The sequence below is a fragment of the Streptomyces sp. NPDC015346 genome (genome assembly GCF_043078785.1).
Taxonomy (GTDB): Bacteria; Actinomycetota; Actinomycetes; order Streptomycetales; family Streptomycetaceae; genus Streptomyces.
In genome coordinates this window covers 747,122-839,203 of the sequence record NZ_JBIBTW010000004.1, presented here as the reverse complement: position 1 = coordinate 839,203, position 92,082 = coordinate 747,122, and the positions used below count along the sequence as shown (strand labels likewise).

The 92,082-nt window shown below is 71.3% G+C and carries 92 protein-coding genes and 3 pseudogenes (1 of these 95 running past the window's edge); 46 read left to right on the top strand and 49 right to left on the bottom strand.

Going from position 1 to position 92,082, the window contains the following annotated elements; genetic code table 11:
* Nucleotides 1–251: 251 nt before the first annotated feature.
* Both ACF06X_RS19065 and ACF06X_RS19060 read right to left on the bottom strand, forming a co-directional pair.
* A pseudogene (locus tag ACF06X_RS19065) lies at nt 252–1,139 on the bottom strand (histidine kinase); the annotation flags it as partial.
* A pseudogene (locus ACF06X_RS19060) lies at nt 1,115–1,535 on the bottom strand (ABC transporter permease); the annotation flags it as partial. The pseudogenes ACF06X_RS19060 and ACF06X_RS19065, both read right to left, overlap by 25 nt.
* 132 nt (nt 1,536–1,667) lie before the next feature.
* Between ACF06X_RS19060 and ACF06X_RS19055 the strand changes: the two are divergent.
* Nucleotides 1,668–2,252: a GNAT family N-acetyltransferase gene (locus tag ACF06X_RS19055; RefSeq protein WP_392288407.1), complete on the top strand. Its 585-nt coding sequence runs from the start codon at nt 1,668–1,670 to the stop codon at nt 2,250–2,252.
* Nucleotides 2,253–2,417: 165 nt separating this feature from the next.
* Here the strand turns inward: ACF06X_RS19055 and ACF06X_RS19050 are convergent, their stop codons facing one another.
* The 7 genes from ACF06X_RS19050 to ACF06X_RS19020 all read right to left on the bottom strand — a co-directional run bounded on the left by ACF06X_RS19050 (nt 2,418) and on the right by ACF06X_RS19020 (nt 10,216).
* A complete protein-coding gene (locus tag ACF06X_RS19050) occupies nt 2,418–3,881 on the bottom strand; it encodes a type IV secretory system conjugative DNA transfer family protein (RefSeq protein WP_392288406.1) in 1,464 nt (487 codons plus the stop codon).
* Nucleotide 3,882: 1 nt separating this feature from the next.
* Nucleotides 3,883–5,274, bottom strand: a complete 1,392-nt coding sequence (locus ACF06X_RS19045) for an ATP-binding protein (protein WP_392288405.1) — start codon at nt 5,272–5,274, stop codon at nt 3,883–3,885.
* Nucleotides 5,275–5,294: 20 nt separating this feature from the next.
* The gene (locus ACF06X_RS19040; RefSeq protein ID WP_392288404.1) at nt 5,295–6,848 is read right to left on the bottom strand and encodes an SCO6880 family protein; all 1,554 of its coding nucleotides are present in this window, start codon (nt 6,846–6,848) and stop codon (nt 5,295–5,297) included.
* A complete protein-coding gene (locus ACF06X_RS19035) occupies nt 6,845–8,188 on the bottom strand; it encodes a hypothetical protein (protein WP_392288403.1) in 1,344 nt (447 codons plus the stop codon). The genes ACF06X_RS19040 and ACF06X_RS19035 overlap by 4 nt, the downstream gene beginning before the upstream one ends.
* Nucleotides 8,178–8,999 (bottom strand): hypothetical protein, encoded by an 822-nt coding sequence (locus ACF06X_RS19030; RefSeq protein ID WP_392288402.1) that lies wholly within the window; start codon nt 8,997–8,999, stop codon nt 8,178–8,180. The genes ACF06X_RS19035 and ACF06X_RS19030 overlap by 11 nt, the downstream gene beginning before the upstream one ends.
* A 77-nt stretch (nt 9,000–9,076) precedes the next feature.
* Complete coding sequence (locus ACF06X_RS19025; protein ID WP_392288447.1) at nt 9,077–9,385, bottom strand: hypothetical protein; 309 nt, start codon at nt 9,383–9,385, stop codon at nt 9,077–9,079.
* Nucleotides 9,386–9,643: 258 nt separating this feature from the next.
* A complete protein-coding gene (locus ACF06X_RS19020) occupies nt 9,644–10,216 on the bottom strand; it encodes a TetR/AcrR family transcriptional regulator (RefSeq protein WP_392288401.1) in 573 nt (190 codons plus the stop codon).
* A gap of 104 nt (nt 10,217–10,320) precedes the next feature.
* Between ACF06X_RS19020 and ACF06X_RS19015 the strand changes: the two genes are divergently transcribed.
* From ACF06X_RS19015 to ACF06X_RS18995, 5 genes are all read left to right on the top strand, one after another.
* On the top strand, nt 10,321–11,190 hold the full coding sequence (locus ACF06X_RS19015; protein ID WP_392288400.1) for an NAD(P)-dependent oxidoreductase: 870 nt from the start codon (nt 10,321–10,323) through the stop codon (nt 11,188–11,190).
* 168 nt (nt 11,191–11,358) lie between these two features.
* Complete coding sequence (locus ACF06X_RS19010; protein ID WP_392288399.1) at nt 11,359–12,360, top strand: NlpC/P60 family protein; 1,002 nt, start codon at nt 11,359–11,361, stop codon at nt 12,358–12,360.
* Nucleotides 12,361–12,531: 171 nt separating this feature from the next.
* Nucleotides 12,532–13,254 carry a phosphatase PAP2 family protein gene (locus ACF06X_RS19005; protein WP_392288398.1) on the top strand — a complete coding sequence of 241 codons (723 nt, stop codon included), beginning with the start codon at nt 12,532–12,534 and terminating at the stop codon, nt 13,252–13,254.
* A 391-nt stretch (nt 13,255–13,645) separates the two neighbouring features.
* Nucleotides 13,646–14,461 (top strand): hypothetical protein, encoded by an 816-nt coding sequence (locus ACF06X_RS19000; protein WP_392288397.1) that lies wholly within the window; start codon nt 13,646–13,648, stop codon nt 14,459–14,461.
* Nucleotides 14,462–14,562: 101 nt separating this feature from the next.
* Complete coding sequence (locus tag ACF06X_RS18995; protein WP_392288396.1) at nt 14,563–14,766, top strand: hypothetical protein; 204 nt, start codon at nt 14,563–14,565, stop codon at nt 14,764–14,766.
* A gap of 76 nt (nt 14,767–14,842) precedes the next feature.
* Here ACF06X_RS18995 and ACF06X_RS18990 read toward each other — a convergent pair whose 3' ends face one another.
* Entirely contained in the window at nt 14,843–15,190 is a 348-nt protein-coding gene (locus ACF06X_RS18990) for a metal-sensitive transcriptional regulator (protein ID WP_392288395.1), read from the bottom strand.
* A gap of 194 nt (nt 15,191–15,384) precedes the next feature.
* Between ACF06X_RS18990 and ACF06X_RS18985 the strand changes: the two genes are divergently transcribed.
* Both ACF06X_RS18985 and ACF06X_RS18980 read left to right on the top strand, forming a co-directional pair.
* Nucleotides 15,385–16,005, top strand: a complete 621-nt coding sequence (locus ACF06X_RS18985) for a DUF47 domain-containing protein (protein WP_392288394.1) — start codon at nt 15,385–15,387, stop codon at nt 16,003–16,005.
* 5 nt (nt 16,006–16,010) lie between these two features.
* The gene (locus ACF06X_RS18980) at nt 16,011–17,009 is read left to right on the top strand and encodes an anion permease (protein ID WP_392288393.1); all 999 of its coding nucleotides are present in this window, start codon (nt 16,011–16,013) and stop codon (nt 17,007–17,009) included.
* Nucleotides 17,010–17,113: 104 nt separating this feature from the next.
* On the opposite strand, the gene pstB is transcribed toward ACF06X_RS18980, so the two are convergent.
* The 16 genes from pstB to mshD all read right to left on the bottom strand — a co-directional run bounded on the left by pstB (nt 17,114) and on the right by mshD (nt 35,644).
* The gene (gene pstB / locus ACF06X_RS18975; protein WP_355104277.1) at nt 17,114–17,890 is read right to left on the bottom strand and encodes a phosphate ABC transporter ATP-binding protein PstB; all 777 of its coding nucleotides are present in this window, start codon (nt 17,888–17,890) and stop codon (nt 17,114–17,116) included.
* Nucleotides 17,891–17,916: 26 nt separating this feature from the next.
* Complete coding sequence (gene pstA / locus ACF06X_RS18970; RefSeq protein WP_392288392.1) at nt 17,917–18,999, bottom strand: phosphate ABC transporter permease PstA; 1,083 nt, start codon at nt 18,997–18,999, stop codon at nt 17,917–17,919.
* Nucleotides 18,996–19,970: a phosphate ABC transporter permease subunit PstC gene (pstC, locus tag ACF06X_RS18965; protein WP_392288391.1), complete on the bottom strand. Its 975-nt coding sequence runs from the start codon at nt 19,968–19,970 to the stop codon at nt 18,996–18,998. Before pstC ends, pstA begins: the two co-directional genes overlap by 4 nt.
* 116 nt (nt 19,971–20,086) lie before the next feature.
* Nucleotides 20,087–21,220, bottom strand: a complete 1,134-nt coding sequence (gene pstS / locus ACF06X_RS18960) for a phosphate ABC transporter substrate-binding protein PstS (RefSeq protein ID WP_392288390.1) — start codon at nt 21,218–21,220, stop codon at nt 20,087–20,089.
* A gap of 212 nt (nt 21,221–21,432) precedes the next feature.
* Nucleotides 21,433–21,852, bottom strand: coding sequence for an NUDIX hydrolase (locus ACF06X_RS18955; protein WP_392288389.1), 420 nt, complete (start codon nt 21,850–21,852; stop codon nt 21,433–21,435).
* A complete protein-coding gene (locus ACF06X_RS18950; protein WP_392288388.1) occupies nt 21,849–22,919 on the bottom strand; it encodes a CHAD domain-containing protein in 1,071 nt (356 codons plus the stop codon). Before ACF06X_RS18950 ends, ACF06X_RS18955 begins: the two co-directional genes overlap by 4 nt.
* Nucleotides 22,906–25,176, bottom strand: a complete 2,271-nt coding sequence (locus tag ACF06X_RS18945; RefSeq protein ID WP_392288387.1) for an RNA degradosome polyphosphate kinase — start codon at nt 25,174–25,176, stop codon at nt 22,906–22,908. Before ACF06X_RS18945 ends, ACF06X_RS18950 begins: the two co-directional genes overlap by 14 nt.
* Before the next feature lie 270 nt (nt 25,177–25,446).
* Complete coding sequence (locus ACF06X_RS18940; RefSeq protein WP_392288386.1) at nt 25,447–26,778, bottom strand: APC family permease; 1,332 nt, start codon at nt 26,776–26,778, stop codon at nt 25,447–25,449.
* On the bottom strand, nt 26,778–27,881 hold the full coding sequence (locus ACF06X_RS18935) for a 50S ribosomal protein L11 methyltransferase (protein ID WP_392288385.1): 1,104 nt from the start codon (nt 27,879–27,881) through the stop codon (nt 26,778–26,780). Before ACF06X_RS18935 ends, ACF06X_RS18940 begins: the two co-directional genes overlap by 1 nt.
* Nucleotides 27,878–28,240: a Rieske (2Fe-2S) protein gene (locus ACF06X_RS18930; RefSeq protein WP_392288384.1), complete on the bottom strand. Its 363-nt coding sequence runs from the start codon at nt 28,238–28,240 to the stop codon at nt 27,878–27,880. The genes ACF06X_RS18935 and ACF06X_RS18930 overlap by 4 nt, the downstream gene beginning before the upstream one ends.
* Nucleotides 28,237–29,589: an iron-containing redox enzyme family protein gene (locus tag ACF06X_RS18925; RefSeq protein WP_392288383.1), complete on the bottom strand. Its 1,353-nt coding sequence runs from the start codon at nt 29,587–29,589 to the stop codon at nt 28,237–28,239. Before ACF06X_RS18925 ends, ACF06X_RS18930 begins: the two co-directional genes overlap by 4 nt.
* 202 nt (nt 29,590–29,791) lie before the next feature.
* Nucleotides 29,792–31,855 (bottom strand): BTAD domain-containing putative transcriptional regulator, encoded by a 2,064-nt coding sequence (locus ACF06X_RS18920; protein WP_392288382.1) that lies wholly within the window; start codon nt 31,853–31,855, stop codon nt 29,792–29,794.
* Between the two features lie 532 nt (nt 31,856–32,387).
* Nucleotides 32,388–33,302, bottom strand: coding sequence for an ABC transporter permease (locus ACF06X_RS18915; RefSeq protein ID WP_392288381.1), 915 nt, complete (start codon nt 33,300–33,302; stop codon nt 32,388–32,390).
* Nucleotides 33,299–34,189, bottom strand: a complete 891-nt coding sequence (locus tag ACF06X_RS18910) for an ABC transporter ATP-binding protein (protein WP_392288380.1) — start codon at nt 34,187–34,189, stop codon at nt 33,299–33,301. The genes ACF06X_RS18915 and ACF06X_RS18910 overlap by 4 nt, the downstream gene beginning before the upstream one ends.
* Nucleotides 34,186–34,572, bottom strand: coding sequence for a GntR family transcriptional regulator (locus ACF06X_RS18905; RefSeq protein WP_392288379.1), 387 nt, complete (start codon nt 34,570–34,572; stop codon nt 34,186–34,188). The genes ACF06X_RS18910 and ACF06X_RS18905 overlap by 4 nt, the downstream gene beginning before the upstream one ends.
* 145 nt (nt 34,573–34,717) lie before the next feature.
* The gene (gene mshD / locus ACF06X_RS18900; protein WP_392288378.1) at nt 34,718–35,644 is read right to left on the bottom strand and encodes a mycothiol synthase; all 927 of its coding nucleotides are present in this window, start codon (nt 35,642–35,644) and stop codon (nt 34,718–34,720) included.
* Nucleotides 35,645–35,796: 152 nt separating this feature from the next.
* Between mshD and ACF06X_RS18895 the strand changes: the two genes are divergently transcribed.
* Together ACF06X_RS18895 and ACF06X_RS18890 are read left to right on the top strand one after the other, a co-directional pair.
* Nucleotides 35,797–37,623 carry a bifunctional metallophosphatase/5'-nucleotidase gene (locus ACF06X_RS18895; RefSeq protein WP_392288377.1) on the top strand — a complete coding sequence of 609 codons (1,827 nt, stop codon included), beginning with the start codon at nt 35,797–35,799 and terminating at the stop codon, nt 37,621–37,623.
* Nucleotides 37,624–37,728: 105 nt separating this feature from the next.
* A complete protein-coding gene (locus ACF06X_RS18890; protein WP_392288376.1) occupies nt 37,729–38,595 on the top strand; it encodes a phosphatidylinositol-specific phospholipase C in 867 nt (288 codons plus the stop codon).
* Here ACF06X_RS18890 and ACF06X_RS18885 read toward each other — a convergent pair.
* The 5 genes from ACF06X_RS18885 to ACF06X_RS18865 form a co-directional block, all read right to left on the bottom strand.
* Nucleotides 38,560–40,029, bottom strand: a complete 1,470-nt coding sequence (locus ACF06X_RS18885; protein WP_392288375.1) for a sensor histidine kinase — start codon at nt 40,027–40,029, stop codon at nt 38,560–38,562. The genes ACF06X_RS18890 and ACF06X_RS18885 overlap by 36 nt on opposite strands.
* 16 nt (nt 40,030–40,045) lie before the next feature.
* Nucleotides 40,046–40,780, bottom strand: coding sequence for a response regulator transcription factor (locus tag ACF06X_RS18880; protein WP_392288374.1), 735 nt, complete (start codon nt 40,778–40,780; stop codon nt 40,046–40,048).
* A 20-nt stretch (nt 40,781–40,800) separates the two neighbouring features.
* Nucleotides 40,801–41,790, bottom strand: a complete 990-nt coding sequence (locus ACF06X_RS18875; RefSeq protein ID WP_392288373.1) for a S1C family serine protease — start codon at nt 41,788–41,790, stop codon at nt 40,801–40,803.
* Between the two features lie 94 nt (nt 41,791–41,884).
* Nucleotides 41,885–42,907: a LacI family DNA-binding transcriptional regulator gene (locus ACF06X_RS18870; protein ID WP_392288372.1), complete on the bottom strand. Its 1,023-nt coding sequence runs from the start codon at nt 42,905–42,907 to the stop codon at nt 41,885–41,887.
* A gap of 24 nt (nt 42,908–42,931) precedes the next feature.
* The gene (locus ACF06X_RS18865; protein WP_392288371.1) at nt 42,932–43,750 is read right to left on the bottom strand and encodes a winged-helix domain-containing protein; all 819 of its coding nucleotides are present in this window, start codon (nt 43,748–43,750) and stop codon (nt 42,932–42,934) included.
* 236 nt (nt 43,751–43,986) lie between these two features.
* Here ACF06X_RS18865 and ACF06X_RS18860 point away from each other — a divergent pair, with 236 nt between their 5' ends.
* The 9 genes from ACF06X_RS18860 to ACF06X_RS18820 all read left to right on the top strand — a co-directional run bounded on the left by ACF06X_RS18860 (nt 43,987) and on the right by ACF06X_RS18820 (nt 50,832).
* Nucleotides 43,987–44,811, top strand: a complete 825-nt coding sequence (locus tag ACF06X_RS18860; RefSeq protein WP_392288370.1) for an alpha/beta hydrolase — start codon at nt 43,987–43,989, stop codon at nt 44,809–44,811.
* Nucleotides 44,812–44,856: 45 nt separating this feature from the next.
* Nucleotides 44,857–45,111, top strand: a complete 255-nt coding sequence (locus tag ACF06X_RS18855) for a MoaD/ThiS family protein (protein WP_392288369.1) — start codon at nt 44,857–44,859, stop codon at nt 45,109–45,111.
* Between the two features lie 10 nt (nt 45,112–45,121).
* Nucleotides 45,122–46,222 (top strand): hypothetical protein, encoded by a 1,101-nt coding sequence (locus tag ACF06X_RS18850; RefSeq protein WP_392288368.1) that lies wholly within the window; start codon nt 45,122–45,124, stop codon nt 46,220–46,222.
* A gap of 92 nt (nt 46,223–46,314) precedes the next feature.
* Nucleotides 46,315–47,004 (top strand): DUF2993 domain-containing protein, encoded by a 690-nt coding sequence (locus ACF06X_RS18845; protein WP_392288367.1) that lies wholly within the window; start codon nt 46,315–46,317, stop codon nt 47,002–47,004.
* 186 nt (nt 47,005–47,190) lie between these two features.
* Nucleotides 47,191–47,271 (top strand): putative leader peptide, encoded by an 81-nt coding sequence (locus tag ACF06X_RS18840; protein ID WP_350497993.1) that lies wholly within the window; start codon nt 47,191–47,193, stop codon nt 47,269–47,271.
* A gap of 148 nt (nt 47,272–47,419) precedes the next feature.
* A complete protein-coding gene (locus ACF06X_RS18835; RefSeq protein WP_392288366.1) occupies nt 47,420–48,265 on the top strand; it encodes a sulfurtransferase in 846 nt (281 codons plus the stop codon).
* Between the two features lie 55 nt (nt 48,266–48,320).
* Nucleotides 48,321–48,608 carry a DUF1416 domain-containing protein gene (locus tag ACF06X_RS18830; protein ID WP_030220952.1) on the top strand — a complete coding sequence of 96 codons (288 nt, stop codon included), beginning with the start codon at nt 48,321–48,323 and terminating at the stop codon, nt 48,606–48,608.
* 132 nt (nt 48,609–48,740) lie between these two features.
* Complete coding sequence (locus ACF06X_RS18825) at nt 48,741–50,516, top strand: IS200/IS605 family accessory protein TnpB-related protein (RefSeq protein ID WP_392288365.1); 1,776 nt, start codon at nt 48,741–48,743, stop codon at nt 50,514–50,516.
* A 52-nt stretch (nt 50,517–50,568) separates the two neighbouring features.
* Nucleotides 50,569–50,832: a DUF3099 domain-containing protein gene (locus ACF06X_RS18820; RefSeq protein WP_162467833.1), complete on the top strand. Its 264-nt coding sequence runs from the start codon at nt 50,569–50,571 to the stop codon at nt 50,830–50,832.
* Nucleotides 50,833–50,865: 33 nt separating this feature from the next.
* Here the strand turns inward: ACF06X_RS18820 and ACF06X_RS18815 are convergent, their stop codons facing one another.
* Nucleotides 50,866–51,228 carry a DsrE family protein gene (locus ACF06X_RS18815; RefSeq protein ID WP_392288364.1) on the bottom strand — a complete coding sequence of 121 codons (363 nt, stop codon included), beginning with the start codon at nt 51,226–51,228 and terminating at the stop codon, nt 50,866–50,868.
* A 104-nt stretch (nt 51,229–51,332) separates the two neighbouring features.
* Between ACF06X_RS18815 and ACF06X_RS18810 the strand changes: the two genes are divergently transcribed.
* The 6 genes from ACF06X_RS18810 to ACF06X_RS18785 all read left to right on the top strand — a co-directional run bounded on the left by ACF06X_RS18810 (nt 51,333) and on the right by ACF06X_RS18785 (nt 56,106).
* Nucleotides 51,333–52,106, top strand: a complete 774-nt coding sequence (locus ACF06X_RS18810) for a hypothetical protein (RefSeq protein ID WP_392288363.1) — start codon at nt 51,333–51,335, stop codon at nt 52,104–52,106.
* A 17-nt stretch (nt 52,107–52,123) separates the two neighbouring features.
* Nucleotides 52,124–52,957, top strand: coding sequence for a hypothetical protein (locus ACF06X_RS18805; protein ID WP_392288362.1), 834 nt, complete (start codon nt 52,124–52,126; stop codon nt 52,955–52,957).
* Nucleotides 52,954–53,790, top strand: a complete 837-nt coding sequence (locus ACF06X_RS18800) for a hypothetical protein (RefSeq protein ID WP_392288361.1) — start codon at nt 52,954–52,956, stop codon at nt 53,788–53,790. Before ACF06X_RS18805 ends, ACF06X_RS18800 begins: the two co-directional genes overlap by 4 nt.
* A gap of 226 nt (nt 53,791–54,016) precedes the next feature.
* The gene (locus ACF06X_RS18795; RefSeq protein WP_392288360.1) at nt 54,017–54,589 is read left to right on the top strand and encodes an FABP family protein; all 573 of its coding nucleotides are present in this window, start codon (nt 54,017–54,019) and stop codon (nt 54,587–54,589) included.
* 92 nt (nt 54,590–54,681) lie between these two features.
* Nucleotides 54,682–55,119 carry a Fur family transcriptional regulator gene (locus tag ACF06X_RS18790; RefSeq protein ID WP_392288359.1) on the top strand — a complete coding sequence of 146 codons (438 nt, stop codon included), beginning with the start codon at nt 54,682–54,684 and terminating at the stop codon, nt 55,117–55,119.
* A gap of 9 nt (nt 55,120–55,128) precedes the next feature.
* Nucleotides 55,129–56,106, top strand: a complete 978-nt coding sequence (locus ACF06X_RS18785) for a YgfZ/GcvT domain-containing protein (RefSeq protein WP_392288358.1) — start codon at nt 55,129–55,131, stop codon at nt 56,104–56,106.
* A 38-nt stretch (nt 56,107–56,144) separates the two neighbouring features.
* Here the strand turns inward: ACF06X_RS18785 and dtd are convergent, their stop codons facing one another.
* Nucleotides 56,145–56,570 carry a D-aminoacyl-tRNA deacylase gene (dtd, locus tag ACF06X_RS18780; RefSeq protein WP_392288357.1) on the bottom strand — a complete coding sequence of 142 codons (426 nt, stop codon included), beginning with the start codon at nt 56,568–56,570 and terminating at the stop codon, nt 56,145–56,147.
* A gap of 126 nt (nt 56,571–56,696) precedes the next feature.
* Here dtd and ACF06X_RS18775 point away from each other — a divergent pair, with 126 nt between their 5' ends.
* Together ACF06X_RS18775 and ACF06X_RS18770 are read left to right on the top strand one after the other, a co-directional pair.
* On the top strand, nt 56,697–57,290 hold the full coding sequence (locus ACF06X_RS18775; RefSeq protein WP_392288356.1) for an ABC transporter substrate-binding protein: 594 nt from the start codon (nt 56,697–56,699) through the stop codon (nt 57,288–57,290).
* A 118-nt stretch (nt 57,291–57,408) separates the two neighbouring features.
* Complete coding sequence (locus ACF06X_RS18770; protein ID WP_392288355.1) at nt 57,409–58,653, top strand: GNAT family N-acetyltransferase; 1,245 nt, start codon at nt 57,409–57,411, stop codon at nt 58,651–58,653.
* 21 nt (nt 58,654–58,674) lie between these two features.
* On the opposite strand, the gene ACF06X_RS18765 is transcribed toward ACF06X_RS18770, so the two are convergent.
* Together ACF06X_RS18765 and ACF06X_RS18760 are read right to left on the bottom strand one after the other, a co-directional pair.
* Nucleotides 58,675–59,448, bottom strand: a complete 774-nt coding sequence (locus ACF06X_RS18765; protein WP_392288354.1) for an ABC transporter permease — start codon at nt 59,446–59,448, stop codon at nt 58,675–58,677.
* The gene (locus tag ACF06X_RS18760) at nt 59,441–60,379 is read right to left on the bottom strand and encodes an ATP-binding cassette domain-containing protein (RefSeq protein ID WP_392288353.1); all 939 of its coding nucleotides are present in this window, start codon (nt 60,377–60,379) and stop codon (nt 59,441–59,443) included. Before ACF06X_RS18760 ends, ACF06X_RS18765 begins: the two co-directional genes overlap by 8 nt.
* A gap of 132 nt (nt 60,380–60,511) precedes the next feature.
* Here ACF06X_RS18760 and ACF06X_RS18755 point away from each other — a divergent pair, with 132 nt between their 5' ends.
* Both ACF06X_RS18755 and ACF06X_RS18750 read left to right on the top strand, forming a co-directional pair.
* On the top strand, nt 60,512–61,294 hold the full coding sequence (locus ACF06X_RS18755; RefSeq protein WP_392288352.1) for a TetR/AcrR family transcriptional regulator: 783 nt from the start codon (nt 60,512–60,514) through the stop codon (nt 61,292–61,294).
* Entirely contained in the window at nt 61,291–62,001 is a 711-nt protein-coding gene (locus ACF06X_RS18750; protein WP_392288351.1) for a TetR family transcriptional regulator, read from the top strand. The genes ACF06X_RS18755 and ACF06X_RS18750 overlap by 4 nt, the downstream gene beginning before the upstream one ends.
* Here the strand turns inward: ACF06X_RS18750 and ACF06X_RS18745 are convergent.
* Nucleotides 61,989–62,858 (bottom strand): LysR family transcriptional regulator, encoded by an 870-nt coding sequence (locus ACF06X_RS18745; protein WP_392288350.1) that lies wholly within the window; start codon nt 62,856–62,858, stop codon nt 61,989–61,991. The two genes, ACF06X_RS18750 and ACF06X_RS18745, sit on opposite strands and share 13 nt — an antisense overlap.
* 71 nt (nt 62,859–62,929) lie before the next feature.
* Between ACF06X_RS18745 and ACF06X_RS18740 the strand changes: the two are divergent.
* Nucleotides 62,930–63,778 (top strand): annotated as a pseudogene (locus ACF06X_RS18740) (DMT family transporter); the annotation flags it as partial.
* Here the strand turns inward: ACF06X_RS18740 and ACF06X_RS18735 are convergent.
* Both ACF06X_RS18735 and ACF06X_RS18730 read right to left on the bottom strand, forming a co-directional pair.
* Entirely contained in the window at nt 63,727–65,349 is a 1,623-nt protein-coding gene (locus ACF06X_RS18735; protein ID WP_392288349.1) for an MFS transporter, read from the bottom strand. The pseudogene ACF06X_RS18740 and the gene ACF06X_RS18735 sit on opposite strands and share 52 nt — an antisense overlap.
* A 104-nt stretch (nt 65,350–65,453) precedes the next feature.
* A complete protein-coding gene (locus ACF06X_RS18730) occupies nt 65,454–65,939 on the bottom strand; it encodes a MarR family winged helix-turn-helix transcriptional regulator (RefSeq protein WP_392288348.1) in 486 nt (161 codons plus the stop codon).
* Between the two features lie 130 nt (nt 65,940–66,069).
* Here ACF06X_RS18730 and ACF06X_RS18725 point away from each other — a divergent pair, with 130 nt between their 5' ends.
* From ACF06X_RS18725 to ACF06X_RS18715, 3 genes are all read left to right on the top strand, one after another.
* Entirely contained in the window at nt 66,070–66,567 is a 498-nt protein-coding gene (locus ACF06X_RS18725; protein WP_392288347.1) for a helix-turn-helix domain-containing protein, read from the top strand.
* A gap of 28 nt (nt 66,568–66,595) precedes the next feature.
* Nucleotides 66,596–67,156: a hypothetical protein gene (locus ACF06X_RS18720; RefSeq protein WP_392288346.1), complete on the top strand. Its 561-nt coding sequence runs from the start codon at nt 66,596–66,598 to the stop codon at nt 67,154–67,156.
* Between the two features lie 86 nt (nt 67,157–67,242).
* The gene (locus tag ACF06X_RS18715; RefSeq protein WP_392288345.1) at nt 67,243–67,587 is read left to right on the top strand and encodes a DUF2516 family protein; all 345 of its coding nucleotides are present in this window, start codon (nt 67,243–67,245) and stop codon (nt 67,585–67,587) included.
* An 88-nt stretch (nt 67,588–67,675) separates the two neighbouring features.
* On the opposite strand, the gene ACF06X_RS18710 is transcribed toward ACF06X_RS18715, so the two are convergent.
* From ACF06X_RS18710 to ACF06X_RS18700, 3 genes are all read right to left on the bottom strand, one after another.
* A complete protein-coding gene (locus tag ACF06X_RS18710) occupies nt 67,676–68,962 on the bottom strand; it encodes a PP2C family protein-serine/threonine phosphatase (protein WP_392288344.1) in 1,287 nt (428 codons plus the stop codon).
* Nucleotides 68,963–69,240: 278 nt separating this feature from the next.
* The gene (locus ACF06X_RS18705; RefSeq protein WP_392288343.1) at nt 69,241–70,299 is read right to left on the bottom strand and encodes an NlpC/P60 family protein; all 1,059 of its coding nucleotides are present in this window, start codon (nt 70,297–70,299) and stop codon (nt 69,241–69,243) included.
* A 243-nt stretch (nt 70,300–70,542) separates the two neighbouring features.
* Entirely contained in the window at nt 70,543–71,346 is an 804-nt protein-coding gene (locus tag ACF06X_RS18700; protein ID WP_392288342.1) for a class I SAM-dependent methyltransferase, read from the bottom strand.
* Nucleotides 71,347–71,566: 220 nt separating this feature from the next.
* On the opposite strand from ACF06X_RS18700, the gene mshA reads away from it, so the two are divergent.
* The 3 genes from mshA (at nt 71,567) to ACF06X_RS18685 (ending at nt 75,145) form a co-directional block, all read left to right on the top strand.
* Nucleotides 71,567–72,910, top strand: a complete 1,344-nt coding sequence (mshA, locus tag ACF06X_RS18695) for a D-inositol-3-phosphate glycosyltransferase (RefSeq protein ID WP_392288341.1) — start codon at nt 71,567–71,569, stop codon at nt 72,908–72,910.
* The gene (locus ACF06X_RS18690) at nt 72,903–73,400 is read left to right on the top strand and encodes a YbjN domain-containing protein (RefSeq protein ID WP_392288340.1); all 498 of its coding nucleotides are present in this window, start codon (nt 72,903–72,905) and stop codon (nt 73,398–73,400) included. Before mshA ends, ACF06X_RS18690 begins: the two co-directional genes overlap by 8 nt.
* 98 nt (nt 73,401–73,498) lie before the next feature.
* Complete coding sequence (locus ACF06X_RS18685) at nt 73,499–75,145, top strand: glycosyl hydrolase family 28-related protein (RefSeq protein WP_392288339.1); 1,647 nt, start codon at nt 73,499–73,501, stop codon at nt 75,143–75,145.
* On the opposite strand, the gene ACF06X_RS18680 is transcribed toward ACF06X_RS18685, so the two are convergent.
* On the bottom strand, nt 75,135–76,556 hold the full coding sequence (locus ACF06X_RS18680; RefSeq protein WP_392288338.1) for an MDR family MFS transporter: 1,422 nt from the start codon (nt 76,554–76,556) through the stop codon (nt 75,135–75,137). The two genes, ACF06X_RS18685 and ACF06X_RS18680, sit on opposite strands and share 11 nt — an antisense overlap.
* A 126-nt stretch (nt 76,557–76,682) precedes the next feature.
* On the opposite strand from ACF06X_RS18680, the gene ACF06X_RS18675 reads away from it, so the two are divergent.
* Entirely contained in the window at nt 76,683–77,441 is a 759-nt protein-coding gene (locus tag ACF06X_RS18675; protein WP_392288337.1) for a phosphoglyceromutase, read from the top strand.
* Between the two features lie 87 nt (nt 77,442–77,528).
* Here the strand turns inward: ACF06X_RS18675 and ACF06X_RS18670 are convergent, their stop codons facing one another.
* Entirely contained in the window at nt 77,529–78,035 is a 507-nt protein-coding gene (locus ACF06X_RS18670; protein WP_392288336.1) for a hypothetical protein, read from the bottom strand.
* Between the two features lie 91 nt (nt 78,036–78,126).
* Here ACF06X_RS18670 and ACF06X_RS18665 point away from each other — a divergent pair, with 91 nt between their 5' ends.
* Nucleotides 78,127–78,594: a GNAT family N-acetyltransferase gene (locus ACF06X_RS18665; RefSeq protein WP_392288335.1), complete on the top strand. Its 468-nt coding sequence runs from the start codon at nt 78,127–78,129 to the stop codon at nt 78,592–78,594.
* A 103-nt stretch (nt 78,595–78,697) separates the two neighbouring features.
* Here ACF06X_RS18665 and ACF06X_RS18660 read toward each other — a convergent pair whose 3' ends face one another.
* Together ACF06X_RS18660 and phoU are read right to left on the bottom strand one after the other, a co-directional pair.
* A complete protein-coding gene (locus ACF06X_RS18660; protein ID WP_392288334.1) occupies nt 78,698–78,847 on the bottom strand; it encodes a hypothetical protein in 150 nt (49 codons plus the stop codon).
* Between the two features lie 103 nt (nt 78,848–78,950).
* Nucleotides 78,951–79,631 carry a phosphate signaling complex protein PhoU gene (gene phoU, locus ACF06X_RS18655; protein ID WP_392288333.1) on the bottom strand — a complete coding sequence of 227 codons (681 nt, stop codon included), beginning with the start codon at nt 79,629–79,631 and terminating at the stop codon, nt 78,951–78,953.
* 263 nt (nt 79,632–79,894) lie between these two features.
* Between phoU and ACF06X_RS18650 the strand changes: the two genes are divergently transcribed.
* Entirely contained in the window at nt 79,895–81,124 is a 1,230-nt protein-coding gene (locus ACF06X_RS18650; RefSeq protein WP_392288332.1) for a sensor histidine kinase, read from the top strand.
* A complete protein-coding gene (locus tag ACF06X_RS18645; protein WP_017242433.1) occupies nt 81,121–81,801 on the top strand; it encodes a response regulator transcription factor in 681 nt (226 codons plus the stop codon). Before ACF06X_RS18650 ends, ACF06X_RS18645 begins: the two co-directional genes overlap by 4 nt.
* Before the next feature lie 115 nt (nt 81,802–81,916).
* Here the strand turns inward: ACF06X_RS18645 and ACF06X_RS18640 are convergent, their stop codons facing one another.
* The gene (locus tag ACF06X_RS18640; RefSeq protein ID WP_392288331.1) at nt 81,917–82,543 is read right to left on the bottom strand and encodes a DUF461 domain-containing protein; all 627 of its coding nucleotides are present in this window, start codon (nt 82,541–82,543) and stop codon (nt 81,917–81,919) included.
* 601 nt (nt 82,544–83,144) lie between these two features.
* On the opposite strand from ACF06X_RS18640, the gene ACF06X_RS18635 reads away from it, so the two are divergent.
* From ACF06X_RS18635 to ACF06X_RS18610, 6 genes are all read left to right on the top strand, one after another.
* On the top strand, nt 83,145–83,627 hold the full coding sequence (locus ACF06X_RS18635) for a CarD family transcriptional regulator (protein WP_003953493.1): 483 nt from the start codon (nt 83,145–83,147) through the stop codon (nt 83,625–83,627).
* A 398-nt stretch (nt 83,628–84,025) separates the two neighbouring features.
* The gene (ispD, locus tag ACF06X_RS18630) at nt 84,026–84,775 is read left to right on the top strand and encodes a 2-C-methyl-D-erythritol 4-phosphate cytidylyltransferase (RefSeq protein ID WP_392288330.1); all 750 of its coding nucleotides are present in this window, start codon (nt 84,026–84,028) and stop codon (nt 84,773–84,775) included.
* Between the two features lie 52 nt (nt 84,776–84,827).
* Nucleotides 84,828–85,319, top strand: coding sequence for a 2-C-methyl-D-erythritol 2,4-cyclodiphosphate synthase (ispF, locus tag ACF06X_RS18625; protein WP_392288446.1), 492 nt, complete (start codon nt 84,828–84,830; stop codon nt 85,317–85,319).
* 63 nt (nt 85,320–85,382) lie between these two features.
* A complete protein-coding gene (cysS, locus tag ACF06X_RS18620; protein ID WP_392288329.1) occupies nt 85,383–86,783 on the top strand; it encodes a cysteine--tRNA ligase in 1,401 nt (466 codons plus the stop codon).
* A 121-nt stretch (nt 86,784–86,904) separates the two neighbouring features.
* Complete coding sequence (gene rlmB / locus ACF06X_RS18615; RefSeq protein ID WP_158988871.1) at nt 86,905–87,867, top strand: 23S rRNA (guanosine(2251)-2'-O)-methyltransferase RlmB; 963 nt, start codon at nt 86,905–86,907, stop codon at nt 87,865–87,867.
* Between the two features lie 153 nt (nt 87,868–88,020).
* Entirely contained in the window at nt 88,021–89,616 is a 1,596-nt protein-coding gene (locus tag ACF06X_RS18610; RefSeq protein ID WP_392288328.1) for a DoxX family membrane protein, read from the top strand.
* A 96-nt stretch (nt 89,617–89,712) separates the two neighbouring features.
* On the opposite strand, the gene ACF06X_RS18605 is transcribed toward ACF06X_RS18610, so the two are convergent.
* The 3 genes from ACF06X_RS18605 to ACF06X_RS18595 all read right to left on the bottom strand — a co-directional run.
* Complete coding sequence (locus tag ACF06X_RS18605; RefSeq protein WP_392288327.1) at nt 89,713–90,429, bottom strand: NDP-sugar synthase; 717 nt, start codon at nt 90,427–90,429, stop codon at nt 89,713–89,715.
* 86 nt (nt 90,430–90,515) lie between these two features.
* A complete protein-coding gene (locus ACF06X_RS18600; protein WP_392288326.1) occupies nt 90,516–90,929 on the bottom strand; it encodes a hypothetical protein in 414 nt (137 codons plus the stop codon).
* 225 nt (nt 90,930–91,154) lie between these two features.
* On the bottom strand, nt 91,155–92,082 hold the 3' portion of the coding sequence (locus ACF06X_RS18595) for an ABC transporter ATP-binding protein (protein ID WP_392288325.1). It continues 170 nt past the right edge of the window; 928 of the gene's 1,098 nt are visible here — the last part of the coding sequence; the start codon falls outside the window, past its right edge; it ends in the stop codon at nt 91,155–91,157.

Below are 92,082 nucleotides of genomic sequence, written 5' to 3'. Positions count from 1 at the left end.
CTGCAGGGGGGACCCTGTGGGAGAGTAGGACGCCGCCGAACAATCATTGTGGGAAAGCCCCGCACCTTATGGTGCGGGGCTTTTCTGCGTTCAGGACCTATTTCCTCGTCAGCCGTTCTGGGACGGCGAGACGAGGCCCGTGTCGTAGGCCAGGATGACCGCCTGGACGCGGTCGCCGGCGCCCGGATGCCCCCGAGGAGCTCCTCGGGCTGGGCGTCCTTGACCAGGAAGCCGCTGGAACCGGCGCGCAGGCCGTCGTAGGCGTACTCGTCGAGGTCGAAGGTGGTGACGATCAGGACGCGCGTGCGGGCGCCCGTGGCGATGATGCCGCGGGTGGCCTCGATGCCGTCGAGGCCGGGCATCCGGATGTCCATTAGGACCACGTCCGGGCGGGCTGCTTCTTGCACGACCCGGTAGAGCGTGAGTTGGGCGCCCGCTGGAAGAGGCGGCGGCCCGTACTCGGGGTCGTCGGGGATCTCCATCCGTATCGGCAGGCCCGCCGACCGTACGCCTTCGATCAGCGACTCCATGTCGACCAGGGACGGCTGCGGGTCGCGCACCGCCTCGGTGGAGTCGTCGCGCAGGATCCCGAGGAGGCGGCGGAGTTCGGCGAGGGCCTGGCGGCTCGTCGTACCGATGGCGTCGAGGGCCTGAGCGGCACGTTCGGGGCTCTTGGCCGCCGCGTACCTGCCGCCGTCCGCGAGACCGGTGATGACGGAGAGGTTGTGACCGATGATGTCGTGCATCTCCCGGGCGATCCGGGTCCGTTCGGCCGCCGCCGCCAGCTGGGCCTGCTGGTCGCGCTCGACTTCGAGGCGGCGGGCACGGTCGACGAGTGCGGCGGTGTAGTCCTTGCGGGAGCGGACCGCGATGCCGAGCAGGGCGACCATCGCGTACGCCCACAGGGTGGGGACGACCTGCTGGTCCCAACTCCCCTGGGGGTGGCGGACCGCGCCCACCACCAGCGGTGGGGCGAGTAGTGCGAGCGTCCACAGGAGGGTGCGCGGGCGTAACCGCAGGGCGATGCCGAAGACGGTGATGGACTGGAGGAAGCCGGCCTGGAGGAAGGCCCCGGTCCAGTTGTTGACGAGTGAGGCGCAGGCCATCACGGCGAGGACGGCGACGGGGTGGCGGCGGCGCCGGGCATCGGGTCGGCGGAGCCGAGGGCGCCGGCGGCCTGGGTGGGGAAGTACCGGACGGCAGTCTCCATGGCTTCGTACGGCAGCATTCCGAGGATCTCGGGCAGCACATCACACCGCCGATGAAGGCGCCGATACCGCCGGGGACGGATCGCAGCGCGGCGCCGAGGCCGAGGGCGATGACGCCGAGGAGGGTGACACCGGCGGCGTTGCCCCGATGGCGGTCAGGACGCCGTCGTCCGTGAGGGAAGCGGCCTGGTCGGTGCCGGAGAAGAAGAGCTGGGCGGTGAGGAAGGTGATCAGGGCAGTCGCGAAGGAGACGGTGAAGACGACCGCGGTGAAGACCGCGCCCTTGGCGCCCAGGACGGGCAGACGGCGCGGGACGGCGGTCATCGAGGGGGAGTGAGGGCGGGGGGGGCGTAGTACCGGGGTACGACTGTGGGTGCCCTCTCCCTCCCTCTCGGCCTCCCCTCCCCTCCCGCGTGAAAATGCCTTGTCGGTGGGGTGGGCGGTGGGGAGTATCGGCGCATGGACTACCTGATACGAACCGTTCGCGCCGACGAGTGGGAGAAGACCCGCGAGATCCGGCTGGCCGCGCTGCGCGATCCGGTGGCGCACATCGCCTTCCTGGACACGTACGAGGCCGCCGTCGAGCGTCCTGACTCGTTCTGGCGGGAGCGGGCGGAGGGCGCGAGCGAGAGCGGCGACGGGGGTGTCCGTCAGTTCGTGGCGGAGGCGCCGGACGGGAGTTGGGCGGGCACGATTTCGGTGCTGGTGGAGCGGCCCGCGGCGGAGGTGCGCTTCGGGGAGGTGGCGACGGTCGACCAGACGCACCTCGTGGGCGTGTACGTACGGCCGGAGGCGCGCGGGAGCGGGCTGGCGGAGGAGCTGTTCCGGGCGGGCGTGGAGTGGTCCTGGTCGCTGCCGGAGCCGGCGATCCAGCGGGTGCGGCTGTATGTGCACGAGGAGAACGAGCGGGCGGCGGCGTTCTACCGGCGGTTCGGGTTCGTGGCGACGGGGGAGCGGGTGGCGTTGCCGGGGGACACGGGGGGCGCGGGGGGCGCGGGGGCGTGGGAGGTGGAGTACGAGATCCGGAGGCCGGGGGGCCTCTAGCTTGGGTTCAGCGCGGACTGGCTTGGTGCACAGGGGCTTGAAGCCGTCGAACGTCCTGGTCACGGCGGACGGTCCCCGACCAGACCGGGCGGCAGCGGATCCTGCGCCTGCACCGGGCGCTCCAGGAGTGCGCAGGGAACGCCTACACGCCGGACCGGGAGGTCCTCAAGAGATGAGGCTCTCCTCCGGCCAGCGGGCGCGGGCCTGTTCCGGGGAGCGGAGGAGGGCCAGGGTCGGGAGGCCCTGGTCCTGGCCGGTTGTCAGGAGGTCCGGGAGCCGGGGGAGGGGGGCCACGGCGGCGATGTCGTCGAGGACGAGCGTCATTGGTGGGTCGAGCCGACCGTCGGATGACCGTGCGGCCATGCGGCGGCCGTGCTCGACCACGCTTGCGGTGAGAGCGGTGAGCAGAGGCATCGCGCCGGGTCGGGTGCGGGGGTCCTCGATCGGTTCACCCACCACATAGAGCGTGCCCCCTTCGGCGACGAAAGATTCCAGCGTGAGCGAATCCGTTCGATTCGGGGTGCACGCCTCCCTGATGTGGATCGAGGAGAGCGCGGACAGTGCCCGGGCGGTCAACTCCTGTGCGATCTCCCGCCGTTCCGGGTAGCCGGTCAGCGCGGACTCCAGGAGCCCGGCGTGGCCCGCGGCGGCCTTGGGGTGGGTGCGGAGGATTCGTACGGGCTCGTGGGCGCCCGTGCCCTGGGCCCAGCGGTGGACCTGCTTGAAGGGCCGGTCGTCGAGGGCGGCGGCGTGCAGCCAGCAGCGCAGGAGCGTTTCCGCGGTGTCGGCGACGGCGGCGTCCAGGCGGGACGGCGGGCGTACGGGGGCGAGGAGCGCGGCCGCGCGTTCCTGGGCCGTGGCCGGGTCCTCACAGCGGTCGGAAGGGGACCAGTGGAGGCGGGCGGGGGTGTCGCAGAGGTGCCCTGGGTCGTAGACGAGGACGGGGCCGAGCTTGCCGCGGGCGTCCTTGGTGTCCGCCCAGACGGTGGGGTCGGAGGTGACGACGAGGACCGGGCCCTCGGCGTCCCGGACGGCCTGGAGGGCGGCGGGGCGGCGGGTGGTGGGGGTGCCGTAGAGGACGCGGGGTGTACGGGGGGAGGGGAGGACCGGGTCCGGGGCGAGGCTGGGGGCGGGGGCGAGGCTGGGGGCCTTCGGCGGCTCGACAGGTGCGGGGACCTGTTCCACGGGGGTCGGGGCCGGAGGCTGCTTCAGAGGTACCGAGGCCGTGGCCGTGGCTGTGACCGTGGCCGGGGTCTCGGCGGCGAGCGGTCGTCGGGCCCGTACCGCTCTCCATCGAGCCAGCGTCCCCACCACGAACACCGCGAGGACCACCAGCACCATCAGCTCGCCGATGAGCAGACCCCAGAACAGCCCGTACCCCGACAGTTCGCCCGCCGGGGTGTCCGGCCACGCGCCCGCCAGATCCTGGGGCCGGCCGATCAGGGCGCGGACGGCCATCGGGGTCCTGGTGAAGGTGACCCCGTCCGGCCAGGCGCCCTTCGCGAAGAGCGCGGCCAGGCCGGTCGCCGTCCACACCAGCACGGTCAGGCCGAGGACGAAGCCGACGAGCGCCACCACCAGGCCGTCGGGGATGCCCCCTTGCTGCCGGCCCCGCGAGTCGTGCGACATCTCACGCCACCGTCGACTGGGTGGGGTCGTTCAGGTGCTGCTCGATGAGGGCGGCGCGCTGTTCCGTCTCCCACTCCAGCTCCGGGTCGACGGACGACTCCGTCATGGCGCGGTCGGTGTAGACGAGCGGCCGTTCCTTCTCGGTGATGAGGTGCTTGACCACCTGGACATTGCCGTTGACGTCCCAGACGGCGATACCGGGGGTGAGGGTCGGGATGATCTCGACCGCCCACCGGGGCAGGCCGAGGACCCGTCCCGTGGCCCGGGCCTCGTCGGCTTTCTGGGCATAAATGGTCCTGGTCGAGGCCATTTTGAGGATCGCCGCTGCCTCTCGGGCCGCCGCGCCGTCGACGACGTCGGAGAGGTGGTGCACGACCGCGACGAACGACAGGCCGAGCCGGCGGCCGAACTTCAGCAGCCGCTGGAACAGCTGGGCGACGAAGGGACTGTTGATGATGTGCCAGGCTTCCTCGACGAGGAAGATGCGCTTCTTCCGGTCGGGGCGGATCCAGGTGTGTTCCAGCCACACGCCGACGATCGCCATCAGGATGGGCATGGCGATCGAGTTCCGGTCGATGTGGGACAGGTCGAAGACGATGAGCGGCGCGTCGAGGTCGATGCCGACGGTCGTCGGGCCGTCGAACATGCCGCGCAGGTCGCCGTCGACCAGCCGGTCCAGGACCAGCGCGACGTCCAGGCCCCAGGCCCGTACATCGTCTATGTCGACGTTCATCGCCTCCGCGGACTCCGGTTTGGGGTGGCGGAGCTGTTCCACGATGTCGGTGAGGATCGGCTGGCGGTCGGTGACGTGTTCGTTGACGTAGGCGTGGGCGACCTTGAGCGCGAAGCCGGCGCGCTCGTCGAGGCTGTGCCCCATCGCGACCTCGATGATCGTGCGGAGCAGCGCCAGCTGCCCCGTCGTGGTGATCGAGGGGTCGAGCGGGTTGAGCCGGATGCCGGCGTCGACGGCGACCATCGGGTCGAGGCGGATGGGGGTTATTCCCAGCTCCTGGGCGATGAGGTTCCATTCGCCGACGCCGTCCTCGCCCTGGGCGTCGAGGACGACGACCTGCCGGTCGCGGAAGCGCAACTGCCTCAGGACGTACGTCTTCTCCAGCGCGGACTTGCCGTTGCCGGACTCGCCGAGGACGAGCCAGTGGGGGGCCGGGAGCTGCTGTCCGTACAGCTGGAAGGGGTCGTAGATGTAGCCCTTGCCGCTGTAGACCTCGCGGCCGATGATGACGCCGGAGTCGCCGAGACCGGGGGCGGCGGTCGGGAGGTAGACGGCCTGGGCCTGTCCGGTCGAGGTGCGTACGGGCAGCCGCGTGGTCTCCACCTTCCCGAAGAGGAAGGAGGTGAAGGCTTCGGTGAGGGCGGAGAGTGGATCTCGCATGTGCACGGGCCCCTTAGCGGCTAGCGGCGGATGCCGGTCGCGAACGGCAACGTGTTCACAAAGGCCCGGTGGTGCTCGCGGTCGCACCACTCCAGCTTCAGATACGACTTGCCGGCGGAGGCCCTGATCGTGCGCTTGTCCCTGGCCAGGGCCTCGGGCGAGCGCGACGACACAGTGATGTACCCGACGAGGTTGACCCCCGCCGCGCCACTGGCGAGATCTTCACCCCGCTGGTCGAGCCGGCCGTGGGCGGCGATGTCGCGCGGGTCGACGGTGCGGTTCATCTTGGCCTGGCGGGACGCCTCGGCCTCGTCGTTGGTCTTCTCGGTGAGCATGCGCTCGATGGCGACCTCGGTGGGTTCGAGGTCCATGGTCACGGCGACGGTGCGGATGACGTCCGGGGTGTGGACGAGGAGCGGGGCGAGGAAGTTGACGCCGACGGGGGTCATCGGCCACTCCTTCACCCAGGCGGTGGCGTGGCACCAGGGGGCGCGGGTGGAGGACTCGCGGGTCTTGGCCTGGAGGTAGGTGGGCTCCATGGCGTCGAGTTCGGCGGGCCAGGCGTTCCGCTTCGTCATGGCCTGGATGTGGTCGATCGGGTGGTCCGGGTCGTACATGGAGTGCACGAGGGAGGCGAGCCGGGACTGTCCGAGCGGCTGGCGGACCCTGATGTCGGCCTCGGCGAGGCGGGCGCAGATGTCGGTGAGTTCGCGGGCCATGACGACGGCGAGTCCGGCGTCGCGGTCGAGCTTGCGGGCGCCGGAGGTGTGGCGGGCGGCGCGCGCCATCGCGTTGGCCTCGGCGGCCAGTTCGCGGGTGTAGTGCATGCAGGCCACGAGGTAGGCGCGGTGCTGCTCGCTGGAGGTGGAGACCATCGACTGGAGCTGTTCGTACGACTCCTGGAGCCAGAGCGGGGCGTGCGGGTCGCCGCGCTGGCCGACGTCCTTGGCGTGCGCGTCGGGGTCCGCGGGGAGGGTACGGGCGAGCATCTGGAGGCGAGTGACGAAGCCGTCCCCGTTGGCGACGTGCTTGAGCAGCGTGCCGAAACGGTCCACCAGCGCTTCCTGGTCCTCGCTGTCGCGCAGTCCGACGCCGGGGCCCTCGATCTCGATGGCGGCGGTGACGGTGCGGCGGTCGGCGTGGAGGAGGACGGCGATCTCGTCGGGCCCGAAGGGGGCGGACATCCAGTTGATCCGGCCGATGCCGGGGGGCGGGCCGACCTCGACCTCACGTCCGTCGAGCCGGGTGCCGGCCTCGATGGCGGCGGAGCGGTAGGCGGTGCCCCGCTTCAGGCTCCGCTTGTAGCTGCGGTTGATCTCGAACCATTTGTAGAACGTGCGGTGCTTGTACGGGACGTAGACGGCGGCGAGCGCGAGCAGCGGGAAGCCCATCAGCAGGACGATCCGCAGGGACAGGACGGGGACGATCAGTCCGCTCATCATGCCCAGGAACGCTCCGGCGATGATCAGCGCGATCTCGCCGGTCTCGCGGTTCTTGCCGACGATCGCGTTCGGCCGGGCGCGGCCGATCAGATACGTACGGCGGGGCGTGACCGGCTGGGACTGGGTCGTCAACGCCCTCCACCTCCAGAGTTCTTTCGGTTGCTGTGCGGGGTGCCTGATGTGGGGCTGCCGCTACGCGGCGGGGGTGCGGCGGAGGGGACAGTTCCGCCGCCTCCCGCACCCGCGCCCGAGCCGACGCCCGAGCCGCCGCGGCTGCTGTGGGCGGCGACGCCGCCGGCGAGGGGGTTCGCGGACCGGGCGGGTGCGTTGCCGCCTCCGCCTCCTTGGCCTTGGCCGCCGTCGCCGCGGGTGCTGTGGGTCTTGATGCCCTGGGAGACGAGGGAGGCGGGGGAGGAGATGACGGCGGCGGCGGCGTTCTCACCGGCGCGGTGGAGCCGGTTGTTGCGGGAGGCGACGATCTCGTCGCCGAAGCCGGGTACGAAGCGGTAGATCATCGCGGAGGCGAAGATGGCCAGCAGGATGATCGCGAGGCCGGAGACGACGGCGGAGAACGAGTCGGGCCCGGTACCGGAGGAGAGCGCGCCGGCGAGTCCGAGGACGATGACGATGACCGGCTTGACGAGGATGACCGCGATCATGATGCCGGCCCAGCGGCGGACGTGGCCCCACATGTTCTTGTCGACGAGCCCGGAGTAGACGACGACACCGAGCAGGGCGCCGACGTAGAGCAGGACGGCGCGGAGGAACAGCTCGAGGTAGAGCACACCGGCGGCGAGGACGGTCACCAGCGACACGATGATCAGCATGATCGGCCCGCCGCCGATGTCGTCGCCCTTCTGCAGGGCTTCCTTGAAGCTGCCGAAGAAGACGTCGGTCTGCTGGCCGGTACCGGAGGCGATGACTTCGGTGACGGCGTCGGTGGCGTTCACGACGGTGTAGAGGATGAGGGGCGTGAACGCGGAGGCGAGGACGGTGAGCCAGAGGAAGCCGATGGCCTCGGAGATGGCGGTGGTGAGGGGGACGCCGCGGATGGCGCGCTTGGCGACGGCGAGCAGCCAGAGGAGGAGGGTGAGGACGGTGGCGGCGGCGAAGACGATGGCGTAGCGGCTGAGGAACTCGAGGTTGGTGAAGTCGACGTCGGCGGTGTCTTTCACGGCCTTGGAGAGCGCGTCGACGATGGAGATGGCGGCGTCGGCGCAGCCGCGGGCGAGGGAGGAGAGGGGGTCGAGGGCGGTGGTGGGGTCGGTGACGTTGGGGCGGGAGCTGCCGGGTTCGCCGTTCTCGCAGTACTGGCGTGCGGGGCCGCGAATGAGGTCACACGGGTTGTTGCTCGGGCTGGGTGTGGGCGTCGGCGCCGCGGCGGCACGGCCGGCCAGCAGCACGACCGACGTTTGAACGGCTGTGGCGGCAACCGCGATCGCGAGGGCCCGAGGAGGGCGCTTACCGGGCATACGTGAACCCCCCGAACTGGTGCACAGCGTCGGCCATCTCTTCCGCGCTTGAGGCAGCCTGATCGCGACCGACTGGCACCGGACCTTCCTTCTGGTCGAAGTCGGTCACTTTCCAGTCGCCGCTGACCCAATCCAGCTGGTAGGTGGTGGTGTACCAGCTCTCGGACACAGGGTTTTGAGAACCCTCGCCCGCAAGGCCGAAAAGGGACGAATACCAGACGGCGACGGTGGCTCGGTCGCCGCTGTAGCTCTCGATCTTCGATCCCACGGGGATGACCCGTGAGATGAACGTCAGCCCGCTGGGGGCCGTGCCGTCCTCCTTCAGGCCAATGCGTGCGAGGAAGCCCTTGTCCGAGTAGACCCTGTCGAGGTCGTCCCGGCGCGCGGCGGCAACTGCGGGGGCATAGACCGAGTCAACGATCTCGTGACGGCGGGAGGCCGTGAACATTTCGGCGGAACCGAGAGGTACCGCGTAGTTGACCGCCGCGCTCTGGGCGCCTTGGGCGTCTTGGGGGAAGCCGGAGGGGATCGTGCCTGTTTTGCCTGTCACCGGGGGGACGCCCGTGGCCGCCGTGGGGGCGCCGGAGGTGGTGCCGCGGGGTTTGGACTGGTCCGTGGACGGGGTGTCGCCGTCGCCTCTGTTGGCGAAGGCGATCGCGGCCAGCAGGAGGACCACGACGCCGACCACCGTGATGAGCGAGCGCGAGCTGCGCGCGGGGGTGCGGCGGGGGGCGTCGCCCTCGGGGAGGCGGGTGCGGGTCTGGCCGGAGCCGCCGAAGCCGTCGTCGTCGTGGTCGTCGCCGAGGCTCATGACGGGTACGCCCCCTCAACTGGTTGCCGCGCTGGCACGGTGTGGTGACTGGACATCAGGGAACGTGACCTCGGTGGTTAGACGGCCATCCCGTACACGATCGTGAACAGCGTCCCCAGTGATCCGATGATGAAGACCCCGGTCAGACCGGCGACGATCAGGCCCTTGCCCTGCTCGGCGCTGAACGTGTCCCGGAGGGCGGTCGCGCCGATGCGCTGCTTGGCCGCTCCCCAGATGGCGATGCCGAGGCAGAGCAGGATGGCCACGGCCATCACGACCTCGATCATCACCTTGGCCTCATTGCCCAGGCTCCCGAAAGGACCCCAGTTCGGGGCGATTCCACCGATGATGGTGGTGATGTCGCCCTTCTCGTCCGCCAGGTACATGTAACTCACCGCCCCTGTTGGGTAGTTCGTCGCCCTTGCCTCATGGCATGGGTCATCGCCCTATCTTCGCTGATGAAACCGCTCGCGTGTGACGGCTTGACGGCTCTCTTTACCCGATTCCCGCACACGTGGCCGATCCGACCGTCTTGACCTGCGGCGGTGTGGCTGGTCTCCATGCGAAGAAGCGTATGGTCACTCTGTGTATCACGGAGGGTGACTCCGGGCAATGACTGTCGTTGTTGCACTCTTGGGGGGGCGTCAGGCGTAGGAGGCGACCAGGCGGGAGAGGTGGCGGCCGGCCAGGAGGAGCGGGGTCTCCGAGCGGGTGACCTGGGCGGTGACTTCGGCGCCTTCCAGGGTGTTGATGACCGTCGCCGCGAGGTCGCGTGCCTCGGGGTCCGGGAAGCCGCAGCCGAGGAGCTTGTCGGCGACCAGCTTCTGCCAGGCCAGCAAGGCTTCGGCGCAGGCGCGTTGGATGGGGTTGTCCGTGCCGAGCGTCTCCAGGGCGGCGGCGGTGACCGGGCAGCCGTCGGTCCAGCCGGAGGCGCGGAGCTCCCTCGCCAGGAGCCGGGCGCAGGCGTCCACGGCCTCCGCGGGGTCGTCCTCGCCGTCCAGGGCGGTGCGCAGGACCTCGGCGAACTCCTCGCGGCCGTACTCCATCGCCGCGACCGCCACGGCCTCCTTCCCGCCGGGGAAGAAGTGGTAGACGGAGCCGAGGGTGGCCTCCGCCTCGGTGGCGATCTGCTTGATGCCCGTGCCGACATAGCCCTGGCGCTGGATGAGGCGGGAGGCGGCGACGACGATCCGGTCCCGAGTGGAGCCTGTCTGCATGGGATGAGTGTAGCGAGGCATTGAGTAGAGCGTTCGCTTTAGAGCTGTGCTACGTTCTTGGCCTGGCACTAAATAGAGCGTTCGTTTTAGGAGAGGACACCGCTGTGAGCAACTCCAACTCCGTCACCGTCATCGGGCTCGGCCCCATGGGCCACGCCATGGCCGGCGCCTATCTCGACCAGGGCTACCGCGTCACCCTGTGGAACCGCACCGCCTCCCGCGCCGACGACCTCGTGCGGCGCGGCGCGGTCCTCGCCCCCACACCGGCCGAGGCGGTCGCCGCCAACGAGGTCGTGGTGGTCAGCCTCACCGACTACGCGGCCCTGTACGCCGTACTGGACGGGGTCGACCCCGCCGTCCTCGCGGGCAGGGTCCTCGTCAACCTCAGCTCCGACACCCCGCACCGGGCGCGGGAAGCGGCCGACTGGGCGCGGGAGCGTGGAGCGGTCCAGCTCACCGGTGGGGTGCTCGTGCCGCCCTCCGGCATCGGCGCCGCCGGCTCCTCGGCGTTCTACAGCGGCCCGCGCGAGGTCTTCGAGGCCCACCGGCCCACCCTCGAAGTCCTCACCGGCACCGACTACCGCGGCGAGGACCCCGGCCTCGCCGCGCTCTTCTACCAGCTCAACATGGTCATGTTCTGGACGGCCCTGAGCGGCCACTGGCAAGCGCTCGCCCTCGCCGACGCGTACGGGATCAAGGCGGCCGACCTCCTGCCGTACGCCGTCAACGCCCTGGACATGAAGCAGTTCCTGGAGTTCTACGCGCCCCGCGTCGACGCCGGCGACCACTCCGGCGACGTCGACCGTCTCGCGATGGGCCTGGCCAGCGCCGAACACGTCCTGCACACCGTCACGGACGCGGGCGTCGACGGAGCCCTGCCCGCCGCCGTCGTCGAACTCTTCCGCCGTGGGGTCGAGGCCGGGCACGGGCAGGACAGCTCCTCGAGCCTGGTGGAGGTGCTCAAGCGGAGGTGAGGAGGGGGCGGCGAGGCCACCGGGCGGCGAGGGCGGGACACCTCCGATGCGCCCCCTTCGTCCACCCCCGCGATCCCGGGTCCGCCGCTTAGACTGGCCGCTGGACTGCCAAGAGCCGAGGGGTGGTTGACGGTGCGTAAGGCGGGCGCTGGGGGCAAGGCGTGGCTGATGGCCGGTGGGGTCTTCGGCGTGTGCCTGAGCTTCGTCGCGCTGCTCGTCGTCGGGACGTACTCCGCCGCCGCCGGGCTCTTCGGCGGCGCGGGCGACGCCAAGAACGGCACCGTGGGCCTTGCCAAGGGGGCCGTGCCGGCCGCGTACCAGGGGCTGGTGCAGCGGTGGGGGAACCTCTGCCCCGCCATCAACCCCGCCCTGCTCGCCGCGCAGCTCTACCAGGAGAGCGGCTGGAACCCGAGGGTCGTCTCGCCCGCCAACGCCATGGGCATCGCCCAGTTCATCCCCGGCACATGGGCCGGGCACGGCATCGACGGCGACAAGGACGGGGACCGGGACGTCTGGGACCCGGCGGACGCGATCCCGTCGGCGGCGTCGTACGACTGCGAACTCGCCGGCTATGTGAAGGACGTGCCCGGCGATCCGACGAACAACATGCTCGCCGCGTACAACGCCGGGGCGTACCGCGTCATCAAGTCCGGCGGGGTGCCGCGGATCAGCGAGACGCAGAACTACGTGCGGATCATCCGCTCCCTGGAGAAGAGCTTCGCCCGCCCCCTCGGCCGGGTCGAGCCCTCGAAGCAGGCCGCGGGGGCGATCTACTTCGCCCAGCAGAAGCTCGGTACGCCGTACCTCTGGGGCGGCACGGGAACAGCCGCGCAGAATGGCCGATTCGATTGCTCCGGGCTGACCCAGGCCGCGTACCGGACCGTCGGGATCGAGCTGCCGCGCGTGGCCAACGACCAGTACAACGCGGGGCCGCATCCCTCCCGCGGCGAACTGCTCCCCGGCGACCTGGTGTTCTTCTCCGACGATCTGACCAATTCCCGTGCCATCAGGCATGTCGGCATCTACGTCGGCGGCGGATACATGATCGACGCCCCGCGCACCGGGGCCGTGATCCGCTTCACCAAGATCGACACACCGGACTACTTCGGGGCGACGCGGGTCACCCAGGAGGGCGCGGCGGCGCTGCCGACCCACCCGGCACAAGCCTGACCATTGGCCGGAACTCTCCGTAAACCGTAGGCCCTGAGCTGCGACGACGTGTCACTCTTCGGTAACGTCAGGGTGATCTTCAGGGAAGAGCGGAACGCACGCCTCAGGCGGTTCGTTCCCTGAACCGACCGCCCAGGTCGACACACGCGACAAGGCAAGGGGCCGCAGCAGATGTCTGGACTCGCATCGGACGGTTCGAACCCCGATGTCAGCCTGCTCTACGACATCAACGGGCTGGCGAAGGACGCCCCGCCGTGGTTCGACCGCGTCATGGGGTTCGTCGGCGAGTACGGGGTCATGCTCGGGCTCGTGCTCGTCGCGCTCTGGTGCTGGTGGAGCGTCCGCCGCCGCGGCACCCTCGGTGACTCCGTCTCCGCGCTCGCGGGTCTCGTCTGGGCGCCGCTCGCCGCCGGTGTGGCGCTGCTGGTCAACATCCCCATCCGCGGATTCGTCGAGCGGCCGCGGCCGTTCAAGGATCATCGGGGGCTCGAGGTCCTCGTCGACGGCAAGACCGACTTCTCCTTCGTCAGCGACCACGCCACCATGGCGATGGCCATCGCCGTCGGAGTCTTCGTCGCCCACCGCAAGTTCGGCCTCGCCGCCATCGGGCTCGCCTTCACCGAGGCCTTCTGCCGGGTCTACATGGGCGTGCACTACCCGACCGACGTCATCGGCGGTCTGGCTCTCGGTACGGCGGTGGCGCTGCTGCTCGCCCCGCTCGCCCACGCCCTGCTGACCCCGCTGGTCTCCGCGATCGCCCGCTCGAAGCATGGCGCCCGGCTCGTCCGTTCCCGGCGCGTCGCCGAGCGCTGCCCGCTGCCCGAGACGCTCGACATCCCCGAGCCCCGGCTCGGCTCCGGCAACGGCGAGAACGAGAACGGCCTCGCGGCCTAGTCGCCATCGGCCAGGCCCGGATCGGCCAGCCCCGGCCCCGGCCGCGCTGTCCGGCCGCCGCCTGGGGCGCTGCGTGCGCCGCGTGCGCCCCGTGCGTCTAGTGCGTCGGTGCCCGCTGGGCGGTGGCCTCGTGCGCCGCCGCGTCCGTACGGGCCCGCTCGCGCGATCTTCGCGCCGGGCCCGACCAACCACAGCTGCACCGGGCGATCGCGAACGAACCGCGTTCCATGGTCGTCGTGTGATGGGGGGACTGCTCGTGCACGGAACCACGGTACTGCGCGTGACGGGCCGCCGACGCCGTCGTTATCCGTAGGGGTCTCCCCAGGACCTCCGGACCGGGGGAAGGGCGGGCCCCGGCAAGCGGTGGTACGGCGTTGGGGGTTGGCAGGCGATGGTGGTGCGGAGCGGACGCACGGGCGGGGCGTGGGCCGCCGCCGCGGCTCTGATGGTCGGCGCGTGCGCGGCCCCCGAGGCCGCCGAGCCGGGCGGTGATCCGGGCGGCGACCCGGCGACGAGCGTGCGGCAGGCGGCCGAGGTGCTGAGCCGGGCGGGGACCTCCAAGGCGAGCACGAGCATGGAGATGGCGGCCGGCGGGACCCGGGTGACCATCCGCGGCGAGGGGGGTTACGACTTCCGCCGGCGCACCGGGCACCTGGAGGTGGTCCTGCCCAAGGACGCCGCCGGGGCCGACGAGCACCGGCCCATCACCGAACTCCTCACCCCGGGCGCGCTGTACATGAAGAACCGCGGCGGCGGAGTCCCCGCCGACAAGTGGGTCCGGGTGGACACCGCCGCCCTCGACGACGGCAATCTCGTCACCAACGGGGCCACCGACCCCGCCGTCGCGGCCGAACTGCTGCGGGGCGCTCAGAAGGTCGCCTACGTCGGCGAGGTCGACCTCGCCGGGGTGCGGGTCCGCCACTACCGCGGCGTCGCGGACCTCGCGGTGGCCGCCCGGGTCGCGTCCCCGCAGGTGCGCGGGGCGCTGGCCGCCGCGGCGAAAGGGTTCGCCAAGGACGCCGTCCCGTTCGACGCGTATCTCGACGCCGAGGGCCGGCTGCGCAAGGTGCGGCACCAGTTCAGCTTCGCCAACCAGGGCCGTACGGTCGCGGTCGCGTCGACGACGCTGCTCTACGGATTCGGCACCCCCGTCGACGTACGCCTGCCGAGCCGGAAGGACCTCTACGCCGGGAAGATCAAGGCGTAGGAGGAGCCTTCCGCGACCAGACCCAAATGGTCCGGACGTGTCATGCGCGGTGTGTGGGCCGCTCCCTACGCTGGGAGACCGACGTCGGCAGGAAGAGGTGAATGCGCGTGGCTCCGCCCAGTACCGCGACAGTGCCCACCGAACAGGACCGCGTCGCTCTCGCCGAGATCGAGCTGTGCGGTGAGCTGATCATCGCGGCGTCGGCGGCCGACGAGGAGCGCCTCAGCGCGGACCGGATCGACGAGGTCCTGAGGGTGGCCGCCGAGCGCGAGACCCCCGGCGCCGGCCCCGGCCGCGGTCGCTGACCGGACGGCCGGGACGGGGCGCTCGTAAGGCGAAAGACGAACGGAAGGCGAGAGGCGAGAGGCGCACGCGTCACGCTCAGGTGCGCATCATCCGCGCGATGGCCTTCGTGGCCTCCTCGACCTTCGCGTCGATCTCGTCGCCGCCCTTCGTCGCCGCGTCGGCGACGCAGTGCCGCAGGTGCTCCTCCAGGAGCTGGAGCGCGAACGACTGCAGGGCCTTCGTGGACGCGGAGACCTGAGTGAGTATGTCGATGCAGTACGTGTCCTCGTCGACCATCCGCTGCAGGCCGCGGATCTGGCCCTCGATGCGCCGGAGCCGCTTGAGGTGCTCGTCCTTCTGCTTGTGGTAGCCGTGCACGCCGTGGTCGTGGTCGGCCGGCTCGACGGTGTCGGGGGTGACCTCGGCCGCCTCGGTGGTCGTCATCGCGTCCTCCCGCTGTCCAGAAAGGGGTTGTATACCCCTCGTGGGTATATGGTACCGATCCCCGCCGATCCCGGCCGGGGGCCCGTGCATGCCACTGTGCCTGATGGGCGACACTGAGGGGACGCCGGTTAGCCGTGGCCGGATGATGCGCCTAGCATCAGCCTGACCGAAACCCAGCACCCCGAGGACCCCACGTGCGATTTCGTCTGACCCCCAGGGAGACGAGCTTCTACGACATGTTCGCCGCGTCCGCGGACAACATCGTCACGGGCTCGAAGCTCCTCATGGAACTGCTCGGAGCGGACATGTCCGCCCGGGCCGAGATCGCGGAGCGGATGCGGGCAGCGGAACACGCCGGTGACGACGCGACCCACGCGATCTTCCACCAGCTGAACTCCTCTTTCATCACGCCCTTCGACCGCGAGGACATCTACAAGCTCGCGTCCTCCCTCGACGACATCATGGACTTCATGGAGGAGGCCGTCGACCTGGTCGTCCTCTACAACGTCGAAGAGCTCCCCAAGGGTGTCGAGCAGCAGATCGAGGTGCTGGCCCGCGCCGCCGAGCTGACCGCCGAGGCGATGCCGCACCTGCGGACGATGGACAACCTCACCGAGTACTGGATCGAGGTCAACCGGCTCGAGAACCAGGCCGACCAGATCCACCGCAAGCTGCTCGCCCACCTCTTCAACGGCAAGTACGACGCCATCGAGGTGCTCAAGCTCAAGCAGATCGTCGATGTGCTGGAAGAGGCGGCCGACGCCTTCGAGCACGTGGCGAACACGGTGGAGACCATCGCGGTCAAGGAGTCCTGAGCTTCGTGGACACCTTCGCCCTGATCGTGACCATCGGTGTCGCGCTCGGCTTCACGTATACGAACGGCTTCCACGACTCGGCCAACGCCATCGCCACCTCCGTGTCGACCCGGGCGCTGACGCCGCGGGCGGCGCTGGCGATGGCGGCCGTGATGAACCTCGCCGGAGCGTTCCTCGGCAGCGGGGTCGCCAAGACGGTCAGCAAGGGCCTGATCGAGACGCCGTCGGGCAGCAAGGGAATGGGCATTCTCTTCGCCGCGCTGGTCGGCGCGATCGTGTGGAACCTGGTCACCTGGTACTTCGGTCTGCCCTCGTCCTCCTCGCACGCTCTGTTCGGCGGCATGGTGGGCGCGGCGCTGGCCGGCGGGATCGACGTCATCTGGTCCGGGGTCGTCGAGAAGATCGTCATCCCGATGTTCATCTCGCCGGTCGTCGGTCTGCTCCTCGGCTATCTGGTCATGTGCGTGATCCTGTGGATCTTCCGCAGGTCCAACCCGCACAAGGCCAAGCGCGGCTTCCGCATCGCCCAGACGGTGTCGGCGGCGGGTATGGCCCTCGGTCACGGTCTCCAGGACGCCCAGAAGACGATGGGCATCGTGGTGATGGCCCTGGTCATCGCCGACGTCGAGCAGGCCGGTGACACGATCCCGGTCTGGGTCAAGATCGCCTGTGCGGTGATGCTGTCGCTCGGTACGTACGCCGGTGGCTGGCGCATCATGCGAACCCTGGGCCGTCGGATCATCGAGCTGGACCCGCCGCAGGGGTTCGCGGCGGAGACGACGGCGGCGTCCGTGATGTACACGGCCTCGTTCATGTTCCACGCGCCGATCTCGACGACGCACGTGATCACCTCGGCGATCATGGGTGTCGGCGCGACGAAGCGGGTGAACGCGGTGCGGTGGGGCGTCGCGAAGAACATCATTCTGGGGTGGTTCATCACGATGCCGGCCGCCGCGCTGGTGGCGGCGGTGAGCTACTACGTGGTGAAGCTCTTCTTCGGCTAGCCGCGGGCACCCGGAACGCATACGGGCCCGGCTCCCCTGTAGGGGGGCCGGGCCCTTCGTCATGCGGTGGCACCGCCATGCAGCACCGCACAACGGTCTCGGGGTTATCCGAAGCGGCCGGAGATGTAGTCCTCGGTCGCCTGGACGCTCGGGTTGGAGAAGATGCGCTCGGTGTCGTCCAGTTCGATCAGCTTGCCCGGCTGGCCCACGGCCGCCAGGTTGAAGAAGGCCGTACGGTCCGAGACGCGGGCCGCCTGCTGCATGTTGTGCGTCACGATGACGATCGTGAAGCGCTCCTTCAGCTCGCCGATCAGGTCCTCGATCGCCAGCGTCGAGATCGGGTCGAGGGCCGAGCAGGGCTCGTCCATGAGCAGGACGTCCGGCTCGACCGCGATCGCGCGGGCGATGCACAGGCGCTGCTGCTGACCACCGGAGAGGCCGGAGCCCGGCTTGTTCAGGCGGTCCTTGACCTCGTTCCAGAGGTTCGCTCCCTTGAGGGAGCGCTCGACGATGTCGTTGAGCTCGGACTTCTTGTAGCGGCCGTTCAGCCGGAGGCCCGCCGCGACGTTGTCGAAGATCGACATGGTCGGGAAGGGGTTCGGGCGCTGGAAGACCATGCCGACCGTACGGCGCACGGCGACCGGGTCGACGTGGGAGCCGTACAGGTTCTCGTCGTCCAGCATCACCTTGCCCTCGACGCGGCCACCGGGGGTGACCTCGTGCATCCGGTTCAGGGTGCGCAGGAAGGTGGACTTGCCGCAGCCGGAGGGGCCGATGAAGGCCGTCACCGAGCGGGGCTCGACCGTCATGGAGATGTCGTCGATCGCCTTGTGGGCGCCGTAGTACGCGGAGAGGCCGCTGACGTCGATTCGCTTGGCCATATCAATTCACTTCCAGAGGTGACCGCTCAGCGGCCGGTCTTGGGGGCCTTCCAGCGGGCGATGCCGCGGGCCACCAGGTTGAGGATCATGACGAAGGCGATCAGGACGAGCGCGGCGGCCCAGGCGCGGGCCACGGCGGCGTCGGTGCCGACCGCGTACTGCTCGTACACGTACAGCGGCAGCGAGGACTGGGCGCCTTCGAAGGGGTTCGGGTTGATGAGCTTCGTACCGAACACGAGGAGCAGCACGGGGGCCGTCTCACCGGTGATGCGGGCGACCGCGAGCATGACGCCCGTGGTGATGCCGCCGATCGCGGTGGGCAGGACCACCTTCAGGATCGTGCGCCACTTCGGGATGCCGAGGGCCAGGGAGGCCTCGCGCAGCTCGTTGGGGACGAGCTTGAGCATCTCCTCGGTGGAGCGGACCACGACCGGCATCATCAGGATGGCGAGGGCCATCGCGCCGGCGAATCCGGAGGGCCCGAAGCCCAGCATCAGATTCCAGGTGGCGAGGATGAACAGGCCCGCGACGATCGAGGGGATGCCCGTCATGACGTCGACGAAGAAGGTGACGGCCTGGGAGAGCTTCCCGCCGCCGTACTCGACCAGGTAGACCGCGGTCAGCAGGCCGATCGGCGCGGCGATCAGGGTGGCGATGCCGACCTGCTCGATGGTGCCGAGCAGCGCGTGGTAGACGCCGCCGCCGGCCTCGGCGTCGAGGACGCCGTTCATCGAGTGGGTGAGGAAGTACGGGTCGAGGACCTCGAGGCCCTTGCTGATCGTGACCCAGGCGAGGGAGAGCAGCGGGACGACGGCCAGGATGAAGCAGACCCAGACGAGGCTGGTCGCGACCCGGTCCTTGGCCTGCCGGGAGCCCTCCACCTTGGTGGTGATCGCGTAGGTGGCGAGGACGAAGAACAGGGCGGCGATCATGCCCCACTGGACGCGGCTGTGCCAGCCGGCGGCGAGTCCGAGGCCGACGGCAGCGGCGATCGAGCCGGCGGCGCTGGCGAACGGCGTCCAGCGGGGGAGCCGGGCGTGCCGCAGCGGGTCGTGCTTCACGGCGGTGGTCGTCACCGGCGGACGGTCCTGGATGGTGTTCTGGCTCATGCCGCGGCCCCCGAGTACTCCTTGCGGCGGGCGATGATCCAGCGGGCCGCGCCGTTGACCAGCAGGGTGATGGCGAAGAGGACGAGGCCGGAGGCGATCAGCGCGTCACGGCCGAACTCGTTGGCCTCGTTGAACTTCGCCGCGATGTTCTGGGCGAAGGTGCCGCCGCCCGGGTCGAGGAGGCGGCCCGAGATGACGAAGCTGGGGGAGAGGACGACGGCGACGGCCATGGTCTCGCCGAGCGCTCGGCCGAGGCCCAGCATCGAGGCGGAGATGATGCCCGAGCGGCCGAAGGGGAGGACCGACATCCGGATGACCTCCCAGCGCGTGGCGCCGAGGGCGAGCGCGGCCTCTTCGTGCATCTTCGGGACCTGGAGGAAGACCTCGCGGGTCACGTTGGTGATGATCGGCAGGATCATGATCGCCAGCAGGATGCCCACGGTGAACAAGGACCGGGCGACGCCGTCGCTGGACTTGTCGAAGATGTACGTCCAGCCCATGTAGTCGTCGAGCCACTGGTTCAGGCCGGCCAGGTACGGGACCAGGAAGATCGCGCCCCACAGGCCGTAGATGATGCTGGGGACGGCGGCGAGCAGGTCGACGACGTACGCGAGCGGCTTGGCCAGCTTGCGCGGGGCGTAGTGCGAGATGAACAGCGCGATGCCGATCGCGACCGGCACGGCGATGACCATGGCGATGATCGACGAGACGACCGTGCCGAAGGCGAGGACCGCGATGCCGAAGACCGGGGGCTGGCCGGCCGGGTTCCACTCGGAGGTGGTGAGGAAGTTCGTGGAGTCCTGGGAGATCGCGAGGACGGCGCGGTAGGTGAGGAAGACCGCGATGGCGGCCATGATCACCAGCAGGGTGATGCCGGAGCCGCGGGACAGGCCGACGAAGACCTTGTCGCCGGGGCGGGACGCGCCGTTGGCGCGCCGGCTGTTGCGTATGGGTGGTGTCGTTGTCACCATCGGTCTCTCCGGTCTGCGGGGCGGGTACGGAGGTACGGGCCCCTGGCGGCGGTGCACCGGATGCCGGTGCCGGTCCGTCGGGTTCGGGTGAGTGACGGACCGGCTCCGGCCGGGGGTCAGGACAGGGTGGGGACGATCTCGCGGACCTTGGTCGCGATCTCGGCCGGGAGCGGGGCGTAGCCGGCGTCGGCGAGGACCTTCTGGCCCTCCTCGCTGACGGTGTAGTTCAGGAACGCCTTCAGGGTCGGCAGGGTCTCCGCCTTGTTGCCCTTGTCGCAGGCGATCTCGTACGTCACGAGGATGAGCGGGTAGGCGCCCTCGGCCTTGGTGGCGTAGTCGAGGGAGAGGGCCAGGTCGCTGCCGGTGCCCTTGACCTTGGCGGCGGCGATGGCCTTGGAGGCGTTCTCCGTGGTGGCGTCGACCGGGGCGGCGGCACCGGTGTTGACCTTGACCGTGGAGATCTTGTTGGCGGTCGCGTAGGAGAGCTCGAAGTAGCCGATGGAGCCCTCGGCGTCCTTCACCGCGGTGGCGACACCGGAGGAGCCGTTGGCGGCCTGGCCGCCGGGGGCGGGCCACGACTTCGCCTTCGGGTCGTGCTTCCAGTCGGCCGGGGCGGCGGTGGAGAGGTACTTGCCCAGGTTCTGGGTGGTGCCCGACTCGTCGGAGCGGTGGAAGGCCTGGATCGTGGAGTCCGGCAGCTTGGCGCCCGGGTTGAGCTTGGCGATCGCCGGGTCGTTCCACTTGGTGATCTTCGTGTCGAAGATCTTGGCGATGGTGGAGGCGTCCAGGACCAGGTTGTCCACGCCGTCCAGCTTGTAGCCGATGGCGATGGGGCCGCCGACCATCGGCAGGTTGATGCCCTTGCCGCCCTTGCAGATCTTCTGCGACTCGGCGACCTCTTCCTCCTTCAGGGCGGAGTCGGAGCCGGCGAAGGCGACCTGGCCCTGGTTGAACTTGGTGATGCCGCCGCCGGAGCCGATGGCCTGGTAGTTGACCTCGACACCCTCACAGGCGGCCTGGAAGTTCTTGACCCACAGGTCCATGGCGTTCTTCTGCGCGCTGGAGCCGGCGGCGAGCAGCTGGCCCTTGGCACCGTCGCACTTGATGTTCGACGCGGCGGCGGAGGTCTTGTCGCCGTTCGGGGCAGCGGTGTTGTCGTCCGAACCACACGCCGTGAGGACCAGGGCGCCGGAGACGGCGAGGGCGCCGAGCGCGGTGGCGCGAAGCCCGTTCTTGCGCGAAAGCTTCACTTTCGGGTGTTCCTTCCAGAAGCCGCCTGCCGCGGACCTTGGTGTCCTGAACGTTCTACGGCGGCGCGTGTCGGGGTTATGCGTGCGTCGCTGTGCTTGTGCACCTTGTACGGCCGAAATTAGGCAGATCAGGTGAAGCGGTCTGCCGGGGAGAGTGAACGGCAGGTGAACCGTGCCGGAAGGCCGGGTGCGGGGTCCGCGGGCGGTCGCCGTCAGTGGCGGGTCGTCGACAGCAGGGCGTCGAGGAGGTCACGGTCCCTGGGCTGGGTCAGGCGGGTACGGGCCGCCGCCGGCGGGAGCCAGAGGAGGCGGTCGACCTCGCCGGTGGGGGTGAACGTGCCGCCCAGGGCCTCGGCCGCCCAGTACGTGACCTCCTTCGGGCGGCCGTTCGCCACGTAGCGGACCGTCGGCAGACGGGGCCCGAGGAGGCAGTTCTGGCCGGTTTCCTCCCTGACCTCGCGCACGGCGCACGCCCGCGGCGTCTCGTCCCGTTTCAGCTTGCCCTTGGGCAGGGACCAGTCGTCGTACTTCGGCCGGTGTACGAGGGCGATCTCGATGCCCTCGCCGCCGCCGCCGGGCGCCCGGCGCCACAGGACGCAGCCGGCCGCCCGTACCGGCTCCTGCGGTGTCATGGGACGGCCGCCGTCGCTCTGCGCCAGGCGTGCTGGAAGGCGAAGCGGGCCGCCTCGACCTCATGGCGCTGGTCCGCGTGGAGGACGCCGAGGGCGTAGGCGGTGGCCGGGGCGATCCGCGGGGTGCGGGCCGCCGTGGCCGCGGCGGTGGCCGCCTCCGCGGCGTCGCGGTGGCGGTCCAGGGCGCGCCCCGCCTCGTAGAGGACGGGGTCGGGGGTGGTACGGGTGTGCAGGACCTCGGAGGCGTAACGGTGCAGGCGCAGCAGGAGCCGGGTCTGGTGCCAGGGCGCGTCCTGGGCCTCGCCGGCGGCGAGGCCGAGGGCCTCGGCGTTGTACGGGTGGGCCGCGCGGGCCAGGGGCAGGCCGGCCACCGCGTCCAGGAGCCGGCGCTCGACGGCCTCGGCGGGCGCGTCGAGGACCTCGACGGCCGGGGCCGCCCCGGCCGGGCCGAGCGGGACCTCGGAGGCGAGGAGGGCGACGGCGTCGGCGACCGCGTGGAAGCGGGAGGAGCCGAGGGCCTGGAGCGCCGCCGAGTGGGCTCGGGTACGGGCCAGGGTGAGCTGGCGTTCGAGGAGGGCGCCGGCCCGGGCGGCGCCGACGGTGAGGCCGGCGCCGCCCGCGCCCCGGGGGGCCGGCACCGGGCCGCTGCCGCTCGACAGGCGGGACAGCGCGTCCACCAGGCGGACGAGCCGCGAGGTGCAGGCGTGCTCCAGGGCCAGGGTCCCGGACAGCCAGGCCAGCTCCGTGCGCAGCTGGTCGGCCCAGGCGGCGTCCAGGAGGGGCCGGAAGGTGTGCAGGGTCCCGCCGATGCGGCGGGCGGCCGCGCGCAGGGAGCGGGCCGCCTCCTCCGCGCCGGCGGTGTCCGCGCCGCTCTCGGCGTGCAGGCGCAGGCCGCGCAGGAAGTCGCCGGCCCGGGCCTGCAGGTAGGGGGTGAGGACCTCGCCCGCGGTGACCCCTCTCCCGGATTCCCCGGTGAATGATCTGGGGGATCCGGGGGATCCGGCCGGGACTCTCGCCGTGAGGTCCGCGGAGGCTTCCGTGGGGAGGTCGTGGTCAGGGTTGTGCACGCCGGCGCCTCCGCGCGTCGATGAGCATCTCCTGGACGTGCCGCAGCGGCTGGCCTTCGGGATCGGTCGCGTGGCGCGTCCAGTTCCCGTCCGGGCCAAGGTGCCAGGAGGAGGTGGTGTCGGACATTCCGGTCTCCAGGAGCCGGGTCAGGGCCGCCCGGTGGGCCGGGTCGGAGACCCGCACCAGCGCCTCTATGCGCCGGTCCAGGTTCCGGTGCATCATGTCGGCGCTGCCCAGCCAGACCTCCGGCTCGCCGCCGTTGCCGAAGGCGAAGACCCGGGAGTGCTCCAGGAAGCGGCCGAGGATCGAGCGGACCCGGATGTTCTCGGACAGGCCGGTGACGCCGGGGCGCACGGCGCAGATGCCGCGGACCCAGATGTCCACCGGGACGCCCGCCTGCGCGGCCCGGTAGCAGGCGTCGATGACGGCCTCGTCGACCAGCGAGTTGACCTTGATCCGGACGTAGGCGGGCCGGCCGGCCCGGTGGTGGGCGATCTCCTTGTGGATCCGGGAGACCAAACCGTCCCGCAGGGACTTCGGGGCGGTGAGCAGCCGCCGGTAGGTCTCGCGGCGGGAGTAGCCGGAGAGCCGGTTGAACAGGTCGGAGAGGTCGGCGCCGACCTGCGGGTCGGCGGTGAGCAGGCCGAGGTCCTCGTAGAGCCGGGCGGTCTTGGGGTGGTAGTTGCCGGTGCCGACGTGCGAGTAACGGCGCAGCACGTCGCCCTCCTGCCGGACCACGAGCGACAGCTTGCAGTGCGTCTTGAGGCCGACGAGGCCGTAGACGACGTGGCAGCCGGCCTCCTCCAGCTTGCGGGCCCACTTGATGTTGGCCTGCTCGTCGAAGCGGGCCTTGATCTCGACGAGGACGAGGACCTGCTTGCCGCTCTCGGCGGCGTCGATGAGCGCGTCGACTATGGGGGACTTGCCGGAGGTCCGGTACAGCGTCTGCTTGATGGCGAGGACGTCCGGGTCGGCCGCCGCCTGCTCCAGGAAGGCCTGGACGGAGGTGGAGAAGGAGTCGTACGGGTGGTGCAGCAGCACGTCCCGCTCGCGCAGCGCCATGAAGATGTCGGGCGCGGAGGCCGACTCGACCTCGGCCAGGTCGCGGTGGGTGCCGGCGACGAACTTGGGGTACTTCAGCTCTGGCCGGTCCAGGGACGCGATGCCGAAGAGTCCGGTCAGGTCGAGCGGGCCGGGCAGCGGGTAGACCTCGGCGTCGGAGACCTTCAGCTCGCGGACGAGCAGATCGAGGACGTACGGGTCGATGGACTCCTCGACCTCCAGGCGGACCGGCGGTCCGAAGCGGCGCCGGAGCAGCTCCTTCTCCAGCGCCTGGAGCAGGTTCTCCGTGTCGTCCTCCTCGACCTCCAGGTCCTCGTTCCGGGTCACCCGGAACATGTGGTGGGCCAGCACCTCCATGCCGGGGAAGAGCTCCTCCAGGTGCGCCGCGATGACGTCCTCCAGGGGGACGTAACGCTGCGGGGAAGCCTCCAGGAAGCGGGTGAGGAGCGGCGGCACCTTGACGCGGGCGAAGTGCCGGTGGCCGCTGACCGGGTTGCGTACGACCACGGCGAGGTTCAGCGAGAGTCCCGAGATGTACGGGAAGGGGTGCGCGGGGTCGACGGCGAGCGGGGTGAGGACCGGGAAGATCTGCTGCCGGAACAGGGTGAAGAGCCGCGCCTGCTCCTTCTCCGTGAGCTCGGGCCAGCGGATGAGGTGGACGCCCTCGTCCGCGAGGGCCGGGGCCACGTCCTGCTGGAAGCAGGCGGCGTGCCGGGCCATGAGCTCGCGCGAGCGGGTCCAGATCAGGTCGAGCACCTCGCGCGGCTGGAGACCGGAGGCGGAGCGGGTGGCGACACCCGTGGCGATGCGGCGCTTGAGGCCGGCGACGCGGACCATGAAGAACTCGTCGAGGTTCGACGCGAAGATGGCGAGGAAGTTCGCTCGCTCCAGCAGGGGAGTGGCGGGGTCCTCGGCCAGTTCGAGCACGCGCTCGTTGAACGCGAGCCAGCTGCGCTCCCGGTCGAGGAAGCGGCCTTGGGGAAGCTCGCCGGCGGTGCCGTCGTCCTCGTACGCGTCCAGATCGGCGTCGAGGTCGGGCTCCAGGTCCGAGACCGGGCCGGAGGAGACCGTGTGGGGGCGGTGTGCGGCTATGGAACCGACGGTGGGCTGGCCGTTCGAGCCGTTCTGCGCGGACTCGGGGGCGGACGGCGTGGCGGAGGACTGGACCGGGACCTCGGCGGGCTGCTGGCTCATGGCCCCATTCTTCCGCGCGAAGGGGTGGTCGGGCGCGTCGGAGCGGGCCGTGGTGGAGGGAAGTCTCCCTTTGGGGAGCGCCTTGTGGGGCGCGTGCACGGCGGGCTTCATTGCGTGAGCGTCGCAAGCGCGTCTGAATGGCCGGTAACGGTGACGTGTCGTACGGGCGACCGTGGGCGATGGTGTGCGGTGGAACCGGGGCGAGCGGCGCGGGACGGGAACGGGGAAGGGCCGGGCGACCGCCCGGCCCTTCCCCGTTCCCGTGGTCCGTCAGACGGCCGACTCCCGCGCCGCCGGCGACCGTCGCTTCGTCCGGTGCACGACGAACGCGAAGGCGAGCAGGCCGGCCGGGTAGAGCAGGACCCAGCCGAAGCCGACGAGCATGGCGAGGACGGGAAGACCGGCCACCAGCGCGAGCAGCCGCTGCCCGGGGCGGGTGTAGAGCTTGGCGTAGCTGAGCACCGAGATCGCGTACCCCAGCACGAAGTTCACCGTCGACAGCTCGACCACCCGCGTCAGGCTGATCAGGCCCAGCGCGTGGACGAGGACGACGCCGCCGAACATGAGCACCGAGAGCAGCACGGCCGGCCGGGGCGCGCCCGAGCGGGCGTCGACCTTGGCCAGGGTCGCCGGCAGCAGGCCGTCCCGGGCGGTCGCGAAGACGATCCGGGAGGTCGCCCAGGTGCCGCCCATGAGCGTCGCGAAGATGATCGCGGCGCCGAGGGCCGCCGCGACCCGGCCGCTGGCGTCGCCGAGGACCTGCTGGAGGACGGCGACCACCGGCGCCTCGGAGAGCAGCGGGTCGTCCGGGGCGACGACGAGCTGCACGGCCAGGGATATGCCGAGGTAGAGCGCGACGACGATGACGAACGTGATGCCGATGACGAGCGGGAAGTCGCGCCGCGGGTTGCGGTACTCCTCGGCGGTGGAGGAGACCAGCTCCCAGCCGGTGTACGCGAAGAACACCAGGCCCACGGCCGGCAGCGAGGCGAGCCACTGCGTCGGCGGCGCCAGCTCCCCGTGCAGGGAGCCGGAGTCGACCATCGCCGGGGCGAAGGCGACGAGCGCGAGGAGCAGCAGCAGGCCGATGGTGACCGCCGACTGGATGCCGCCGGCCAGCCGGGAGCCGGCGGCCTGGAGCAGGCCGATGACGACGAGGTAGCCGAGGGCCACCCAGCCACCCGCACCGCTGTTGCCGAGGAGCGCGGCGACGTAGTTGCCGCCGCTGATCGCCATGACCGCCCCGCCGAACGCGCAGGCACCGATGAGGATCACCGCCGCGGCGGTGGAGCCCGGCGCTCCGAACGCCGCCTGGGCGAAACCCTGGACGCCGCCGGCGGTCGGGTAGCGGGCGCCGAGCCGGGCGAAGACGATCAGGAGCGGGAGGACCACGACGGCGGCCGCCAGCCAGGCGTAGACGGCGCTGGAGCCGACCTGGGCGTAGGCGAGACCGGGCAGCACGAGCAGACCGCTGCCGATGATCATCCCGGTCGCGACGCCGACGCCCCTGGGGACGGTCAGTGTCTTGTGGAGCTCCGAACCCTCCTGGCGCGAACTCTCCTTCCGACCCTCGGACTTCTGTCCCTCATTCGTGACTGTCATTACCTCACCCGGGTGTGTGGGGCCGCGTGTGCGGGACCGACCAGAACGCGCTGCCCATCATGAGCGGCCCGGAAGCCGAGGGGTGAGTCCTTCTCCAGCCTCCAGGGCTCGGGAAGGGTCTGAATGGCTTGTTTCCAGTGGGAGCCGGTGTCCGAAGGGCTGTTGGAGAGGGTCACGCCCTCGGCGAGGTCGAGCTCGAACCACATCACCACCGCGTGGGCGCGGCCGCTCTCCCGGGGGGTGATCTCCACGTGGTGCGCGGCCGGTTCGATGTCCTCGGCGAAGTCGAAGCGGAAGATCTCCACCGGTTCGGTGAGCGGGCGGTGCCGGTAGTTGCCGAGGGTGGTGGAGAAGTACTCCAGCGAGGTCAGCGAGGAGAACGGGCTGAAGTCGAAGCCGTCGACCTCGCCGACGTGGTTGAGCGAGTGGAGTTCGGGGCTCTCCACGAACTGGGCGAACAGGCGCCCCGAGCGGGGCAGGATGACGGCGTCGGGGGTGAGCAGTTCCCGGCGGGCGTGCGCGAGGGCGGGGACGACGAACTCGCCGAGGAGCGCGCAGTCGAAGATCTCGGTGACCAGGACGTCCGCCCGGCGGGGCAGGTCGACCCCGACGCGGAGGTCGGTGGAGAGGCTGGAGACGACGGTGACGACGTCGGCGTACCCGTTCTGCTTGACGATCTCGCGGGCGGTGGCGGCGACGACGTCGACCGCTTCGCAGGTGACGACCCGGCTCGCGCCCGAGCGGGCGGCGAGCAGCGCGAGGAGACCGGCGCCGGTGCCGATGTCGAGCACCAACCGGTCCTCGCCGACGACCTGCGCGATCGCCTTGGCATAGGCCTGGTTGCGTTCGGTGTCGTTCATCATGCCGAAGTGCCAGCGCGGTACGAGGGCGCGTACGGCGCGGTTGATCTCGCGGCGGAAGCGGTGGGAGCCGGCGTCGAACCGGGCCGCGGAGCTGAACAGGTCGTAGGCGCGTTCGTACTGGCGCTGGGCCATCGCCTCCTCACCGAGCGCCAGGAGGGTCTGGCAGGGGTCGGACGAGTCCGCCGGGCCCCGGGGGGTGAGGAGGTCCAGGTGGGTGCTTTCCGTGGCGGTCAGGTTCATGCCGCGTGGACTCCTGCTCGGACCATGGTGTGGACGGGGATGGGGTCGTGCTCTCCGGCGGGCAGGTACACGGTGACGGTGTCCCCGACCCGTACGGAGGGGTGCGAGCGGTCGCAGAGGCGGCCGACCGGGAACATGCCGCCGTGCCAGGGGCAGCGCAGCCTGTCCCCCTCGACGTCCCCGAGGTGGAGCGGGCCGCCCCGGTGGGGGCAGCTGCTGCTGATGACGTGGACGGCCTTGTCACGTTCCATGACGAAGTAGAGGTCGTCGCCGGCCACGAGCGCGTTGTGCCGGGAGCGGCTGAACTCCGCGCGCACGCGCGGCTGAGCGGGAGCCTGGGCTCCCTTGCGGCCCTTCACGCGGCCGGTCCGGTCGCGAGCTGCGTGCGGCCCTCGGCCCGTACGCCGTAGAGCCGGCCGGCCGGTACGACGACGGACCTGCCGCTCGGCACGCGCAGGGGGTCGCCGGTCGCGGAGGTGTAGAGCAGCGCCTCGCCGCCCAGGACGTGGAGGCGGGTGGCGGCCGGGGCGACCTGGGTGTCGAACGCGCTGTCGGCGTCGAGCTCCACGACGGTGCCGGCCGGGCCGTCGGCGGGGGCGTCGGAGAGCGCCGGGTCCCAGGTGAGCTGGGCGAGCAGGTCGGCGCCGGCCAGCCGGTCGAGCAGCTGGATCTCCTCGACGCCCTGCAGCAGGCCCTTGACGGCGACGGGGCCGTGCTTGCGGGCGAGCGGGATGAGCAGGTCGTCGATGGCCATCCGGCCGTGGTGCTGGTCGATGTGGGCGTGCTCGTCGCAGTAGCGGGTGTCGACCGCGTCGCCGTACACGTCCCGGAAGACCTTGGTGAGGTCGCCGAACCAGGAGGCGAAGGTGGCCTCCAGGAAGGCCATGGCGCCGATGTAGCGGAAGAAGCCGGTGCGGTTGCGGGTCGCCCAGTAGAAGTAGTTGTTGATCGCGATCGAGCTGGGCAGGTAGAAGAACCAGTAGTGGTGCGAGGTCGTGGCCATGCCGACGCTGGAGCACAGCTCCATGAAGAGGGTGCTGTGCTTGGCGGGGAAGACGCCGTAGCCGAACTCGTCGACGAAGATCTTGAAGAGTTCGCTCTGCTCGGGGCCGAAGGCGCCGCCGAGGTTCTGCGACATGGCGGTGGCCTCGGTCAGACCGTCGAGCGCCATCTGGACGATCTGGGTGCCGGCCGCGGTCTTGGGCGACTTCGCGGCGCGGATGGCGTCGAAGACCGGGCGGGCGCCGGGGCTGTTGGCCTGGTCGACTGAGTGCCGCAGGTGGGCGCGGAGGGTGTCCTCGTCCCACTGGCCCGAGACGCCGACGGAGTCGTCGAGGAAACCGAAGGCGAATCGCTCCATCTGGGGGCGGATACGCTCGCCCGCCAGTCGGCTCTCGGAGTCGTAGAAGGCGTTGAAGTCGTCCTCGAAGGCGCGCAGTCCGGCGGCGGGCAGGAACAGCGCGTCGCTCTCGTACACGTTCATGAGGAGACGGTTCGCCAGCAGGCTCCGATCGGAGGCGAAGGTCTCCTCGTCGAGGGGGCGGCTCCAGTCGAGCGCGGCGATGCGGTCGGGGTTCAAGGGGCGGTGGTAGGGGTTGTCCGGGATGAACGGTTCGCTGGTCGAGCGGAACGGTGACAAGCGGCTGTACCGGACGCTCTCCTCGGTCAGGTTGCCGAGGGAGCTGTCCGGGCTGGTGCTCGTGGTCATCGTGATCGTGCCCCTCCGTTACTTCACCGGCCCGAGCGGGTGCTCGTGGGCGGCTTTTGCACAGTGACGGTCGTGTGACGCACGCGATTGTGCGCAGGGGGGTCTGAAGAAGGACTGAAGAGTGTCCGGTCCATGTTCTTCAGTGGCCGTGTGGTGGCCGTGTGGTGGCCGTGTGGTGGTCTGGAGCGGCGGTCGGCGGCGGTCAGCGGCGGGCGAGTGCCTCCGGCCGGCAGAAGCCCTGGAACCCGTCGCTCCGGATGGCGGTGAGCAGCTGCGTCGGGCGGGCACCGGCCTGGCCGGCCGCCGTCACGCGGTCGGCGGTCACGCGGTCGGCGGTCATGCGCTCCGCCGTCGCCCGCTCCGCCGCGTAGATGGCGACGAGTTCGTTGAAGCGGTACGTGTCGGATCCGCTGCGCTCCAGCAGGCCGACGTCGGCCAGGGCCTCGAGCCGGCGGCGGGCCGTCACCGCGTCGCCGCCGGTGAACGCGGCGGCGGCCGCGGGCCGGATCACCCCTGTCCCGGCCCCGGCCCCTGGGCCGGCCCCCGCCCCGCCGCTGCCCAGCGCGCGGAAGAAGCGCGCCTCCTCGTCCCCGAGGGCGAGGTAGCTCGCCGCCAGGGCGCGGCGCACGCTGGAGGCGCCGTCGTCCTCGACGCTCAGCTGGTCCAGCCGGGTGCGCGGGTCCGCGTACCGCTCGGCCAGCTCCCGCGGGGACAGGTACGGGTTGGCGGCCATGGCCCCGACGGCGATCCGGATGCCGAGCGGGAGCCGCCCGCAGTACTCGGCGATCAGCTCCACCGCGTCGCGCTGTCCGGCGCAGCGCTCGGGGCCGGCCAGGGAGACGAAGAGGTCGCCGGCGGCCCGCGGGTCCAGCGGGCGCAGCCCGATCCGCCGCGCGCCTTCGCGGGCGACGAGTCCGCGCTGGAGCCGGCGGCTGGTGACGATCACGGCCGACGGGCCGGAGGGCACGAGCGGCCGCAGCTGGCCCGCGTGGTCCGCGTCGTCGAGGAGGAGCAGCATCCGCCGTCCGCGCGTCAGGCCGCGGTAGAGGGCGATGCGTCCTTCGAGGTCGTGCGGGAGCCGGTCCGCCTCGACGCCGAGACCCTGGAGGAGCCGGCCGAGTGCGTCGCCGGGGGAGCGGGGCCCGTCGTCGTCGGTCGCGCGCAGGTCGACGTACAGCTGACCGTCGGGGAACACGTCCGCGTATTCATGCGCGAGTTCGAGGGCGAACGCGGTCTTGCCGACTCCGGCCGGTCCGTCGACGGTGAGGATCGCGGCCGTGCTGCCGCGCGGGGAATTCTCCCGGGCGAGTCCCCGCCGGGCGAGCTGGAGTTCCGATTCCCTGCCGACGAAGACGCGGGCCGTGGCCGGCAGCTGATAGAGCGGTGATTCCGACACCCGGGGAAGAGGATTCCGATTCCCCGTGAGGGGCGGTGTCGCCGGATACGTTCCCGGATATGTGCCCGGACGCGTGACGGGCGGTGGGGTGTCGATGGCGATGTCGCCCGCGAGGATCCGCTCGTGCAGATCGCGCAGTTCGGGGCCGGGGTCGATGCCCAGCTCCTCGCGCAGGTGTCTCCTGGCGTCGTCGTACGCCTGGATCGCGTGGGCCTGCCGGCCGCTGCGGGCGAGCGCCAGCATGTGCAGGTGGCGCAGCCGTTCGTGCAGCGGTTCCTGGGCGATGGCCTCGGAGCAGGCGACGACGGCGGCCTCGTGGCGGCCGGCGGCGATCAGTCCGGCGATCCATCCCTCGGTCGCGGAGACGCGCATCTCGCGCAGCCGGGTGCGCTCCAGGGCCGCGTACGGTCCCGGGATGCCGCTGAGCGCCTCGCCGCGCCACAGTCCGAGCGCCGACGCGAAGCGCTCGAAGGCGGCCGTGGCCCGGCCGGCCGACGCCAGGGCCCGCGCCTCCTCGTAGCGGCGGACGAAGGTCAGGGAGTCCACGGCCTCGGCGGGCACGCGCAGTTCGTAGCCGCCGGCGCGCGAGACGATGAAGGCGCCGGACTCCCGGCTGCCGCGCTCCGGTTCGAGGATCCGGCGCAGTCCGGCGACGTACGTGTGCACGGCGTTGGCGGCGGAGGCCGGGGCGTCGGCGCCCCAGAGCGCGTCCACGATCTGCTCGCGGCTGACGACGGTGCCCCGGTGGCCGGCGAGGAGCGCGAGGACGGCGCGCTGTTTGGGCGGGCCCACGGCGAGTTCGCGGTCGTCGTGCCAGATGCGGAGCGGTCCGAGCAGATGCAGGGCGAGGCGGTGCTGCGGGTCGGACATGGGCCATCACTCCAGGACCGGACGTCGACGAAGAGGAACGTTGACCGTGGTTCAGGAGGTGGTGCGTGCGGGACCGGACGCCCGTGGGGATGCCCAGGACGGCCGGCGACCTCGCATACGACAGAAACCGCACGACTGCGTGACGCAGCCCCTCCCCCGTGCCGCGTTCGCCGCATATGCCAGGAGGCGCATGCACCGGACGCGCCATTCAGGCTAGGCGGGCCGGGGCACCGGCCGAAAGTTCACACTCGGCCGTGGTGTTTTGCCGCCGAATATCCCGTCAAGGGGCGGCGGAATGGTGAACGCGCCACCGTGAGGGGTGGCGCGTTCTTTATGGCATCTCGCCATCAAACAAGACATTGGGGAATCGCGGCCGGGTGGCCGGACCCACGGCGTCGCTCCGGCCCCTCGCCTTCCGCACCGGGCGGGCGGGCCCCGCCGCCCCTCGGAGGGCCCGACGGGTGGCTCAATCCTGCCCCTTGGCCCGAAGAATTCGCTCTTGTGCTCGGTCCGCGCGGACCGTCCGCCGGGCTCAGGAAGGGTGGCGGCGGCTCAGCAGGCGGAAGGCGGCCAGAAGGGCGAGCGCGGCGAGGGCGAGGACGATGCCGGTCTCGATGAGCTGGGTGGGCCAGAAGACGGAGGCCGGGTGGTAGTCGATGTACTGGGCGGCGATGTCCGCGTCGGCCCGGCATATTCCGCCCTCGTCGAGCGGCTCGGGGCAGTACCAGCCGGGCAGCCGCTGCCCCGTGGTGCTGATGAGTCCGGAGTCCACGTACATGGCCGTCTCCGGTATGAGGAGGGTCGGGCCGTACGGGCCGGTGATCGTCCGTACCGGCAGGAAGTCCCAGCGGAGCACGGTGAGCACGAGCTGGACCACGCCGAGGACCACCCCGGTCGCCGCCATGGCCACCACGGTGCGCCGGACGAGCTGGCCCACGAGCGCGCCGACGGCGACGGCGAGCAGGCCGTACGCCACGAGGACGGTGCCGGTCGCCTCGTACGTACCCCGCTCGTCCCAGGTGAACTGGTAGTCGCCCGCGACGCGGGACAGTCCCAGTGCGTAGACCGCCATCAGCGCGAGCGTGGCGGCGACCGTGACCGTGCCCGCCGTCACCAGCTTCGAGGCGAGCCAGCGGCCGGGGGTGATGGACTGGGTCAGGGCCAGCTTGTACGTCCCCGATTCCAGCTCGCGGGCGACCATCGGGCCCGCGACGAACACGCCGGCGAGGAGCGGGAGGTAGATCACGCCCTGGGAGAAGAACTCCATGCCCCACCGCAGGAGCGTGTAGCCGTTGTCCTGGTTGGTGCCGGGGATGCCGGCGTCCCACAGCCCCAGGCCTCCGACACACGCCAGGCTCAGGGCGACGACCGCCCCCACCGACCACAGCGCCCGCCGGTGCTGGCGGACCGTCACCCAGTACGGGCCCTTCAACGCGAGGCCGCTCATGCCGAGGCTCCTTCGGGGGTCGTGTCCGCGGCGCTGCCCGCGGTCCTGTCCATGGTTCTGTCCGCGCTCTTCGAGGCGCGGAGGTGGGCGAGGAGGAGCTCCTCCAGGGACGGGGACGCGGTGTCCCAGGGGCCCTCGACCGGGCCACCCTCGTTCCGCACGAGCGCCGTGAGCTGGCGGCCCGTCGTACGGGATTCGACGACCGTGTGCGGGGCGAGGTCACCGACCGGGCCGGTGACCAGGGTGTGCGCGGCGAGGAGGTCGTCGATGGCGCCGTCGAGGCGGATCCGGCCGCCGTCGAGGAGGAGCAGGTGGTCGCAGGCGCCCTCCAGCTCGGTGAGGATGTGCGAGGACACGACGACCGTGGTGCCGCGCTCGGCGGCGTCGGCCATCAGAACCCCCATCAGTTCGTGCCGGGCGAGCGGGTCCAGGTCGGCCATCGGCTCGTCGAGCAGGAGCAGTTCCGGCCGCTTGCCCAGCGCGAGCGCGAGGGCGACCCGGGTGCGCTGGCCGCCGGAGAGGCTACGGACGCGGGCGCCGGGGTCCAGGGTGTCCACGATCCGGCCGGCGATCTCGCCGTCCCACCGCCCGGGGTTGAGCTCCCGGCCCATCGCGAGGGTGTCGGCGACGGTGAGCTGCGGGTGGAGCGGCTTCTCCTGGGCCACGTACGCGAGGTCGGTGCGGGCCGGGCCGCGGACCGCGCCCTCGGTGGGCCTGAGCAGCCCGGCGGCGAGGGCGAGGAGGGTGGACTTGCCGGCGCCGTTGGGGCCGACGAGCGCGCAGACGCGGCCGGCGGGGAGCGCGAAGGAGCAGTCCTTCAGCGCCCAGCCGCGGCTCCTTCCGTACCGCTTGGCGAGGCCCTGTGCCTCGATGGCCGTCTCGCTCACGTGTCGTCCCCCTTGAAGTGTTCGTCCAGTACGGAAGTGAAGAGCGCCGCCACGTCGTCCCGCGTCAGGCCGGTCTCCCGGGCCCGGCGGGCCCAGTCGGCGAGTTCGCCCCGCAGGGGCGACGCGGCCGGGGCGGCCCCGAGCGTCGCGCGGACGAAGGTGCCGAGGCCACGGCGGGCCTCGACGAGTCCTTCGCGTTCGAGCTCTCGGTAGGCCTTGAGGACCGTGTTCGGGTTGATGGCCGTGGCCTCCACGACCTCACGTGCGGTGGGCAGCCTGTCGCCGGGTTCCAGTACGCCCATGCGCAGAGCCTGTTTGGTCTGCTGGACGATCTGGAGGTAGGTGGCGACGCCGCTGCGCCGGTCGATCCGGTATTCGAGCACGTTCCTTCCACCACCCTTTCACTAATCAAGTAGTGAAAGGGTGGTGCAAGAGAGGGGGCGGTGTCAACCGCCCCCTGCTTCTCGGGGTCTTCAGGACGAGTCCGTGCGGGCCGCCGGGCTCACGACTCGGTGCGGGCCGCCGGGCTCACGACTCCGTGCGGTACATCAGGTCCACCTCGTGGGTGACGAAGCCGAGCCGCTCGTACACCGTCACCGCCGCCGTGTTGTCCGCGTCCACGTACAGCATCGCCGTCGGCAGCCCCTGCGCCGCCAGATGCCGCAGCCCGATCGCCGTGAGCGCCTTGCCCAGACCGCCGCCCTGCGCCTCCGGCAGGATGCCGACCACGTAGACCTCGCCGAGCTGCTCCTCGGCGTGCGTCTTGGTCCAGTGGTACCCGATCAGCCGCCCCTCCCGCTCCGCGAGGAAGAAGCCCTTGGGGTCGAACCAGGGCTCCTCCATGCGGTCGTCGAGATCGCGCTGGGTGAGCGAACCCTGCTCGGGGTGGTGCGCGAAGGCGGCCGCGTTGGCGGCCAGCCAGGCCGCGTCGTCCTGCCCCGGCACGAAGGTGCGGACGGTGACGCCTTCCGGCAGGACCGGCTCGGGGATGTCGAGCGGCACCAACGAACGGCGCATCTGGCGCAGTTCCCGGAAGAGCGTCAGACCGAGCACCTGGGCCAGGTGCCGCGCCGCCGACTTGCCGCCGTGCGCCCACACCCGCAGCCGCTTGCCGGAGGCCGCGAGCAGCGCGGTGCCGAGCGCCCGCCCGTGCCCGCGACCGCGGTGCGAGGGGTGGACGACCAGCTCGGCCGCCGGGGCCTCCACCGGGTCGGTGTCCTCCAGCTGGGCGTACCCGTAGAGGTGCGGGCCGACGGTGAGCAGGAAGTGCCGTACGCCCTCGCGCCTGCCGTGACGCAGATACAGCCGGCCCTGCTCGGACACGGCGTGCATGCCGTCGGCGCGGTCGGCCGCCTCCAGCAGGTCCAGGACGTCCTGGACCTGGTCGGGGGAGAGCTCGTCGAGGGTGTGGATCTGCCGGCCGGGTTCGAGGGCCGGTGCCGCGTCAGAAGTCATGTCTCCGAGCCTACGGCGGAAGAGGACCGGCAAAGGCAACCAGCTCGTAACCCGCCACCCCCTGTTGCGCTACGCGCGTTGACTCTAGGCTGCGCTGGCAGAGACCAGGAGTCGATCACCGCCACAAAAGGGGCGAGGGGACAAGGGGAGCGATGTCAGCGACACCGAAGAAGAACAGGGCGGGGCGGCGGATACTCGCCGTCGGCGCGGGACTTGCGACCGTCGGCGCACTCGTCGCGGCGCTGCCGGCCGGCGCGGCCCAGGACAAGGGCCAAGACAAGGGCCAGGGCCAGGGTTACGGCTGGGGCCGGACCGTGGACGTCCAGCTGCTCTCCTTCAACGACCTGCATGGCAACCTGGAGCCGCCGGCCGGCTCCTCCGGCCAGGTCAGCCACACGCACGAGGACGGCAGGGTCGAGAAGATCGACGCGGGCGGCGTCGAGTACCTGGCCACCCACCTGCGCCAGGCGCGCCAGGGGAACCATTACTCCGTCACGGCCGCCGCCGGCGACATGATCGGCGGCTCGCCCCTCCTCTCCGGCCTGTTCCACGACGAGCCGACCATCGACGCGCTGAACAAGCTGAAGCTCGACGTCAGCTCGGTCGGCAACCACGAGTTCGACGAGGGGGCCAAGGAGCTGGCCCGCATGCAGAACGGCGGCTGCCACCCGACCGCCGGCTGTTTCGTCGAGGGCAAGACCTTCGAGGGCGCCGACTTCCCGTACCTCGCGGCCAACGTGACGGACGAGAAGACGGGCAAGCCGATGCTCGACCCGTACTTCGTCTGGGAGAAGGACGGCGTCAGGATCGGCTTCATCGGCGTGACCCTGGAGGGCACTCCGGGCATCGTCACGGCCGAGGGCGTCAAGGGCCTGAAGTTCGGCGACGAGGTCGAGACGATCGACAAGTACACGAAGATCCTGGAGCGCAAGGGCGTCAAGTCCATCGTCGCCCTGGTCCACGAGGGCGGCGCCCCGGCCTCCTCCTCGTACAACTACGACTGCGACAGCCCCGGCCCGGGCGACGGCATCTCCGGCCCGATCACCGAGATCGCCAAGAAGGTGAACCCGCAGGTCGACGCGCTGGTCACCGGCCACACCCACCAGGCGTACGTGTGCACCGTGCCGGACCCGGCCGGCAAGCCGCGCCTGGTCACCTCGGCGTCGTCGTTCGGCAAGCTCTACACCGACACGACGCTGACATACGACCGCCGCACCAAGGACATCGTGCGCGCCTCGGTCGACTCGGCCAACCACGTCGTGACGCGTGACGTGCCCAAGGCCCAGGACATGACGGACCTGATCCGCGACTGGAACACCCTGGCCGCCCCGATCGCCAACCGCCCGCAGGGCTTCATCTCCGCCGACATCAACGGCCGCGGCTCGACGGCGTACGAGAAGCCGCTCGGCGACCTGATCGCGGACGCGCAGCTGGAGGGACTGGCCCCGGCGGACAAGGGCGGCGCGCAGCTGGCCCTGATGAACCCGGGCGGCATCCGCTCGGACCTGGTGTGGGCCGAGTCCGCGGCCAAGGAGGGCAACGGCGTGGTGACGTACGGCGAGGCGTTCACCGTCCAGCCGTTCACGAACATGATGCACGTCGTCGACCTGTCCGGCGAGAACCTGCTGGCCGCGCTGAAGCAGCAGGTCAGCGGCTCGAACGCGGCCTCGGTGAAGATCCTTCAGGTCTCGAAGGGCCTCACCTACACCCTCGACATGACGAAGACGGGTGCCGACCGGGTCGTGGACGGCACGGTCAAGCTGAACGGTGAGCCGATCGACCCGGCGAAGACCTACCGGGTCGCGATGAACGAGTTCCTCGCGGGCGGCGGCGACGGCTTCCCGGCGCTGGCCAAGGGCACGAACAAGCTGGTCGGCGCCTCGGACCTGGACCTCTTCAACGCGTACCTGGGGGCCCACTCCTCGGCCGCGTCCCCGCTGGCCCCGCCGGCGGCGGACCGGATCACGGTCGTCGGGTAGGAGTCGAGCAGGAACGGTGAAGAGGGGCGCCGGACCACGGTCCGGCGCCCCTCTTCCGTGACGCCCCCCTGGGCTTCTTGACGCGTACGCGTCATAATCCGCGCCATGGACCGACGAAGCTTTCTCGCGGGAGCCGCGGCGACCACCGCCACCGTCCTCATCGGAGCCCCGCCCGCCCGGGCACGCACCCGGGCCGCCCTCGGGCTCCAGGACTGGATGGCCGCCCACGGCGACCCCACCCCGCTCCAGAAGCTCACCATCCCCGGCACCCACGACTCCGGCGCCCGCTTCGGCGGCCTCTGGTCCGAGTGCCAGAACACCACCATCGCGCAGCAGCTCGCCTCCGGGATCCGGTTCCTCGACATACGCTGCCGGGTCACCGGCGGCTCCTTCGCCATCCACCACGGCGCCTCGTACCAGCGCATGATGTTCGGCGACGTCCTCATCGCCTGCCGCGACTTCCTGGCCGCCCACCCCTCCGAGACCGTCCTCATGCGGGTCAAGCAGGAGTACTCGTCGGACTCCGACGCGACCTTCGGCGCGATCTTCACCGACTACCTCGACAACCGCGGCTGGCGTTCCCTCTTCCGTATCGGGGACGCGCTCCCCACCCTGGGTGAGGCCCGCGGCAAGGTCGTTCTCATCGCCGACAACGGCGGACTGCCCGGCCTCAAGTGGTGGGACGGCGGGGCCATCGCGCTCCAGGACGACTGGAACGCCCTGCCCAACGCCAAGTACCCCAAGATCGAAGCCCACTTCCGCACGGCCGTCGAGCAGCCCGGCAAGCTGTACATCAACTTCGTCAGCACATCGGCCTCCCTGCCGCCGCGCTGGAACTCCGACAACCTCAACCCGCGCGTCCACGGCTTCCTGGACTCCACGGCGAGCGGCTGGAAGGGGCTCGGCATCGTCCCGATGGACTTCCCGAACACCCGCTCAGGCCTCGTCGAGTCCCTCGTCCGCCACAACTGACGTACTGGGCCCCGCCCCTGACCCCGTCCCGGGCCCCGGCCCTGACGGTGGCGGGGTCGGCGCCCCCGGCAGGCGGATCACCGCCGCCGTGCCGCCGCCCTCCGCCGCCGTCAGGGTCACCTTGCCGCCCGCCTGCTGGACCGTGCGCGCCACGATCGACAGACCGAGGCCCGAACCGGGCAGGCTGCGCGCCGACGGCGAGCGCCAGAAGCGGTCGAAGACATGGGGCAGCTCCTCCGGCGCGATGCCGGGGCCGTGGTCGCGGACCGTCAGCTCGCCCCGCATCAGGGTCACCTCGACCGTGCCCCGTGGCGGCGAGAACTTCACCGCGTTGTCCAGCACGTTCACCAGCGCGCGCTCCAGACCGGCCGGCTCCGCCCGTACGTACCAGGGAGCCAGGTCGGTACGGAAGGTCAGCTCCGGTCCGCGCAGCCGCGCCCGGTCCAGCGCCGAACGCAGGATGCCGTGCAGCGGGACCACCTCCAGCGGCCCGGGCTGCGCCGCGTCCGGCCGGGCCAGCTCCTGCAGGTCGCCGATGAGCGCGGCCAGCTCCGTCATCTGCGCCTTCACAGAGGCCAGCAGCGCCCGCCGGTCCTCGGGCGGCAACGCCCGGCCCGTCTCCTCGCTCCGTACGAGCAGCTCGACGTTGGTACGGAGGGAGGTCAGCGGCGTCCGCAGCTCGTGCCCGGCGTCCGCGATCAGCTGCGCCTGGAGATCCCGGGAGGTGGCGAGAGCCGCCGTCATCGCGTTGAAGGAGCGCGAGAGCCGGGCGACCTCGTCCTCACCCTCGACCGGGATCCGGACCGTCAGGTCCTCGGTCCGCGCCACATGCTCCACCGCCCCGGTCAGCCGGTCCACCGGCTTCAGACCCGCCCGCGCCACCCACAGACCGGCCGCCCCGGCCCCGACCACACCGATCCCGGAGACCAGCAGCAGCACCCAGCCCAGCGTGGACATCGAATTGTCGATCTCGGACAGCGGGCGGGCGACGGAGACGCCGACCACATCCTGGAAGGCGGGCTGCGGATAGGTGTAGACCCGCATCGCGCTGCCGTTCCCGGCCTTCGTCGTGTGCAGGGCGTACGGCAGCTGCCCGCGCGCCACCGCCAGATCGTCCGCCTCCACGGGGATCGGCGAGGAACCGTACGTACAGACCTTGCCGTTGCTCAGCACGATCTGCACGGTGTACGAGCCCGCCGAAGGCACCGTCGACTCGCCGCTCCGCGCGCAGGTGAGGGCCAGGTTCCCGACCGCGCCGGCGTCCAGCCTGCTGCTGCGCAGCGACGAGTCCAGCTCCGCCTCCAGTTGCGCCCGCGTCACGAACCAGCACGCCGCCGACACCGCCGCCACCGCGAGCGCCACCGCGACCGCCGTGAGCAGCGCCAGCCTGGAGCGCAGCGGACGCGAGCGGAACCACGTCACCGGACCGCTCACTCCGGGCCTCCGCCGCTCACTCCGGGCCTCCGCCGCGCAGGACGTATCCCACGCCCCGCACCGTGTGCACCAGGCGCGGCTCGCCGCCCGCCTCCGTCTTGCGCCGCAGATACATCACGTACACGTCCAGCGAGTTCGAGCTCGGCTCGAAGTCGAAGCCCCACACGGCCTTCAGGATCTGCTCGCGCGTCAGCACCTGGCGTGGGTGCGCCAGGAACATCTCCAGGAGCGTGAACTCCGTCCGGGTCAGCTCCACCGGCCGGCCGGCGCGCGTGACCTCGCGGGTCGCCAGGTCCATCCGCAGATCGGCGAAGGAGAGCACGTCCCCCTCGGCCGGCGCCTCGACCGTGGCCGCGTACGAGCTGCGGCGCAGCAGTGCCCGGATGCGGGCGAAGAGCTCGTCCAGCTCGAAGGGCTTCACCAGGTAGTCGTCGGCGCCCGCGTCGAGCCCCGTCACCCGGTCGCCGACCGTGTCCCGCGCCGTCAGCATGAGGATCGGCACGGTGGAGCCGGCCGCCCGGATGCGGCGGGCGGCCGTGAGTCCGTCCATGCGGGGCATCTGGATGTCGAGGACGACGAGGTCGGGGGCGTACGACTCCATCCGGGCGAGGGCGTCGACACCGTCGACGGCCTCCTCGGTGCCGTACCCCTCGAAGGCGAGGCTGCGCCGCAGCGCCTCCCGTACGGCGGGCTCGTCGTCGACGATGAGGATGCGGTCGCCTTCGTTCACCGGGCCGCTCGTGCCAGTCATGGGGTCAGCCTCGCACGTGCTCAGTTGCCGTCACCGGACCGGAGCTCGTCGAGGTCGGCCTTGAGGGTGTTGACCGGGATGGCGAATCCGAGGCCGACGCTGCCGGCCGCGGAACCGCTCGACGCGCTCGGCGCGTACATGGCCGAATTGATCCCGATGATCTCGCCGTTCATATTGATCAGCGCGCCGCCGGAATTCCCGGGGTTCAGCGAGGCGTCGGTCTGGATCGCCTTGTACGTCGTCTTCGACGAGCCGGTGTCCCCGTTGAACTGCTGCCCGCCGAACTCGAAGGGCCAGCCCTGTCGCGGGTCGTACTGCTGCTGCTGGCGCCGCTGGTCCTGGCCGTCGTCCTTGGCCACGGTCACATCGCGGTCGAGGGCGGAGACGATGCCGCTGGTGACCGTGCCGGTCAGCCCCTCGGGGGAGCCGATCGCGACGACCTCGTCGCCGACCCTGACCCGGTCGGAGTCGCCGAGCGTGGCCGCCTTGAGGCCGGACGCGCCGCTGAGCTTGATCAGCGCCAGGTCCTTGTCGGGGGCCGTGCCGACGACCTCGGCGTCGTACGTCTTGCCGTTCGAGAGCCGCACCGTGATCGAGGAGGCGCCGGAGATGACGTGGTTGTTGGTGACGATCTCGCCGTCACCGGTGATGATCACACCGGAGCCGGTGGACTTCCCGGAGGCCGAGGCCGCGGAGATCTCCACGATGGAGGGGGAGACGGCCTCGGCGACCCCGGCCACCGTGCCCTTGCTGCTCGCGGAGACGGTCGTGCCGTTCACGCCGGTCGCGGTGGGCGCGCCGTCCGCGGTGAGCTGCTGGACGAGCGTCGCCGTGCCGCCGCCGACCGCCGCCGCGGCGATCGCCACGGCCGCGAGGAGCCCGACTCCGCGCCGGGCCCGGCGGTGCGGCACGGGAGCGGGGACCGGAGCCGGGCCGGGGGCGTACGGCGGCTGCGGAGGCTGCGGCGGGTAGTACGGCTGCTGCTGCGACTGCTGCTGGTGGTCCGTCATGGGTACGACTCTCGGAGCCGTACATGAGAGGTGTCTGAAGACCTCCTGAGAAGCCCGACAGAACCCCGTATGCCCTGAATAAGGGGCTCCCGTCCTACCCGCAGCCGCAGGAGCGGCGGACGATCAGAGCCGAGGGGAACTGCTTCACCCGCTCGCGCTTCGACCCCGCCACCCTCAGCGAGTCGTCGAGCACCAGATCCACCGCCGCCCGCGCCATCGCCGGACGGTCCGAGGAGACCGTCGTGAGCGGCGGGTCCGTGAGAGCCGCCTCCTTCACGTCGTCGAAGCCCGCCACCGCCAGCTCGCCCGGCACGTCGATGCGCAGCTCGCGCGCCGCGCGCAGCACACCGAAGGCCTGGTCGTCGGTGGAGCAGAAGATCGCCGGCGGCCTCTCCGGGCCGGAGAGGATCTTCAGGGCGATCTGATAGGCGTCGTAGCGGTTGTACGGGGCCTGGAACAGCCGGCCCTCGATCGAGAGCCCGGCGTCCAGCATCGCGCGCCGCCAGCCCTCCTCGTGGTCCGCGACCGGGTCGCCGACCGCCGGGGTGTTCGGGACGCCGCCGAGACAGGCCACATAGGGGTGGCCGTGGTCCAGAAGATGCCGGGTGGCGAGCTGGGCGCCGCCGATGTCGTCCGTGACGACGGCGACGTCGTCCAGCGCCTCGGGCCGCTCGTGCAGCAGCACCACCCGGGCGTCCCAGGCCTCGATCTCGGTCGCGGCCCGCTCGCTCATGCCCTGGCTGACCAGGATCAGACCGGAGACCCGCATGCCGAGGAACGCACGGAGGTAGTGGACCTCCCGCTCGTCGCGGTAGTCCGAATTGCCGACGAGGACCATCTTCCCGCGCTCGGCCGCGGCCTGTTCGACCGCGTGCGCCATCTCCGCGAAGAACGGCTGGCGCGCGTCCGGCACGATCATGCCTATGAGGTCCGTACGGCGGGACGCCATCGCCTGTGCCACCCGGTCGGGCCGGTAGCCCAGCTCCTTGATGGCGGCGAGGACACGCTCGCGCGTGGCCGGGGCGACCGGCCGGGGTCCGTTGTTGATGACGTAACTCACGACCGCGGTCGAAGTACCCGCCAGTCGCGCTACGTCATCCCGCGTCACCTTGGCCACGCGCGGCAGTCTACGCGGGGTGACCTACCTACCGGCAGGTCGCACTGTGGCGTCCACCACGTCCGCCCTGTCGCCCGTAGGAGTGACATCCCGGGCGCTGTCCTTGACGCGGGCCTGTTCCTTGGCGCGCGCCTCCTCCTTCGCCCGCGCCTCCTCGGCCGCCCGCTCCACCTTCTCCGGGGTGACGAAGCGGTAGCCGACGTTGCGGACGGTGCCGATCAGCGACTCGTGCTCGGGGCCGAGCTTCGCCCGCAGCCGCCGCACGTGGACGTCCACCGTACGGGTGCCGCCGAAGTAGTCGTACCCCCAGACCTCCTGGAGGAGCTGGGCCCGGGTGAAGACCCGGCCCGGGTGCTGGGCGAGGTATTTCAGGAGCTCGAACTCCTTGAAGGTCAGGTCCAGGACCCGGCCCTTGAGCTTGGCGCTGTACGTCGCCTCGTCCACCGACAGGTCACCGTTGCGGATCTCCATCGGGGAGTCGTCGGAGACGATCTGCTGACGTCCCATGGCAAGGCGCAGCCGGGCCTCGACCTCCGCCGGGCCTGCCGTGTCGAGCAGCACGTCGTCGATGCCCCAGTCGGCGGTGACGGCCGCGAGACCGCCCTCCGTGACGACGAGGAGCAGCGGGCAGCCGGGGCCGGTGGAGCGGAGCAGCTGGCACAGGCTGCGCACCTGCGGCAGGTCGCGGCGGCCGTCGATCAGTATGACGTCGGCGCCCGGGGTGTCGACGAGGGCCGGGCCCTCGGCGGGAGCCACCCGCACGTTGTGCAGCAGCAGGCCGAGTGCCGGAAGCACCTCGGTCGACGGCTGGAGGGCGTTGGTCAGGAGCAGCAGTGAGCTCATCGCGCCCCACCTGCCTGGGTCGTCTGTCCGTGGTGCTTCGTTCGCTCGTCCATGACGTCGGTTCCTCCTCGGTCCCTGCGAGGACGTCTGCGGCACTTACTCACTGCTGGTCACACATCACACTCGGCTCTCGCGCCCTGAGAGCTTTCGTTCATCCGGCCGTAACAACGGTCGGAAAACACAAAAGGACCCGGGGGCTGCGTTGCCCGGATCCTCTGGCAAGCAGAATAGCCCACATGAGTTCCGAGGCAGAGGGGCGATTTCACATGGTGGATGTCTCCCCGATCACGTCCGGCCTCCGGCGCGCCACTTTGCTCACCGATGACGGTGTCCGTATCGAGGCGGTTTACGAGCCGTGTAGGGCAAGTGTCACCGATACGGCGATTGTCGTCGCACACGGCTTCACCGGCTCGGCCGGCCGGCCCTCGGTCCGGCGAGCGGCCGGCGTCCTCGCCGAGCGCGCCGCCGTCGTCACCTTCTCCTTCCGGGGCCACGGCAGGTCCGAGGGCCGCTCCACCGTGGGGGACCGGGAGGTCCTCGACCTCGCGGCCGCGGTGCGCTGGGCCCGCGAACAGGGCCACGCGCGCGTGGTGACGGTCGGCTTCTCCATGGGCGGCTCCGTGGCCCTGCGCCACGCCGCCCTCTTCCCGAAGGGAAGCGAGGGGCGCACCACGGGAGCGCATACCGACGCCGTGGCCGCCGTGAGTGCCCCCGCGCGCTGGTACTACCGGGGTACGCCGTCGATGCGACGCGTCCACTGGGTGATCACCCGCCCGATGGGCCGCCTCGTCGGCCGCTACGGCCTGCGCACCCGGATCGACCACCGCGGCTGGGACCCCGTCCCCCTCTCGCCCGTGGAGGCGGCCCCGCTGATCGCCCCGACGCCGCTGCTGATCGTGCACGGCGACCGCGACCCGTACTTCCCGGTCGATCATCCGCGCACGCTGGCGGACGCGGCCCCGCAGGCCGAATTCTGGCTGGAGCGCGGCATGGGCCACGCCGAGAACGCGGCCGACGACGCACTGCTGCGCCGTCTGGGGGACTGGCTCACGCGCCGATAGCCCATCATGGGGAGCGGCGCGCACACGAACGAAGGGAGCGCCGCTATGGCAGCGGGAACCATCCGCTACTGGGCCGCGGCCAAGGCCGCCGCCGGAGTCGCCGAGGAGCCGTACAGCGCGGAGAATCTGGCGCAGGCGCTCGAGGCGGCCCGCGAGAGGCACCCGGGCGAGCTCGTCCGCGTACTCCAGCGGTGTTCGTTCCTCGTCGACGGTGACCCCGTCGGGACGCGCGCGCATGAGACCGTACGGCTTGCCGAGGGCGGCACGGTCGAGGTGCTCCCGCCGTTCGCAGGAGGGTGAACCGCACAGCATGAGCAGCGATCAGCAGCACCCGTACGGTGAGCAGCCGTACGACCCGTACGGCCCGCATGACTCGTACGACCCGTACGCCGGGCAGCAGCCGTACGGGTACCAGGACCAGGACCCCCACGTCACGCAGACGTGGGAGGGCCAGACCTGGGACACCCAGTACCAGCCGGTGGTCCAGCAGGCCGCCCAGCCCGCCTCCTACCCGCCGCAGGCGCCGACCCCGGCCCCGGACTACGTGACGTACGAGCCGGCGCACCAGTCGGCGTACGAACCGGCGTACGAGCCGGCGCCGACGGTGGAACCCGCCCCCGCCTACTCCGCGCCCACCACCTCCGGCGGCACCCCCCTGACCGCCGCCCAGCGCGCCCGCGCCGAGGGCCGCTCGCCCGTGATCGAACCCGGGCTGCGGCCGGCCGCGCTCACCGCGGCCCTCGGCGTCCTGCTCGCCGGCGGCGCCGCCCTCGGCTCGTACGCGCTCCTCGTGCCGCTCGTCCTGCTCCAGGCCGTCACCGCGGCCGGCTGGTTCCGGCTCAACGGCATGTGGCCCGCCCGCCAGGGCATCGCCCTCGCCTTCGCCGGCGGAGTCACCGCCGACATCGCCCTGCTCGCCGCCGGCCGCGCGAACGCGCCCGCCGCGATCATCGGCACCCTCGGCGTCTGGGTGCTGCTCACCCTCGTCCTCCAGCTCCGCAGCCACGCCGACCCGGACGAGCGCATGTACGGCCTGATGGCCACCGTCGCCTCCGCGGCCCTGGCGATCGTGGCCGCCGGGCACCTCGGCGCCGACCCGGACGCCGTGGTCGTCGGCGGGCTCGCGGTCGCCGCCACCGTCCTGGCCCGCGCGCTCCCGCTGCCGGGCCCGGCCTCCCTCGTCGTCGCGCTGCTGGCCGCCGCGGGCGCGGGGATCGCGGCCGGCGGAGTCACCGGCCTGGGCGCCTCCGGAGCGCTGCTCGGCCTCGCGGCCGGTGTGTGCGCGCTGGTCGGACTGCGGGTCGCGAGCTACGACTATCCGTCGACGTTCGTGCACATGACGGCCGGCGTCGCGCTGCCGCTGGCCGCCGCCGCGCCCGCCGTCTACCTCCTGGGCCGCGCGCTCGGCTGACCGCGCCGCGGGACCCGACGGGAACCAACCGGCCCTCCGACACGTCGATCTTGGTGTCGGGGGGCCGGAGACTTATGGGGGGCGTGCGGGCCATGCGAGCACTGCGCATACTGCTGATCGTGGCTGTCGTGCTCGGCGGAATCTTCGTGGGAGCCGACCGTCTCGCGGTCGGCTACGCGGAGTCGGAGGCCGCCGACCGCGTCCGGCTCGGCCCCGCCCGGGCCGGCTCGACGGACGTCGACATCAAGGGCTTCCCTTTCCTGACCCAGTTCATGGACAAGCGGTTCGACGAGGTCGACGTGGTGCTGACCGGTGTCGAGGCCACCGCCGGCAAGCGGAAGATCCGGATCAGCGAGATGTCCGCCACCCTCCACGACGTGACCGTGAACGGCGACAACACCGGCGCCCGGGCGGCCACGGCCGACGGCACCGCGCTCATCTCGTACGCGGACCTCACCGCGGCCGCCGAGCGCGACGTGCGGATCGCCTACGGCGGCGACGGCAAGGTGAAGGTCACCGGCGGCATCCGGATCCTGGGGCGCACGGTCACCCGCAGCGTCCTGTCGACGGTGACCCTCGTCGACGGGCACACGATCCGGGTACGGGCCGACGAGGTGCCCGGCGAGGGCATCCCCGGGGTGGAGCGGCTGGTCCGGCAGCGCACCGACTTCGACCGGCGGATCGGCGGCCTGCCGGCGGGCATGAAGCTGGAGAAGGTCGAGGCCCGCGAGGACGGCGTCGCCATCGCGGTGACCGGCGAGGACGTCGTCCTGTCCGGCTGAGAATCAGCCCCTCGCCACATGGTGAGACGCCGCCGTCCGGTCCGTAGATGCGGCACCGCGGCGGGCGGGTGCGGAGGCGGCCGGAGCCACCCTTCCGAGTGATCGCGTCCCACATCTCGGACGATCGCGTCTCAAAATACGACACACCGGTGACACGGCCGCCTGTCCGTCCCTACGATCGTGGGCATGAAGCGACAGGCGGATCTCACGAAGCGGCGGGCAGTAGACCTGTGCCGCGTCGCCGCCATGCTCTGTCGCTCCGTCTGAGCGGAACCCTCGAGGCCCGCATTCCCAGGCCCTTCGACCGACGCGGTCGGGGCCACCCCGTGTAGCCGTACGCACGCGATGACGCGTACCCGCACCTCTCGCACCACCTTGCGCCACACCGCCGAACACTGCCCCGGAGGAGAACAGCATGAGCCGCAGCGACGTCCTGGTAGACGCCGACTGGGTCGAGGCCCACATCGACGACCCGAAGGTCGCCATCGTCGAGGTCGACGAGGACACCTCGGCCTACGAGAAGAACCACATCCGCAACGCGATCCGGATCGACTGGACCCAGGACCTGCAGGACCCGGTCCGCCGCGACTTCATCGACCAGGAGGGCTTCGAGAAGCTCCTCTCGGCCAAGGGCATCGCGAACGACACCACCGTGGTCCTCTACGGCGGCAACAACAACTGGTTCGCCTCCTACGCCTACTGGTACTTCAAGCTCTACGGCCACCAGGACGTCAAGCTCCTCGACGGCGGCCGCAAGAAGTGGGAGCTCGACTCCCGCGACCTGGTCGACGGCTCCGAGGTCCCGAACCGCCCCGCCACGTCCTACAAGGCGCAGCCGCAGAACACCGCGATCCGCGCGTTCCGCGACGACGTCGTCAAGGCGATCAACACCGAGAACCTGGTCGACGTCCGCTCGCCCGACGAGTTCTCCGGCAAGCTGCTCGCCCCGGCCCACCTCCCGCAGGAGCAGTCGCAGCGCCCCGGCCACGTGCCGAGCGCCCGCAACATCCCGTGGTCGAAGAACGCCAACGACGACGGCACCTTCAAGTCGGACGACGAGCTCAAGGCCCTCTACGAGGCCGAGCAGGTCGACCTGGCGAAGGACACCATCGCCTACTGCCGCATCGGTGAGCGCTCCGCGCTGACCTGGTTCGTGCTGCACGAGCTGCTCGGCGTCGAGAACGTCAAGAACTACGACGGCTCGTGGACCGAGTACGGCTCCCTCGTCGGCGTGCCGATCGAGCTCGGCGCCAACAAGTAAGACCGGCCCCGGACCTCCCCTCCTCCGGACCCCTCGACGTTAAGGACAGAACATCATGTGTGGAGCGCAGCCCGGCGGCCCCGACGCCTCGACGATCAAGCCCGGTGAGACCACCATCCAGGGCTTCGTGACCAAGGACGGCGAGCCCGTCACCGGTTACGTCCGCCTCCTGGACTCGACCGGCGAGTTCACCGCGGAGGTCCCCACCTCCGCCACCGGCCAGTTCCGCTTCTACGCGGCCGAGGGCACCTGGACCGTCCGCGCCCTGGTCCCCGGCGGCACCGCCGACCGCAAGGTCGTCGCCCAGAAGGGCGGCCTGGCGGAGGTCGCCATCGCGGTGTGACCCCGCGGCCCGCACCGCACCACTGAACGGCCGAAGGGCCGCACCTTTCTGGGGGGTTGGACGCCCACAAGCCAGAAGCCGAGGTGCGGCCCTTCGGTCTCTCTCCCTCCATATGAAGATTCGGCCGACTGTGTGACCTTCGCTCGCCCGGCTCGTTGGCCTGTTCGACGGGCTGGTGATCGGAGGTGGGGTGTGGTCGAACGTTCGGCGTCGGGGCTGAGGGTGCTGGCCCCTCCTCGGTTGGTCGAGCCGACGGGGGCGATCACCGTGCGGACACGGTTGCGCCTCTCGGACCGTGACGAGCTGATCCTGCGCGAGCTGGCGGAGTACTTGTCCCGGCTCGCGGCGCGCGACCTGGCCGAGCGCGTGGCGCTCGGGACTCGGCACACGACGGCCGACTTCGCCCGCCGCAAGCGTGAGCTGACAGCGCTCAGTTCCTCCCGTTGGGCCGGCACGATCACACGCCGGTCGAACGACCAGTGGCAGCTGGCCCGGCGTGCGCAGGCGGATCACTTGAGGAGTCTTCGCGCCGAGATCGCGGCGATCGAGGCCCGGCTGGTTGTGCTGGTCGGGGAGCGTGACGCGGTCTCCCGGGTCAAGGGGTACCCGTCGCAGGTGGTGCGTGCGGCCAAGCAGAGGCGCCTTCAGGGGCTTCGGGCACGTGCGGCTCAGGTGTCCGCGGACATCGCCGCAGGACGAGTCCACGTGGTGCGCGGCGGCAAAGGTCTTCTCCGTAATCGGCTGCACCTGGACCAGTCGCAGCGCACGCTCGACGAGTGGCGGGCGCGTTGGTGGGAGGCGCGGACCCGTATCGAGGCCGATGGCGAGGCCGGGAAGACGTACGGCAACCAGTCGCTGGGCGTCAGCCCCGACGGAGTCGTGGTGATCAAGCTTCCACCGGTGATCAGGGAGCGCCACCAGGAGCACTGCGATCGTTTCGGCCGCTACACGCTGGACGCCCGGTGCAGATTCGCGTACCGGGCTGTCGAGTGGAGGTCACAGGTCTCGGCGAACCGTGCGGTGGGGTACACGGTTCGTTTCGATGCCGGGCGGTGCTACCTGGTGGCGTCGTTCACTCCTACGCGTGCCCTCCTCCACCGAGGCGCGGATGACTCCGCGGTGATCAGCGCGGCTCTGGCCGGCGGGGTGCTGGGCGTCGACCACAACGCCGATCACCTGGCGGTGTGGCGGCTGGACGTCCATGGGAACCCGGTCGGTCGCCCAGGCCGGGTGGATGTCGACTACAGCGGCTCGACGTCCCGTCGTGACGCCCAGGTACGGCAGGCATGCAGTGCTCTGATCCGTCATGCCCAGGGGCATGGTGCGACGGCGCTCGTGGTCGAGGGCCTGGCCTTCGACACCGGGCGGGAGCAGTGCGGGTGGGCAGGGTTGCTGGGCAGGAGATTCCGTGCGGTCGTGGCGGGGATGCCAGTGGCGGGGTTCATGTCCCGGCTCGTCGTGATGGCGCACCGGGCAGGGCTCGTAGTGATCGTGGTGGACCCGGCGTACACCAGTCGGTGGGGTGCGCAGCACTGGCTGCGGAGTACGAGTACGACACGTGTGAAGACGTCCCGTCATGAGGCCTCGGCCGTCGTGATCGGGCGGCGCGGTCAGGGGCTGGGCGCGCGGCGCAGGGCAGAGAAGTCCGTATCCCGCAGGCAGACGGAAGAGGCTGGGCTTGCGCGTGTCGCGCGCGACCCGGCTGGTACGGAGACCCATCGCCCGCCCGTGCAGTGCAGCAGGCCCCGCTTCGGCCGCGCACCGAGGACCGGCGACCCTCCGGAGGACGGCGTACGTGATGCGCCCCGCCGACGGAAGGTGACCCTGGTCCAGGCCGCTCAGGACCGTTCGGAGCGGCCCGCCGGTGTGGGGGCCTGGGTTCAGGATCCCCTGACACTCGGCGTGTGAGGGACGGTTGGACGCCATTCCAGGGTCAGGGGTGCGGGCATACGCTTGAGGTATGTACGCGCGGCGGCGGCATGTGTATTTCTGGATGATGGGCGTCTGTTTGGTTCTCTTCGTGGGCGCCTGGGCCGTCGTGCGGTTGTTCTCGATGCCGGTGGCGATCGGGATGTGTGTCGTCGCCATGCTCATCCCGCCGGTCGCCGCGATGATCGCGAACCGGCGGGGGCCCGACGACCGGTGGTGGGACGACCCCTCGGGCGATCCGACGTCCGACGAGTGGTGGGACGAGCTCGACGGCAAGAAGCGCCCGGAGCGTTGAGCCGCCGGGGCCGCGTCGGCCAGGTGTGTCGGGTCAGTAGACCAGGGCCTGGGTGCCCTCGGACATGGCCTCCTGGACGAAGACCTGGGCGCCCGCGATGCGTACGCCCTTCAGGACGTCCTGCTCCGTGATCTCCCGGCGCGCCGCGCACTGCGTGCAGAGCGTGATGCGGCCGGCCGCCAGGATCGAGTCGATCAGGTCCGGCAGCGGGGCCGCGTGCGGCAGTTCGAACTCGGCGGCGCGCCCCGGGAGCGCGAACCAGGAGGACTCGCCGGTCAGCCAGAGCGAGACCTCGACCCCGCTGGCCACGGCGACGGCGGCCACGGTGAAGGCCTGGGAGCAGCGTTCGGGGGCGTCGGCCCCGGCGGTCACCTTGATCACGAGCTTCTTCGCCATATACCGAACTGTAATGCGGAGTTCCGCAACCTCATGCATCACTCACGGGTCAGTGGGGTGCGTGGATGACGGAATCCTCGCCTCCAGGTCTCGTGGGGGGACTTTTGAGCAGTGAAGAAAGTATCCAATATCCGATATCACCGTCGGCGCCGAAGCCGCGACGGCGGATCGGCCGTACGGTCGGGCTGATCGCCGTCGCCGCCGTGTTCGGCGTCGTGGGCGGTACGGCGGTGGGCTACGGCATCCAGGCCGAACGCGCGCCGACGCCGCTGCCGGCCCTCAACCAGGTCGATCTGCCGTACCCGAGCCCGCTGCCCAAGGGACAGGAGCCGAAGCCGCTGAGCGCCGCCGAGGACCGCAAGGTCAAGACGGACGGGGACCTGCGCAAACTGCTGCTTCCCAAGCCGGCCGGGGCGAAGAAGGCGGAGTTCGCGGACGCCGACGGCTGGATGTCGCTGGCGGCGTACGCCGACGAATACGACCACCCCGACAGGGCGCTGAGTTACCAGCTGGGCAATGGGTTCCGGCGCGTGGCGACCACCTCGTGGAAGACCGGCGCGTACCGGACGACGGAGATCCGGCTCGTCCAGTACCGCTCCAGCGATCTGCTCAGCGCACAGGACCACGTCGAGGACCAGATGGACTACATGCCCCAGGAGGACTACGCCCGGAGCGAGGGCGAGCCGGTCAAGGGCTCCACCAACGGCCGTTATTACGTCTTCCCCGTGCGGCAGAAGCCGGGCTACCTCGACCACTACCAGGCGCGGGCCTACCTCTACCGGGGCGACATCGCCGTGGAGATCTTCATGCACGACACGAAGAAAATCTCCGCGAAGGACATCTCCTCGGTGGCCGAGCGACAGTTGGGGCGCCTGTGAGCGAGGACCGGAAGAACATGACCGACGAGACCGACGGGACCGGCGTGTTCGCCGCGACCGTCCCGGCGGACGGGCCGACGAAGCCGCGGCGCCGTCGCACCCTGCTGACCGTGGTCCTGCCCGCTGCGCTCGTCCTCGGCGCGGTCGGCGGTGGCCTGACGTACACCGGGGTCACCGTCAACGCCGCGGACCGTTCGGCACCCACGGTCGTCTGGGAGGAGCAGGAGGCGACGCAGCGCGGCGGCGAGGACCCGGCGGTACTCGGCGCGACCCGGGGCAAGGCCTCGGCACCGCTCAGCAAGCTGCTGCTGCCGGCTCCGTACGGCTTCGAACTCGGCCCCGACGTCGAGACGTACGGGAACGACGGGGAGCTCGACGCGAAGGCCGCCGCCGCCCTCCTCAAGGAGGAGGGCAAGGGGCTTTCCGGCAAGAAGCGCCGCGACTACGAGAAGCGGGTCGACCGCCTCGGCGTCCAGGGCTTCGCCGTCCGCTCCTTCCAGTCGGTCGACGAGGATCTCGTCGTGACGGTGCATCTCACGCAGATGAAGGACAAGAAGCGGATCCGCGAGATGTTCGAGCTCCGGAAGGAGCTGTCCGGTCTTCTGGACTTCCCGAAGGGGCCGAAGATCGGCGGGCACAAGAACTCCGCCTGCTTCATGGTTCCGCAGGACCCGGACCTCGACAAGGAGGAGCAGGAGGACCAGCTGGCAGGGATGGTCTGCTCGGCGTACGACGCCGGTGTCTCCGTCACGGTCACCGCCTGGGGCACCAAGCCGTTCGAGGAGGCCGTGGTGGCGGAGATCGTGAAGAAGCAGCTGGACCACATCACGTCGCCGGGGGAGTACGTATGAGTGAGCAGACGGACACGACGACGCTCCCTGAAGCCCCTCAGGCCTCAGAGGCCCCCGTCACCTCCGCCCCCGGGCCCAAGCGCTCCCGGCGGGTCCTGTGGGCCGTCGCCCGGTGGACCGTCGCCGTGGCGGTGTGCGGTGGGGCCGGGGTCGGGACCGCGGCCGGGATCACGTCCATGGAGCGCACCGACGTGCCCGGTCTCGCGACCGAGCACGACGGCCGCTGGGCGTACCCCAAGCTCAGCCTCCCGGCCCTGCCGCAGGGCTCCCCGCGCCCCTTCTCGCGGGGCAACGACGGGGAGATCCACCACGCCGACCTGCGCGCACTGCTCCTGCCCGCCCCGGCCGGCGCCACCGTGGACCCGAAGCTGAACGGCGGCTGGGTCTCCCTGGACCGGTTCCTCTCGCTGTACCGGCAGGACGACCGGCCGGCGCTGAAGGAGGCCCTGGCCGACTCCGCGCTGCGCCACGTCGCCGCCCGCGGCTGGACGACGCCGGACGGCACGACGACCCGTATCCATCTGCTCCGGTTCAACTCGGTGGCCTTCGCCGAGGCCTTCAAGGACGACGGCCTGAAGGCCGGCTCGGTCGACGGCGCGCTCCTGAACGGGGTGGACGGCGTCGACATGGAGAGCAGCCTGGCAGGCGCGGTCGACGTGCCGTACACCGCCCTGTACGCCTTCGTGGAGAAGCCCGCGGGGGCCGAGCAGAGCCGCTGGGCGTACATCCAGGCCGGTGACACGGTCGCGGTGGTCACCCAGTCCCGCAAGGGGGAGGCGCTCCTGGTCCCGTTCCAGCAGACGGTCACCCTCCAGAACCAGCTCCTGGGCTAGCCGACGCGTTGACCCACCTCACAGACAGGGCCGGACCCCCGCCGACTAAGCTGGGGACCGGCCCGTTCTGCCTTCACGCTCATTCGAGGAGCACCCAGTGATCGTTTTCTTCGAAGCTCTGCTGATTCTGGTCTGCGTCGGCGTGCTCGCCTTCGCCGGTCTGACCGTGAAGAAGCTGTACCAGGGCCAGCGTTAACCACCCCCCAACAGATCGCCAAGAGCTGCCATGATCGAGATCCCGTCCGACCTCAATCCGGACCTCGTCCCCCTCGCGTTCCTCCTCGGCACGTGGGAAGGCGCGGGCGTCTCCGACTTCCCCGGTGCCGAGAAGTGCAACTTCGGCCAGTCCGTGACCTTCACCCACGACGGCCGTGACTTCATCGAGTACGTCTCGCGCTCCTGGGTCCTGGACGACGAGGGCAAGCAGATCCGTCCGCTGGAGAGCGAGAGCGGCTACTGGCGGATCGACAAGGACCGCAAGGTCGAGATCGTCATGGTCCGCGACCAGGGCATCGTGGAGATCTGGTACGGCGAGCTCGCCGACAAGAAGCCGCAGATCGACCTCGTGACCGACGCCGTCGCGCGCACCGCCGCCTCCGGGCCGTACAGCGGTGGCAAGCGGCTGTACGGCTACGTCAAGGGCGACCTGATGTGGGTGGGCGAGAAGGCCACCCCCGAGGTCCCGCTGCGGCCGTACATGTCGGCGCACCTGAAGAAGGTCGTCACGCCGGAGGAGGTCGCGGAGATGGCGCGCGGCCTCGGTGACCTGCCCGACGACGGCATCGCCTTCTTCAAGTAGGTCAAGCAGGTCAAGTAGGTCGAGCAGGCCCCTGGAGGCCTTCGGGCCCTCGGCCCCTCGGTTTTCCGCCACGCCCTCCTACACTGGGGGGCGTGGTGAGCACCGACTGGAAAAGCGACCTGCGGCAGCGCGGCTACCGGCTGACGCCTCAGCGTCAGCTCGTCCTGGAGGCGGTGGACACGCTCGAGCACGCGACCCCCGACGACATCCTCGTCGAGGTCCGCAAGACCGCCTCCGGCGTGAACATCTCGACGGTCTACCGGACCCTGGAGCTCCTGGAGGAGCTCGGCCTGGTCAGCCACGCCCATCTGGGCCACGGAGCCCCGACGTACCACCTCGCCGACCGGCACCACCATCTGCACCTGGTCTGCCGGGACTGTACGAACGTCATCGAGGCGGACGTCGACATCGCCGCCGAGTTCACCGGGAAGCTCCGCGAGACCTTCGGTTTCGAGACGGACATGAAGCATTTCGCGATCTTCGGCCGGTGCGAGGACTGCTCCCGCAAGGCCGCCGCCGCCGAGTCGTAGGCTTACGGCATGCAGCGATCACCGCACAGCCCCCTGCTGTCCCTGCCCGGCGCCGTCCCCGCCGAGGGTCGTGACGAAGGCGTCGCCGCGCACTACGGCGAGCTCTTCCGCGAGCAGCGCTCCCTCGCCGCGGGCAACGGCTTCGTCGACCTCTCGCACCGCGGAGTCGTGACCGTCTCCGGTGACGACCGGCTGAGCTGGCTGCACCTGCTGCTCACCCAGCACGTGAGCGAGCTCCCGGCCGGTCAGGCGACCGAGGCCCTGATCCTCTCCGCGAACGGGCACATCGAGCACGCCCTGTATCTCGTCGACGACGGCGAGACGGTCTGGGCGCACGTCGAGCCCGGTACGCAGGGTGAGCTGATCGCGTACCTGGAGTCGATGAAGTTCTTCTACCGGGTCGAGGTCGCCGACCGTACGGACGACATCGCCCTCGTCCACCTGCCGGCCGGTTCCATCGCCGAGGTGCCCGAGGGTGTGGTGGTACGGGAGACCCCGCACGGCCGCGACCTGTTCCTGCCCCGGGCCGACCTGGAGTCCTTCGCGGCCTCCCACGGCCCTGTCGCGGGCGTCCTCGCGTACGAGGCGCTGCGGATCGAGGCGCACCGGCCGCGGGTCGGTTTCGAGACCGACCACCGGACCATCCCGCACGAGCTGGGGTGGATCGGCAGCGCGGTGCATCTGCAGAAGGGCTGCTACCGCGGGCAGGAGACCGTCGCCCGCGTCCAGAACCTGGGGAAGCCGCCCCGGCGGCTCGTCTTCCTGCACCTGGACGGCAGCGAGGTCCATCTGCCGGGCCACGGCACCCCGATCCGGCTCGCGGCGGACGGCGCCGAGGGCCGCCAGCTCGGCTTCATCACCACCTCCGGCCGCCACCACGAGCTCGGGCCGATCGCGCTGGCGATGGTGAAGCGGAACCTGCCGGTGGACGCGGAGCTGCTCGCCGGGGAGACGGCGGCGGCGCAGGAGACGATCGTCGAGCCGTAGCGGCGCGCGCGGGGAGGGCTTTCAGACCCCCACCGCGATCACACCTCAACGAGGATCGTGAACGGGCCGTGATTCGTGAGCGAGACGCGCATCTCCGCTCCGAACCGGCCCGTTTCCACGCGCGCGCCCAGCGCCCGCAGCTGGGTCACCACCTCGTCGACGAGCGGTTCGGCGACCGGGCCGGGCGCGGCGGCGTTCCAGGTGGGCCGGCGGCCCTTGCGGGCGTCCCCGTAGAGGGTGAACTGAGAAATCACCAACAAGGGCGCATTGATGTCCGAACAGGATTTCTCACCCTCCAGAATGCGGACGGACCAGAGCTTTCTGGCCAGCTGGGCCGCCTTCTCCGGCGTGTCCTCGTGGGTGACTCCCACCAGCACACACAGTCCTTCGCCGACGATCTCGCCGACGGTCTCTCCCGCGACGACGACGCTCGCGCCGTCCACCCGCTGTACCACTGCTCGCATACGGACCAACCTACAGACCGACTCAACTGGGGCCGAACGGGTGCAGAGCACCTGCACGCGCACGTGTGGGAGTGGCACCATGCCTGGAGGCGGTGCGGTTCCGCACCGGTCGAGGGGACGATTCACATGAGTGCACCTGGCGCCGGGCAGACGCCGTCCGGTCCCGTACCGCTGAGCAGTGTCGGCGCGGCGGTACGTCCACCCCTGCAGCGGTCGGGCGAGGCGGCGCTGCCGGAGCGACCACAGCCGGACATCGCGGCCCTGCGGCTCCCGGAGTTGCGCGCGCTGCGCCGCGACGCGCAGGGCGACGAGGCGGACCTCAGCTACGTACGGCGGATGCTGCAGGGCCGGATCGACATCCTGCGGGCCGAGCTGGCCCGGCGGACGGATCCGGAGACGCCGGTTCTCGACCGGCTCTCGGAGATCCTCGCGGACGCTCCGTCGCGGCTGCGGACCTCGGCGCGGCACGTGACGCTGTCGACGCCGCGCAGCGAGGAGTACCGGCGGCTCGCGACGGAGATGCTGTCGGAGGTCGAGCTGTCGGACCTCGGCGCGCGGACGGACGACGAGCTCCACACGGCGATGGGCCGCCTCGCGGGGTACGAACAGCAGGTCTCGCGCCGTCGGCAGCAGCTCCAGCGGACGGCCGACGACTGCAGCGCGGAGATCGCCCGCCGTTACCGCGAGGGCGAGGCGCAGGTGGACGACCTGCTGACCTGAAGGGACCGGGTGACCTGCGGGACCGGGTGACCTGCAGGACCTGCTGACCTGGAGGGCTGGGGTCATGGCCGGAAAAAGCCGGGTGCGGGGGGCCTGACGTCCGGCATAGCCTCGGAGGATGAGCCTTGAGGTGCGTACCGTCGCCGAGTCCGAGTACCCCGACTGGCTGCGGGCGTTCTACGCCGGGTTCCTCAATCCGCCCGTCGTGACGGACGAGGAGGTCGCGGACCGGCGGCCGCACGTCGACTTCTCCCGGGCGCTCGGCGTCTTCGAGGGTGGCCGGATCGTCGCCACCTTCCGGTCGTTCACCCAGGAGTTGACCGCGGTCGGCGGCGGCACGCTCGTCGCCGACGCCGTCAGCGCGGTCACGGTCTCCGCGACCCACCGCCGGCGCGGTCTGCTCAGCCGGATGATGGCCCGCGACCTCGCCGCCGCGAAGGAGCGGGGCGACGCCGTCGCCACCCTCATCGCCGCCGAGTATCCGATCTACGGCCGGTTCGGCTTCGGCCCCGCGACCTGGACCACGGAGTGGACCGTCGACGTCCGCCGCGCCGGTCTGGACCCGCGCCGTTCCGGTCGCCCCGAGGACGGCGGCCGGATCGACTTCGCCGACGCCGAGGAGATCCGCAAGGTCGCCCCCGAGCTGCACCGTCGGCTCGGCGGGGTCCTGGCCGGGATGGTCGAGCGGGACGCCCGCCGCTGGGACGTCCTCACGGGACGCTCCCACCACAGCGGCCCCTGGACCGAGCCCTTCTACGCCGTCTACCGCGACGAGGCCGACCAGCCCCAGGGTTATGTCTCCTACACCTGCGACGACAAGTGGGAGGACGGCAAGCAGCCGCTGAACACGGCCACGGTCAAGGACCTGATCGCGGTCACCCCGGCCGCCGAGCGGGCGCTGTGGCTCTTCCTCTGCTCGATCGACTGGGTCACCTCGGTCAAGTCCGGCATGCGCGCGCCCGACGACCTGCTGCCGCTGCTGCTCCCCGACCCGCGCGCCGCCCGTGTCACCACGCAGGCGGACATGCTCTGGGTGCGGGTCCTGGACGTGGCCAAGGTGCTGGAGGGCCGTACGTACGCCGGATCCGGCACGCTCGTCCTGGATCTGCGGGACGCCGCCGGTCTGGCCGGCGGTCGCTACCGGCTCGACGCCTCTCCGGAGGGCGCCACCTGCTCCCGTACCACCGAGCCCGCCGATCTCGCCTTCGACATCGGCGAGTTGGGCACGCTGTCGCTGGGGGACGAGTCGGCGGTGCGGCTGGCCGCGCTCGGCCGGATCGAGGAGGTCACCCCGGGCGCAGCGGCCCGCGCGGACGTCCTGCTGCGGACCTCCCGCCGGCCCTGGTGCCCCGACGTCTTCTGAGTCCCGAGTGAGTCCCGAGCCCTACTTCGTACGCCGGGAGAAGAGGCCGCCCGAGGCGGCCAGCGCCACCGCGAGGATGCCCGCGCACCAGGCCAGGGCGATCCACGGCGTGCTGCCGACGGGCTGGTCGAGGAGGAGTCCGCGCAGCGACTCGATCACCGGGGTGACCGGCTGGTGCTGGGCGAAGCCGTGCAGCCAGCCGGGCATGGTGTCGATCGGTACGAACGCGCTGCTCGGGTAGGGCAGGAACATCATGAAGAAGGTCGCCCCGCCGGCCGCCTCGGGGCTTCGGGTGAGCAGCCCGACCGCCGCCGCGAGCCAGGAGATCGCCGTGATGAAGGCGACGAGCAGTCCGAGCGCGGCGAGCCACCCGAAAGCGGTGGCCGAGGGGCGGAAGCCGATGAGGAAGGCGACCCCGAACACGAGCGCGGTGGCGAGGAGGTTACGGGCCACGCTGGCGCCGACGTGACCGGCGAGGATCGGTGTCCCGCCGACGTCGAGCGTGCGGAAGCGGTCGATGATCCCGCCCTTCATGTCCTCGCTGACGGAGACGGCGGTGCTCGCCGAGCCGAATCCGGCGCAGAGGAGGAGGACGCCGGGGACGACGTACGTCACGTACCGCGTGCCGGTGTCGATGGCGCCGCCGAAGAAGTAGACGAAGATCAGCATCAGCATGACCGGCAGCATCATCGAGGTGATGACGGCGTCGATGTTGCGGCGGCTGAGGCGGATGCCGCGGCCTGCCATCGTGCCCGTCACGGTGAGGGCGCCGGTCGCGGCGCGGGTGTCAGACATGGCTGGGCTCCTTCGCGGCGGTGAGGGTGAGGAAGACGTCGTCGAGCGTCGCCGTGTGGAGGGTGAAGCGGACGACGTCGGTGCGGTCGGGGTCGAGGGTGTCGAGCAGGGCGCGGACCTCGCGGGCGCTGCCGTCGGTCGGGATGCCGAGGGTGAGGGACTCGGGGGAGTGGTGGACGGCCCGGCCGGCGAGCCGCAGATAGCTCTCGCGGTCGCGCAGGACGAGGTCGAGGCGGTGGCCGGCGACGCGGGACTTGAGCTCCTGGGCCGTGCCCTCGGCGAGGATCCGGCCGTGGTCCATGACGGCGACGCGGTCGGCGAGCCGGTCGGCTTCCTCCAGGTACTGGGTGGTGAGGAAGACGGTCGTACCGCTGTCGGAGAGGTCGCGGACGATTCCCCAGAGCTCCTGGCGGCTGCGCGGGTCGAGTCCGGTGGTCGGTTCGTCGAGGAAGACGACGGCCGTTTCGCCAGGGTCGCGGACCAGGCCGGCCGCAAGGTCGAGGCGTCGGCGCATGCCTCCCGAGTACGTCTTGACCAGGCGCCCGCCGGCGTCGGCGAGGCCGAAGCGCTCCAGGAGTTCGGCGGCGCGCCGGCCGGCGGCCGGGCGGGAGAGGCCGGAGAGCCGGGCGGTCATGCGCAGGTTCTCGGCACCGGTCTGCATCTCGTCGACGGCGGCGAACTGTCCTGTGAGGGTGATGGCGCGGCGGACCCGGGACCGTTCGGCGACGACGTCGTACCCGGCCACGCGCGCGTGGCCGGCGTCGGGGCGGGTGAGGGTGGCGAGGACGCGGACGGTGGTGGTCTTTCCGGCGCCGTTGGGGCCGAGGAGGGCGAAGACGGTGCCCTCTTCGACGCGGAGGTCGAGGGAGTCGAGGACGGGGAGGTCCCCGTAGGCCTTGCGCAGGCCAGTGGTTTCGACGGCGGGTGGCATGGGTGCGCTCCTTGGGCGTGGCCTTGGCCTTGGGCAGACATCGGCGGTACTGCGTATGGTATACGCGTTACTGCGTAAGGGTTACGCATTACTAGGATGGGCGTCAAGGGCGAGGTGTGGAGGCGGCGACTCATGGCGGACGGCAAGGGCGACAAGGCTGACAAGCGGGAGGGTGGTGGCGGGGGCTTCCTGCCGGCGAGCGTCGAGGCCGCCTGGGGGCTGCGGGAACGCCCCTCCAAGGGGCCCAAGCCCGGCCTCACCCTCGACCGCATCGTCGACACGGCCGTGCGCGTCGCCGCGGCCGAAGGGCTGGACGCCGTCTCCATGGGGCGGATCGCCAAGGAGCTCGGTGTCTCCACCATGTCCCTCTACCGCTACGTGGGCGCGAAGCGCGAGCTGTACATCCTGATGCAGGACGTGGCCACGGGCCCGCCCCCGCCGCTACCCGAGCCCGGCACCGACTGGCGCGAGGCCCTGGAGCAGTGGGCCGGGGCGATGCGCGAGGTCTACCACCGCAACCTCTGGATGCTCCGCGCCCCGCTCTCGGGCCCGCCCGCGACCCCGAACACGGTCGCCTGGTGGGAGTGGGCCATGGTCGCCCTCGCGGACAGCGGCCTCGACGAGGGCACGAAGGTGTCGGTGGTGATGCTGCTCGGCGGGTTCGTCCGCAACGAGGCCCTGATGATGGCCGATCTCGCCGCCGTGATCGCCGCGAGCGGCGACGCTCCGGAGGAGGTCCTCTCCCGCTACGGCCACACCCTGCGGCGCCTGGCCGACCCGGAGCGCTTCCCGGCGGTGGCGCGGATGCTGGACTCGGGCGTGATGGACGCGCAGGACGAGCCGGACCACGAATTCCGCTTCGGCCTGGAGCGGATCCTCGACGGCATCGCACCGCTGGTGGAGGCCGCGAAGTGAGCGGGGCGCGTGGGGCGGGCGGCGGTCGCGATGTGAGCGGGGCGCGTGGGGCGGGCGGCGAAGTGCCCGGAGAACTGGGCCTTCGGGAGCGGAAGAAGCGGCGGACCCGTGAGCTGATCTCCGAGACCGCCATCGGCCTCTTCCTGGAGAAGGGCTTCGACGCCGTCTCCGTCGCCGAGATCGCCGCCGCCGCCGACGTCTCCAAGCCGACCCTGTTCCGCTACTTCCCCGCCAAGGAGGACCTCGCGCTCCACCGGTTCGCCGACCACGAGGACGAGGCGGCCAGGACCGTCGCCGCCGCCCGCCGAGGCGGCGTCGCGCCGCTCGACGCCCTGCGCGCCCACTTCCTGGAAGGCCTGGCGCGCCGCGACCCGGTGACCGGCCTCTGCGACCACCCGGCCGTCCTCGCCTTCCAGCGGCTGCTCTACGGCACCCCCGCCCTCGCCGCCCGGCTGTACGGACATCAGCGCGGGTCGGAGGCGGCGCTGGCCGCCGAACTCGGCGGCGCCCCGCTGATGGCGCGGCTCGCCGCCGGCCAGATCGTCGCCGTCACGCGGATCCTCGCCGAGGAGAACGCCCGCCGCATGGCGGCGGGAGAGGCAGCCGACGCCGTTCACCCGGAGGCGGTCGCGGCGGCCGAGCGCGCCTTCCGCGGTCTGCGGGACGGGCTTCGGGAGCTCGGGATCTCGTGTGCTCACGCCTCCTGAAGGGCGGTCAGGAGCGCCCGTACGGCAGGCAGGGCCAGGGAGGACTCCCGTACCGCCGCGTGGATCGAGCGGACCGGCTCCGGGCCGCGCACCCGGCGGACGATCACGTTCGGGTGGCGGCTGCCCAGCCCCATCAGGGGGATCAGGCTGATGCCGAGCCCGGCCGCGACGAAACCCTGCGCCGTGGCGTACTCCTCGCACTCCACCGCGATGTCCGGCGTGAACCCGGCCGCCGCGCACGCCTCCAGGACGGCGTCGAGGCAGGGGCCGGGGCGCTCGCTGCCCACCCACGGCTCGTCGGCGAGCTCGGTCAGGTCCAGGACCCGGCGGTCGGCGAGCGGGTGGCTCCTGGGGAGGACGGCGCGGTAGGGGTCGTCGACGAGGTGGACGAGGCGTAGGCCGTCGACGGGCGCGTTCCGGGGGCCGACCACGAGCGTGAGGTCCGCCTCCTCGTCCCGGGCGCCTTCCGCGTCGGCGATCCTCAGGTCGACGCGTACACCGGGGTGTTCGGTACGGAAGCGGGCCAGGGCGGGGGCGACGAGATCGGCCCCCGCGGTGGGGAAGTAGCGGATCGCGACCCGGCCGGTGCGGCCCGCCCGCAGATCGGCCAGCGCCGTCTCCGCCTCGGCGACCTGGCGGCCGATCAGGGCGGCGTGCTCGGTGAGCAGCCGGCCGGCGGCGGTCGGGCGCACGCCCCGGCCGAAGCGTTCGAGCAGCTCGATGCCGGCCTCCTTCTCCAGGGCGGCGATCTGCTGGCTCACCGCGGAGGGGGTGTAGCCGAGGTTCGCGGCGGCCGCGGTGACCGAGCCGCTGGTGACGACGGCCCGGAGCACCTGCATGCGTCTCACGTCCAGCATGTAGTACAGCTTAACGCTGGATGCACGATTCTTCGCTTGTCCTGTCGTGAGGGGTCGGGGACGGTGGGGCCATGGCATCGGCGACGGCTCCGAAGGAACGTTCAGCGACGGCTTCGGCGACACGGATGGGCCTCCTGGCCCTGCTCTGGGGCTCCGGCTTCCTGTGGATCAAGATCGCGCTCGACCACGGCCTCACCCCCGGCTGGATCACTTTCCTGCGCTGTCTGCTCGGGGCGGGGGTGCTGCTGGCGCTGGCGTACGGGGCGGGGCAGCGGCTGCCGGGGCTCGGTGACCGGCGCACCTGGGGGCGGCTGGCCGTCGCCGCCTTCTTCTGCAACGCCCTGCCGTTCCTGTTGTTCGGCATCGGCGAGCGGACGGTGGACAGCGGGGTGGCGGGTGTCCTGAACGCCACCACTCCCCTCTGGTCCCTGCTCCTCGGCCTCGGCCTCGGGACGGACCGGCCGCTGAGCGCCGCCCGGCTCGGCGGCCTGCTCCTCGGCTTCACCGGCGTCCTGCTGATCTTCGCGCCCTGGAGCGAGGGCTCCGGCCTGCTGAGCGGGGGCGCCCTCGCCCTGCTCGCGGCGGGCGCGAGCTACGCGGTGGCCTTCGCGTACATGGCGCGCCGCCTCACCGGAAGCGGCACCGCGCCCCTCGCGCTCTCCGCCGCGCAGATGCTGACGGCGACCGCCCTGAGCGTCCCGGTGCTGGCCGTGCCCGCCCTGAGCGGGCCTCACCCGGCCGCTGGGGCCTGGACGTGGACGGGGGTGCTCGCGGTCGTCGTCCTCGGGATCTTCGCGACCGGTCTGACCTTCCACCTCAACTACCGGATGATCGCGGAGGAGGGCCCGACCAGCGCGGCGACGGTCGGCTACCTGCTGCCGGTGGTCTCGGTGACACTGGGAGCGCTGGTCCTCGACGAGCCGCTGACGGCGCGGGTGGTGGTGGGGATGGCGGTGGTGCTGGTGGGCGTCTGGCTCACGCGCGGCTCGGTGGGGCGCGGTTCGGCGGGGCGCGGCTGGTTGCGGCGCGGGTCGGCGGTGCGTGGCTCCGTGCGGCGCGGCATCGTGAAGGCGACGGCCAGGGCGGCGAGGAGGAGGCCGGCGCCGACGGCGAAGGCCAGGCGGTAGCCGCCGGTCAGGGCCTCGGCCGCGGGGACGCCGGCCGCGGTGAGGGTCTCGGTGCGGGAGGCGGCCAGCGTGGAGAGGACCGCGATGCCGAGGGCCATGCCGATCTGCTGGGTGGTGTTGAAGAGCCCTGAGGCGAGGCCCGCGTCCTCCTCCTTCGCGCCGGACATGCCGAGCGAGGTCAGGGCCGGGAGTGCGAGACCGAAGCCGGCGGCGAGGAGCATGACGGGCAGCAGGTCGGTGACGTACGAGGCGTTCACGGGCACCCGGGTCAGCAGTCCGAGGACCCCGACGAGGAGGACGAGGCCCGTCAGGAGGACATTGCGCTCCCCGAAGCGGGCGTTGAGACGGGCCGAGACGCCCAGGGAGACGGCTCCGATGACGGCGGCGGCCGGCAGCATCGCGAGGCCGGTCCTGGCGGCGCCGTAACCGAGCACCTTCTGGAGGTAGAGCGCGACGAGGATCTGGAAGGAGAAGAGCGCGGCGACCATCAGCATCTGGACCAGGTTCGCGCCGGCCACGCTCCGCGAGCGGAGGATCCGCAGCGGCATGAGCGGGTTACGGGCCGTCGCCTGGCGGACGACGAAGCCCGCGAGGAGGGCGAGCGCGAGGCCGCCGAGGCCCAGGGTGTGGGCCGAACCGGCTCCGTACTCCTCGATCTTGACGACGGCGTAGATGCCGAGCATCAGGCCGGAGGTGACGAGCAGCGCGCCGACGACGTCGGCGCCGGCCTTCAGGCCGAGGCCGCGGTCGCCGGGGAGGGCGGAGAGCGCGACGAGCAGGGTCGCGGCGCCGATCGGCAGGTTGATGAAGAAGATCCAGTTCCAGGTGAGGACGTCGGTCAGGACCCCGCCGAGGACCTGCCCGATGGAGGCTCCGGCCGCGCCGGTGAAGCTGAACACGGCGATGGCCTTGGCCCGTTCGCGGGGTGCGGTGAAGAGCGTGACGAGGATGCCGAGGCTCACGGCCGAGGCCATCGCGCTGCCGACGCCCTGGAGGAAGCGGGCGGCGATCAGGACGCCGGGGGAGGTGGCGACGCCGGCCAGGAGCGAGGCGGCGGTGAACACCGCCGTGCCCGCCAGGAACATCCGCTTGCGGCCGATCAGGTCGCCGAGGCGGCCGGCGAGGAGGAGCAGGGAGCCGAAGGCGATGAGGTAGGCGTTGACGATCCAGCTCAGTCCGACCGGGGTGAAGCCGAGGTCGCTCTGGATGGCCGGCATGGCGACGGTGACGATGCTGCCGTCGAGGATCGTCATCAGCATCCCGGTGGCCAGGACGCCGAGGGCGAGCCAGCGGGAACGGGAGGGGGCTTCGGGCGAGGGGGCCCCGGCGAGGGGGCCGTGGGCGTGGGCGGATGTGGAAGACATCGCGGTCTCTCCTGTCGTCTGGAGGCAACATGAGAGACCGTAGCAGATAGTTTTGTTGCAGACTATCTTTTACGGATCGAGAGGCGCGGGGCCGCCCGGGGCCCTCACCCCTTCTGGCGCGCTCGCCTGGCCGGCCTCGCTCCCTCCACCGGCGTCTCCAGATGGCCCGTGACCAGGCGGTTCAACGCCCGCAGCAGCACCTCGCGCTCGTCGTCGGGCAGGGAGGCCAGGGCGCTCTCGTGGACGCTGTCGACGATCTTCTGGCTCTCCATGGCGACCTTCGCCCCCTCGTCCGTCACGGCGATGATCCGCGCCCGCCGGTCGGTGCTCGACGGTCGCCGCTCGGCAAGACCGGCCTTCTCCAGGGCGTCCACGGTCACCACCATCGTGGTCTTGTCCATGTCGCCGATCTCGGCGAGCTGCGCCTGCGTCCGCTCCTCCTCCAGGGCGTGGACGAGGACGCAGTGCATGCGCGGGGTGAGCCCGATCTCCGCGAGCCGCGCGCTCATCTGGGTCCGCAACACGTGGCTGGTGTGGTCCAGGAGAAAGGACAGGTCCGGTTCGGTGCGCGTGGGTGCCATGGCTGTCATGGAGCCCAGGGTAACGAAAGTCGATCCGTCGCGGATTATCAGGAAGTGGACGACTGTCCTCGGCCGGTCGCCGCGACACTATTGCAAGCAGGTGCTTGCAATAGTTAGCGCGCCGTGGCATCGTCGAGGCATGGCATCGCTCAACGTCGGCAATCTTGGCGAGTACCTCCGCGACCAGCGGCGCACCGCGCAGCTGTCGCTGCGGCAGCTCGCCGAAGCCGCCGGAGTGTCCAATCCGTACCTGAGTCAGATCGAGCGCGGCCTGCGCAAGCCCAGCGCCGAGGTGCTGCAGCAGGTCGCCAAGGCTCTGCGGATCTCCGCCGAGACGCTGTACGTGCGGGCCGGGATCCTCGACGAGAAGGAGCGGGACGAGCTGGAGACGCGGGCCGTCATCCTGGCCGATCCCTCGATCAACGAGCGGCAGAAGCAGGTGCTGCTCCAGATCTACGACTCCTTCCGCAAGGAGAACGCCGCCGAGTCCGCTCCGGACGCGGCCGACGCCCCCGACGCCCCTCTTACCGACGAAGCCGCCGACGCTTCGAGCGATCCTTCGGCCGACCCTTCGGCTGATCCTTCGGCCGATCCTTCGACCGACAACGCCTCCGATGCCGAACGACCCTCGAGCTAGTACGTACACATCCGGGAGGACCACACCCATGGCCATGATCGAAGAACTGCGTACCCCCCTGTACTTCGCGGCCGGCACCGCCGACCTCGCCGTCCAGCAGGCGAAGAAGGTCCCCGGCCTGATCGAGCAGATCGCCGCCGAGGCGCCCGCCCGGATCGACGCCGTGCGCAAGACGGACCCCAAGGTCGTCCAGGAGAAGGTCAGCGACCGGGCCAAGGTGGCGCAGGCCACCGTGCAGTCGAAGCTCGCCGAGGTCGTGGGCAGCCTCGACACGGACCTGAAGAAGCTCGGCGAGACCGCCCAGGACCTGGCCCTGCGCAGCGTCGGCGTGGCCGCCGAGTACGCGGTCAAGGCGCGCGAGAAGTACGAGGAGGTCGCCGCGCACGGCGAGGAGGCCGTCAGGGCGTGGCGCGGTGAGGCCGCCGAGGAGCTCACCGAGATCGCCGTCGTCGTCGAGCCCGAGCCGGCGCCGAAGGCCGCGGACGAGAAGAAGGCCGAGGCCGACGACGAGGCGCCGGGCTCCCGCAAGGCGTCGGCGTCGGCCCGCAAGCCCGCCGCCAAGAAGCCCGCCTCCGCCACCGAGAAGTAACCGGAGGCACTAATCAAGGTGCCCGGTGCGTTGTACCGGGTACCTTGACCGCGAGGCGCTCCATCCACTCACGAGGCGGTTCAGACATGCTGCGCGACGGATTCGACTCCATCATCTGGCTGGTGATCGGCCTGGTCTTCATCGGCTTCGCCGTCACCGCGCTGGTCTTCGCGGCCATGGCGCGCGAGGACGCCTATCGCGCGGCCGACAAGCAGACCAAGAAGTTCTGGCTGATCCTGCTGGGCATCAACCTGGCCCTGAATCTGCTGCTGCCGATGCTCTTCCTGCAGATCGCGGGGCTCATCGCGGCCATCGTCTTCATGGTCGACGTCCGGCCTGCCATCCGTCAGGTCTCCGGCGGTGGCGGCGGTCGTCGCGGCGGCGGCTCCAGCAGCGACGGACCGTACGGCCCCTACAACGGCGGCCGGTGAGGCGCCCGCGGTCACGCGTGGGCGGTACGGGAGGGCGAGCGAGAAGCGGTAAGCGCTGAGCGAGCGAGCGGATGAGGGCCCGGGGGAGTCAACCCCGGGCCCTTTCCAGTGCCAGGACCGCCACGTCGTCCGTCAGCTCCCCGCCGTTCAGCGACCGGACCTCCGTCACCGCCGCCTCCAGGAGCTCCTCGCCCCGCAGGCCCTCGGCCAGCTGCCGGTTGATCATCTCGACCATCCCGTCCTGGCCGAGCCGCGGCGAGCCCGGACCTGCCGAGCGGCCCTCGATGAGCCCGTCCGTGTACATCAGCAGGCTCCACGAGCCGCCGAGCTCCACCTGGCGCCGCGGCCAGCGGGCGCGCGGCAGCAGGCCGAGGGCCGGGCCGCCGTCCTCGTACGGCAGCAGCCGCGCCGCCGTGCCGTGCCGGGCGATCAGCGGCGAGGGGTGTCCGGCCAGGCAGAGGCCCGCCCGGCGCCCGTCCGGGGCGATGTCGACCGTGCAGAGCGTCGCGAAGATCTCCTCGCTCTCCCGCTCGTGCTCCAGGACCTGCTGCAACGTCGAGAGCAGTTCGTCCCCGCACAGGCCGGCGAAGGTCAGCGCCCGCCACGCGATCCGCAGCTCGACGCCCAGCGCCGCCTCGTCCGGGCCGTGGCCGCAGACGTCGCCGATCATCGCGTGGACCGTGCCGTCGGGGGTGCGGACCGTGTCGTAGAAGTCGCCGCCGAGCAGCGCGCGCGAGCGGCCGGGGCGGTAGCGGGCCGCGAACCGCAGGTCGGAGCCCTCCAGGAGCGGGGTGGGGAGCAGACCGCGTTCCAGCCGGGCGTTCTCCTGCGCCCGCAGCCGTGACTCGGTCAGCTTCACCTGGACCGCGTCGGCCCGCTTGCGCTCGACCGCGTACCGGATCGCCCGGCTCAGCAGCCGGCCGTCGAGCTCCTCGCGGAAGAGGTGGTCCTGTGCCCCGACCCGTACCGCCTCCGCCGCCAGCTCCGCGTCGGCCGAGGCCGCGAGCGCCAGGACGGCGTGGTGCGGGGCGAGCCGCAGCACGTGCCGCAGCGGCGCCAGCGGGTCGTCACCGGCGGCCCGGGGCCCGGGCAGGGCCAGGTCGACCAGGACGCAGTGCACGTCGTCGGTGAGCAGCCGCTCCGCCTCGGTGAGGTTGCGGGCGGTACGGATCCGGACGCGCGTGCCGTCCGCGTCGAGCATTTCGGGTACGGCGAGGGCACCTGCCGGGTCGTCCTCGACGACGAGCAGGGTGAGATCGGTGCCTGTCGCGGTCGCGGCAGTCGCGGCGGTCGCCGCCGTCGCGGCGCTCACGGCGGTGGCAGCGCCGGGCGCCGCCGCAGAGACGATTCTCTGGCGCGGTACGGGTACGGGCATCGGTCCTGGTTTCCTTCCCTCCCCCCGAGGGCGCGGCAGGGCGACGAACGACGTCCCGCCAGACGGGGACCATAGCGTCACCCCGCCGGGCAACGGAATGGTGATCACGACATGGGCGGTGCGGAGGAGTTGGCATATGCCGCGCATGGGGAGGATGTTGCCTGCCGGGCCATGACGAACATCACGCCGGCCCTCCCGCGACGGGCGTCGTGCCGGCCGTGAGCGGGGTCACTCCAGCCGTCGGCGGGGTCGGTCACTCCGGCCGTCAGCGGGGTGGGTCACTCCGGCCGTACGACTCCGAGGATCTCCATCGAGCCCGCCCCCGCGATCGTCACGTTCCGGCCTGGGCGCGGTGCGTGCACCATCGCGCCGTCGCCGATGTACATCCCGATGTGGCTCGCGTCCTTGTAGTAGACGATCAGGTCGCCCGGACGCATGTCCTTGATGTCCACCCGCGGCAGCAGTCGCCACTGCTCCTGCGACGTGCGGGGGATGGCGCGCCCCGCCGCGCCCCAGGCGCTCTGCGTCAGCCCCGAGCAGTCGAACGAGCCCGGTCCCTCCGCGCCCCAGACGTACGGCTTGCCGATCTGCGCCGTGGCGAACTCCACCGCGCGCTTGCCCCGCGCGGTCGCCGTGCCGTCGAGGCCCTTGAGGACGCCGGTGCCCAGCCAGGCGGTCTGCGCCTCGTACCGCTCCTGCTCCTCCAGCCTCAGCAGCCGCGCCCGCTCCTCGGCCGCCAGCTCGGACTCGAGCTTCCTGGCCGCGGCGATCTTGTCGTTGATGTCCTTCTTCGCCTTGGCCTGCTTGACGCGGTTGGCCTCCAACTTGGTCCAGTTGGTGCCGGCGTCCTTCGCGTAGACCGTCAACTCCGCCTGCGTACGGGTCATCTCGGCGAGGAGGTCCTTGGTGGCCTTCTGGCCCTCCTGCAGCCGGCCTGCGTTGTCCAGGAAGAGCTGCGGGTCGTTGGTGAGGACGAACTGGGCGTCGTCGGGCAGACCGCCGTTGCGGTACTGGGCGCGGGCCGCCGCGCCCGCCTGCGCCTTGAGCCGGTCGATCTTCTCGCGGCCGGCCACGACCATCTGGGCCAGCCGCACGATCTCGGCCGACTGCTCCTTGGTCTGCTCCTCGGCGAGGTTGTACGCGTCGGTGGCGACGGCGGCCTGCCGGTACAGGCCGTCTATCTCCTTGCGGACCTCTTCGAGGCTCTTCTTCGGCAGCGTGGGGGGCGCGGGCGGAAGGGGCGCGGCCATGGCCGTCCCGGCGAGTACGGGTGAGGCGAGCACCGTCAGGGCGCAGACCACGATGATCGCGGCGGTGGCACAGCGGCGTCGGTTCACAAGCTCCCCCTCGGACAGTCCGCACCGGCATGTCATGGATCTGACCTGATTTACCGTCAGTAACTTACTGGTGACCTTGGCGATAGTGCCATGCGAAACGTGAAAGCGACAGGGGAAACCGGGGCCTGTCGGGCCGGTACCCCTCACAGGGGACGAGCGATACGCCGGGTGCGTTCCCGAGCGCCGGGAATCCGCGTTCCCGAGCGCAGGGAATCCACCGGCAGTTGGGGAAAGGCAGGACCGTCAGCGGGGGGCCAGTGCCTCCCAGCGGACCGTCACCTCGCCCTGCCGCCAGCGCCGGTTCCCGTCCGTCAGTGGCCAGTCCGTCGCCAGATCGCGTACCGCCCGGATCCAGCGCTGGCGCGCGCCGAGCGAGGCGTACGGAGCCGCCGCCGCCCACGCCCGGTCGAAGTCCCGCAGGAACGCGTGCACCGGCTCGCCCGGCACATTGCGGTGGATCAGCGCCTTCGGCAGCCGCTCGGCGAGGTCGGACGGGCGCTCCAGCGAGCCGAGCCGGGTGGCGAAGGTCACTGTCCGGGGCCCGGAGCGGTCGAGCGCCACCCACACGTGCCGCCGCCCGATCTCGTCGCACGTTCCCTCCACCAGCAGGCCGCCCGGGGCGAGGCGGGCGCACAGCCGCGTCCACACCGCGGCGACCTCGCCCTCGTCGTACTGGCGCAGCACGTTCGCGGCCCGGATCAGCGCGACCTCGCCGGCCACCGGGACCTCGAAGCCGCCGTGCAGGAAGGTGAGGCCCGCCCGCTCGTAGGGGCGGGCGGCGGCGACCCGGGCCGGCTCGATCTCGATGCCGACGACCTCGGCGCGCGGGTCGGCCGTACGCAGCCTGGTGAGCAGCTCGACGGCGGTCCAGGGGGCGGCGCCGTAGCCCAGGTCGACGGCGAGCGGGGGCGCGTCGGACCGCCGCAGGGCGCTGCCGTGGGTGGCGGCGATCCAGCGGTCCATGCGGCGCAGTCGATTGGGGTTGGTGGTCCCGCGGGTCGTCGTGCCGACGGGGCGGGTCCCGACGGGAGGGGTGCGCGGGGCCATGGGATGAGGGTACGGGGGCGCGACGCGCCGTATGGAGTGGGCAATGAATTGGCAAAACGGAAATGGATGCCGTCATTCCGGTGTTGTCCCGCGTGAAAGGGCGCAGGCCGCCCGTTCACCGTGCCCGCACGACCGCCGTACCGCATGACCCGCACGACCGCCGTACCCGCACCACCGCCGTACCCGCTATGCCCTCGCTCCGAGCGGAAGGACCGTCGACGTGAGCCAGTACGTGTCCCGGCTCGCCGGCTCCCTGGCGACGCCGCCCAGGCTCCGGCTCCCCGGACGTCACCGGACCCCGCGCCGGGTGGCCATGCTCAGCGTCCACACCTCGCCCCTCCACCAGCCGGGCACCGGCGACGCGGGCGGCATGAACGTCTACATAGTGGAGCTGGCCAAGCGGCTGGCCGCGATCAACATCGAGGTCGAGATCTTCACCCGGGCCACCACCGGCGGCCTCGCCCCGGCCGTCGAGCTCGCCCCGGGTGTTCTCGTACGGCATGTGGACGCCGGCCCGTACGAGGGCCTGGCCAAGGAGGAGCTGCCGGCCCAGCTCTGCGCCTTCACGCACGGCGTGATGCGGGCCTGGGCGGGCCACCGACCCGGCCACTACGACCTGGTCCACTCCCACTACTGGCTCTCCGGCCATGTCGGCTGGCTCGCCGCCGAACGCTGGGGCGTCCCGCTCGTGCACGCCATGCACACCATGGCGAAGGTCAAGAACGCGGCGCTCGCCGAGGGCGACACCCCCGAGCCCGCGGCCCGGGTGATCGGCGAGACCCAGATCGTCCGCGCCGCCGACCGGCTGATCGCCAACACCGCGGAGGAGGCCGACGAGCTCGTCCGCTTCTACGAGGCCGAGCCGTCGAAGGTCGCCGTCGTTCACCCCGGGGTGAACCTGGACCACTTCCGCCCGGCGGACGGCCGCGCCGCCGCGCGGGCCCGCCTCGGGCTGCCCGCCGACGCCTTCATCCCGGTCTTCGCGGGCCGTATCCAGCCGCTGAAGGCCCCCGACATCCTGCTGCGCGCGGCGGCCCTGCTGCTGGAGCGGGACCCCTCCCTCCGCTCCCGCATGGTCGTCCCCGTCGTCGGCGGGCCGAGCGGCAGCGGTCTGGCGAAGCCGGAGGGGCTGCAGAAGCTCGCCGCCCGGCTCGGCATCGCGGATGTCGTCCGCTTCCATCCGCCGGTCGGCCAGGAACGGCTCGCGGACTGGTTCCGCGCCGCGTCGGTGCTGGTCATGCCCTCGTACAGCGAGTCCTTCGGTCTGGTCGCCATCGAGGCGCAGGCGGCCGGCACCCCGGTCGTCGCGGCGGCGGTCGGTGGCCTTCCGGTCGCGGTACGGGACGACGTCACCGGCTTCCTCGTCCAGGGCCACGACCCGGCCGACTACGCCCGGGCGCTCGCCCGCTTCGTGGACGATCCGGCCCTCTCCGCCCGGATGGGGGCGGCGGCGGCCCGGCACGCCGGCTCCTTCGGCTGGGACACGGCGGCCTCCGGCACGGCGGACGTCTACACGGCCGCGATGCACGATCACCGCCGTCGCGTACGCTCGCACCATGGCTGACGTCACCCCCCGTGTCCGGCAGATCATCGAGGACACCTTCAAGGACGCCGAGCTGGAGTGGGAGTCCCCCGAGCCCGGCTCGTACGTCGTCAAACTCCCCGGCACGCGCAAGCTCTTCACGACGCTCTCGCTGCGGGTGGGCCGCCACTCCCTCTCGCTCAACGCGTTCGTCATCCGCCACCCCGACGAGAACGAGACGGGCGTCCACCGCTGGCTCCTGGAGCGCAATCTCAAGCTGTACGGCGTGAGTTACGCGGTCGACGGCCTCGGGGACATCTATCTGACCGGCAAGCTGCCGCTGGCCGCCGTCACCCCGGAGGAGCTGGACCGGCTGCTCGGCTCGGTCCTCGAAGCGGCCGACGGCTCCTTCAACACGCTGCTTGAGCTCGGCTTCGCGAGCGCGATCAAGCGCGAGTACGAGTGGCGGGTCTCGCGGGGCGAGTCGACGCGGAACCTCGACGCGTTCACGCACCTGACCCAGAAGCCGTAGGCGCGCACGACCCCTTCCGTACCTCCCGTGGCCGTGCCATGCTCGCGGCCGTCGCACATCTGAATGTCGTTCACATTCATGAAAGGCGGGGCGGGCTCATGGTCACGGGAATCAGCAGAAGGCAGTTCGTGGGCGGTGCGGTGGCGGTCGGAGTGGCCGCCACGACCTCCGGATTCGCTCCGGCACCCGCCGCCCGCCTCTGGGAGGAGTTCGCCGACTCCCCGTACACCCACCCCCAGATCCCCTACGTCGGCCGTGCGGGCGCCCGGCGGGGTGCGACCCGGCTGCCCCACCCGCCCGTCGCCGCGAACGTCCTCGCCCATGGGGCCGTGCCGGACGGCTCCGCGGACTCCGCCCCCGCCATCAATCGGGCCCTCGCGGAGGCGGGGGAGCGGGGCGGCGGCACGGTGGTCGTGCCGCCGGGGACGTACCGGATCGACGATTACCTCCGCATCGGCCACAGCGGTGTCGTCCTGCGCGGCGCCGGTTCGGGGCGTACGAAGCTGGTGGCGACACGGCACCTCACCGAGCTGATCGGCCCGTACGGCTCGCGCTATGGCGGCGACAAGTCCTCGTGGTCGTGGGCGGGCGGCCTGATCTGGGTGGCCCCGCACGCCCGGCACGCCTCCCTCGTCGCCGCGATCCGCGCCCGCGCGTGGCCCTTCGAGGGCTGGACCGGCAATCGCCGCGACGAGTGGCGGACGCTGACCACCGTCCGCCCCGCGCGCCGCGGCGACTGGTCGGTGACGGTCGACGACCCGTCAGCCCTGCGTCGGGGGGCGGTCGTTCTCCTCCGGCTGGCCGACGACGCCGACCACACGCTCCTGGAGCACATGGCGGGCGGCGGCCCGGGCCCGGAGGCCTACGCCTGGGACGACAAGACGAAGCTGACGAGCTACGTGCCCTACGAATGGCCGGTCCGTATCGCGTCGGTGCGCGGCCGCCGGGTCACGTTCGAGCGCCCGCTGCCGCTCGACGCCCGCCCGGAGTGGGATCCGAGGATCGTCACCCTCGCCGAGCCGCTGACGGACTCGGGCGTCGTGGGCCTCACGCTCGAAGCCGTGGAGACCCCCCAGTCCCCGCACTTGCTCGACAAGGGCTACAACGGCGTCACCTTCCAGTGCGCCTACGACTGCTGGGCGGAGGACGTCGTCGTCCGCCACGTCGACAACGGCTTCGGCCTCGTCGCCGCCTCCGCCTGCACCCTGCGCCGCACGCGCGTCGAGGGACGGGGCGCCCACCACCCGTACTTCTGCCGCGAGGGCTCGCACGACAACCTCGTGGAGGACTTCCGTATCGCGGCCCGTACGGTCCCGGCGCCGGCCGGGACGCAGCTGCACGGCATCAACGTGGAGGGCCTGTCCAGCCACAACGTCTGGAGCCGCGGGGTGATGGAGGCGGGAACTTTCGACACCCACCGCGGGATGCCGTTCGCCAACGTACGGACGGAGATCACGGTCGAGAACAACGGCCGGCACGGCGGCGACGCCTCGGCGGGCCCGCTGTACGGCGCCCGCTTCACCCACTGGAACGTGACGGTCACCAACGGGCGGGCGGGCCTGGTCAAGATCGACACGATCGCCCCGTACAGCGCGACGGTCGGCATCAGCGAGGTCCGGGAGTTCGACCAGATCGACGTACCGGACTTCACCGGCGAACTCCACGCGCGCGTGGAGGCGTACGGGAGCCCGGGGGCGGTGCGCCCCCGGAACCTGTACCAGGCACAGCGCTCGCTCAGGCGCTGACCGAGCCGCGCTCGGTCCTGCCTTCGGCGGCGGGGTGGTCGGCGGGGTGGTCGGCGACGGCGGGGTGGTCGGCGGGCTCGACGGCGACGGCGGGGTGGTCGGCGGGCTCGACGGCGACGGCGGGGTGGTCGGCGGGCTCGACGGCGACGGTCTCGATGGCGACGGCCTTGTGGGCGACGGGCGCGCTCTCCGCCGGCTCGTCGTTGAGGGCCTTGCGGAGGCGGGTGGTGTACCCGAGGGCGGCGACGCAGCCGATGACCCCGCAGGCGATCCACAGCACGTCCGTTCCCGGACCGTCGACGACCCAGCCCGCGAGGATCGGGGCGAGGAAGCCGGACAGCGCCCAGGACATGCCCATCACGCCCTGGTAGCGGCCGCGGGCGTGCTCGGGCGCGAGCTTGGCGGTGGCGGCGGCGTTGGTGGGGACGTGGACCATCTCGCCGATGGTCCACACGATCACGGTGGCGGCGAACACCAGCGGGGTGCCGGCCAGCGCGGTGGCACCCGTGCCGAGGGCGAAGAGCAGCGAGGAGACGGTGAGCAGCATGGCCGGCGAGCGCTTGTCGGTCATCTTGTTGACCAGCAGCTGGAAGCCGACGATGACGACACCGTTGACGGCGATGACCGCTCCGTACGCGCCCGGTTCGAGGCCCGCCTCCGCCATGGAGAGCGGCAGACCGACCCAGGGGGCGGTGAAGACGAGGCAGACGAGAAGGTTGAGGAGGACGAGGGTGCGGAAGGGGGCGTCGCGCAGGACGTCGAGGACGCTGACGCGGTCCTTCTCGACGACCTCGCCGGCCGGGTTCCGGCGGGCCTCGGGGCGGGTCTCCGGCAGCCGCAGGAAGACGATCAGGGCGCAGAGGGTGACCGCGACGGCCTCGACGAGGAAGAGGACGCGGTAGCCGAGGAAGACGGCGGCGCCACCGCCGAAGGCGGCGACGGCGAAGCCGAGGTTGAGGGCCCAGTAGTTGAGGGCGAAGGCCCGCCGGCGGTCGGGCTCGGGGACCATGTCGGAGATGGTGGCCTGGATGGAGGGGCGCACGGCCTGCATGGAGACGCCCATCAGCAGGACGACGCCGGCGATGCCCCAGGCCGTGGTGACCACGGAGAGGGCGGCGGCGCAGACGGCCGTCATCAGGTGCATCGTCACCATGGTCGGGCGTCGGCCCCACTTGTCGGCGAGCGTCCCGCCGAGCGGGGACCCGGCGACACCGCCGAGGCCGTGGAGGGCGATGACGAGCCCGGCGTACCAGGCCGAGTGTCCGAGCTCCTGGGTCAGGTAGAGCGAGAGGAAGGTGAGGACGAAGGCGCCGGTGCGGTTGACGAGGGTCGAGAGCCAGAGCCACCAGAAGCCGCCGGGGAGACCGGAGACGGTCGCGCGTGCTGATCGTCTGAGCGAGTCGATGGACATGGGTGGCCGTCCCCCTGGCGTGTGTAAGTCCCTCTGGCGGTGCTCGTAACTTACGCATCTCTTATGCCGGACGCCAGTGAATTGACGGGGAGCGTCAAGCGTCGGGCGTGGATTAGGCTCGGACGCATGGCCGACGCACCGTACAAGCTGATCCTCCTCCGCCACGGCGAGAGCGAGTGGAACGCGAAGAACCTGTTCACCGGCTGGGTGGACGTCAACCTCACCGAGAAGGGCGAGAAGGAGGCGGTACGCGGCGGTGAGCTGCTGAAGGACGCCGGCCTGCTCCCCGACGTACTGCACACCTCGCTCCAGAAGCGCGCCATCCGCACGGCGCAGCTCGCGCTGGAGTCCGCCGAGCGCCACTGGATCCCGGTCCACCGCTCCTGGCGCCTGAACGAGCGCCACTACGGCGCGCTGCAGGGCAAGGACAAGGCGCAGACGCTCGCGGAGTTCGGCGAGGAGCAGTTCATGCTCTGGCGCCGCTCGTACGACACCCCGCCGCCGGTCCTGGCCGACGACAGCGAGTTCTCCCAGGCGAACGACGCCCGCTACGCGACGATCCCGCCGGAGCTGCGCCCCCGGACGGAGTGCCTGAAGGACGTCGTCGAGCGGATGCTGCCGTACTGGTACGACGGCATCGTCCCGGACCTCCTGGCCGGCCGCACGGTCCTGATCGCCGCCCACGGCAACAGCCTGCGCGCCCTGGTCAAGCACCTGGACGGCATCTCGGACGAGGCCATCGCGGGCCTGAACATCCCGACGGGCATCCCCCTCGCCTACGAACTCGACGAGAACTTCAAGCCCCTCACCCCGGGCGGCACCTACCTGGACCCGGAAGCGGCGGCGGCGGCCATCGAGGCCGTGAAGAACCAGGGCAAGAAGTAGCCTTCACCCACGAAAGAGCCCCCGACCTGCCGGTTCTCGGCGGGGAGGGGGCTTCTTCGTGCCCTGGTGCCGCCGGCGGCCCCGTCATCAGAAGTGGTCGCAGGCCGTCCTGCGGAAGTCCTCGATCGAGGAGATGGAGACCGTGTCGCCGATCTCGTACCGCACCTGGCCGGGCGTCAGGGCCGCCAAGTCCGCCGTCGTGAAGGAGACGGACGCGGCGGCCCAGGAGTTGTCGGTGGTCCACCCGTACATGCGGTAGGTCTGCTTCGGGTCCAGCGTGCCCATGGGTTTCTCGGCGGTCCAGCCGTCGGCCGCGTCGCCGGCAACCATGGCCAGGGGCCAGGTCGTGAACCCGGTCACGGCCTGGTCCCGCTTCCAGCGGCCCGTGTGCAGCCTCTTCGGATCGTCGTCGTCGGGATGGAGGGTCGCGCCATCGATGTGGTCGTGGCACATGAGGATGACCCCGAGCGGCTGCCCGTCTGCCGTCACCGAGATGCCGGTCGCTCCGGCGGAGGGAACGGTGCAGCCCGCGACGGCGGGGATCGCCGCGAAGGCGGCGGTGATCGCGATCAGGCGGCGGGTCCATGTCAGCACGCACACATCCTGGCGTCCCTGCCCGGGCGGCGGCCAGGGGGGCGGGGAAATTCGCGGGCGATGATCACGGGCGGCCGGTAGCCTCCGCGCCATGCCTGCATCGCTCCGCCTCGAGAAGATCACCCCCGCCAACGTCGACGCCGCGCTCGCGCTGCGCGTGCGTCCGCATCAGGAGAAGAACGTCGCGCCCGTCTCGACCTCGCTCGCCGAGGCGTACGCCTTCGGGGACACCGCCTGGCCGCGGCTGATCTTCGACGGGGATCAGCTGGTCGGCTTCCTGATGGCCTTCATCGACATCCAGTGGGCGCCGGAGAAGGACCCGGACGACCGGCGCAGCGGGCTGTGGCGCCTCAACATCGCGGCCGACAGGCAGGGCAGCGGATACGGGCGCTTCGCCGTCGAGGCCGTCCGTGAGGAGATACGGCGTCGTGGCGGCAGTCTGATGTACGTGTCGTGGGAGCCGGGCGAGGACGGGCCCGGCGACTTCTACCGCAAGCTCGGCTTCCGCGAGACCGGCGAGACCAGCGGCGGCCAGACCGTCGCCTTCCTCGACGTATGACGTCGACGGATGACGTACGACGGATGACGTACGACTACGGCGCGTGCGTCTCGACATGGAGGATGGGCGGGCCCCCACCGGGGCCCCGCCCACCTCACCTCGCCTAGCCCGAGCAGCCCCCGCACTGGCACGGCCCGCCGGACTGGCAGCCGCAGCCGCAGCCCGAGCCGCACCCGCAGGCGCCGAGGACGGGCAGGAAGACCGCGTCGCGCGGCGCCTCCTGCTGGGGGTCGGTGGTGGCGGATTCGGCCATGGAGTCCCTCCCTCGAAGGCGTACGTCGCCTTTCCCCATTGCATGCCCACCCCGCCGGGCGCATCAACGGCGCACAGAAGTGCGAAGAACGCCCGCCCCCGACCTACGCCCCTTCCACCGGCGCGTCCGCGTGCTGCAGCTCGTCCGCGTGCTCACCCGTCACCAGGTACACCACGCGCTTCGCCACCGACACCGCGTGGTCCGCGAACCGCTCGTAGTACCGGCCCAGCAGCGTCACGTCGACCGCCGTCTCGATGCCGTGCTTCCAGCGGTCGTCCATCAGGTGCTGGAAGAGCGTCCGGTGCAGCAGGTCCATCTCGTCGTCGTCCTGCTCCAGCTGGAGCGCCAGGTCGACGTCCTTGGTGATGATGACCTCCGCCGCCTTCGCCATCAGGCGCTGCGCCAGCTGACCCATCTCCAGGATCGTCGCGTGCAGGTCCCGGGGCACCGCGGTGTCCGGGAACCGCAGCCGCGCCAGCTTCGCCACGTGCTGAGCCAGGTCGCCCGAGCGCTCCAGGTCCGCGCTCATACGGAGCGAGGTCACGACGATCCGCAGATCCGTCGCCACCGGCTGCTGCCGCGCGAGCAGGGCTATCGCCCGGGCCTCCAGATCGTGCTGCAGATCGTCGACCTTCTGGTCCGCCGCGATCACGCTCTCCGCGAGCTTCAGATCGGCGTCGAGCATGGCCGTCGTGGCGCGTCCGACCGCCGACCCGACAAGGCGGGCCATCTCGACCAGGCCCTCGCCGATCGAGTCAAGTTCCTCGTGGTACGCGTCCCGCATCGATGTCCCTCTCTCACAAACGTCCGGGGTCCGGGTGGGGCTCGGACCCCCACGCTCCCACGGTCGGCCGTCCAGAAGTCAGGCGCCTCCACCCCATATGAATCAACCCTTTCTCCTTGGTGAACTCTGGGCGACGCGGCCCGTCCTCCCGGACGGGGCAAATGAACCACCACCGTCCCCACGGTGAACTCTGGGCGACGACTGTTCGAGCAGCCACTCGGACGGCTGGGAGAGTGTCCGCCACCCCGCATAACCTGGATGGCATGGACGTGAACGCGGCGGTCGCCGCATTGGCCGCGCTCGCCGGGGTGTGCACCGGCGTGATCGCCATGCTGGCGTTCCGCTGGAGCGAACGCGACCAGGCGCGACCCACCCGCACCTCCCTGCACACCGACCCCGTGCTCCCGCCCGGCGTCGACACCGTGCTGTCGGTACTGCGCTCCTCCGCGGTCGTCCTCGACGAGAGCGACTCGGTGGTCAAGGCCAGCTCGGCGGCGTACGCCCTCGGCCTGGTCCGCGGCGGGAAGCTGGCCATCGAGCCCATGCTCAACATGGCCCGCGACACCCGCCGCGACGGAGAGATACGGCAGGTCGAGCTCGACCTGCCACGGCGCGGTACGGGACGCGGCGAGGCCCTCGCGGTCTCCGCCCGGGTCGCTCCGCTCGGCTCCCGCCTGGTGCTGCTCCTGGTCGAGGACCTGACCGAGGCCCGCCGTATCGAAGCGGTACGGCGCGACTTCGTCGCCAACGTGAGTCACGAGCTCAAGACTCCTACGGGGGCGCTCTCCCTGCTCTCCGAAGCCGTCATGGACGCCTCGGACGACCCCGAGGCGGTCACCCGCTTCGCCGGTCGGATGCAGATCGAGGCGACCCGGCTCACCAATCTCGTACAGGAGCTCATCGACCTCTCCCGCGTGCAGAACGACGACCCGCTGGAGGACTCCGAGCCCGTACGGGTGGACGAACTGGTCGCCGAGGCCATCGACCGGTCCCGGCACACCGCCTCGACCAAGCAGATCACGATGGCCTCCGGAGGCAATCCCGACCTGTTCGTCTGGGGCAGCCGCGGCCAGCTCGCCGCCGCTCTCGGCAACCTCGTCGAGAACGCCGTCAACTACTCACCGGCCCGCACCCGCGTCGGCATCGCCGCCCGTAAGATCACCGCGCCCGGCGGCGATCTCATCGAGATAGCCGTCACCGACCAGGGCATCGGCATCCCCGACAAGGACAAGGAGCGCATCTTCGAGCGCTTCTACCGCGTCGACCCCGCCCGCTCCCGCGCCACCGGCGGTACGGGCCTGGGCCTGGCCATCGTCAAGCACGTGGCCGCCTCGCACGGCGGGGAGGTCACCGTCTGGAGCACCGAGGGTCAGGGCTCCACCTTCACCCTGCGGCTGCCCGAGGCGGGCGCCGTACGGGACCGCAGCCGACCCGCCTCCCCCACCCCCGATCTCATGACCGAACCGCTCCCTGCCCCGGAGGTCCTTCCGTGACCCGAGTGCTCGTCGTCGAGGATGAGGAATCCTTCAGCGACGCCCTGTCGTACATGCTCCGCAAGGAAGGCTTCGAGGTCGCGGTCGCCGCGACCGGGCCCGACGGTCTCGACGAGTTCGAGCGCAACGGAGCGGATCTCGTCCTCCTCGACCTGATGCTGCCCGGCCTGCCCGGCACCGAGGTCTGCCGCCAGCTGCGCGGCCGTTCGAACGTCCCGGTCATCATGGTGACCGCCAAGGACAGCGAGATCGACAAGGTCGTCGGCCTGGAAATAGGAGCCGACGACTACGTGACCAAGCCCTTCTCCTCGCGGGAGCTGGTGGCCCGCATCCGCGCGGTCCTGCGCCGCCGCGGCGAGCCGGAGGAGGTCACCCCCGCGGCCCTGGAGGCCGGCCCGGTCCGGATGGACGTGGACCGCCACGTCGTCACCGTCTCGGGCGGCAAGGTCGACCTTCCGCTGAAGGAGTTCGACCTCCTGGAGATGCTGCTGCGGAACGCGGGCCGGGTGCTGACCCGTATGCAGCTGATCGACCGGGTCTGGGGCGCGGACTACGTCGGCGACACCAAGACCCTCGACGTCCACGTCAAGCGCCTGCGCGCCAAGATCGAGCCGGACCCGGGTGCGCCGCGCTACCTGGTGACGGTCCGCGGCCTGGGCTACAAGTTCGAGCCGTAAGCCGTAAGACCCATGCGGTGAGCCGTAAGCCGTAAGCGCCGTGCGGTGAGCCGTACGGACACGAGAAGGGCGCCCCACCGGAGTGATCCGGTGGGGCGCCCCTTCATGCGTCGCGTCAGTGACCGGCCGCGTGGCTCGCCTCGCCCGACGGGGTCGAGCCGTGGCCCGCCTCACCCGTCGGCGTCGCGGCCGGGGAGCCCGTCGGGCTCGCCGCCGGCGGCTTGACGATCTCGGTCGGGCCGAAGTCCTGGTAGTAGCCGGTCGCCGGGACGACGAACGCCTCCAGCTCGACCTCGCCGGTCTGGCTCAGCTTGAAGACGACCTCCTGCGCGTCGCCGGCCTTCGCGGCCTCGTGGCCGTTGGCGATCGTCGCGGTGGCGTTGCCCTTGCCGCCGATGATGACCGAACCGTTCGCGGGCACGGTGATCGGACCGCTGCCCTCGGCGGCCTTCAGCTCCACCTTCGCCTTCGTGCCCGGCAGGGTGATCGCTTCGAGCGTCTGCGGCGTACGGCTGTTGTTGAAGATCGTGGCCGACACGACGGCCGGGCCCTGCGCGGCGGCGTCCGGCTGGGTGATCACGACGGCGTTCTGGATCTTGACGTCGTCCACCGTGACGGCGGCGTTGTCCGGCCGCACGCCGAGCGTCTGAGCGTCATTGCCCGCGCCACAGGCGGCCAGCGAGGCGATCGAGATCACGAGGGCGGAGGCGGCGAGGGCGCCGCGTCGAAGGCTGCGGCTCACGGCGGCGGCAACTCCTAGGACGTACGGACGGACGATGGACGCGCTTAGGTTACCGAGCCGCACTCTCCGTCCCGCACCCGACCCGCCCCTACGCCCACCTGGGCACTCGCTGGGCACTCGACGGTGCCACCGGTGCCGCCGGTGCGATCCTCGGGGAGAGCGCCGCGATGGCCGGATCGCGACGCATTGACCCGCCGTTCACATAACCGCCTTGATCAATTCGACGGCCGTCCCCGCATTCCGCCGCCCGATCGGCGGAAAAACGCACGCCGGCCCGCTCGGTGATCAATTCAGGATTCGGTCCGAGATGCATCCGTACGGGTGATCGATCCTCGAACGGAGCACATGAAGACGCGCGCCTGGAACTCGACAAAACGGGGCATAAGTCCTTCTTCTCGGGTCTCCCGCCAGGTGTGACGTGGGTGTTTCTCTCCGTCCGCGCAGCCGCTCCGACCTGCGAATACCGCCTTCCAGAAGCCCTCCGCAGCACGTTCGCGTTGCTGTTGTCAAGCCCTGAGATATGCCCTGACCTGCGAAAACGTCATTCAGAAGAAGCCGTATCCGTGTTACCCTGGATAGCCACGGAAGGGGTACCTGTCACATGACGTTCAAGGTTGGCGACACCGTGGTCTATCCCCATCACGGGGCCGCGCTGATCGAGGCCATTGAGACTCGCCAGATCAAAGGCGTGGACAAGACCTACTTGGTGCTCAAGGTCGCCCAGGGCGACCTGACGGTTCGTGTGCCGGCGGACAATGCGGAGTTCGTCGGTGTTCGCGACGTGGTCGGTCAGGATGGGCTGGACCGGGTCTTCGAGGTGCTGCGTGCGCCGTACGCCGAAGAGCCGACGAACTGGTCCCGTCGCTACAAGGCAAATCTCGAGAAGCTCGCCTCCGGCGATGTCATCAAGGTCGCCGAAGTAGTCCGCGACCTGTGGCGTCGGGAGCGCGAGCGCGGTCTTTCCGCAGGCGAGAAGCGCATGCTCGCCAAGGCTCGGCAGATTCTGGTGAGCGAGCTGGCCCTCGCGGAGAACACGAACGAGGACAAGGCCGAGGCCCTTCTCGACGAGGTCCTCGCGTCCTGACTCGCGCCTGATGCGAAGCGATGCCGTGGTGCCCGTTGACACGCTGTGAATGAACAGCGTTGTCGCCGGGCGCTGCGGCATGTCCGCCTTCCGCCGGGCCTTCAGTCGGCGGCGCAGCCGCCTCTGTGCCCCGGAGTCGCGCCTGGTGCCGTACCCCGGTGTCCTGTCGCGCGTCCCGCTCTCTGTGGTGCGCGAACCGCCGTGCCGTACGGCGGTGGCACCGACGAACCCGACGAACCCCACCCTTCGTGCCCTCGTGGACCGCATCCCCTGTGCCCCTGTGCCGCGCGATACGCCCGACCGACGTTCACGGAAAGGGCCCGGTCAAGGCGTCGCGTCCGGCACGCTGAGGCCATACCCATGTCGGCCGCGGAAACAAACCTGCCGGAGTGCAACCGATGACAGACGAAACGCGTCCCGCGCGCACCGCCGCGGTGATCCCCGCGGCGGGCCGGGGCGTACGACTCGGCCCGGGCGCCCCCAAGGCGCTCCGGGCGCTGAACGGCACGCCCATGCTCATCCACGCCGTCCGGGCGATGGCGGCCTCCCGCGCCGTCTCCCTCGTCGTCGTGGTCGCCCCTTCCGACGGCGCCGGCGAGGTCAAGAACCTCCTCGACGCCCACGCGCTGCCCGAGCGCACGGACTATCTGGTCGTCCCCGGCGGGGAGACCCGCCAGGAGTCCGTACGGCTCGGCCTCGAAGCCCTCCCCGAGGGCATCACGACCGTCCTCGTCCACGACGCCGCCCGCCCGCTCGTCCCGGTCGACACCGTCGACGCGGTGATCGAGGCGGTACGGGACGGGGCCGTGGCCGTCGTCCCCGCCCTGCCGCTCGCGGACACCGTCAAGGAGGTCGAGCCCGCCGAGCGCAAGGGCGATCCCGAACAGGTCGTCGCCACCCCCGAGCGCTCCCGGCTGCGCGCCGTGCAGACGCCGCAGGGCTTCGACCACGACACCCTCGTCAACGCGCACGCCACCATCGCCCTCACGGGCGACGGCGCCACCGACGACGCCGGCATGGTCGAACGCCTCGGCGCGCCGGTCGTGGTCGTCCCCGGCCACGAGGAGGCGTTCAAGGTGACCCGCCCGCTCGATCTCGTACTGGCCGAGGCCGTACTCGCCCGCAGGAGGGCCAACGATGGCTTCTGACCGCCCCGCGACGCCGCACCCCGTGACGCCGCACCCCGCGACGCCCACGTCCATGGCGATGCCGCAGGTCGGCATCGGCACCGACGTCCACGCCTTCGAGAAGGGCCGCGAACTGTGGTGCGCCGGCCTCCTCTGGGACGAGGCCGCCAGTGACGGCTACGGACTCGCCGGGCACTCCGACGGCGACGTCGCCGCCCACGCCGCCTGCGACGCCCTCTTCTCCGCCGCCGGCGTCGGCGACCTCGGCGCCCACTTCGGCACCTCCCGACCTGAGTGGTCCGGCGCCTCCGGCGTCACCCTGCTCGCCGAGGCCGCCCGTATCGTCCGGGCCGAGGGATACGAGATCGGCAACGTCGCCGTCCAGGTCATCGGCGTCCGCCCGAAGGTCGGCAAGCGCCGCGACGAGGCGCAGAAAGCGCTGAGCGAAGCGGTCGGCGCGCCCGTCTCCGTCTCCGGCACCACGACCGACGGCCTCGGCCTGACCGGCCGCGCCGAAGGCCTCGCCGCCGTCGCCACCGCCCTCGTGGTCCGTACCACCCCGTGAAAAAGTCCCCCGCGACCGGGAATCGGTCGCGGGGCACTACCACACGCCCACTACCCTGGAGTGGTGACCATTCGCCTGTACGACACCAGCGCCCGGCAGATCCGTGACTTCACCCCGCTCACACCGGGCCACGTCTCGATCTACCTCTGTGGCGCCACCGTCCAGGCCGCCCCGCACATCGGCCACATCCGATCGGGGCTGAACTTCGACATCATGCGCCGCTGGTTCGAGTACCGCGGCTACGACGTCACGTTCATCCGGAACGTCACCGACATCGATGACAAGATCATCGCCAAGGCGACCGACCAGGGCCGCCCCTGGTGGTCCATCGGCTACGAGAACGAGCGCGCCTTCAACTCCGGCTACCAGGCCCTCGGTTGCCTCCCGCCCACCTACGAGCCCCGCGCCACCGGCCATGTCACCGAGATGGTCGAGATGATGCGCGGCCTCATCGAGCGCGGACACGCCTACGAGGCCGACGGCAGCGTCTACTTCGACGTGCGCTCCTTCCCGGGCTATCTGTCCCTGTCCAACCAGGACCTCGACGACCTGCGCCAGCCCGCCGAGGAGGGCATCACCGGCAAGCGCGACCCCCGCGACTTCGCCATGTGGAAGGCGACCAAGCCCGGCGAGCCCGACTGGGAGACGCCCTGGGGCCGCGGCCGTCCCGGCTGGCACCTGGAGTGCTCGGCGATGGCCCACAAGTACCTGGGCTCCGCCTTCGACATCCACGGCGGCGGCCTCGACCTGATCTTCCCCCACCACGAGAACGAGATCGCCCAGGCCAAGGCCTACGGCGACGACTTCGCCTCGTACTGGGTGCACAACGCCTGGGTCACCATGAGCGGCGAGAAGATGTCGAAGTCGCTCGGCAACTCGGTGCTCGTCTCCGAGATGGTGAAGAACTGGCGCCCCATCGTCCTGCGCTACTACCTGGGCACCCCCCACTACCGCTCGATGATCGAGTACAGCGAGGAGTCCCTGCGCGAGGCCGAGTCCGCGTTCGCGCGCATCGAGGGCTTCGTCCAGCGCGTCACCGAGAAGGCGGGCAAGACCGTCCCGCCCGCCACCGAGGTGCCGCCCGCCTTCGCCGACGCCATGGACGACGACCTCGGCGTCCCGCAGGCGCTCGCGATCATCCACACCACCGTCCGGCAGGGCAACGCGGCCCTCGCCGCCGACGACAAGGACGACGCCATCGCCCGCCTCGCCGAGGTCCGCGCCATGCTCGGCGTCCTCGGCCTGGACCCCCTCGACCCGCACTGGGCCGAGGAGACCGACCGCGGCGAGGAACTCCACGGCGTCGTCGACACACTCGTACGGCTCGTGCTCCAGCAGCGCGAGTCGGCGCGCGAGCGCAAGGACTGGGCGACGGCGGACGCGATCCGCGACCAGCTCACCCAGTCCGGCCTCTCCATCGAGGACAGCCCGGACGGCCCCCGCTGGACGCTCGGCACCCGCTGAGCTCCCGCGGCAGACCGCACGGATGTGCCGCTCGGCGAGCCGGGCGGCACACTTCACATACAGACTTGTGTACGAGATCTACAGCTACAGGTAGATCGGAGATCGACAGGAATAGGTAGTCATGGCCGGGAACAGCCAGCGCAGGAACCGTCGTACGTCCAACAAGAAGGGCGCGACGGTCGGCAGCGGTGGCCAGCGGCGCAAGGGCCTCGAGGGCAAGGGCCCCACGCCGCCCGCCTCCGCCCGCAAGGGTCACAAGAAGAACCGCATCGCCGCCGCGCAGGCCAAGCACGCCGCCGCCCGCCGCCCCGCGCCCCGCCGCGGCGGCCCCAAGGGCACGTCCGAGATGGTCGTCGGCCGCAACCCGGTCTTCGAGGCCCTGCGCGACGGCGTCCCGGCGACCACGCTCTACGTGCAGCAGTTCATCGACAACGACGAGCGGGTACGCGACGTCCTCAAGCTCGCCGGCGACCGGGGCAACATCAACCTGATGGAGGCTCCGCGCCAGGAGCTCGACCGGATGACCAACGGGCTCAACCACCAGGGCCTCGTCCTCCAGGTCCCGCCCTACGAGTACGCCCACCCCGAGGACCTCACGGCCGCCGCCTACGACGCCCACGAGGACCCGCTGATCGTCGCCCTCGACGGCGTCACCGACCCCCGCAACCTCGGCGCGATCGTCCGCTCCGTCTCCGCCTTCGGCGGCCACGGCGTCGTCGTCCCCGAGCGCCGCGCGGCCGGCATGACCGCCGGCGCCTGGAAGTCCTCGGCCGGCACCGCCGCCCGTACGCCCGTCTCCCGCGTCACCAACCTGACCCGCGCCCTGGAGGGCTTCCAGAAGGAAGGCCTCACGGTCGTCGGCCTCGCCGCCGACGGCGAGCACACGGTCGAGGACCTGGAGGCGCTCGACGGCCCGGTCGTCATCGTCATCGGCAGCGAGGGCAAGGGCCTGGGCCGCCTCGTCGGCGAGACCTGCGACTACCGCGTCCGCATTTCCATGCCGGGCGGCGCCGAGTCGCTGAACGCCGGCGTCGCCGCCGGCATCGTCCTCTACGAGGTCGCCCGCCGCCGCACCAGGCGCTGACCCTCGGCAGTACGAAGAGCCGACCCCTCGGCAGTACAAGGAGAAGGGCCCACCTCGCTGAGCTGGGCCCTTTCCCTTATCACGCGATCTTGACGGGTCTCGGACATTCCGAGCCCGTCAAGGCAGTGTCCTAACCCCGCGTCACTCGGTTAGATGAGTGTGGACACCAGAACGCCCCGGCCGGGGTTCGACGAGCAGCCCGCGCTGAGCATGGTCAAAGTGGATTCCGACCCCGCGCAGGTCATCGTGAACCACGCCAGCTTCCGTGTGCGGCTCGCGCCGGCCCAGCAGCCGAAGTTCGCCGCCGCCCCCCGCGGCTCCGCCCTCGCCGGAGCCGCCGCGGGCGCGACCGCGGGGCGCCGCCGCCCCGTCGTATGGACCGGACGGTCGGCGCCCGGCGACCCCGGTGCCACCGGGCTCCTCCAGGCCGTACGGGAGTCCTCCGTCTCCACCCTCGAACCCCCGGCGCACCTCTCGCCCCTCGACGCCGGCGCCACCCAGGCGATCCCGCGCATCGACGACACGATGCCGACCCCGGTCGTCCCCTCCGACGTACCGCTGCTGCCCCCGATGCGGCGCGCCGAAGGCGCCTACGACCACCAGCCGCACGAGGAGCCGTACGACGGGCGCTACGGCGGTCCGTACGACGAGCCGTACGGAAGCGGAGACGGGGACGGAGACGGCGAGGACGACCGTGCCAGGGCGCACCGCCACGGCGCCGACCCGGTCCGGCACGCCTACTATCCCGGCCGCCGGATGAACCTCGGCGTGGTGCTTCTCCCGCTCCGCGTCTTCCTCGGCTTCATCTCCATCTACGCCGGCATGGGCAAGCTCTGCGACCCCGTCTACTTCGACGGCGGCGAGCGCGGCTCCATGGTCAAGTGGCTCAACTCGCTGCACCCGTGGGCGCTCGCCGAGCCCCTGCGCGACTTCGCCCTCCAGCACCCCGTCGGCGCCGGCCTGACCGTCGCCTTCCTCCAGGTCGTCGTCGGCGTCCTCACCGTCCTCGGACTCTGGCAGCGGGTCGCCGCCGTCATCGGCGCCATGCTCTCCGCCGCGCTGATCCTGACCGTCAGCTGGAAGACCGTCCCGGTCTACGACGCCCCCGACATCATCTTCCTCGCCGCCTGGTCCCCGCTGATCATCGCCGGCGCCCCCGTCTACTCCCTCGACGGCCGCCTCGCCGGCGAGGCCTGGCGGACCCTCGGGCCCCGCTCCGAGCTGTGGGAGCTGCGCCGCCGCGTCCTGCGCCGCGGCACGCTCCTCACCTCCGTCGTCGTCGGCCTCACGCTGCTCGTCGGCTCCATGCTCGGCGGGGCCGTACGGTCCACCGAGATGGTCACCGTGCCCGGCCCCAACGACGACCCGATCAACCACCTGCCCGGCCGTACGCTCCCGCGGGAGCCCGGCTCGCAGAGCCCGTCCCGCTCCGCGTCCATCGCGCCCAAGCCGTCGGCGACGACCGGCGCGAGCGGCGAACGGGAGGACGACAGCACGGCCTCGCCGCGCGAGAGCGCCCGGGAGACCGGCCGGACCGAGGAGACCCGCCCCACCGCCACCCAGGGCACCGGCACCAGCCGCACCCCGGCCGAGTCCCGGCCCGCGCCCCCGCCGTCCACCAGCTCGGGCCCGACCAGCACGGGCGGCACGACCGGCGGGTCCGGCGGCTCGGGCTCGACCGGCGGCGGCTCCACGGACGGCGGCTCGACCGGCGGCAACCGGAACCCGATCGGCGGCCTGCTGGGCTGACACCCGTACACCGGTGACAAGGGAGGGCCGCACCCCGCGGGGTGCGGCCCTTCCCCATGTCGGCGTCTGAAGTCCCTACCGCCGTACGAGGGGCTGTCAGGCCGCCTGAGCCGCCAGCTCCTTGGCCGCCTCGGTCAGGTCCTTCGCCGTGTCGATCGCCCGCCAGTAGGCCCCTTGGGGCAGCGGGAAGCCCGCCAGGCGGCGGTCCCTGGCCAACTGGGGGAAGGTGGTGCGCTCGTGGTCGCCCAGGTCCGGCAGCAGCGTCGTGAACTCGGCGGAGAAGACGTACACGCCGGCGTTGATGAGGTACGGCGACGGCGGCGACTCGATGAAGTCGGTGATGTGCCCGAAGGTGTCGGTCTCGACGGCGCCCCACGGGATCCGGGGGCGGGCGAGGGCGAGGGTGGCGGTGGCGGCCCGCTCCGCGTGGAACGCGGCCATCTCCCGCAGGGAGAAACGGGTCCAGATGTCGCCGTTGGTGGCGTACCAGGGCTGAGCGGGCTCAGGCAGGTGCGCGGCGGCGTACTTGAGGCCGCCGCCACGGCCGAGCGGCTCCGACTCGACGACGGTGGTCACGCGCAGCGGCAGGTCGGCGCCCGCCAGCCAGTCCTGGAGCACCTCGGCGAGATGGCCGCAGGACACGACGGCGTCCGTGACGCCCTCGGCGGCGAGCCAGGAAAGCTGATGGCCGATGATCGGGGTCCCGGTGCCCGGGATCTCGACCATCGGCTTGGGGCGGTCGTCGGTGTACGGGCGCAGGCGCGAGCCCTGGCCGCCCGCCAGGACCACGGCCTGCGTCGGGAAGGTATGCATAGCGCGAACGATATGCGTACCCCGCGATGCGGGCGCTCAGTGTCGTGAGTCCGCTCGTGAATTCGGCGGGGGAGTCGGCTCGGGACTCAGCTCGCGTACATCACGCCGGTCGCGAACGAGGTGTCGCAGACGGGCCGGGAGTAGGACTGGGCGCGGGTGGGGCCGTAGTACTGCACGGCGGCGCGGCCGAGGGCGCGCGCGATGGACATGCAGTGCTTGGCGAGCGACGGGCGGTTCTCGACCTCGCGCTGGAGGTGGGTGAGAGCCGTCCCGGGGTCCTTCTCCTGAAGTTCTGCGAGGAGCCGGTCGCGCAGAATATCCTGCGGGGCACGGGACTTGGCGGGGGCGGAGACGTCCTTGGAGGATGCGGTGAGCATCTGGGTCCCGGAGGCCTGGCCGGCCCACGGCACCGCGGACACCGCGAGCGTGCCGGAGAGCACCAGGACGACGGGCAGGACGAGAGCGAGAGAGCGGCCGATACGGCGGGCAGTATGCGTCACGCAGGCGAGCGTAGCGGTCAGTGAAGATATGGCGACATTTAGTCACTCTCGCGGGGGATGGTTCGAGGCGACTTTTCGAATCCCGTGTTGACGCCGGGCCTCGGGCGATGTCCGAATTGGCTGGTCTGCCGGGGTATTTGTCGACATGGGCGTGGGCCTACGCGAACGGCCCCGCGTCTGCGAGAGACGCGGGGCCGTACGGAGGCGGTGCGGGCGTGTGCCTGGTCAGTCGGTGAGGCGCTCGCCCGTCGAGGTGGAGAAGACGTGCAGCTCGTCCGCGCGCGGCACGACGTGCAGGGTGGAGCCCTTCTCCGGGACGGCGCGGCCGCCGACGCGGACGACCAGGTCCTTGTCCTTGCCGTCGATGCGGGAGGAGCCGTAGACGTAACCGTCGGCGCCGAGCTCCTCGACGACGTTCACGGAGACGGCCAGGCCCTCCTTGCTGGTGGCGCCCGAGACGTCGAAGTGCTCGGGGCGGATGCCGACCGTGACGGTGGTGTCGCCCTTGGCGGAGGCGGCGGACAGCGCGTCACGGGAGACCGGGACGACGCTGTTGCCGAACTTCACGCCGCCGTCGGTGATCGGGACCTCGACCAGGTTCATGGCGGGGGAGCCGATGAAGCCGGCGACGAAGAGGTTGGCCGGCCGGTCGTACATGTTGCGCGGCGAGTCGACCTGCTGGAGCAGCCCGTCCTTGAGCACGGCCACGCGGTCGCCCATGGTGAGGGCCTCGACCTGGTCGTGGGTGACGTACACGGTGGTGATGCCGAGCCGGCGCTGCAGGCTCGCGATCTGCGTACGGGTCGAGACACGCAGCTTGGCGTCGAGGTTCGACAGCGGCTCGTCCATGAGGAAGACCTGCGGCTCACGCACGATGGCGCGCCCCATGGCGACACGCTGACGCTGACCGCCGGAGAGCGCCTTGGGCTTGCGGTCGAGGTACGGGGTGAGGTCGAGGATCTTCGCGGCCTCTTCGACCTTGGCGCGGATCTCGGCCTTGTTGACGCCGGCGATCTTGAGGGCGAAGCCCATGTTGTCGGCGACGGTCATGTGCGGGTACAGCGCGTAGTTCTGGAACACCATGGCGATGTCCCGGTCCTTCGGCGGCAGGTGCGTGACGTCGCGGTCACCGATGCGGATGGAGCCGCCGTTG

What these genes read in the sequence shown, in the direction of transcription:
- ACF06X_RS19030 (WP_392288402.1), bottom strand. Translation starts at nt 8,999, where the DNA reads ATGAGCCTCGGCGACGACCACGACGACGACGGCTTCGGCGGCTCCGGC.
- ACF06X_RS18765 (WP_392288354.1), bottom strand. Translation starts at nt 59,448, where the DNA reads ATGTCTGACACCCGCGCCGCGACCGGCGCCCTCACCGTGACGGGCACG.
- ACF06X_RS18710 (WP_392288344.1), bottom strand. Translation starts at nt 68,962, where the DNA reads ATGCCCGTACCCGTACCGCGCCAGAGAATCGTCTCTGCGGCGGCGCCC.
- ACF06X_RS18725 (WP_392288347.1), top strand. Translation starts at nt 66,070, where the DNA reads ATGGCATCGCTCAACGTCGGCAATCTTGGCGAGTACCTCCGCGACCAG.
- ACF06X_RS18955 (WP_392288389.1), bottom strand. Translation starts at nt 21,852, where the DNA reads ATGACACCGCAGGAGCCGGTACGGGCGGCCGGCTGCGTCCTGTGGCGC.
- ACF06X_RS18875 (WP_392288373.1), bottom strand. Translation starts at nt 41,790, where the DNA reads ATGACGGACCACCAGCAGCAGTCGCAGCAGCAGCCGTACTACCCGCCG.
- pstC (WP_392288391.1), bottom strand. Translation starts at nt 19,970, where the DNA reads ATGGTGACAACGACACCACCCATACGCAACAGCCGGCGCGCCAACGGC.
- ACF06X_RS18845 (WP_392288367.1), top strand. Translation starts at nt 46,315, where the DNA reads ATGCGAGCACTGCGCATACTGCTGATCGTGGCTGTCGTGCTCGGCGGA.
- ACF06X_RS18805 (WP_392288362.1), top strand. Translation starts at nt 52,124, where the DNA reads ATGACCGACGAGACCGACGGGACCGGCGTGTTCGCCGCGACCGTCCCG.
- ACF06X_RS18915 (WP_392288381.1), bottom strand. Translation starts at nt 33,302, where the DNA reads ATGAGCGGCCTCGCGTTGAAGGGCCCGTACTGGGTGACGGTCCGCCAG.
- rlmB (WP_158988871.1), top strand. Translation starts at nt 86,905, where the DNA reads ATGGCCGGGAACAGCCAGCGCAGGAACCGTCGTACGTCCAACAAGAAG.
- ACF06X_RS18880 (WP_392288374.1), bottom strand. Translation starts at nt 40,780, where the DNA reads ATGACTGGCACGAGCGGCCCGGTGAACGAAGGCGACCGCATCCTCATC.
- ACF06X_RS18665 (WP_392288335.1), top strand. Translation starts at nt 78,127, where the DNA reads ATGCCTGCATCGCTCCGCCTCGAGAAGATCACCCCCGCCAACGTCGAC.
- ACF06X_RS18785 (WP_392288358.1), top strand. Translation starts at nt 55,129, where the DNA reads ATGCAGCGATCACCGCACAGCCCCCTGCTGTCCCTGCCCGGCGCCGTC.
- ACF06X_RS18860 (WP_392288370.1), top strand. Translation starts at nt 43,987, where the DNA reads ATGAGTTCCGAGGCAGAGGGGCGATTTCACATGGTGGATGTCTCCCCG.
- ACF06X_RS19020 (WP_392288401.1), bottom strand. Translation starts at nt 10,216, where the DNA reads ATGCAGACAGGCTCCACTCGGGACCGGATCGTCGTCGCCGCCTCCCGC.
- ACF06X_RS19055 (WP_392288407.1), top strand. Translation starts at nt 1,668, where the DNA reads ATGGACTACCTGATACGAACCGTTCGCGCCGACGAGTGGGAGAAGACC.
- ACF06X_RS18795 (WP_392288360.1), top strand. Translation starts at nt 54,017, where the DNA reads ATGATCGAGATCCCGTCCGACCTCAATCCGGACCTCGTCCCCCTCGCG.
- ACF06X_RS19000 (WP_392288397.1), top strand. Translation starts at nt 13,646, where the DNA reads ATGGTGGTGCGGAGCGGACGCACGGGCGGGGCGTGGGCCGCCGCCGCG.
- ACF06X_RS18730 (WP_392288348.1), bottom strand. Translation starts at nt 65,939, where the DNA reads ATGACAGCCATGGCACCCACGCGCACCGAACCGGACCTGTCCTTTCTC.
- ACF06X_RS19035 (WP_392288403.1), bottom strand. Translation starts at nt 8,188, where the DNA reads ATGCCCGGTAAGCGCCCTCCTCGGGCCCTCGCGATCGCGGTTGCCGCC.
- ACF06X_RS18800 (WP_392288361.1), top strand. Translation starts at nt 52,954, where the DNA reads ATGAGTGAGCAGACGGACACGACGACGCTCCCTGAAGCCCCTCAGGCC.
- ACF06X_RS18635 (WP_003953493.1), top strand. Translation starts at nt 83,145, where the DNA reads ATGACGTTCAAGGTTGGCGACACCGTGGTCTATCCCCATCACGGGGCC.
- ACF06X_RS19045 (WP_392288405.1), bottom strand. Translation starts at nt 5,274, where the DNA reads ATGCGAGATCCACTCTCCGCCCTCACCGAAGCCTTCACCTCCTTCCTC.
- pstA (WP_392288392.1), bottom strand. Translation starts at nt 18,999, where the DNA reads ATGAGCCAGAACACCATCCAGGACCGTCCGCCGGTGACGACCACCGCC.
- ACF06X_RS18865 (WP_392288371.1), bottom strand. Translation starts at nt 43,750, where the DNA reads ATGAGCTCACTGCTGCTCCTGACCAACGCCCTCCAGCCGTCGACCGAG.
- ACF06X_RS19005 (WP_392288398.1), top strand. Translation starts at nt 12,532, where the DNA reads ATGTCTGGACTCGCATCGGACGGTTCGAACCCCGATGTCAGCCTGCTC.
- ACF06X_RS18995 (WP_392288396.1), top strand. Translation starts at nt 14,563, where the DNA reads ATGCGCGTGGCTCCGCCCAGTACCGCGACAGTGCCCACCGAACAGGAC.
- ACF06X_RS18605 (WP_392288327.1), bottom strand. Translation starts at nt 90,429, where the DNA reads ATGCATACCTTCCCGACGCAGGCCGTGGTCCTGGCGGGCGGCCAGGGC.
- ACF06X_RS18675 (WP_392288337.1), top strand. Translation starts at nt 76,683, where the DNA reads ATGGCCGACGCACCGTACAAGCTGATCCTCCTCCGCCACGGCGAGAGC.
- ACF06X_RS18840 (WP_350497993.1), top strand. Translation starts at nt 47,191, where the DNA reads ATGAAGCGACAGGCGGATCTCACGAAGCGGCGGGCAGTAGACCTGTGC.
- ACF06X_RS18685 (WP_392288339.1), top strand. Translation starts at nt 73,499, where the DNA reads ATGGTCACGGGAATCAGCAGAAGGCAGTTCGTGGGCGGTGCGGTGGCG.
- ACF06X_RS18680 (WP_392288338.1), bottom strand. Translation starts at nt 76,556, where the DNA reads ATGTCCATCGACTCGCTCAGACGATCAGCACGCGCGACCGTCTCCGGT.
- ACF06X_RS18895 (WP_392288377.1), top strand. Translation starts at nt 35,797, where the DNA reads ATGTCAGCGACACCGAAGAAGAACAGGGCGGGGCGGCGGATACTCGCC.
- ACF06X_RS18820 (WP_162467833.1), top strand. Translation starts at nt 50,569, where the DNA reads ATGTACGCGCGGCGGCGGCATGTGTATTTCTGGATGATGGGCGTCTGT.
- ACF06X_RS18925 (WP_392288383.1), bottom strand. Translation starts at nt 29,589, where the DNA reads ATGACCACGAGCACCAGCCCGGACAGCTCCCTCGGCAACCTGACCGAG.
- pstB (WP_355104277.1), bottom strand. Translation starts at nt 17,890, where the DNA reads ATGGCCAAGCGAATCGACGTCAGCGGCCTCTCCGCGTACTACGGCGCC.
- dtd (WP_392288357.1), bottom strand. Translation starts at nt 56,570, where the DNA reads ATGCGAGCAGTGGTACAGCGGGTGGACGGCGCGAGCGTCGTCGTCGCG.
- ACF06X_RS19025 (WP_392288447.1), bottom strand. Translation starts at nt 9,385, where the DNA reads ATGTACCTGGCGGACGAGAAGGGCGACATCACCACCATCATCGGTGGA.
- ACF06X_RS18830 (WP_030220952.1), top strand. Translation starts at nt 48,321, where the DNA reads ATGTGTGGAGCGCAGCCCGGCGGCCCCGACGCCTCGACGATCAAGCCC.
- ACF06X_RS18755 (WP_392288352.1), top strand. Translation starts at nt 60,512, where the DNA reads ATGGCGGACGGCAAGGGCGACAAGGCTGACAAGCGGGAGGGTGGTGGC.
- ACF06X_RS18745 (WP_392288350.1), bottom strand. Translation starts at nt 62,858, where the DNA reads ATGCTGGACGTGAGACGCATGCAGGTGCTCCGGGCCGTCGTCACCAGC.
- ACF06X_RS18775 (WP_392288356.1), top strand. Translation starts at nt 56,697, where the DNA reads ATGAGTGCACCTGGCGCCGGGCAGACGCCGTCCGGTCCCGTACCGCTG.
- ACF06X_RS19010 (WP_392288399.1), top strand. Translation starts at nt 11,359, where the DNA reads ATGGCCGGTGGGGTCTTCGGCGTGTGCCTGAGCTTCGTCGCGCTGCTC.
- ACF06X_RS18935 (WP_392288385.1), bottom strand. Translation starts at nt 27,881, where the DNA reads ATGAACCTGACCGCCACGGAAAGCACCCACCTGGACCTCCTCACCCCC.
- ACF06X_RS18690 (WP_392288340.1), top strand. Translation starts at nt 72,903, where the DNA reads ATGGCTGACGTCACCCCCCGTGTCCGGCAGATCATCGAGGACACCTTC.
- ACF06X_RS18815 (WP_392288364.1), bottom strand. Translation starts at nt 51,228, where the DNA reads ATGGCGAAGAAGCTCGTGATCAAGGTGACCGCCGGGGCCGACGCCCCC.
- ACF06X_RS18735 (WP_392288349.1), bottom strand. Translation starts at nt 65,349, where the DNA reads ATGTCTTCCACATCCGCCCACGCCCACGGCCCCCTCGCCGGGGCCCCC.
- ACF06X_RS18945 (WP_392288387.1), bottom strand. Translation starts at nt 25,176, where the DNA reads ATGAGCCAGCAGCCCGCCGAGGTCCCGGTCCAGTCCTCCGCCACGCCG.
- ACF06X_RS18610 (WP_392288328.1), top strand. Translation starts at nt 88,021, where the DNA reads ATGAGTGTGGACACCAGAACGCCCCGGCCGGGGTTCGACGAGCAGCCC.
- phoU (WP_392288333.1), bottom strand. Translation starts at nt 79,631, where the DNA reads ATGCGGGACGCGTACCACGAGGAACTTGACTCGATCGGCGAGGGCCTG.
- ACF06X_RS18940 (WP_392288386.1), bottom strand. Translation starts at nt 26,778, where the DNA reads ATGACAGTCACGAATGAGGGACAGAAGTCCGAGGGTCGGAAGGAGAGT.
- ACF06X_RS18650 (WP_392288332.1), top strand. Translation starts at nt 79,895, where the DNA reads ATGGACGTGAACGCGGCGGTCGCCGCATTGGCCGCGCTCGCCGGGGTG.
- ispF (WP_392288446.1), top strand. Translation starts at nt 84,828, where the DNA reads ATGGCGATGCCGCAGGTCGGCATCGGCACCGACGTCCACGCCTTCGAG.
- ACF06X_RS18760 (WP_392288353.1), bottom strand. Translation starts at nt 60,379, where the DNA reads ATGCCACCCGCCGTCGAAACCACTGGCCTGCGCAAGGCCTACGGGGAC.
- ACF06X_RS18835 (WP_392288366.1), top strand. Translation starts at nt 47,420, where the DNA reads ATGAGCCGCAGCGACGTCCTGGTAGACGCCGACTGGGTCGAGGCCCAC.
- ACF06X_RS18770 (WP_392288355.1), top strand. Translation starts at nt 57,409, where the DNA reads ATGAGCCTTGAGGTGCGTACCGTCGCCGAGTCCGAGTACCCCGACTGG.
- ispD (WP_392288330.1), top strand. Translation starts at nt 84,026, where the DNA reads ATGACAGACGAAACGCGTCCCGCGCGCACCGCCGCGGTGATCCCCGCG.
- mshD (WP_392288378.1), bottom strand. Translation starts at nt 35,644, where the DNA reads ATGACTTCTGACGCGGCACCGGCCCTCGAACCCGGCCGGCAGATCCAC.
- ACF06X_RS18850 (WP_392288368.1), top strand. Translation starts at nt 45,122, where the DNA reads ATGAGCAGCGATCAGCAGCACCCGTACGGTGAGCAGCCGTACGACCCG.
- ACF06X_RS18990 (WP_392288395.1), bottom strand. Translation starts at nt 15,190, where the DNA reads ATGACGACCACCGAGGCGGCCGAGGTCACCCCCGACACCGTCGAGCCG.
- ACF06X_RS18920 (WP_392288382.1), bottom strand. Translation starts at nt 31,855, where the DNA reads ATGTCCGACCCGCAGCACCGCCTCGCCCTGCATCTGCTCGGACCGCTC.
- ACF06X_RS18855 (WP_392288369.1), top strand. Translation starts at nt 44,857, where the DNA reads ATGGCAGCGGGAACCATCCGCTACTGGGCCGCGGCCAAGGCCGCCGCC.
- ACF06X_RS18720 (WP_392288346.1), top strand. Translation starts at nt 66,596, where the DNA reads ATGGCCATGATCGAAGAACTGCGTACCCCCCTGTACTTCGCGGCCGGC.
- ACF06X_RS19050 (WP_392288406.1), bottom strand. Translation starts at nt 3,881, where the DNA reads ATGTCGCACGACTCGCGGGGCCGGCAGCAAGGGGGCATCCCCGACGGC.
- ACF06X_RS18715 (WP_392288345.1), top strand. Translation starts at nt 67,243, where the DNA reads ATGCTGCGCGACGGATTCGACTCCATCATCTGGCTGGTGATCGGCCTG.
- ACF06X_RS18660 (WP_392288334.1), bottom strand. Translation starts at nt 78,847, where the DNA reads ATGGCCGAATCCGCCACCACCGACCCCCAGCAGGAGGCGCCGCGCGAC.
- ACF06X_RS18700 (WP_392288342.1), bottom strand. Translation starts at nt 71,346, where the DNA reads ATGGCCCCGCGCACCCCTCCCGTCGGGACCCGCCCCGTCGGCACGACG.
- ACF06X_RS18890 (WP_392288376.1), top strand. Translation starts at nt 37,729, where the DNA reads ATGGACCGACGAAGCTTTCTCGCGGGAGCCGCGGCGACCACCGCCACC.